Consider the following 111,742-nt stretch of genomic DNA (forward strand, 5'->3'; position numbering starts at 1 on the left):
CAGGCCGGTGGCAGCGCGGGCGACGGCTGGGTGCGCGCCGAGCTGGGCGGGCGAGGGGAGCGGTGGGGCCGGCTGCTGCTGTGCGGCTACCGGGGCGAGGCGGCCACCGGGCGGCTGCTCGCCGACCGGGCGGCCGAGGCGCTGGTACTGCACCGCATGCTCGGCGGCGGCTCCGCGCACACCTGGGAGGAGCAGTCCGCGCAGAGCCTGCTGACCGACCTGATCTCCGGGACCGTACCGGCCCGTCACCTGCTGCCGCGGGCGCGGGCGGCCGGACTGCCGGTCAACCGGCGGACGTTCGTCCCGCTCGTGGTGCCGGGCGGCGAGCCCGGCCCGCTCGGCCGCGTGCTGCGCATGCTGGGGCTGCCCGGGCTGGTCGCCGAGTCCGCCGGCGGGGCCGCCGCCGTCCTGCTCAGCCTCGCCCGCGACCAGCACGCCGAGGCGCTCACCGCGCACTTCGCCGCCCGGCTGCGCGCCGAGACCGGTGCTCCGGACACGGTGGTCGCCGCCGCCGATCCGCGCACCGCCTGGGACGAGGTACCCGCGGGCCTGCGCGAGGCCGGACATGTCGCCGACGCCGTGACCGGCGCCACCGCCGTCCTGGACCTGCCGGCCGTCGTCCGGCTCAGGGACGTCCATCTGCGCGGACTGATCCGGCTGCTGCGCGACGACCCGCACGTGCAGTCCTTCGCCGAGCGGGAGCTGGACGGGCTGCTGGCCGACGGCGAACCCGAGCTGCTGAACGTCCTGCGCACCTATCTCGCGACCGGCCGCAACAAGTCCCGCACCGCCCAGCTCCACCACGTCTCCCGGCCCGCCCTCTACCGCCGCCTGGAGGCCATACAGGCCCGCCTCGGCGTCGACCTGGACGACTTCGAACAGGCGGCCTCCATACACATCGCACTCCTCGCGCACGACGTGCAACAGGGGTGAAACCCGAGACGACCAGGGAAAACGGCGGTGAAACATGGGCTCGCGGACACGTGACACGGTGGCACGCCCACGGCCCGCAGACGTGACACGCTGCCACTCAAAGGGGCTCTCCGGGCTTCCTAGGCTCACAGCACACCGAGCTACCGGAGGCCCCGATGAGCCGAGTGATCCGTGCCGCCCTCTTCCAGACGGCCTGGACCGGCGACAAGGAATCCATGATCCAGGTGCACGAGCAGGCGGCCCGGGACGCCGCCGCACAGGGCGCCCAAGTCCTCTGTTTCCAGGAGCTGTTCTACGGCCCCTACTTCTGCCAGGTGCAGGACAAGGCGTTCTACGAGTACGCCGAGCGGATCCCCGACGGCCCGACCGTCCGGCGCTTCCAGAGCCTCGCCCGCGAACTGGGCATCGTCCTGGTCCTGCCCATGTACGAGGAGGAGCAGCCGGGAGTGCTGTACAACACCGCGGCGGTGATCGACGCGGACGGCTCCTACCTCGGCAAGTACCGCAAGACCCACATCCCCCAAGTGCGGGGATTCTGGGAGAAGTTCTACTTCCGGCCGGGCAACAGCGGCTGGCCCGTCTTCGACACGGCCGTCGGCAGGATCGGCGTCTACATCTGCTACGACCGGCACTTCCCCGAAGGCTGGCGGGCGCTGGGCCTGGCCGGTGCCGAGATCGTCTTCAACCCCTCGGCCACCTCGCGCGGTCTGTCCCGCTACCTGTGGCAGCTGGAGCAGCCGGCGGCGGCCGTCGCCAACGAGTACTTCGTCGGCGCGATCAACCGGGTCGGCGTGGAGGACCTGGGCGACAACGACTTCTACGGCACCACCTACTTCGTGGACCCCGAGGCCCAGTTCGTCGGCGAGGCGGCGAGCGACAAGGAGACCGAACTCGTCGTCCGGGACCTGGATCTGGCCAAGCTCCACGAGGTCCGCGACCGCTGGCAGTTCTACCGCGACCGCGCGCCCGGGACCTACGGACCGCTGACGGCGCCGTAGGAACGCCGGGTCGCACAGGCGCCCTGAAGGGGCGCGGGGCCGCCTTCGACGTGCGGCTGCCGCCGCGCGGGCGCGACCGGCCACATCCGACCCGCACCCACCCAGGAGAGGGACCATGAGCAGTCGTACCGTCATCCGCGGTGGTCTCATCATCACCGCGTCCGACGAGATCCACGCCGACGTGCTGATCGAGGACGGCCGCGTCGCCGCCCTCGCCGCCTCCGGCACCCCCGCCGCCGAGGCGTTCACCGCCGAGAGGGTCGTCGACGCCACCGGGAGGTACGTCATCCCGGGTGGCGTCGACGCCCACACCCACATGGAGCTGCCGTTCGGCGGCACCTTCGCCTCCGACACCTTCGAGACCGGCACCCGGGCCGCCGCCTGGGGCGGTACGACGACGATCGTCGACTTCGCCGTCCAGAGCGTCGGCCACACCCTGCGCGAGGGCCTGGACGCCTGGCACGGCAAGGCCGAGGGCAACTGCGCCATCGACTACGGCTTCCACATGATCGTCTCCGACGTGAACCAGGAGACGCTCAAGGAGATGGACCTGCTCGTCGAGGAGGGCGTCACCTCCTTCAAGCAGTTCATGGCCTACCCCGGCGTCTTCTACTCCGACGACGGCCAGATCCTGCGGGCCATGCAGCGCTCCGCCGAGAACGGCGGCCTGATCATGATGCACGCCGAGAACGGCATCGCGATCGACGTCCTCGTGGAACAGGCGCTGGCCCGCGGCGAGACCGACCCGCGCTACCACGGCGAGGTCCGCAAGGCCCTGCTGGAGGCGGAGGCCACACACCGCGCCATCCGGCTCGCCCAGGTCGCTGGCGCCCCCCTGTACGTCGTGCACGTCTCCGCGACGGAGGCGGTGGCCGAGCTGGTACGGGCCCGCGACGAGGGGCTGAACGTGTTCGGCGAGACCTGCCCGCAGTACCTGTTCCTGTCCACCGACAACCTCGCCGAGCCCGGTTTCGAAGGCGCCAAGTACGTGTGCAGCACGCCGCTTCGGCCCAGGGAGCACCAGGCCGCCCTCTGGCGGGGACTGCGCACCAACGACCTGCAGGTGGTCTCCACCGACCACTGCCCCTTCTGCTTCACCGGCCAGAAGGAGCTGGGCCGCGGCGACTTCTCCAAGATCCCCAACGGTCTGCCGGGCGTGGAGAACCGCATGGACCTGCTCCACCAGGCCGTCGTCGAGGGGCGCATCTCCCGCCGTCGCTGGATCGAGATCGCCTGCGCCACCCCAGCACGCATGTTCGGCCTGTACCCGAAGAAGGGCACCATCGCCCCGGGGGCCGACGCGGACATCGTCATCTACGACCCGCACGCCGAGCAGGTGATCTCCGCCCGGACCCACCACATGAACGTCGACTACTCGGCCTACGAGGGCAAGCGCGTCACCGGCCGGGTCGAGACCGTGCTCTCGCGCGGCGAGCACGTCATCGACCAGCGGGCGTACACCGGCCGCGCCGGCCACGGCGTGTACACCCCGCGCTCCACCTGCCAGTACCTCAACTAGGAGCGCCACACATGGACTTCGGACTCGTTCTGCAGACCGACCCGCCCGCCTCCCGTGTCGTCAGCCTGATGAAGCGGGCCGAACGCAACGGCTTCGGTTACGGCTGGACCTTCGACTCCTCCGTGCTGTGGCAGGAACCGTTCGTGATCTACAGCCAGATCCTCGCCAACACCACGCGGCTGAAGGTCGGCCCGATGGTCACCAACCCGAGCACCCGCACCTGGGAGGTCACCGCCTCCACCTTCGCCACCCTCAACGACATGTTCGGCAACCGGACGGTCTGCGGCATCGGCCGCGGCGACTCCGCGATGCGCGTCGCGGGCCGCACGCCCAACACCCTCGCCCGGATCAGCGAGGCCATGAAGGTCATCCGCGCCCTCGGCAGCGGCGAGGAGGCCGACCTCGGCGGCACGAAGATCCGGTTCCCCTGGATCAGGGACGGCGCCGAACTGCCGGTCTGGATGGCCGCCTACGGCCCCAAGGCGCTGAAGATGACCGGCGAGGAGGCCGACGGGTTCATCCTCCAGCTCGCCGACCCCTACCTGACGGAGTACATGGTCAAGGCCGTCAGGGACGCGGCGGTGGCCGCCGGCCGGGACCCGGCGGAGGTGACGGTCTGCGTCGCGGCGCCCGCCTACGTCACCGACGACGACTCGCCCGAGGCCCTGGCCCACGCCCGCGAACAGTGCCGCTGGTTCGGCGGCATGGTCGGCAACCACGTCGCCGACCTGGTCGCCAAGTACGGTGAGCACTCCGCCGGTATCCCCGGGGAACTCACGGACTACATCAAGGCACGGCAGGGCTACGACTACGCCCACCACGGCCGCAGCGGCAACCCGGACACCCGGTTCGTGCCCGACGAGATCGTGGACCGGTTCTGCGTCATCGGCCCCGTCGAGAAGCACATCGAGAAGCTGAAGGCGCTGCGCGCGCTGGGCGTCGACCAGTTCGCGGTGTACGACATGCACGACGCGCAGGAGGCGACCATCGACGCCTACGGCGGCCAGGTCATCCCCGCCCTCAACGCCTGACCCCGCCCCGCCGGGTCCGAGTTCCCCCCACACCCCTCTTGGTCTCCCCTCCCCGCCGTCCCGGGGAGGGGGCTGGTGCCCGCACGGCCTGTCCCCGACCCCTCTCCCCGATTGGCCAGCCCATGACCGACACCGCTCCCACGGCCATACCGCCATCCGGCCAAGTCACCCTGCCCGACGGGCGCGTGGAACTCGCCCCCGGCACCGCGCAGCCCAGTGGCCCCTACGCCAACGAGGACCTCCTGCCGGTCCCCGCGGCGGGGCGCACCTGGACGACGTACAACTTCTCCGCCCTGTGGGTCGGCATGGCCCACAACACCGCCTCCTGGACTCTGGCGTCCGGGCTGATCGCGGTGGGCATGGACTGGAAACAGGCCGTGTTCACCATCGCCCTCGCCAACCTGATCGTGCTGGTGCCGATGCTGCTGACCGGGCACGCCGGCCCCAAGTACGGCATTCCCTTCCCCGTCTTCGCCCGCGCCTCCTTCGGTGTGCGCGGCGCCAACCTGCCCGCCGTGGTACGGGCGTTGGTGGCCTGCGGCTGGTTCGGCATCCAGACCTGGATCGGAGGCGAGGCGATCTACTTCCTGGCCGGCAAACTGGTCGGCGACGGCTGGGCGAACGCCTCGCACATCGGCGGCTACGCCTGGACCATGTGGCTGTCCTTCGCGATCTTCTGGGCCGTCCAGGTCGCCATCATCCACCGGGGCATGGAGACGATCCGCCGCTTCGAGAACTGGGCGGCACCCTTCGTGATCCTGGGCGCGCTGGTCATGCTCTGGTGGATGAGCAGCAAGGCCGGCGGCGTGGGCCCGCTCTTCGGCCAGCCCTCCGCACTGGGCTGGGGCGGCGACTTCTGGAAGCTGTTCTGGCCCTCCCTGATGGGCATGATCGGCTTCTGGTCGACGCTGTCGCTGAACATCCCGGACTTCACCCGCTACGGAAAGAGCCAGAAGGCGCAGACCTGGGGCCAGGCCCTCGGCCTGCCGACCACGATGACGCTGTTCGCGTTCCTCTCCGTGCTCGTCACGTCCGGTTCCCAGGCGGTGTACGGCAAGCCCGTCTGGGACCCGGTCCAGCTCGCCGCCAGGACGGACAGCGTGGTCGGCCTGCTCTACGCCCTGGTCACCGTGCTGGTCGCGACCCTGTCCGTGAACATCGCGGCCAACCTGGTCTCCCCGGCCTTCGACTTCTCCAACGTCGCGCCCAGGAAGGTGAGTTTCCGCGGCGGGGCACTCATCACCGCCGTCCTCGCCGTGCTGATCTTCCCCTGGAAGCTGTACTCCGACCCGCAGGGCTACATCTTCACCTGGCTCGGCCTGGTCGGCGGACTGCTCGGCACGGTGGCGGGCATCCTCGTCGCCGACTACTGGCTGCTGCGCCGCACCCGCCTCGACCTCGCCGACCTGTACCGCACGGGCGGCCGCTACTGGTACACGGGCGGCTGGAACTGGCGGGCGGTGGTGGCCTTCCTGGTGGGCGGTGTCCTCGCGATCGGCGGCGCCGACCTCGCGCCGCTGATCGACGGCCGCCCCGTCCCCGCGCTGTCCGCGCTGGCCGACTACGGCTGGGCGGTGGGCCTCGGCACCTCCTCGCTGCTGTACCTGGCGCTCACCTGGCTCACCGGCGACAGGAGGACGGCGGTCTGAGTGCGGCGGTCGACACGGCGCGAGGGCCTCGGCCGGGAGGACAGAGGTTCGGGGGCCTCGGCCGAGGCCCGGGGCCCCGGCCGAATGCCTGGGGCCTGGGCGGAGTTCGGGGGCCGCCCGGGCCGAGTTCCGGGGGCGGTCAGCCCGGCTGCCCGCCCCCGAGCGCGCCGACCGCGGCCTTCGCCGCCTTGATGGCCCCCTTGTTGATCTCGTCCGTGCCCGGGGCCTTCTTCGTCTCGAAGTCACTGCCGTTGAAGGTGACGACCACCAGGGCGTTGGAGACCCGCGCCAGCACCACGCCCTCGCGGGTCTGCTGCTTGTCCTCCGTGGTGAGGTTGACGACGGAGTACGCGGCGTCCCCGAGCCCCGGAACGGCACCGCCACCGCTCTTCTCGCCGACCCGCTGCTCGTACTCCCGCTTCGCCTCCGCTGCCGAGTCGCTGATCTCGAACGACACGTCGAGCCAGCGGTAGTCGTAGCCCTGGAGCGCGTTCCACGAACAGGTGCGGCGCAGTCGGGTGTCCGTCGACGGGATCTCCTTGCCCGACGTCGCGGCCCCGGGCACCAGCGACTTGACGGTGGCCACGGGCACGCTGGAGCACGGGGCGGGCGCGGTGGCGTACGCCTTCGAGGCCGCGCCGGACGACGGGGCGGCGGAGGAGGGGCCGGCCGGCGTCTCCCGGGGCGCCGACCGGTGCGCGGCGGCGGGTGGCGCGGCCGGGCCGGACGTCAGCGCCCAGCCGGCGCAGGCGAGGACCGCGACCGGCGTCAGACGCGCGGTGAGGGCGAGCGGCAGAGGAAGAGAACGCACGGCGCACTTCTCGTGGGGGAGGGGGCGCGGAGGGGGTCCGCGGGGGTACGGGGACGACAGTGTCACACGACTGCCCGTGCGGCGGAAGGGCGAACTCGCTGCGTGCTCGGGCGATCACGACCGCGTGTTCACGAGGTACCGCTCTGCCCCTTATGCCGTCGACATCCTGCCCTGGTCGGTGGCGATGTCGTTCGACGGCTGGTACCGGGCGCGGATGCCCATGTCGCCGAGGACCCCCGGGCACCCAGTCGTCGCGACAGGCGTAGCCGTCCTGGAAGGACATGCCCTGCACCAGGGACTCGGGCACCGACAGCGAGCGGGTGATCATGTTGCCCGGCTCCACGAAGGTCGGACAGGGACGACACCACGAGCCGGCGTGCTCAGGGGCAAGGGGCCTACTCGCCCCGCGCGGTGCGAGGCGGCACCCGGCGGGGCGCGGCGTTTACGGCACGCGCGCGGTCCACTCCTCGGTGGCGAACTTCGTCCGCATCAGTTCCTCCGCGCGCGCCATCTCTTCCGCAGTGACTTCGCCAGTGGTCAGCCCGTAGCGGTCGCGGAAGGAGGCGACCATGTTCTCGATGACCTGCTCCCGCGCGAGGCCCGTCTGCCGGCGGAGCGGGTCGACCCGCTTCTTGGCGCTCCTGGTGCCCTTGTCGGACATCTTCTCCCTGCCGATGCGGAGCACGTCGAGCATCTTGGCGGCGTCGATGTCGTAGGACATCGTCACGTGATGGAGGACGGCTCCAGGACCGCCGTCAGGGCCCACCATGCGCTTCTGGGCCGCACCGGCGATCTTGCCGGCCTCGGTGGCGATGTCGTTCAGGGGCTGGTACCAGGCCCTGATGCCCATGTCGCCGAGTGCGCCCAGCACCCAGTCGTCGAGGTAGGCGTAGCTGTCCGCGAAGGAGAGGCCCGAGACCAGGGACTCCGGTACCGACAGGGAGTACGTGATCGTGCTCATGGGCTCTACGAACATGGCCCCACCACCGGAGATACGGCGAACCACGGTCATCCCGTGCTTCGCGGCCCCCTCGGGGTCCACCTCGTTCCGCAGGGACTGGAAGCTGCCGATCACCACGGAAGGGGACGCCCACTCCCATACCCGTAGGGTCGGGGCTCGCCGCCCGGCGGCCACCTCGGCGGTGACCACCTCGTCCAGCGCCATGTGCAGGGCCGGTGCCTGCGGCTCCATGTGCACCAGCTGCCAGTCGTAGTCGCTCCACTCGGTCGCGTGGGCCAGAGCGCGCCGGACGGCGACGCCGACGCCCTCCGCTGTCAGCCCGAGCATCACGGTCGACTCAGGCAGCGCCGCCGTGATCCGGGCGGCCAGCCCTGCGGCGTCCGTCGACGCGGGGGAACCCTCAAGGGCTGTGTTGATCGAGAAGATCGCTTCGTCCGGCTCCAGGAAGAAGTCCCCGGCGACTCGCACGTTGCGCAGGACACCGCCCTCGACATCCAGATCTACGACGACCAGCTTGCCGCCGGGCACCTTGTACTCGCCATGCACGGCTTCGTTTCCTTCCAGCGGGCTGTACGTGCTCTGAGCTCCTTGCTCTGACATTCGGGCAGATGCGTACATCTGATGTAGTAGACCTTAATACTCGCCTTTAATCGCACGAACAGGAGACTGGGCCCTCCCGGGGACCGGGTTCAAGGGAAACCCTGTCACAACCTCGTGAATACCGACTCTCACCATGTGGAATCACATCCAGGCATTCTTGACCGGCCGGAGTCCCTCCTGGTTCGATCGGTGGCATGAAGCGACAGGACCTCACGCGGCGACGCCACGTCGACCTGGTGCGTGTTTCCAGCGCCTTCTGTCGCTGTCGGGTCTGAGCGCACCCGAGGGAAACCCTCCCACCCTCTCGCCCGCTCCCTCTGTGACTTCTTCCGTGAATTCCGGCCCCGGATCATTTCCGTCGTGACGACGGCTTACCCGGAAACGCCGCTCCGGCGTGCCTGAATTCCGCGGAGCGCATTCGCCCTGCTCGCGCAGCATTCTCCTGCCAGGAGTTCCCATGCCCGCAGTGCACGGCTTCCGCGACGCCGTCCAGCAGGCCGGTCCGTCCACCGGCGACGGCAAGGGCATGTGGCAGGACTCCACGTTCGAGGACCTCGTGCAGTACAACGACGGCTTCCGCACGGGTCTGATCGGCACCCCTGAGCAGATCGCTGAGCGGATCGTCGCCTACAAGCGGCTCGGCGTCGACCTCCTCCTTCTCGGCTTCCTGCACTACCTGGAGGAGGTCGAGTACTTCGGCAAGCGGGTGCTGCCCCTGGTGCGCGAACTGGAGGCACGGGAAGCCGCGTCCGAGCCCGCCGCCGCCCACGCCTGACCGCGGCCCGCACCCGAAACGACGAACCGAAAGGTCCTCCCATGGCCACTGTCCTGTCCGTCTCCGGAAGCCCCTCCGCCACCTCCCGCACCGCTCGGCTGCTGCGCCACCTGGACGGACGGCTCGTCGCGCAGGGGCATGAGGTGATCGCGCTGGACGTTCGTACCCTGCCTGCCGAGGCACTGCTCGGGGCCGACTTCGCTCACCCGGCGATCGTCCGGGCCACCGCCCTGTTCGAGCAGGCGGACGGGGTGGTGATCGGTACCCCCGTCTACAAGGCCGCCTACTCCGGACTGCTGAAGTCCCTGCTCGACCTGCTCCCGCAGTACGCCCTGGCGGGCAAGACGGTCCTCCCGCTGGCCACCGGCGGCAGCACCGCCCACGTCCTGGCCATCGACTACGCCCTGCGCCCGGTGCTGGCCTCCATGGGCCCTGCGCACATCACGCCGGGCTGGTTCACGCTCGACAGGGACATCACGGTGGGCGAGGACGGCGCGCTGACCGTCGCGCCGGGATCGGCCGAGGCTCTGGCGCAGGTCACGGACCAGTTCTCGGCCGCGCTGGGCGGGCGGACGACGCTGCTGGCGGCCGCCGGATGAGCGTCGCGCACGTCATCGCGGACGACACCGAGGCCCTTGCCGTGGCCGCGGAGCTGGCCGGGGACTTCCGCAAAGGCGCCGCCGAGCGGGACGCGCGGCGCAGGCTCCCCCGCGCGGAACTGGAGCGGCTGTCCGCCTCCGGGCTGCTCGCCGTGACCGTACCCGCCCGGTCCGGTGGCGCGGACGTCCGTGCGGACACGCTCGCCGAGATCTTCCGACTGCTCGCCGCCGCCGACGCCAGCCTGGCCCTGATCCCGCAGAGCCACCGGCCGTTACGTGCTCAACGGCACCAAGCCGCCCCGGCACGGCCTCCTCTGACGGAGGCCGAACGACGCTGACGAACACCGATCGGAGCCCTCACGTGTCCCTCACCTTCCACTGGTTCCTGCCCACCAACGGCGACAGCCGCCACGTCGTCGGCGGCGGCCACGGCACCCCCGCCACGGAGTCCGGGCGCGACCGGCCGCCGACGGTCGCCTACCTGAGCCAGATCGCCCGCGCTGCCGAGGACCTCGGTTTCGTCGGCGCGCTCACGCCGACCGGCGCGTGGTGCGAGGACGCGTGGCTGACCACCGCCATGGTCAGCCAGAACACCGAGCGCCTGAAGTTCCTGGTCGCCTTCCGCCCCGGCTTCGTCTCGCCGACGCTCGCGGCGCAGATGGCCTCTGCGCAGCGTCCGCTTCGGCATTCGGCTGCACGTCATCACCCGCGACACCTCCGAGCAGGCCTGGGCCGAGGCGGAGCGGCTGCTGGCGGGCTTCGACACGGAGACCGTGCGGCAGGTTCAGGCCGGGCTTGCCCGCAGCGAGTCGGAGGGGCAGCGGCGGATGCTGGCCCTGCACGGGGGTGGGAACAGGGACGGGCTGGAGATCCATCCCAACGTGTGGGCGGGCATCGGACTGGTGCGGGGTGGCGCGGGGACCGCCCTGGTCGGCAGTCACACCGAGGTTGCCGAGCGGATCAAGGAGTACGCCGCCCTGGGGATCGAGGAGTTCATCTTCTCCGGGTATCCGCATCTGGAGGAGGCGTACTGGTTCGGCGAAGGCGTGCTGCCGAAGCTTCAGGCGCAGGGTCTGTGGCAGCACCCGTACGGGCAGCAGGTGGCCCCCGCCGCCCAGGTCCCCTTCGCCGATGCCGGGAGGGCGCGACGACCCAGGTGATGGCCGCCGCCGAGACGGGGGGCGAGCCCGCGCCGCCACCCAGGGCCGTCTAGCCGACGAGCTCGCTCACGAGTGCGGCGACTTGCTCCACTTCGATGAGGAAACCGTCGTGACCGTACGGGGATTCGACCACCCGGACGTGATCCGCTGTGGGGATCCCGGCCGCCAACTCCGCTTGCTGGGAGAGCGGATAGAGGCGATCCGAGTCGACGCCCGCGACGAGGGTCCTGGCCGTCACGCGGCTCAGGGCGGCGCGCGTACCACCTCGGCCGCGACCGATGTCGTGACGGTTCATGGCCTCTGCCAGTGTGACGTAGCTGCCCGCGTCGAAGCGGCGCACGAGCTTGGCGGCGTGGTGGTCGAGATAGGACTCGACCTGGTACCGGCCGCCGTTCCAGGGATCCTCCGTGCCCTGTGGCGTGCGGCCGAAACGGGCCTGAAGCTCCGGCTCGCTGCGGTAGGTGACGTGGGCGAGGCGACGGGCCAGGCCGAGTCCCGCGTGCGGGCCGGCTCCGGGGCCGGCGTCGAGGTAGTCGCCGCCGCGCCAGTGCGGGTCGCTGCGGATGGCGTGCAGCTGGATGTCGGCCCAGGCGATCTGCTCGGCGCTTGCCGCCGCCGTGGTGGCGATCAGGAGGAGTGCGTTCGCGCGCTCCGGATACGACACGGCCCACTCCACGGCACGCATTCCGCCCATCGAGCCGCCGATCACCAGGGCCCAGCGGTCGACGCCGAGTGCGTCGGCGAGGCCGACTTCCGCGGCGACCTGGTCGCGCTGTGTCAGGGCGGGGAAGGAACCACCCCAGTGTCGGCCGTCGGAACGCGTCGAGGCCGGTCCGGTCGTGCCCTGGCAGCCGCCCAGGACGTTGGGAGCGACGACGAACCAGCGGTCGGTGTCCAGCGCCCGACCGGTCCCGACGAGCCCGTCCCACCAGCCGGGGGTGGGGTGGCCGGGTTGGGCCGGGCCGGCGACGTGGCTGTCGCCGGTGAGCGCGTGGAGCACCAGGACGGCATTGGACCGGTCTGGTGCCAGTCGCCCCCAGGTTTCGAACGCGAGGCGCACACCGGGCAGTTCACCTCCGGCCTCCAGCGGTAGCGGTCTCTCCCGCACGTGCCATCGGCGGCGCCCCGGAGGGTCCCCCTCCCGCCAGGCCCCGGAGGCCGGCGGGAGGGGGGCCTCGGAAGTCGCCACTACGGTGTTCAGGACGCACCCTTCGCCGCGCGGAAGCCGGCCTCCAGGTCCGCCTTGAGGTCGGCGAGGTTCTCGATGCCGACCGACAGGCGGACCAGGCCGGGCGAGGTGCCGGTCGCCGCCAACTGCGCCTCGTCCAGCTGGCTGTGGGTGGTGGACGCCGGATGGATGATGAGGCTGCGTACGTCGCCGATGTTGGCGAGATGGCTGAACAGCTCGACGGCGTCGACGAACCGCTTGCCCGCCTCGACGCCGTCCCGCAGTTCGAAGGCCAGGACCGCGCCGGCGCCGCGTGGCAGGTAGCGCCGCCCTGCCTCGTACCACCGGTTGGACTCCAGGCCCGGGTAGTGCACGGCGGCGACCTCGTCGCGCTGTTCCAGCCATTCGGCCAGGGCCTGGGCGTTGGCGGAGTGCCGTTCCAGGCGCAGGCTGAGCGTCTCCACGCCTTGCAGCAGCAGGAAGGCCGAGTGCGGGGAGAGGGCGGGCCCGATGTCGCGGAGCAACTGGACGCGCAGTTTGACGGCGAAGGCACCCGGGCCCAGCGCGGGCCAGTACTGCAGGCCGTGGTAGCTGGGGTCCGGTTCGCTGAAGTCGGGGAAGCGGTCGGTGTGCGCGCCGAAGTCGAAGGTGCCGCCGTCGACGACGACACCGGCGATGGTGGTGCCGTGGCCGCCGAGGAACTTGGTCGCGGAGTGGACGACGATGTCGGCGCCGTGCTCGATGGGCCGCAGCAGGTACGGGGTGGGCACGGTGTTGTCCACGATCAGCGGGACTCCCGCCTCGTGCGCGACGTCGGCCACCGCCCGTACGTCGAGTACATTGCCGCGCGGATTGCCGAGTGTCTCGGCGAACAGGGCCTTCGTGTTCGGCCGGATCGCCGCTCGCCAGGCTTCCAGGTCGTCCGGGTCGTCGACGAAGGACACCTCGACGCCGAACTTGGGCAGGGTGTGGCGGAAGAGGTTGTAGGTGCCGCCGTACAGGGACGTGCTGGAGACGATGTGGTCGCCCGCGCTCGCCAGAGTCAGGATGGCGAGGGTCTCCGCGGCCTGCCCCGAGGCCAGGGCCACCGCGGCGACGCCGCCTTCGAGCGTGGCGATCCGCTGCTCGAAGACGTCCTGGGTGGGATTGTGGATACGGGTGTAGATGTTGCCGGGCTCGGCGAGCGAGAACAGGTCGGCGGCGTGCTGGGTGTCGCGGAAGACGAACGAGGTCGTCTGGTAGATCGGCACCGCCCGCGCCCCGGTCGTCGGATCCGGCGCCGCGCCGGCGTGGATCTGCCTGGTCTCGAACGACCAGGCCGAGGCGTCGGGACCGGCTGGTTCGTCCTCGGGGGTGTGGCCGGCGGTGACGGAGTCGATCGGCTGGCTCATGGTTCTCCCTTGTGCGGGGTGTGCGGGATGTGCGGGGTGTGCGAAGACCGCGCGGCTGCCGTCCGGGCCGGAAGAGGGCAGGCCGGAGGAGGGCGCGGCACGATGGGGCGGAGAGCGCGCGAGGTGAACAGGCGCGAGGTCAGGAGAGGGGGATCAGATGCCGGAGCGCGGCGTCAGCTCACGGCGGTACAACCCGTGGTGGTGACACGCACGTAGTCAACGTGGCGGCGGGTCACGAGCACGGTCATGGGTTCAGGTAACCACAGCTGGTGACGGCGCACCAGCACGACTCGGAAAGAGGGCGATGCCTCGGCCTTCCTCGCCCGCCGGCCGCCCTGGTGGCCGTCTCACCCGTCGGGACGGTCAGTGGAGGCCGGCTCGTTCGTGCGTCAGGCGCAGGTGTCGTGCCGGGTCACGGCCGGATGGGGGCCGGTGTCGACCAGGACCGCCGTGTCGCCGTCGGGCGCGGTGAACAGCAGACCGATCGGCTGTCCGCCGGTCACGGCATCGCGTTCCAGCTCGATCCGGGAGCGCCCGGCTCGTCTTGGGCGGAGTGCGGGCAGAGCTGGCTACGCACGGCGACGCCGGCGTCCCGGCGGACAGCACACCCGTCGATCACGCCGCACCCGCCGGCGCGAACGGCAGTCTGCGGGCGATCAGCAGGGCGACGTCGTCGTGGTCGTCCGGCTGCCGGAGGTCGTTCAGGAGCCGGTCGCAGGTCTCTTCCAGGGAGCGGTCGGGTGCGGCGAGGACACGCAGGAGCGTATCGAGGCGTTCATCGATGGGGTGGTGGCGGGTTTCGACCAGTCCGTCGGTGTAGAGGACCAGTTGGTCGCCCGGCTCGAGGCCGACGGTGGTGGTCTCGAAGGGGACGCCGCCGACGCCGAGCGGGGTGCCGGTGGGCAGGTCGAGGAGCTGGGGATGGTGCCCGCGGCGGACGAGGACGGGGGGCAGGTGGCCGGCGTTGGCGATCTGGCACTCCCCACTGTGGGGGTCGTAGGCGGCGTAGAGGCAGGTGGCGATGTACTGCTCCAGTCCGGAGGTGATCGTGTCGAGCTGTTCGAGGACTCGGGTGGGGTCGAGGTCCAGGCCGGCGAAGGCGGCGGTGGCCGTGCGCAGCCGGCCCATGGCCGCGGCGGCGTCGATGCCGCTGCCCATGACGTCGCCCACGACGAGGGCCGTCCGGTCGCCGCCCAGCGGGAGCACGTCGTACCAGTCGCCGCCGATCTCGTAGGCGGCCTGTGCGGGCTGGTAGCGGGAGGCGATCTGCAGGCCGGGCAGGTGGGGTGGATGGCGGGGGAGCAGACTGCGCTGGAGGGTCTCGGCGGCGTTGCGCACGCTCTGGTGGGTGCGGGCGTTGTCGATGCAGACGGCGGTGCGGGAGGCCAGCTCGGCGGCGATGGCGAGGTCGTCCTCGTCGAAGGGACGTGGATCGCGGGCGCGGCTCAGCCCCAGGAAGCCGAGGACGGTGGCGCGTGCGGTGAGGGGGACGGCCATGTAGGAGTGCACTCCGGCGCGGGCCAGCAGCGTGGCGGCGTGGTCGTCGCGGGCGATGCACGTCAGGTCGTCGTCGTCGGCGTGGGCGATCAGGATGGGCCGGCCGGTGCGCACGCACCGGGTGGCCACGCGGTCGTCGTCGTACGCGGCGATGTGGCCGGGCGGATCGGCGGCCTCGAGCGCCTCGGTGGGGTAGGCGGCCTTCAGCGCGAGGGCACGGAAGAACGCGGGACCGACCGTGCTGTGAGGCCGGTGCTCGTCGATGGCGGAGTCGAGCACGTCGACGGAGACCACGTCGGCCAGCTCGGGCACGGTGACGTCGGCCAGTTCCCGGGCGGTCTGTGCGACGTCCAGGGTGGTGCCGATACGGGCGGAGCCGTCGGCGAGCAGGGCCAGGCGCCGCCGCGTCGCGGTCGCCTCCTTGGCCGCCTGGTAACGCTCGGTGACGTCCGTGACCAGTTCGGCCACCCCGAGTACGCGGCCCCGGGTGTCCTCCAGCCGGTAGACCGAGATCGTCCAGGCGTGCAGGCGCGGCTGCGCGTCGGCCGGGCTGCGACCGACGATCGTCGACTGGTCGATCAGGGGCACCCCCGACTCGAGGACCTGCCGCATCGCGGCTTCGGGCATCTCGAACCTCGCGTCCTTCATGATCGCGCGGTAGTGGCGGCCGAGGTGGTCCTTCGCCGGGATGCCGTGCATCCGTTCCAGCGCGGGGTTGACGGACATGTACCGCAGGTCCGAGTCGAGGATCGCGATTCCGATGGGCGACTGGTGGATCAGCCGGGTGGACAGGGCGACGTCCCGCTCCAGTTCGCGCAGTGTGGGCGAGTCGGTACCGAGTCCGAGGGCGTAGAAGTCGCCGCGGTCGTCCAGCAGCCGCATGTTGCGCAGCTCCACCAGGCGTGTGCTGCCGTCCTTTCGCCGGACGGGAAACGTGCCGCCCCAGGTCTGGCCCGTCCCCATGACGTCGGCGAACTTCTTGGCCACCCAGTCCCAGTGCTCCTCGCTGACCAGGAGCCGCGCGGCGTACTGGCCGAGCGCCTCCTCGGCCGTGTAGCCGTACAGCTCCTCGGCATGCGGGCTCCACAGGACCACCCGTCCCTCGGCGTCCAGCAGCACCGCCGCGACCCCGAGGAGATCCATCAGCCCGCTCTGCCATGGTTCGCCGCTCGCTCGGCCGTCGAACACCTGGTCGATGTCCGCGGGAGGCCGTTCGGCTTCGCTCATCGCGGGCACCCTTTCCGCTCGCCGACGCCACATGAGCCACTGCGGCGCGGCCGGTCTGCGCCTGTCGGCGCCTCGACTTCCATGCTCACCCAGAGCACCGGAGAACACACCCCCTTCACCGGGCGCCGGCCCGCACCGCAGGGGCGCCCGGCGGACCCGCGAAGGTGCGGCGAGCCGATGGTTCCCCGAGGTCACGAGCGTCGGCGACACGGGGCGACCGGCAGCCTTCCGGGGAGCGGGAGAAGCAGACCCCCGGCGCCGACTCCCCGGATTCTCACCCCAGGGGCCGTCCCCGAGCACCTACCATCCAGGCCGATGTACGTCGACAGCGAGGTGAGGGGCCCTGTGTTCACGACCCGACCGACCCTCCAGGGGACCTTCGGCATGGTCTCCTCCACCCACTGGCTCGCCTCCCAGTCGGCGATGGCGGTCCTGGAGGACGGCGGCAACGCCTTCGACGCCGCGGTGGCCGGGGCGTTCGTGCTGCACGTGGTGGAGCCCCATCTGAACGGACCCGCCGGCGAGGTGCCCATCCTGCTCGCCCCGGCCGGCGGCGCGGTACGCGTGCTGTGCGGGCAGGGGGTGGCCCCGGCGGGCGCCACGACCGCGCACTACCGGGGACTCGGCCTCGACCTCGTCCCCGGCACCGGCCCGCTCGCGGCCGCCGTGCCCGGTGCCTTCGACGCCTGGCTGCTGCTCCTGCGCGACCACGGCACCAAGTCCCTCGACGAGGTCCTCGAATACGCCGTCGGCTACGCCGAGCACGGGCACCCGCCCGTGGAGAAGGTCGGCGCGACCGTGGAGACGGTACGGGAGCTGTTCGAGACGGAGTGGACGTCGTCGGCGGAGGTCTACCTGCCCGGTGGCAGGGCACCCCGGCCCGGCGAACTGCTGCGCAACCCCGCCCTGGCCGCCACCTGGAAGCGGCTGCTCGCCGAGACCGCCGGCGCCGGCGACCGGGAGGCCCGGATCGACGCCGCGCGCGAGGTGTGGCGCTCCGGCTTCATCGCCGAGGCCCTGGTACGGCAGTCCCGGCGGCCCACCCTGGACACCAGCGGTGAACGGCACACCGGCACCCTCACCGAGGCCGACCTGGCCGGCTGGACGGCGGCCTACGAGGCCCCGGTGACGTACGACTGGAACGGCTGGACCGTGTGCAAGGCCGGCCCCTGGAGCCAGGGCCCCGCTCTCCTGCAGCAGCTCGCCCTGCTCCCGCCCGAGCTGCCCGCCCACGGCTCCGCCGACTACGTCCACCTGCTGATCGAGGGCTGCAAGCTCGCCATGGCCGACCGCGAGGCCTGGTACGGCGACGCGGCCGACGTTCCGCTCGCCGCACTCCTCTCGGACGACTACAACGCCGCACGGCGGGCCCTCGTCGGCGAACGGGCCTCCCACGACCTGCGCCCCGGCAGCCCCGGCGGGCGCCCCCCGCGGCTGCCCGCGCAGGCCCACGCGCGCGTGGAGCCCACCGCCGGCTTCGACCCGATGGGCGCGGGGGAGCCGACCGTCGCCGAGTTCCCCGGCGAGCCGTACGTGGCGGTCGACGGCACGACCCGCGGCGACACCTGTCACCTCGACGTGGTCGACCGCTGGGGCAACATGATCGCGGCCACCCCGAGCGGCGGCTGGCTCCAGTCCAACCCGGTCGTACCCGAGCTGGGCTTCCCGCTCGGCACCCGACTGCAGATGACCTGGCTGGAGGACGGCCTGCCGAACACCCTCACCCCGGGCCGCCGCCCCCGCACCACTCTCACGCCGTCCCTGGCCCTGCGCGACGGCGTGCCGGTCCTGGCGTTCGGCACGCCCGGCGGCGACCAGCAGGACCAGTGGCAGCTGCACTTCTTCCTCGCCGCCGTCCTGCGTGCCCCCGTCCGCGGCGGTCTCGACCTGCAGGGCGCCATCGACGCCCCGAACTGGCACAACGACAGCTTCCCCAGCTCCTTCTACCCGCGCGGCCGCCGCCCCGGCAGCGTGACCGTGGAGGCCCGCGCGGACGCCGCCGTCATCGAGGAACTGCGGCGGCGCGGCCACGACGTCACCGTCGGTCCCGCCTGGTCCGAGGGCCGCCTGTGCGCGGTCGCGCGGGACCCGGAGACCGGCGTCCTGTCGGCGGCGGCGAACCCGCGCGGGATGCAGGGGTATGCGGTGGGCCGCTGAGGAAGGGGCTTCAGAGGAGGCCGTGGCCGGGCCCTCGACGGCGCCGGGCTCGCGAGGAGCCCGGGACGAACGAGGTCCGGCTCCCGACGGGCGGCGGCCGGCCCGCCGGTCCCGTGCGGCCCCGGTTGTTCATCCCGATTCCACCTGGTGTGCACCGGGCGGGCGGGTGTTGTCAGTGGCGCATGTTCTCATGGAGACATGATCGGAGACACGGAAACCATCGACGAGTTTCTCAACCGCTGCTCGCACGACGTGGAAGAAGCGGTCCGCAAGGCGGCCGCGGCCGAGATCCTGCCCCGCTTCCGCCGCCTGGCCGAGCACGAGGTGGACCAGAAGAGCGGACCGCACGACCTGGTGACGGACGCCGACCGCCTCGCGGAGCTGCGGCTCACCGAGGGCCTCGCCTCCCTGCTGCCCGGCTCCGTCGTGGTCGGCGAGGAGGCGGTGCACGCCGACCCCGCGAGCTACGACGCACTCCAGGGCGACGCCCCGGTGTGGATCGTGGACCCGGTCGACGGCACCCGCCAGTTCGTGCACGGCGACGACGGCTTCTGCACGCTGGTCGCCCTCGCCCACCGCGGCGTCGTCACCGCCTCCTGGACCTACGCCGCGGCACGCGACCAGTTCGCCACCGCCGTACGTGGCCGGGGCGCCTTCCTCGACGGCGAGCGGCTGTTCGCGGGGCCGCCCGCACCGGGCCGGGATCTGACCGTCGCCACCTCCCACCCCGACTACACGACCGACGAGCAGAAGCGCTCCCTGCGCGCCCTGTGGACCGACGGCATCGCACCCCGGCCCTGCGGATCCGCGGGCCTGGAGTACCTCGCCGTCGCCCGGGGCCAGTTGGACGCGGTGGCGTTCTCCTGGGAGGCCGCCTGGGACCACGCGGCCGGCCTGCTCCTGGTCGAGGAGGCCGGCGGCGCGCACAGCACGCTCAGCGGCGAGCCGTTCCGCGTGACCGGGGGCAACGCACTGCCGTTCACCGCCGCCCGCGACGCCGCCACCGCCCGCCGGCTGGCCGACCTGCTGCGCACGGCGGTCTGACGACCAAGGACGCGCGCCCCTGGGCGGTGACCGACTCGCCGGGCGGGCATTCCGCTTGGCGACCGGCCGGCCAGGGGGCCGACGGGATCACGCGGCCGCCGCACCGAGCCGCTGTCCTTCGCGGGCCACCCGGGCCGGGGTGTGGCAGTCCCGCGGCATATCCTGACCGGACTGGCCATCGGCTGACGAAGGGGTCCGAAGGTGCCGTCGATGCTCGATGCGGTCGTGGTGGGTGCGGGACCGAACGGACTGACCGCTGCGGTGGAGCTGGCCCGCCGCGGGTTCTCGGTCGCCCTCTTCGAGGCGAAGGCCACCGTGGGCGGCGGCGCCCGCACCGAGGAGCTGACCCTGCCCGGCTTCCGGCACGACCCGTGCTCGGCGGCCCACCCCCTCGGTATCAACTCGCCCGCCTTCCGCGCCCTGCCCCTGGAGCGCTACGGCCTCGAGTGGCTGCACGCCGAGCTGCCGATGGCGCACCCCTTCCTCGACGGCAGCGCGGCCGTCCTGTCCCGGTCGGTGGCCGAGACCGCGGCCTCCTTCGGACCGCGCGACGCGGGGGCGTACCGCAGACTCGTCGAGCCGTTCCTGCCCCACTGGGACACCCTGGTACGCGACTTCATGTCCCTGCCGCTGACGGCGCTCCCGCGCGACCCCGTCACCCTGGCCCGCTTCGGCCTGGCCGGGCTGCCCCCGTCCACCTGGCTGATGCGCCGTTTCAAGGACGACCGGGTCAAGACCCTGTTCGCGGGCCTGGTCGCCCATGTGATGGCCCCGCTCGGCGGCCTGGCCACCGGCGCCATCGGCCTGGTCTTCGCCCTGGCCGCCCACGCCCGCGGCTGGCCGGTGCCCCGCGGCGGCTCCCAGGCGATCTCCGACGCCCTCGCCGCCCACCTGAAGGACCTCGGCGGTGCCGTGCACACCGACTACGAGGTCAAGCGCCTGGACGACCTGCCGCCCGCGCGCGCCTACGTCTTCGACACCTCACCCACCGCGCTCGCCCGCATCGCCGGCCTCGGCGACCACTACGCGAACTACCGGTACGGCCCCAGCGTCTTCAAGATCGACTACGCGCTGGACGGCCCGGTGCCCTGGACGGCGCCCGAGGCCCGCGTCGCCGGAACCGTCCAGATCGGGGCGAGCAGCGCCGAGATCGGCACCGCCCTGCGCGCCGCCTCCCGCGAGGGCCGCGCCCCCGGCCGGCCCTTCATGATCACCGTGCAGCCCAGCGTCGTCGACCCGGGCCGGGCCCCCGCCGGCAAGCACGTCTTCTGGGCCTACGGACACGTCCCGAACGGCTGGTCCGGCGACCTCACCGACGCCATGGAACGCCAACTGGAGCGCTTCGCCCCCGGCTTCCGCGACCGCGTGCTCGCCCGTGCCGTCGCCGGCCCCGCCGAGATGGCCGCCCGCAACGCCAACTACGTCGGCGGCGACATCGCCTGCGGCGCGGCCTCCGGGCTCCAGCTCCTGCTGCGCCCCAAACCGTCCCTCTTCCCGTACCACACCCCCCACCCCGCGGTGTTCATCTGCTCCTCGGCCACCCCGCCCGGACCGGGTGTGCACGGCATGTCGGGGCACAACGCGGCCAAGGCCGTCTGGCGGAGGCTGAGGCAGACATGACCGTCACCATCACGCTCGTGCGGGGCGACATCACCCGGCAGCACGCCGACGCGATCGTCAACGCCGCCAACTCCTCCCTCCTCGGCGGCGGGGGAGTGGACGGCGCGATCCACCGCCGGGGCGGCCCCGCCATCCTGGAGGAGTGCCGCAAGCTGCGCGCCTCCCGGTACGGCGGGGGACTGCCCACCGGGCAGGCGGTCGCCACCACGGCGGGCGAACTGGACGCCGGCTGGGTGATCCACACGGTGGGCCCGGTCTGGTCCGCCACCGAGGACCGCTCCGACCTGCTCGCCGCCTGCTACCGGGAGTCCCTCCGGGTGGCCGACGAACTCGGCGCCCGCACGGTCGCGTTCCCGGCCGTCTCCACCGGCGTGTACCGGTGGCCCATGGACGACGCGGCGCGCATCGCGGTGGCAACGGTCCGGAACACGCCGACCGCCGTCGAGGAGGCCCGCTTCGTCCTCTTCGACGAGCGGGCGTACGACGCGTTCGCCCGGCAGACCGGCTGACGGGCCCGCCGTACGGCGCCCCGACCGCGTGCCGCCCACGGGGAAGGCTCCAGACCCTCGGAAGGACCGGTGCGTGTCCCCTGGGCCGCGTTGCGGTCGGACGGGTGTGCGGTCGGACTGGTGCGGGTCCCCTGGGGGTCGGTGTGCGGTCGGAGCGGTGCGGGTCCCCTGGGCCGGGTTGCGGTCGGACTGGTGTGCGGTCGGACTGGTGCGGGCCCCCTGGGGGTCGGTGTGCGGTCGGAGCGGTGCGCGTCCCCTGGACCGGGGTGCGGTCGGACCGGTGCGGGCCCCTGGACCGGGGTGCTGTCGGACCCGTGCGCGCCCCCTGGGCCGGGGCGGCAGCCGACCACGTGGCATCATCGGCCGGGGTCAGGACCACCGCCGCACGCGCACCACCGCCGCACGAGGAGCACGATGAACCCCGCTCTCACCGCCCCGCCCGACGGGGACGCCCCCGGACGGAACGGAGCGGAGAGCCCGCAGCAGGCCGCCGCCCCCGCACCCGCCTCCTCCCCCTCCGCGGCCTCCGTCTCCGTCTCCGCCTCCGCCGTTCCGCCTGTGTCCCCCGCCCCGGCCCCCTGCTCTCTGCCCGCGGCTTCCGGATCCGTCTCCGCCGCTCCGCCCGCGTCCCCTGCCCAGGCCACCTGCTCCCGGCCTGCGGCTTCCGGATCCGTCTCCTGCTCTCCGCCCGCAGCCTCCGTCTCCGCCTCCGCTTCGCCGCCTGCGTCCCGCGCTCCGATCTCCTCCCCTCCGTCCGCGGCCTCCCTATGCGCCTCCTCCTCGCCCTCCGCCACCCCGCGGTCCGCCGGAGTCTCCCTGCTGGACGACTTCTCCCTGGAGATGACCGGCAAGGACGTGACCCGGCTGGAGGAGGCTCGGGACGGCATCCCCGCCGGTACCCGGATCAACATCACCTTCCTCGCCGGTGAGGACCTCTCCACGCGGCTGGAAGCGGCGCGCGCGGTCAAACGGCTCGGCTTCGTCCCCGTACCGCACATCTCCGCGCGGCGGCTGCCCCACCGCTCCGCCCTGGAGGACTTCCTGTCCGGGCTGGCGGCGGACGGCACGAGCGAGAACGTCTTCGTGGTCGGCGGCGACCCCGCCCGCCCCGAGGGCCCGTACGAGGACGCCCTCGCCCTGCTGCGCACCGGACTCCTGCGGCACCACGGCGTGCGTCACATCGGTATCAGCGGCTACCCGGAGGGCCACCCGGCGATATCCACGCCCGCCCTGTGGTCGGCGCTCACCGACAAGGCGGCGGCCATCGGCGCCGAGCGGTTCGGCGGTGACGTCATCACCCAGTTCGGTTTCGACGTCGAGCCGGTCCTCACCTGGCTGGAGGCCGTCCGTGCCCGGGGTGTGCACCTGCCGGTACGCATCGGGGTCCCCGGCCCGGCGGGGGTACGCCGGCTGCTCGGCTACGCCACCCGGTTCGGCGTCGCCACCAGCGCCTCCGTCGCCCGGAAGTACGGCTTCTCGCTGACCAACCTGATGGGGACGACCGGTCCGGACCGCTTCCTGCACGCACTGGCGGACCGGTACGACCCCGCGCGGCACGGCCGGGTGAAGGTGCACTTCTACACGTTCGGCGGACTGCGGACCACCGCCGAGTGGGTCGCCCGGTTCCGGCGGGCGAGCCTCTCCTAGCAGCCCGGGCCGGGCGCCGTCGGACCTGGTCACGTCCACGTACGTGTCGGATTTCCGCCAGCGGCAGGGGCGTGCGCCGCACGATGCTGGACGTATGCAGACAGGGATGCACCTCGACCGGGAGCACTGCGTACACGCCGTGCGGTCCAAGGACGCGCGGTTCGACGGATGGTTCTTCACGGCCGTCCTGACCACGCGGATCTACTGCCGGCCCAGCTGCCCGGTGGTCCCGCCGAAGGCCGAGAACATGACCTTCTACCCGAGCGCGGCCGCCTGCCAGCAGGCCGGCTTCCGGGCCTGCAAGCGCTGCCGTCCCGACACCAGCCCCGGCTCCCCGGAGTGGAACCAGCGCGCCGACCTGGTCGCCCGGGCCATGCGGCTCATCGCCGACGGCGTCGTGGACCGCGAGGGCGTGCCCGGCCTCGCGGGGCGCCTCGGCTACAGCGCCCGGCAGGTGGAGCGGCAACTGCTCGCCGAACTGGGCGCGGGACCACTCGCGCTGGCCCGCGCCCAGCGCGCCCAGACCGCACGGCTGCTCATCGAGACCACGCCGCTGCCGATGGCGGACATCGCCTTCGCGGCCGGCTTCTCCTCGATCCGCGCCTTCAACGACACCGTCCGCGAGGTCTTCGCCCTGTCCCCGAGCCGGCTGCGTGACCGGGTCCCCGGCAACCGCGCGGCGAGCACCCCGGGCACCCTCTCGCTGCGCCTACCGTTCCGCGCCCCACTCAACCCCGGCAACCTCTTCGGCCACCTCGCCGCCACGGCCGTACCCGGCGTCGAGGAGTGGCGCGACGGCGCGTACCGGCGCACGCTCCGGCTGCCCTACGGGCACGGCATCGTCGCCCTGACCCCGCGCCCCGAGCACATCGCCTGCCGGCTCGCCCTGAGCGACCTGCGCGATCTGACGGTGGCGATCAGCCGCTGCCGCCGCATGCTGGACCTGGACGCCGACCCGGTCGCCGTCGACGGCCGGCTGCGCACCGATCCGCTGCTGGCACCCCTGGTCGACCGGGCCCCGGGCCGCCGGGTGCCGCGCACGGTCGACGAGGCGGAGTTCGCCGTCCGGGCCGTCCTCGGACAACAGGTGTCCACGGCCGCCGCCCGCACCCACGCGGCCCGCCTGGTCACCGCGCACGGCAAGCCGCTCGACGACCCCGAGGGCGGCCTCACCCATCTCTTCCCGGCGCCCGAGGCACTGGCCGCCGTGGACCCCGAGACCCTGGCCATGCCCCGCACCCGGCGCACCACCCTGACCACCCTCGTGCGGCAACTCGCCGACGGCACCCTGCACCTGGGCGTCGAATCGGACTGGGCCGAGACCCGCGCGCGGCTGCTCGCCCTGCCGGGCTTCGGGCCCTGGACCGTCGACGTCATCGCCATGCGTGCCCTCGGCGATCCCGACGCCTTCCTCCCCACCGACCTCGGCATCCGCCGGGCCGCGGGAGAACTCGGCCTGCCGTCCACACCGGCCGCGCTCACCGCGCGCGCCGAGGCCTGGCGCCCGTGGCGGGCGTACGCGGTCCAGTACCTGTGGGCGACCGACGCCCACCCCATCAACTTCCTTCCGGTATGAGCCCATTGAACGCCGCACAGGCCCGCACCGGTCGGCAGCACAGGCCCGCACCGGTCGGCGGCGCAGGCCCGCACCGGTTGGGCAGCGCAAGCCCGCACCGGTCTGGCAGCGCAAGCCCGCACCGGTCGGCCGCACAAGCCCGCACCGGTCTGGCAGCACAGGCCCGCACCGGTCGTACGGACCCGCTCGGGCCCGCACAACGCGTCCCACTCCTATGACTCGTACAAGAAGGGTCGGCAGTGAACAGTCACACCGTCATCGACAGCCCGTACGGCCCGCTCACCCTCGTCGCCGATGCCGACGGCGCACTGTGCGGCCTGTACATGGTCGGCCAGCGGCACCGTCCGCCCGAGGAGAGCTTCGGCCCGCGCACGAGCGGCCTGCGCTGCTTCGCCCGGGCGGAGGAGCAGTTGTCCGCGTACTTCGCGGGTGAGCTGACCGAGTTCAGCCTCCAACCGGCCCTGCACGGAACCCCGTTCCAGCGCAGGGTGTGGGAACTGCTCACCCGCATCCCGTTCGGTGAGACCCTCACCTACGGCGAACTCGCCGACGCCCTCGGCAATCCCAAGGCCTCCCGAGCGGTCGGGCTGGCCAACGGCCGCAACCCGGTCGGCATCGTCGTCCCCTGCCACCGGGTGATCGGCGCCAACGGCAGCCTGACGGGATACGGCGGCGGCCTGGACCGCAAGCGCCGGCTGCTGGACTTCGAGCGCGGCACGGCTGCCCTTTTCCCGGGCATGTCCGGAGCCGTGGTCGGTGCGGTCCGTTCCGGGCCCGCGGGCCACGCCGAGCCTGAAGTGGCCGACCGCCCCGCCTGACCCGCGCCCGACCGTCGCGGGCCGGCTCAGGACTCCTGGTCGCTCAGACCGGTGAGAATCCGGGGCAGGGCGGTGCCGATGGGTTCGCGGACCACCTCGTCGGCGCGTTCGTCGTACGGTGTCGGTTCGGCGTTGACGATGACGAGCCGGGCGCCGTTGTCGGCGGCGACGCCTGCGAGGCCGGCGGCGGGCTGAACCTGGAGGCTGGTGCCGACGGCGATGAAGACGGTGCAGGCCTTGGCGATGCCGAGCGCCTCGCCGAGGACCACCGGGTCCAGCTGCTGGCCGAACATCACGGTGGCCGACTTCAGGATCCCGCCGCACTCCAGGCAGGGCGGGTCCTCTTCCCCGGCCTCGACGCGGGTCAGCGCGTCCTCCATCGACCCCCGGGCGTGGCACTTGGTGCACACGACGCTGCGCGCGGTGCCGTGCAGTTCGAGCACCTTGCGGGCGGGCATACCGGCAAGCTGGTGCAGTCCGTCCACGTTCTGAGTGATCACCCGCACCGGGACGCCGGACTTTTCGAGCTCGGCGACGGCCAGGTGTGCGGCGTTGGGCTCGGCCCTCAGCGTCCGGTTCCCGCGTCGCATTCGCCAGGACCTGCGTCGGATCTCGGGGTCGCTCATGTAGTAGTCGTACGTCACGAGCTTCTCGGCTTCGGGATCCTTCCGCCACAGCCCGTTCGGACCGCGATAATCGGGAATCCCGGAATCGGTGGAGACGCCTGCACCACTGAGAATGGCGACGAGTGGCCTGTTCATGGGCCGAGAGTAGGACGGCCGCCCGCTCGCGGCGAACGGATATCGCCGCGCCCCACGGTTCAGGTGTCCTCCCTCTTCCACCCGAGCGAACACTGCCGCCGGCAGTGCCGTGCGCGCTGACGAAGGACCGGGCTCTCCGCGTCGGCCCGGCCCGTCATCGACCAGGTGAAGGACCACCAAGGGGACGGTAGCCGGGCCGATACGGCTGTCGGCTGTCTCGTTCCCCATCTGCGGTCCATGCGCGCCGAAAATCAGTGGCTACCCGCACGGACCGCCCCGAGGCTGTACGCCAGGGAACAACCGCGACGTGAGATCCGCGCGACCTATAGAGCATCCACGATCACCGTTTATCAGGCGTACTCGCCGGAGCTTGGCCTGACCGCCGTCCGCGAGGGAAGGTTTCCCGCTGCGTGGAAGCGGGACCGGATGACGTGAGTCACCAAGCCGCGTTCATGGCCTTTTCCCTCTGTCGGAAGTGGCTGGCCCCTGCAAGGGAAAAGTTTCCCCGCTGATCCAGTGCTCGAGGCAGGATGCGCAGAGGACCCGGCTCGACGCTGGGTCCTCTGCGGCTCTGTGGGTCAGTCGGTGTCGTCGCCGCACTCCGGCTCGGCGAGGCTGTCCTGCCGCGGCGCTCGAGTCGGCAGGGACGGCTGGGTGCCGTCCCTGCCGACCGGCTTGAAGTAGTGGTCCAGCGCCCAGGCGGCCACGCGGGTGCCGGCCCGGCAGCCGACTACGTCCGCCGTGCGGGAGTGCACGCCGCCCCACACACGCGCGTCGACGACGTCCCGGTCGAGGTCGTCGGCGGACCCGTAAAACCGCGTGGTGCCGGTGACTTCGGAGGGGACGTAGAGGTCGATGTGCGAGGTGCGGAGGACGCCGGTCAGGGCGCGTGTCACGGCGGCGGCGACGGTTGTATGGCCGGCGATGTAGTCCGGGTGTGGTGGGGTGAGGAGCAGCGGCTCCCAGGCCGGGTCCGCCGTCGTCGCGGGGTTGCCGTCGGTGTCGGCGAGGCGGATGGCGGTGATCGGCCGCCAGGTGCCGTAGTGGAGCTTGGCGTCCCATGCAGTGACGACGGCGTCGGTTGCCGATGCGTTCACCGCGGCGAACAGCCGGGCCGTCTCGGCGATGCCGAGCCGGTGCCGGGCGGCGTGGTCCCGTACGGCGATCTGGATCTGTTCGACCAGGTTGCCGCTGAAGAAGAGGGCGGTCTCGGTCTGCTGCGAGCTCCTGCCCGAGCCGGTCTTCACGCCCATGGTCTTCAGCTCCTGGACATCCTCGGCGTAAGCGGCCGAGGAGAGGGCGGGTGGTCCGCCGGGCCGGAACTGCTGCGGGGAGGTGAGCAGGAGGGGGCGGAGCCTGGCGAGCCAGGTGTCGATGAAGGGCTGGAACGCGGGCGGGGTGGGCCGCCAGACCCCCGGTGCCGGGGCAGCGGTGAACGGAACGTCGGCGAACCTTCCGTCCCCTTCGCGGAGTTCGATGATGCGGGCGGCGGCGCGCTTTCCGTAGTCCACGCCCTGGTCTCTGGTATGACCGGCCGGAAGAGCGGCGAGCGAGTCCGCGTAGGCGGTGTCGAGCCGCTCCTTGAAGGCGGGGAAGTAGGTGAGCAGCATGTCGTGGGCCGCGGTGGCGGCGGCCGCCGCGGAGGATGCCTTGGCCGGACCGCGCTCGTGCCATTTGTACAGGGCGTAGCCGCCTTCGATCCCCACCACGGCGTTGTACACGGCGACGGAGACGAATCCCTCCCAGATCGCTGCCTGACCGGAGGGGCGTGGGCCGAGGCCGGTCTTGATCGTGTCGGTGGCGATGGCGTTCCACTCGCGGACCACGGCTGCCGGGTCCGCCGCGGTCCGGGTGTGCGCGTCGGGGGGACTTGTCGCGGCGGTGAGCGTCACGAGGGCGATCCCCGCGACGGCACAGATGAATCCCCGGGCACGTGAACGCGGAGGAGCGGGAAGAGGGGGCTCTTGGTACACAGCGTGCTCCCTAGAGTTGAGTGCCCAAGGCATAGCAACGGCCTACTGGGTGAGCAAGACAACTCGCCGCGAATCGGGCAGGTTCAAGGCGCCCTCGAATGCCTCACCGCCCGCTGTGCGGAGATCACCGCCTGACAGCCCCTGCGGTTCGTGTCCGACGACGGCCAACACCCGATCGCAGCCTTCGACCGTATCCGCACCGCCCTGCGCATCCTCACCCCGGACACCGCGTCAGCCCCCAAGCCGACCGGTCCGACTCCCTAGCCACTCGAACCGAAACGTCGCTGGTGGAGGCGACGTGGCTGCTGCCGCCGAAAGACTCTCGGTGCAAAAGGGCTGTCAACGCGACTTGACGTGGGTCATCAAGCCGCGCTCATAGCCTCTTTCCGGGGCCGAAGAGCGACGCTGAACCAGCAGACAAACGCCCAGTTACAGAGTGCTGGCTCAGCGCGGTCCACCGGCCCTCGGTGGGGGTCATGCGTAGGACGACGCGCGGGAGGCCGTGCGGGACGGCGTGTACGTCGACCGCTGTCACGCCGCCGGACTGCGAGCCGGAGCTTTCCGCGTACCAGCAGGCGATGCGGAGAAGGCTCCTCGCGGCCCCCGTAGTGCCGGCGCCCGAGGCCTGGCAGCCTCGCGGTTCCACCGGCCGGGAAGAGGCCTCGGCCGGGCCGGGTTCAGGAGACCGCGGACGTCAGGTACGTCAGGTAGACCCCTCCCTCGCAGTCGGGCATCTTCCGCAGCGTCCAGCGGCCCCGGACGGTCGGGGAGGAGAAGTTCGACTCGGCGTCGTCCTCCTCCACCTCACCGTCCTTCGGGGTGTATCCGGCCTTGGGGAGCCGCTTGTGCAGAAGGGCCAGGGTGGCGTCGAAGCCGCTCCGTGCGACCGTGGCGACGATCAGCCGGCCGCCGGTGCGGTGCTCCACCGAAGTCACGATCGCGCCCTCGGGCACCGGCAGATCCGCCGGGAAGTCCTTGGGAAGCGACAGTGAGGCGGCGGTGGGGCAGCCGCCGGGCGCCGAGGCGCCCGTGTACGGCCTCGCACGCAAGGGCCCGGTGTTCCGGGGCGCGGGCGAGCATCCGGTGACGGCCGCCAGACAGAGGACGGCGCCGACCAGCACGGCAGCCGGGGCGAACGGCTTCACCTAACGGCCTCCCTTGGACTTCTTGTGCTTGCCGGCGACCAGGGCGTCGTACGCGCCGTACAGCGTGTCGCCGTAGGACTGGCGGGCGATGGAGGCCAGTGCGTCGTAGTTCTGCGCGCCACCGGTGGCGCAGGTGCCCGTGCAGCCGTCGGCGTAGGCGGCGAGCACGCGGCCCTGGGCGTCGAGGGTGACGTCGATGAAGTCCAGGAGGTTCCGGTCCTGGCCGCAGGTGGTGCCGCCCGTGCAGATGGACCCCTTCTGTACCGGGTCGGTGGGCGTGGCGTCGACAGTGACCCAGGACTGGCCGCCGTCGTAGGTGGTGGCCACGTACAGGTGCCAGACGCCCTTGAAGTTGGCCGTGTCCTGGTAGTTGCCCCCGGTCGTGGTGCCCAGGAAGGCGAAGGCGGCGCGGTTGTCATCGCCTGCGGTCACGGCGGGGAAGGCGATGTTCTTGATGCCGAGGGATGCGCCGACGTTCTGGTCGTACAGCCACGTCTTGCCCTTGTCGTGGCTGACGGCGATCCGCGCGGTGCCGTCGCTGTTCTGGTAGCCCATGTACACGGTCCCGCCGGCGCCGATTCCCACGCTCGGGTCTGAGTCACCGGGGGTGCTGGACAGGTTCTTGCGGACGGTCCACGTCAGCCCGTTGTCCTCGGACACGGCCACGGCCTGGTTGCCGCCGCAGCCCTTGTTGGGCACGTACACCGTGCCGTCCGGGGCGACCTTCACATGCCCGTGCAGGCCGCCGCAGTCCAGCAGCGAGTACATCGGAACGGCGGGTCCGTACGTCAGACCGCCGTCCCGGCTGACCGCGCAGGAAGCGTCGGCGATGTCCTGGGAGCAGTAGTAGACGGCGTTCGGGTACGACGTGACGGAGCCCGGCTCGCCCGTGGTGAAGGGGCCGCCGCCGATGGTCTGGTGGTCCACACCGGAGTTGATGCCCGAGCCGCTGGTCGGCGTCCACGTCTCGCCGTCGTCGTCGGTGTAGCAGGTCAGGGCGGTTTTTCCAGCGAGCTGCGACTCGAAGGTGCGGTGGGTGGCCGGGTCGGTGAACAGGATCGGGTCGAGGCTGGTGACGCTGCCCTGGGGACAGCCGTTGCCCGCGTTGGCGCTCTTGTCCTGCCAGGTAGCGGCGCCGGCGGCGTCGTAAGTGACCTTGAACGTCGAGGTGTACGACTGGAACATCGCGGCACCGGTCGCGCGGTCGACGCCGATCGAGGGTTCGCCGGCGTTGTGCGCGTCCTTGAGGCTGTCGGGCGCCGAGGAGTTCGCGTACATCGGTGGGATCGCCGTACTCGGCGGCGGGTCGGCCGGATCGGCGACCAGGCTCGCGGTGCCGCTGAAGCTGTCGCCGAGCGGGGCGTACGGCACCACACGCACGGTGTACGACGCCGTCACCGCCGGAAGCAGCACGGTCTCCGGGTCGCTGGAAGAGGCGGAAGCGGCCACCTCACGGCCGTCTGCGCCGAGGACGTACAGGTCGAAGTCGGCGGCGGTCCGGCCACTTGACATCGACGCGCAGGCTGTGACCGGCGTCGTAGCCCACGGGCACCGACACGTTCAGGGTGTAGTCGTCGCAGAGTTGCGGATTCCCGCAGCTCACCGTCCCGGCAGTGCCGGAGACGTTCGGGACGGCGAAGGGACCGGCGCTCCACGTGGTCGTGGGCGCAGTGTCGCTGACCGATCCGGAGGGCGGGGTGGCGGCGTCGGCCGACACACTCGGGAGGGTTCCGGCGATGAGTGCCAGCAACCCGACGGCGAGACGCCCGCGCGACCGCGGGTGGCGGTGAAGACGGAGTGTCGAGAGGAGAGCCACAGGTACCTCGTGGGTTCGCGAGTCGGACCAAGGGCGATGGTGCGTAGAGCGGTACAGGTGGTGCCTTCGTCTGCTCTACGAGGAGGCGGGCCGCGTCCGTCGCGAGAAACCGAACTCTTTTCGAAGCGGGCCGAACAGTGCGCACGGGGTGCACCGGAAAGGACTGTGAGCACGGCCTGACATGGATCAAGCCGTCTTTCCTGTGGATGATGTACCGCTGCGGCTGGGCCACGAAGGCGGGTCAAGGAGACCGTTCTGGCCGTCGAGATCACCCGTGACGGCTTCGACTGGGCGCTACGGCACGCGTGCCTGTCGAGTTACGCCCGCGGGGTACACCCCGACCGTGCCACCTGGCAGCGTGAGCTGAAGCGGGCGCCCGCTCGTGTCCAGTGGGACCCCGAGCGGGACCTGAGCCTGCAACCCTTGCCCTCCCGTTCCCTGCAACTCGGCCTCTGCGGCGAGGCCGTACGACGCTACGCGGACGAGTGGACGGTCAACATCCGTGACGTGACCCCGCAGGCACACGAGATCCATGCCCTCGTCGGCGCCGGCGACCTGACCTCCGCAGCCCGACTGTTGCTCACGGAGCGCCCCTACCCCGCCGGGGACGAACCGCTGGCGAACCTGCGCCCATGACCTGGCGAGCTCACGCGCCAGCTGGCCGCTACTCATCAGGGAACGACGGCTTGATCCATGGCAAGCCGTGCCTTGAGAAGCGGCCTTGTCAGTGGGCTCTGCCAGGGTGTGGGCCGTGGACGAACTGGTGGAGCGTGTCGACGATCAAGATCGTGTGCTGGGGACGGTGGTCAGCCGCCGGCAGGCCATCCGGGAGGGTTGGCTGCACCGGGTCGCCGTGACGGTGTGTCGTGATGAGCGTGGGCGGATCCTCGTTCACCGGCGGTCGGAGCAGCTGTCGCGCTTCCCCGGTCTCTATGAGGTCGTGGTGGGTGGCGCCGTGGACGTCGGTGAGTCCTATGAACAGGCCGCCGCGCGGGAGCTGGCCGAAGAGCTGGGCATTCGTGTGCTGCCGCGCTTGCTGTTCACGTTCCTCAACCGCAGTGGTCTGAGTCCTCACTGGCTCGGCGTGCACCAGGCCGTGGTGCCGGAGGCCGTGGCCGCCGATCCTGACGAGGTCGCCTGGCATGGCTGGCTGACCAAGCCGGCGCTGCGGTCGGCCCTGCTGGAGTGGCGCTTCACCCCCGACAGCCACGAAGCCTTCGACCGGTATCTCGCGTTCCGGACCGCGCGGTCCTGACCTTGCCCGCTTCTCGGGCTGGGGTGCCTGCTTGCAGCCACAGCACGGAAGACGCCAACGGCGATGCGCATTCGGCGGAACCGGCCGCCGGCCGGCCGGCCGGAGCGAGGTCGTTGCCGGGAGGCCAGGTCGGTCGTCGGTTACGTCGCCGGGTGGCCGTTCTCCAGTTCCAGGGGGCCCGTGCCGCTCGTGAGGGCGTCCAGGGCGGCCAGGACGCGGCGGCCGAGTGCGCCGGGCAGATGGTCGGGGATGTCCTGGCGGGGGACCAGCCGCCAGGACAGCAGTTCCTCCTCCTGCAGCCGGATGGCCTTGAGGTCGGCGTCCGCGAGGACACCGCCGTCGTACAGATACGCCACCAGCGGCGGCCGGCCCGCGCCGTGCACCCAGTCCACGGCCAGCAGGCGTCCGAGTTCCCTGTCGAGCCCGATCTCCTCCAGCGTCTCCCGGCGGGCGCCCCGGCGCGGGGTCTCCCCGTCGTCGGACTCGACCGTGCCGCCCGGAAGCGCCCAGCCCTCGCGGTAGTTGGGCTCGACGAGCAGCACACGTCCCTCGGCGTCCCGGAACAGCGCGGCCGCACCGGCGAGGACACGGGGCAGACCGGCGATGTACGTGGCGAAGTCAGGAGTCGTGGTCATGGGGGAAGGGTAACCAGACGCCGGACGGTCACGCTCCGGCCGTCGCCAGGCGCAGGGTGCGTTCGGCCAGCGCACTGATCCGCACGCCGTCGAAGCCGAACACCGCGCTGCGGACGGTGTCCTCCAGCGGGTCCCGCCACTGCGCCGGGATCGCGGCCGCGCCGTTGAGTACCCCGGCCACCGAGCCGGCCGTCGCCCCGTTGGAGTCGGTGTCCAGGCCGCCGCGCACGGTCAGGGCGAGGGTCCGGGTGAAGTCGCCGTCGCCGTACAGCAGCCCGGCGGTGAGCACGGCGGCGTTCGGCACCGTGTGGATCCAGCCGAGGCCGGCGGTCTCCTCGGACAGCGTGGCCAGGGTCTCCTCCCAGGGCAGCCGTGTCTCGTGCAGAGTGGCCACCCGCCGCACGGTACGGGCCAGGCGACTGCTCGCCGGAATCAGGCCGAGCGCGCTCTCCAGCGCGTCCCGCACGGTGGGGGCGGTGAACGCCGCCGAGATCAGCGCGGCCGCGAACATCGCGCCGTAGACACCGTTGCCGGTGTGCGACAGGACCGCGTCCCGGCGGCCCAGGCCGGCGGCGCGGGCCGGATCGCCGGGGCAGGTCCAGCCGTAGACGTCCGCGCGGATCAGAGCCCCGATCCACTCCTGGTACGGGTTCTCGTACGTCGCCGTCAGCGGCGGCTTCAGCCCGTTCGCCAGGTTGCGGTAGGCCGCCCGTTCAGCCGTGAAGGTCTGCAGGTACGGCAGCCGGAGCAGCCACAGGTCGCCGACCTGCTCGGTGCTGAAGGCGAAGCCGTGGGTCTCCAGCAGGTGCAGCCCGAGGATCGCGTAGTCCACGTCGTCGTCCCGGCAGCTGCCGTGGATCCGGCCGCGCACGCACGCGCGCCACTCCGGGCGCAGTTCGGCGGTCTCGGCCGCGTCGGCGGGCTCCGGCAGGTAGTCGGTGAGTGGCAGCGCGCCGGCCCGCCGCAGATAGCGGTCGATACGGGCGCGGGTCCACACGTCGCCCTGCTCGACAGGTTTGCCGAGCATGTTGCCCGCGATCCGGCCGAGCCAGCCGCCGTGGATGCGGTCGGCGAGGGCGGCGTATTCCAGGCGCTGGCTGGTCATGGCGGGGGTCTACCCGTTTTCCCCGGGAGCTTCCCAGGCGTGCGGCGGCCGGTTCGCGGGATCGTCCCGGGCGTGCGGCGGCCGGTTCCCGGGGGCCTTCCAGGCGTGCGGCGGCCGTACCCGGAAGCTTGCCCGGCGCCCGGCGCCCGGCGTGCGGCGTGCGGCGGCCGGTTCGCGGGAGCTTCCCAGGCGTCCGGCGCCCGGCGTGCGGCGGCCGTTCCCGGGAGCTTCCCAGGCGTCCGGTGGCAGGCGTGCGGCGGCCGGTTCGCGGGAGCTTCCCAGCCTTCGGTCGGGGCATGACGGCGGGGGTGTCCTCCGGTTATGGTCGCAGCGGCGCGACTGGCCCTGACGTGCGCGGGGCCCGGAGAGCAAGGGGAATGCAAGGTGGCGGACGCTGCAGTGGACGAGACCCGTCGGGTGCTCATCGCCGCGGACAAGTTCAAGGGCTCGCTGACGGCCGTGCAGGTCGCCGAGCGGGTGACGGCCGGGCTGCGCCGGATCGTGCCGGACCTTCCCGTCGAGGCGCTGCCCGTGGCCGACGGCGGCGACGGGACCGTGGACGCGGCGGTCGCGGCCGGTTTCGAGCGGCGGGAGGTCCGGGTCGCCGGGCCGCTCGGCCAGGAGGTGACGGCCGCGTTCGCGCTGCGCGGCGACACCGCGGTCGTGGAGATGGCCGAGGCGAGCGGCCTCCAGCGCCTCCCGGCCGGCGTCTTCGCGCCTCTGACGGCCTCGACGTACGGCTCCGGGGAGCTGCTGCGGGCCGCGCTCGACGCGGGCGCGCGGACGATCGTGTTCGGCGTCGGCGGCAGCGCCACGACGGACGGCGGCGCCGGGATGCTGTCGGCGCTGGGCGCGCGGTTCCTGGACGACGAGGGCGAGCCGGTGGCTCCCGGCGGCGGCGGGCTGGCCGGGCTGGCCCGCGCGGACCTGACCGGTCTGGATCCCCGGCTGTCCTCGGTCGAGCTGGTGCTCGCCAGCGACGTCGACAATCCGCTGACCGGGCCGAAGGGCGCGCCGGCGGTGTACGGCCCGCAGAAGGGCGCCTCGCCGGACGACGTGGCGACCCTGGACTCGGCGCTCGCCCACTTCGCCAAGGTGCTGGAGGCCGAGGCCGGTCCACGGGCGGCGCGGTACGCGGCGTCCCCGGGCGCGGGGGCGGCGGGCGGCATCGGCTACGGCGCCCTGCTGCTGGGCGCCCGCTTCCGGCCCGGCATCGAGGTCATGCTGGACGTACTGGGCTTCGCCCCCGCCCTGGAGCGGGCCTCGCTGGTCATCACCGGGGAGGGCTCGCTGGACGAGCAGACGCTGCACGGGAAGGCGCCGGCGGGAGTCGCCGCGGCGGCGCGTGCCGCGGGCAAGGACGTGGTGGCCGTGTGCGGGCGGCTCGCGCTGCCGGAGGAGGCGTTGCGCCGGGCCGGGATCGGCCGGGCGTATCCGCTGACGTCCGTCGAGCCCGACGTGGCCAGGTGCATCGCCGAGGCCGGGCCGATCCTCGAGCGGGTCGCCGCAGGTATCGCCGAGGACCACCTGAGCTGACGTACCCGGGGGCTCGGCCGCCCGGGACGGTCGCCGGAGCCGGCCCGGGGTCTGTCCGACCATTCTCGTCGTCTGCCGGAGGGCGGCGCGGGCGTCGGGTGCGTGCTCTCGGCGTGCCGGCCCCCGGGCCCCGTGCCGGACGTACCCGGGGCTCGGCCGTCCGGGGCGGTGCCGGGGCCGGTCCGGGGTCTGTCCGACCATTCGTGTCGTCTGCCGGAGGGCGGCGCGGCGTCGGGTGCGTGCTCTCGGCGTGCCGGCCGCGGGCCCTCGTACCGGACGTACCCGGGTCCGCGGCCACGGCGGCGAGAGTGCGTGCACGGCCGCGCGCGGGAGACGGGAATGGTCGGAGAGGCCCTCAGGCCACGTCCTTGCCGAGGACACGCGTCATCTCCGCGCCCACCTCGCGGGTGAGGCCGCCGTCGCAGGGGATGCCCAGGGCCAGGGCGAGATCCTTGCCGTGCAGATCGGTGAGGGCTTCGGTGAGGTCGGCGAAGCCGGACGCGGCCTCGCGCCCTCGGCCGGCCGCGGTCACGGCCGCCAGCAGGCCGATGACCGCGGCGGGCCACCAGCAGAGGCCGAGCAGGAGGTAGGCGATGGCCCAGGCGTGCAGGCGCGTGGCCGAGGTGAAGGCGGTGCGCGCGGCGGTGAGTTCGGTGCGGGTGCCGTCGGGGGCGAGGAGCCAGAGGTGGGGCCAGGCGACGGTGAGGTCGAGGCGGTAGGCGCGCCAGACCCGGCGTTCGGGGTCGGTGATCCGGTCGCCGGCCCAGAACGGGTGACGGGGTGCGGCGAGGGCGATGCGGGCCCGGACGGCGTGGTGCCGCTCGGCGGACTCGGTGAGCGGGCCGGCGTCGCCGCTGCCGGCGATCGTGGCGCGTCCGGCGGCCACCAGCGCGGCGCGGTAGGCCCGGTCGGCGTCCTGCCAGCGCCGCAGGCGACGGGCCGTCAGCCGGCGGGTGACGGGTCCGCGCGCTTCGGTGAGCCAGGCCTTCTCGCACCACGTTCCCACCGCCTGGACGGCGGCCCCGACGGCCGCCGCACCGGCCAGGACGGCGAGCGCGGCCACGGCGAGGGAGCCCGGGCTGTGGGCGCCGGGGGCGGTGGCCAGGGCACCGAGACGGTCGCGCAGGCGCCCGGTGTCGCTCCAGTGGCGTTGACCGAGGGTGACGGCGCAGACGAGCGTCGCCAGGTAGATCAGACCGGGGACCGCCAGGAGCGCCATCCAGCGTTCGGCGAGCCTGCCGCCGAGCGTGTTGAGGAAGGCGGTCATGGCCGCAGCGTGATCTCGCGCAGCGGCCGGTCGAAGACGAGGCAGCGCGGCCCCCGGCCGGGGTCGGCGGCGGGTGCCTCGACCCGTGCGCAGTGGCCGAGGGGGCAGGCGAGCACATACAACGGCGGGTGGCCGTGGCCGGCGCCCGGGAGGCGTTGGTACGAGCCCGGGGTGGTGCGGTAGGAGCCGAGGCCGGCGCTGTGCCCGGCGGCGAGGAGCAGTTCCTCCAGCTCGTCGAAGGCGTCCTCCAGCGCCCCGGGCGGACGGCCGTCGCGCACCTCGGCGAGGATGTGGTCGACAAGCCGCCGCACCGCCTCGCCGGCGGTCAGCTCGGCCGGTGTCGCCATCAGCCTGCGGCACAGTTCCCCGAGTCGCTCGTGGCCCGGTCCGGGTCGCGTCACCGCTTTCTCCCTCCCCTGTGCATATCAGCATAACGACCATGCTTCCGTGGGCAGTTGGATACCGTGGAGGGTCATCACGGCATACGGGGGCCGGTCATGTCGTACGGGGACGGAGCCACTCCGCCGGATCCGACGGAGGCGGCCGACGCGTGGATGCGACGGTTCCGCCGCACGGGCGACCGCGGGGACCTGGACCAGGCGGTCGAGTGGTTCCGGGCCGCCTTGCGGGAGGCGCTGGACGAGCGCGGCAGCCGCGAGTGCTCGGCGAACCTGCGTGTGGGCCTGTGGTTCCGGTGGGACGCGTACCACGACGACCGCGACCGGGACGAGCTGATCACGCTGGCCGGCGAGGCGGCGACCGAGGAGGCGGCGGAGCAGGATCTGCTCTTCCTCGGGGTGGCGCTGCGCAGCCGTTTCGACGACGAGCGGCGTGCGGAGGACCGGGACCGGGCGATCGACGCGCTGCGGCGGGCGGCGGCCGTCCCGGTGGAACGGAGCCACAACCGGCTGATGGCGCTGGACTACCTCGGCCGGCTGCTCACGGACCGGTTCGAGGAGACGGGCGATCCGGGTGACCTCGCGGAGGCGGAACGCGTCTATCGCCGTGCGCTGAGCCACACGGCCCCCGGCCACGAGGCGCGCGCGGCGATCCTGCACGCTCTCGCGGCCGTCAGGGAGCACTCCTTCGGCCTGACGCAGGATCCGAGGGCGCTGCGTGAGGGGCTGGAGTTACGGCGCGCGGCGCTGGCGGAGAGTCCGCCCGGGGTGGCGCACCGCGCCATCGTGCTGGACGGCCTCGGAACGGCGCTGCGGACCTGGGTGGGCGTCTCGCCCGACGAGACGGCCGTCGACGAGATGCTCCGCGTCACCCGGACGGCCCTGACGGAGGCCCCGGGGCGACCGGACGCCCCGGAACGGCTGCAGGCGCTGACGGGGCTGGGAGTGGCGCTGCGGCTGGCCGGCGAGCACGGCGGCGGTACGGCGATGCTGCGTGAGTCGGTGGACCTGCTGCGCGCGGCGGTCCGGCACACGCCCCCGGCCGGCCCGCTCCGGGCGCTGAGGTTGAACAGCCTGGGAAACGCCCTGCACCGGCTCGGCGAGCAGACCGGGGACGCGGCCCTGCTGGACGAGACCGTCGAGGTGCTGCGGGAAGCAGTGGCCCGCAGCGGGCCCGGGCAGGCCGACGGCCCGGTGGCGAACCTCGCGCTCGCGCTGCGCGAGCGCTACCACCAGACCGGCGACCTGGCCGCCCTGCGCGAGGCCGCCGACCTGGCCCGGCGAGCCGTGGAATCCGGCGGCGCGGCGCCGGATTCCACGGCTCATCTGGCCAACCTGGGAGTGGTACTCCAGACCTGGTACGACCGGACCGGGGACGCCTCGGCGGCGGCCGAGGCCGTCGACGTCGCCCGCGACGTACTGGCGCGCACCCCGCAGGACGGCCCGCAGTGGACCGGCCGGGCGAACCACCTCGCCAACGCACTGTCCAAGCGGCACGCGGCCATCGGTGACCCCGCTGACCGGGAGGAGGCGATCTCGCTGTTGACGCGGGCCGCCGACGCCACGGCGTACGGGGACCCGAAACTGCCCGTACTGCTGCACAACCTCGGCAAGGCGCTGCTCGACAGGGCGACGGCCATGGAGGATCCGGCCGGGCTGGATCAGGCGGTGACCACGCTCGGCCGGGCGGTGTGGGCCCGTTCCGGCGGGGAGGCCGAGCAGGCGAACCTTCTGCTGACGTACGCGAGCGCCCTGCGCACGCTGCACGAGGCCGCCGGGGATCCGGGCGTGCTGCTGGCGGCCGAGGACGCCTACCGGCAGGTGGCCGCGATCGGTGCCCTCCCGGCCGACCGCCGGATCGCGGCGGCCCGCGACTGGGGCGCGGCCGCGGCCGACGCGGGCCGCTGGGACGAGGCGCTGCGGGGATACCGGACCGCGGTGGAGCTGCTGCCGTTCAGCGTCACGCGGCGGCTGGCGCGCGGCGACCAGGAGCACCGGCTCACCCGGGTCCACGGGCTGGCCGCCGAGGCCGCGGCCTGTGCCGTCAACGCCGGGGAGCCGGAACTGGCCGTTCAGCTGCTGGAGCACGGCCGCGGGGTGCTGCTGTGGCAGGCCGTCTCCGCGCGCGGCGAGTGGGAACGGCTGCGCGCAGCGCACCCGGAACCGGCCGAACTCTTCCTTCGCCTGCGGGACCGCATCGACGCACTGGACGCGAAGGAGGCAGGGGAGGGGGAGGCGGGTGCGGCGCTGGAGGGGAAGCTGCCGGCCGACGAGCGACACCGGCTGGCCGCCGAGTGGGAACGGCTCGTCACCCGGATCCGCGCCCTGCCCGGCTTCGCCGACTTCCTCGCCGCACCGACGCTCGGCAGCCTGCTGGCCTGCGCCGGTCGCGGGCCGGTGGTGCTCGCGTACTGCAGCGTGTACCGCAGCGACGCGCTGGTCCTGCGGCCGGACGGGGTAGGGGTGGTGCCGCTGCCCGAGGTCACACCGGCGACGCTGGAACACCAGGTGGCCCGGTTGGACGACGCGCTGGCGGCGGCCACCGACCCGGTGAGGGAACGGCAGGCCCAGCACACCCTCGGCGAGGTGCTGGGCTGGGCGTGGGACCACATCGCCGAACGTGTGCTCGCCCGGCTCGGCCTGCTCGACGCGCCGTCCGGGGACGACTGGCCCCGGCTGTGGTGGTCGCCGGGCGGCGCGCTCGCCGCGCTGCCGCTGCACGCGGCCGGCCACCACGACGGACAGCGCACCGTCCTGGACCGGGTGATCTCCTCCTACACGCCGACCGTGCGCACGCTGGCGTACGCCCGGGCCCGGGCGGCGGGGCCCGCGCCGCCGGGCCGGCTGCTGGCGGTGGCGCAGCCCGACACACCCGGCGCCCGGCCGCTCGGCGGCGCCCGGCGGGAGGTCGCGGAACTGGCGAAGCTGCTCCCGTTCGAGCTGATCACCGGCTCCGACGCGACGCTCGCGCGGGTGGTGCGGGCGCTGCCCGAGCACCCCTACGCACACTTCGCCTGCCACGGGGTGAGCGATCCGGACGACCCGTCGAACGCCCGCCTGCTCGTCCACGACCACCAGCGGGAGCCGTTGACGGTCCGCCGGATCTCCCGGCTGGACCTGCCGCGGGCCAGGCTCGCGGTCCTGTCGGCCTGTGAGACCGCCCGGGGCGCCGAACGGCTCGCGGACGAGTCCATCCACATCACCTCGGCGTTCCAGGTCGCCGGATACCCCCACGCGATCGGCACCCTCTGGCCGGTACACGACGCGGTGGCGGTGCGCGTGACCAGGAGTCTGTACGGCCACCTGCGCGACGGCGGCCACGCCGACCCCGCGGGCCTCGACACCGCGCGGAGCGCCATCGCGCTGCACCACGCCGTACGGGAGTGCCGCGCCGCCTTCCCGCGCACCCCCAGCCTGTGGGCCGCCCATGTGCACTCCGGGCCCTGACGACATACCGGCATCCGACGGAAAACGAACGGGAAAGGAGCTGATCCGACATGGCTCGCTGGTGGCGCGGCGGTTCGAGGGCGCCCGACGATCCACCCGACCCCGACCCCGACCCCGACCCCGGAAGCGGGGCGGAGCCGGAGTTTCCGCCGGCGGCCGAGTGGGTCGCCACGCTGACGGGCCCGGACGGGACCGAGGAGGAGATCGCCCGGGTTCCCATCCCCGCCGATCAGCACTTCGGCATGAAGGCCAACGCCGTACTGCGGCGTCTCGGGCCGGAGCACCCCGAGACGCTGGCCGCCTTCCGCGACTACGCCCGGGTGCTCGCGCAGGTGAAGGGGCGCCGTGAGGAGGCCCGTGAACGGCTGACGAATCTGATGCTGGTGCAGTCGCGGGTGCTCGGTTACGTGCACGAGGACACCCTCACGACCGCCGCCGACCTGGCCGAGCTGCTCCAGGCGACGGGAGAGCCCGCCAAGGCGGAGGAGGTGTGGCGAAGCGTGTGGGACAGCCGAGCCGGGCTGCTCGGCCGTGACCATCCGGACACGCTCGTCAGCGCTGTCCGCCTCGCCGAGGTGCTGGAGACGCTGCAGCGCGTGCCGGAGGCCACCGCGCTGCGCCGGGACGTCCTGGAACGCCGCAGGCGCGCGCTCGGACCGGACCACTCCGAGACGCTGGACGCCGCCAACGGCCACGCGATCTCCCTCATCAAGGCGGGCCGCTGGGAGGAGGCGGAACGGGAACTGCGGGAGCTTACCGGCCGGCTGGAGCGGCGCGGCGAACGCGACGACCACGCCCTGCTCGAGGCACGGGCCAACCTCGGTGCGGCGCTGTGCCGGCTCGGCCGCCTGAAGGAGGCGCAAAGGGTGCTGCGCACGGTCCTGGCCGAATACGAGCGTGCCAACGGCCGGGATCACGCGGGCACCCTCTCGGTCCGCAACAACCTCGCCGCCGTGCTGCACGCCAGAGGCCGCTACGCGGACGCCGCGGTCGTGCTGCGCGAGGTCGAGGCCGGCACCGTCCGGCTGCACGGCGATGCCCACCCCCGCACCCTCAAGGCCCGGGACAACCTGGCGAACGTGCTGATCGACGCCGGGCAACGGCAGGAGGCGGCTCAGCTGCTGCGGGGCTGTCTCGACGGCTACCGCCGGGTGTTCGGCCCCGGCCACCCCCTGGTCCGCTCGGCCACCGAGCGCCTCGACTGGCTGCGCGACAACCCGGCTTAGCGGCGCACGGACGAAGGGCCCCGGACCAACCCGGTCCAGGGCCCTCTCGCTGCCGGCCTGCGGCTACGGCACCTGCGCGCGTGCCTCGCGACGGTTGTCGCGGAAGTTGTTCACCCGGCGGGCCGTGGCGAACAGCGGGATCACCGCGCCCATGACCAGCTGCAGGGCGCAGCCCGTCTGGAGCAGCAGCTGCCCGCTGGGGGCGTCGAAGGCCCATGCCGCGAGCAGGCCCATGGACAGCACGATCCAGGAGAGCATCGCGCCGGCGAGGCGGCCCCGCGGCTTCGGGTACTCCACCCGGCTGACCATCAGCCACGCCGTGCCGAGGATCGCCAGCAGCGTCGCCACGAAGGGCAGCTCCAGCAGCACGATCGAGACGACCGTCAGCGCGCCGAACGGCGAGGGCATGCCCTGGAACGTGCCGTCCTTCACGGTCACGCAGGAGAAGCGCGCCAGCCGCAGGACGACGGCCAGGAGCACCACGATCGCCCCGAGCGCCGCCACTCTCTGGTGCGCGTCGTCCGCGACCATGCCGTAGACGAGGACGAAGTACGCCGGTGCCAGCCCGAAGCTGATCAGGTCGGACAGGTTGTCCAGCTCCGCGCCCATGGGGGAGGAGCGCAGCTTGCGGGCCACCAGGCCGTCGAACAGGTCGAAGACCGCCGCGCAGAGCATCAGGATGACCGCCGTGGCCGCGCTGTGGCGGGCCATGCCGGATTCCTGGCTGCCGGTGAGGTGCGGGATCAGGATGCCGGTGGTGGTGAAGTACACCGCCATGAAGCCGCACGTGGCGTTACCCAGGGTGAGGGTGTCCGCTATCGAGAGGCGGAGAGAAAGAGGCATCTCCTCTTCGTCGTCCGCCTCGTCGGCCTCAGGCACCCAGCCCGCCTGGGTCTCCGGATCAATCACGGTCAATGCGAGTCACCCCAGCCACGGTCTTCTGGCCGACCTCGACCGCGACCTCCACGCCCGCGGGCAGGTAGAGGTCGACACGCGAGCCGAAGCGGATCAGACCGATGCGGTCGCCCTGCTCGACCTTCGTGCCCTCGGGGATGTAGGGCACGATGCGGCGGGCCACCGCGCCGGCGATCTGGATCATCTCGATGTCGCCGAGTTCGGTGTCGAAATGCCAGACTACGCGCTCGTTGTTCTCGCTCTCCTTGTTGAAAGCTGGAACAAAGCCGCCGGGGATGTGCTCGACCGACGTCACCGTGCCCGCGAGGGGCGCGCGGTTGACGTGGACGTTGAGCGGGCTCATGAAGATGGCGACGCGGGTGCGGCCGTCCTTCCACGGCATGATGCTCTGCACCACACCGTCGGCGGGGGAGATGACGCGGCCCGTGGCGACCTCGCGCTCCGGGTCGCGGAAGAACCACAGCATGCCCGCCGCGAGCGCGGTGGCGGGCACGGCGACGGCCTTGGCTGCGCCCGAGCGGCGGGCGCGGACCAGGCTGAGGGCTGCGGTGGCGACGGTCGGGAGAAGCCACGGCGATGCTCCGCGCGCGAGGCGTGCGCCTACCAGGCTGTCGCGGTGTGCAGAGGTTTGGCTGTGGGGCATGGATGACCTTCGTAGCGGATGATGCCGCGCGGTGACGGGGGACGGCGGCTTTCCCGGGATCGTACCGGTCGCAGGCCACAACTGGGCAAGCCAGTCAGTCGAGTCGGCGGCCGAAGAGGGTCTACGGGGTGTGATCTTCTTCTCGACGAAAACACCCCGTATCCGGACAATCAGCCCTGGAATCGATACTCTTCGAGCAACCTGCGCCCGATGATCATTTTCTGGATCTCGGCGGTGCCTTCGCCGATGAGCAGCATCGGCGCCTCCCGGTAGAGGCGCTCGATCTCGTACTCCTTGGAGAAGCCGTACCCGCCGTGGATCCGGAAGGCATCCTCCACGACCTCCTTGCAGTACTCGGAGGCGAGGTACTTCGCCATCCCTGCCTCGAGGTCGTTTCGTTCCCCGGAGTCCTTTTTGCGTGCCGCGTTCACCATCATGGCATGCGCGGCCTCGACCTTGGTGGCCATGTCGGCCAGCTTGAACTGGATGGCCTGGTGCTGGGCGATCGCCTTGCCGAAAGTGTGCCGCTGCTGGGCGTACCGGACACCCAGCTCGAAGGCACGCTGAGCGACACCGCAGCCACGCGCCGCCACGTTGACGCGGCCGACCTCGACGCCGTCCATCATTTGGTAAAAACCTCGGCCGGTGACGCCGCCGAGCACCCGATCGGCCGGAACGCGCAGGCCGTCCATGATCAACTCGGTCGTGTCGACGCCCTTGTAGCCCATCTTGTCGATCTTGCCGGGGATGGTGAGGCCGGGACGCACCTCGCCGAACCCGGGCTCCTTCTCCACCAGGAAGGTCGTCATCGACTTGTGCGGGGCCGTGCCCTCGGGGTGTCCTTCGTCACTTCGGACCAGAACGGCCACGAGCGAGGACGTGCCGCCGTTCGTCAGCCACATCTTCTGGCCGTTCAGGACGTACTCGTCGCCGTCCTTCACCGCCTTGGAGGTGATCGCCGACACGTCGGAGCCCAGGGCCGGCTCCGACATCGAGAAGGCGCCGCGGATGTCGCCGGCCGCCATCCGGGGCAGGAAGTGGTCCTTCTGCTCCTGCGTGCCGTGCTGCTTGAGCATGTACGCCACGATGAAGTGCGTGTTGATGATGCCGGACACCGACATCCAGCCCCGGGCGATCTCCTCGACGCACAGCGCGTACGTCAGGAGGGACTCGCCCAGGCCGCCGTACTCCTCGGGAATCATCAGGCCGAACAGGCCGAGCTCCTTGAGGCCGTCGACGATCGCTTGCGGATACTCGTCACGGTGCTCCAGCTCGGTGGCGACCGGGATGATCTCCTTGTCCACGAAGTCGCGGACGGTGGAGAGGATCTCCTGCTGGACGTCGGTCAGACCGGCGGTCTGGGCGAGACGGGCCATGGCTACTTCTCCTGCTCCTTGAGCTCCGGGCGGCCCGGCTGCTCGCCGCCGCGCTCCTTGATGTAGGTCTCGGTGGGCACCATGACCTTGCGGCGGAAGACGCACACCAGGGTGCCGTCCTGCTTGTAGCCCTTGGTCTCGACGTGGACGATCCCGCGGTCGTTCTTCGACTTCGACGGCCACTTGTCGAGGACGGTGGTCTGCCCGTAGATCGTGTCGCCGTGGAAGGTCGGCGCCACGTGCCTGAGCGACTCGATCTCCAGGTTGGCGATCGCCTTGCCGGAGACGTCCGGGACGGACATGCCGAGCAGCAGCGAGTAGACGTAGTTCCCGACCACGACGTTCTTCCCGAAGTCCGTGGTGCTCTCCGCGTAGTTGGCGTCCATGTGGAGCGGGTGGTGGTTCATGGTGAGCAGGCAGAACAGGTGATCGTCGTACTCCGTGACCGTCTTTCCCGGCCAGTGCTTGTACGTCGCCCCGACCTCGAACTCCTCGTACGTGCGTCCGAACTGCATCGCGCTCAGGCCTCCGGGATCTCGAACTTGCCGGTGCGCCGCATGCCGGCGGCGCGCCCCTTGCCCGCGATGACCAGGGCCATCTTGCGGCTGGCCTCGTCGATCATCTCGTCGCCGAGCATGGCGGAGCCCTTCTTGCCGCCCGCCTCGGAGGTGTAGTAGTCGTACGCGTCCAGGATCAGCTCGGCGTGGTCGTAGTCCTCCTGCGAGGGCGAGAAGATCTCGTTGGACGCCTCGACCTGGCCCGGGTGCAGCACCCACTTGCCGTCGAAGCCGAGGGCCGCGGCGCGCCCGGCCACCTCGCGGTAGCCGTCCACGTTGCGGATCTGCAGGTAGGGGCCGTCGATCGCCTGGAGGTCGTTGGCGCGGGCGGCCATCAGGATCTTCATCAGGATGTAGTGGTAGGCGTCCGCCGGGTAGCCGGGCGGCTGCTCGCCCACGACGAGCGACTTCATGTTGATGGAGGCCATGAAGTCGGCCGGGCCGAAGATGATCGTCTCGGTGCGCGGGGAGGCCTGCGCGATCTCGTTGACGTTGTTCAGGCCCTGCGCGTTCTCGATCTGCGCCTCGATGCCGATCCGGCCGACCTCGAAGCCCATGGTCTTCTCGATCTGGGTGAGCAGCAGGTCCAGCGCCACGATCTGCTGGGCGTTCTGCACCTTCGGCAGCATGATGCAGTCGAGGTTCTGGCCGGCGCCCTCGACGACCGTGACGACGTCGCGGTACGTCCATTCGGTCGTCCAGTCGTTGACCCGCACGACGCGCGTCTTGCCGGTCCAGTCGCCCTCGTTGAGGAACTTGACGATGGTGTGCCGCGCCTCGGGCTTGGCGAGCGGCGCGCACGCGTCCTCCAGGTCGAGGAAGACCTGGTCCGCCGGGAGGCCCTGCGCCTTCTCCAGGAAGCGCGGGTTGCTTCCCGGGACCGCCAGACAGGAGCGGCGCGGGCGAAGGCGGTTGACGGTCGTCATGCGGGGACCTCCAGGGGGTCGAGCTTGTTCGCTTTCCGGATCTCGTCGACGATGCGGCCGATGATCCCGGTGATGTCGAAGTCCTTCGGGGTGAACACCGCGGCCACACCGGCGGCCCTGAGCTGTTCGGCGTCACCGTTCGGGATGATGCCACCTGCGATCACCGGTATATCTGTGGCACCGGCCACACGCAGCCGCTGGAGTACGTCCGGGACCAGCTGGGCGTGCGAACCGGAGAGGATCGACAGGCCGACCGCGTGCACGTCCTCGGCCAGGGCCGCGTCCACGATCTGCTCGGGGGTGAGCCTGATGCCCTGGTAGACCACCTCGAAGCCGGCGTCGCGCGCGCGGACGGCGATCTGCTCGGCGCCGTTGGAGTGCCCGTCGAGGCCCGGCTTGCCGACCAGGAAGCGGAGTTTGCCGACGCCCATGTCGCGCGCGGTGGCGGCCACCTTGGCGCGGACCTCGGCGAGCGCCGAGCCGGCCTCGGCGGCGACGGCCACCGGCGCGGAGGACACCCCGGTGGGCGCCCGGTACTCGCCGAACACCTCGCGCAGGGCCCCCGCCCACTCGCCGGTCGTGACCCCGGCGCGGGCGCACTCCAGGGTGGCCTCCATGAGGTTCGCGGTGCCCTTGGCCGCCTCCTTCAGCCGCTCCAGCGCCTTGCAGGGGCGCGGGTGGTTGAAGGGCGGCTGGTAGCGGGTGTCCCGCCAGCGCCCCAGGGACTCGATGACGCGGGCCTCGACCGCCGGGTCGACCGTCTGGATCGCGGTGTCCAGATCGGCGGTGAGCGGGTTCGGCTCGGTGCCCTCGAAGGCGTTGACGCCGATGATCTTCTCCTGGCCGGACTCGATCCGGGCCCGGCGCTCGGCGTGCGAGGCGACCAGCTGCGACTTGAGGTAGCCGGACTCCACGGCGGCCATCGCGCCGCCCATCTCCTGGATGCGGTCCATCTCCGCGAGGGACTCCGCCACGAGGGCGTCCACCTTCGCCTCGATGACGTGCGAGCCCTCGAAGATGTCCTCGTACTCCAGCAGGTCGCTCTCGTAGGCGAGGACCTGCTGGATGCGCAGCGACCACTGCTGGTCCCAGGGGCGGGGCAGGCCGAGGGCCTCGTTCCAGGCGGGCAGCTGCACGGCACGCGCGCGTGCGTCCTTCGACAGGGTCACGGCCAGCATCTCGAGCACGATCCGCTGGACGTTGTTCTCCGGCTGCGCCTCGGTCAGGCCGAGGGAGTTGACCTGGACGCCGTAGCGGAAGCGGCGCTGCTTGGGGTTCTCGATGCCGTACCGCTCGCGGGTGACCTTGTCCCAGATGCGGCCGAACGCCCGCATCTTGCACATCTCCTCGATGAAGCGGACGCCCGCGTTCACGAAGAAGGAGATCCGCGCGACCACGTCGCCCATGCGCTCCTGGGGCACCTGGCCGGAGTCGCGCACGGCGTCCAGGACGGCGATCGCGGTGGACATCGCGTACGCGATCTCCTGCACCGGCGTGGCCCCGGCCTCCTGCAGGTGGTAGCTGCAGATGTTGATCGGGTTCCACTTCGGGATGTGGGAGACCGTGTACGCGATCATGTCCGTCGTCAGGCGGAGCGACGGGCCCGGCGGGAAGACGTGCGTGCCGCGGGACAGGTACTCCTTGACGATGTCGTTCTGGGTCGTGCCCTGGAGCTGGGTGACGTCCACGCCCTGCTCCTCGGCGACGACCTGGTAGAGCGCCAGCAGCCACATGGCCGTGGCATTGATCGTCATCGAGGTGTTCATCTGGTCCAGGGGGATGTCCTGGAACAGCCGGCGCATGTCACCGAGGTGCGCGACGGGCACGCCGACCCGGCCCACCTCGCCGCGGGCGAGGATGTGGTCGGAGTCGTAGCCGGTCTGTGTCGGCAGGTCGAACGCCACCGACAGACCGGTCTGGCCCTTGGCGAGGTTGCGCCGGTACAGCTCGTTGGACGCCTCGGCCGTGGAGTGACCGGCATACGTGCGCATGAGCCACGGCCGGTCCTTCTGACGCTCAGTCATCTATGACCTCGGGTGTCCTCAGATGTTGCGGAAGCGGTTGATGGCGTCGATGTGCTGGGCGCGCATCTCCTGGTCGCGCACGCCCAGGCCCTCCTCGGGCGCCAGGCACAGCACGCCGACCTTGCCCTGGTGCAGGTTGCGGTGGACGTCGTACGTCGCCTGGCCGGTCTCCTCCAGGGAGTAGACCTTCGACAGGGTCGGGTGGATCTTGCCCTTGGCGATGAGGCGGTTGGCCTCCCAGGCCTCGCGGTAGTTGGCGAAGTGGGAGCCGATGATCCGCTTGAGCGACATCCACAGGTAGCGGTTGTCGTACTCGTGCATGTAGCCCGAGGTCGAGGCGCAGGTGGTGATGGTCCCGCCCTTGCGGGTGACGAACACGGAGGCGCCGAAGGTCTCGCGGCCGGGGTGCTCGAAGACGATGTCGATGTCCTCGCCGCCGGTGAGCTCACGGATGCGCTTGCCGAAGCGCTTCCACTCCTTCGGGTCCTGGGTGTTCTCGTCCTTCCAGAACTTGTAGCCCTCGGCGTTGCGGTCGATGATCGCCTCGGCGCCCATGGAGCGGCAGATCCCGGCCTTCTGATCGCTGGAGACGACGCAGATCGGGTTGGCGCCGCCGGCGAGGGCGAACTGGGTGGCGTACGAGCCGAGGCCGCCGCTCGCGCCCCAGATCAGGACGTTGTCGCCCTGCTTCATGCCGGCGCCGTTGCGGGAGACGAGCTGGCGGTAGGCGGTGGAGTTCACCAGGCCCGGGGCCGCGGCCTCCTCCCAGCTCAGGTGGTCCGGCTTCGGCATCAGCTGGTTGGACTTCACCAGCGCGATCTCGGCGAGGCCGCCGAAGTTGGTCTCGAAGCCCCAGATGCGCTGCTCGGGGTCGAGCATCGTGTCGTTGTGGCCGTCCGAGGACTCCAGCTCGACGGAGAGGCAGTGGGCCACGACCTCGTCACCGGGCTTCCACGCGTTGACGCCCGGGCCGGTGCGCAGGACGACGCCGGCGAGGTCGGAACCGATGATGTGGTACGGCAGGTCGTGGCGCTTGGCCAGCTCGTTGGTGCGGCCGTAGCGCTCCAGGAACCCGAACGTGGACAGCGGCTCGAAGATCGAGGTCCACACCGAGTTGTAGTTCACCGAGGAGGCCATGACGGCCACCAGGGCTTCGCCCGGTCCCAGTTCGGGCACGGGGACGTCGTCGAGGTGGATCGACTTGCGCGGGTCCTTGTCGCGGGTCTCGAGGCCCGCGAACATCTCCGTCTCGTCCTTGTGCACGGTGATCGCGCGGTACGAGTCGGGGAGCGGCAGAGCGGCGAAGTCGGCGGACGTGGCGTCCTTCGACTGGATCGCGTCCAGGATGTCCTTCACGGTCACGGTGTTGCCTCCGGCGGTGAGCGCCCTGAGGGAGGGGCGCCTGTGGATTCGTCGGTGCTGCGATGAGTGCTGCTGAGGGTTTCGGGGTGTGCCGTCGGTTCGGCTCGGTGGTGCTTCGGCAGCGCTTTGTGGCGCGAGAGGTTGCCTGTGACGCAGGCGTCCGGGCGGGCAGGCCATCGGCTTGCTGGGACAGCCGACGCGCGATCGGTCGCTGCGCGCCGGCCGCCCGGACTCCCTTCAACGTATGACACCGCGTGTCAGGTGACAAGGCACTGAGTGCCAGAACTTGCTCTCAGATGAAATCTTTACGTAACAAATGAGCGATGATCGATCGAACGGGGCTCGAAATCCACTCGAAAACGGGTCCCGGCATGGCAAAACGGCCACCCCGAAGGGTGGCCGTCCTCATGAGCGCGGGGAGCTGTCAGCGCTCCTTCAGCGCCTCCTCGATCGTCCGCATGACCTCTGCCAGGGGCGCGTCGGTACGGGCCACCGTCACCAGCACCTCACCGTGCGGGGAGACCGTCGCCGGGGCGTGGCCGGACGCCGGCCGCCCGGCCGGGCCGCGCCCCGCCCCGATGCCCGACCCGAAGGTCTTGCGCACGATGGCGAAGGCGTGGTCCAGCTGGGCCTCGACGTCCCCCTGGCCGCCCGCCCGCAGCCAGCGCCTGAGCACGTGGTTGTGGGCGGTGACGACGGCGGAGGCGGCGACCTCGGCGAGCAGCGGGTCGTCGTTGGCGTCGTCGGCGTGCGCGTGCTCGTCGAAGTGGCCGAGCAGATAGCGGGTGAACAGGCGCTCGTAGCGGGCCACCGAGGCGATCTCGGCCTCGCGCAGCGTGGGCACCTCCCGCGTGAGCTTGTAGCGGGCGACCGAGATCTCCGGCCGGGCCGCGTACATCCTCATGACTTCCTTGATGCCGCGGCACACCGTGTCGAGCGGGTGCTCATGTGCGGGGGCGGCGTTGAGGACCGCCTCGGCGCGGATCAGCGTGTCGTCGTGGTCCGGGAAGATCGCCTCTTCCTTGGAGCGGAAGTGCCGGAAGAAGGTGCGCCGGGCGACACCGGCCGCGGCCGCGATCTCGTCGACGGTGGTCGCCTCGTAGCCCTTCGTCGCGAACAGCTCCATGGCTGCGGCGGCCAGTTCTCGGCGCATCTTGAGCCGCTGGGCGGCGGCGCGGCTGCCGGCGGCACTCTCCGGCGCGTCGGGCGTAGCTGGTGTACGTGAGGACTTGGCGGGCTGGGACATGACCCGAAAGTACTGCATGTGCCCAGCCTGATGCGCAGGCCCGGGGTTCCCCCCGCCCGTCACGGGCGGGGGTCCTCCGGCCGGGTCGAGCAGTCCGCCCCAGTCCGTCTCCGGGTCCGACCAGTCGCCGGCGCCGTCAGCGGCGGGCATACTCGCGGAAGCCGCGGCCGGTCTTGCGGCCGAGGCAGCCCGCGGCCACCAGGTGCTCCAGCAGCGGTGCCGGGGCGAGGCCCGGGTCGCGGAACTCGCGGTGCAGCACCTTCTCGATGGCCAGCGAGACGTCCAGGCCGACGACGTCCAGCAGCTCGAAGGGGCCCATCGGGTAGCCGCCGCCCAGCCTCATCGCCGCGTCGATGTCGTCGAGCGACGCGTAGTGCTCCTGCACCATCTTGATCGCGTTGTTGAGGTAGGGGAACAGCAGCGCGTTGACGATGAACCCCGCGCGGTCCCCGCAGTCGACGGGGTGCTTCTTGATCTTGGCGCAGACCTCGCGGACCGTCGAGTGGACGTCGTCCGCGGTCAGCACCGTGCGGACCACCTCGACCAGCTTCATGGCCGGCGCCGGGTTGAAGAAGTGCATGCCGATCACGTCCTGCGGCCGCGAGGTGGCGCGGGCGCAGGCGACGACGGGCAGCGAGGACGTGGTGGTGGCCAGGACCGCACCGGGCTTGCAGACCTTGTCCAGCGCCTGGAACAGCTGACGCTTGACCTCCAGGTCCTCGGCGACCGCCTCGACGGCCAGGTCCACGTCGGCGAAGGCTTCGTACGACCCGGCCGGGGCGACCCGGTCCAGGATCTGCGCGGCGGCCTCGGCGGTCAGCCGGCCCTTGTCGACCGAGCGCGCCAGGGACTTGCCGATCCGGGCCTTGGCGGCCTGCGCCTTCTCCTCGCTCCGGGCGGCCAGGACGACCTCGTAACCGGCCTTCGCGAACACCTCCGCGATCCCGGAGGCCATGGTGCCGGAGCCCGCGACACCGACCGAGCGGACCTCGCGGCCGGTGCCGAGCGCGCCGCCCGGAGCCGGGGTCAGCGCGTCCGGGACGACCGTGGCGCTGCCGGGCGCCTCGTAGGAGTAGAAGCCGCGCCCGGACTTGCGGCCGGTCAGGCCCGCCTCGCTGAGCTGCTTCAGGATCGGGGCGGGGGCGTGCAGCCGGTCGCGGGACTCGGCGTACATGGCCTCCAGGACCGTACGCGCGGTGTCGATGCCGATCAGGTCCAGCAGGGCCAGCGGGCCCATCGGCAGGCCGCAGCCGAGCCGCATCGCCGCGTCGATGTCCTCGCGGGAGGCGTACCTGGCCTCGTACATCGCGGCGGCCTGGTTGAGGTAGCCGAAGAGCAGCCCGTCCGCGACGAAGCCGGGGCGGTCGCCGACCGCGACCGGTTCCTTGCCCAGCTCGATCGCCAGGTCCGTGACCGCGGCGACGGCCTGCGGCGCGGTCAGCACGCACGAGACGACCTCGACCAGCTTCATGGCCGGCGCCGGGTTGAAGAAGTGCAGGCCGAGCACGCGCTCGGGCCGTGCCGAGTCGGCGGCCAGCCGGGTCACGGACAGCGCGTTGGTGCCGGTCGCGAGGATCGTGTCCGGGCGCACGATGCCGTCCAGTTCCCGGAAGATCTGCTGCTTGATCTCGTACGACTCCGGGACCACCTCGATGACGAGATCGGCGTCGGCCGCCGCGTGCAGGTCGCCGGAGGTGCGGACCCGGGCCAGCGTGCCGGCGCGCTCCGCCTCGGTGAGCCGGCCGCGCGCCACGGCGCGGGCGGTGGAGGCCTCCAGGGCGGCGAGGGACCTCGCGGCCTGGGCCTCGCTGATGTCGATGCCGATCACCTCGCGGCCGGCCTTCGCGAGGACCTCGGTGATGCCGGTGCCCATGGTGCCGAGGCCGACGACGGCGATCGTCCTGAGCGGGGACAGCGGGGTGGCGGACTGAGGGGACAGGGGAGTGGCCATCGCGGGACTCCAGAATGAGGGTGACGACGAGGAGCGCGCCGGGTGCGCCGGGAGGGCGCACCACGGAGCGATGAAGGAGTGCGGGTGTGCCGGGCTGCAAGCGCACACGCCCGGTACCGCCGGTCCCGTGGGCGCGCACACGCCCGGGAAGTGGCGGATCTCCGGCCGGCTCTGTCCCGAAGCCGGGCCGTACTGCGGTGCACACGGTGCACCGAACCGACAACGCCCGCGACGGCCGCGTCACCAGACCGTCGCCAGCGGAAGTGCGAGAGGTAACTCGCTCGAATGAGCTTAACCGGTGGGTAACGAGCGCGCCAGCCCTCCGACTTTGTGATGTGGCTCCCTCCTTCGGCACGACCCCTCTACGCTGGTGCGCGTGGACGAAGAGTTGCGATCGCTCACGGAACGCTTACGGCAGGAGGCGCGCGGCTCGGCGGCCTTCCAGCGGCTGCTGGACACCGGGGACCTCGGACGGCTGGCGGACGTCCTCACCGCGCCCGGACAGCCGCTGTGGGCGAGGGAACTGGCCGCGTTCCGCCTCGGACTCGCGGGGGACCGGCGCGCCTTCGAGTCCCTGGTGCTGCTGCTCAACCACCGCGACCCACCGCGCTGCGCCTCCGCCGCCCACGCCCTGGCCCGGCTCGGCGACCCGCGCACGGCCCGGGCGGCCGCCGCGCTCGCCACCAACGAACTGCGCGTCGCCTACGCCCTGCACCCGGTCCGGCTGCTCGTCGCCCTGCGCGCCCCGGAGTCCGTACCCGCGCTGATCACCACCCTGGAGCGGCGGCTGCGCCCGCACGACCCCTTCCGGCGGGTCGCCCTCGCCTGTGTGGAGGGCCTGGGCGCACTCGGCGACCCCCGCGCCCGCCGGGTACTGAACGAGGCCCTCGCCCACCCGGCCCTCGCGGAGGCGGCCGTACACGCCCTGGCCCGGATACCGCAGGACCGCGAGGCGAGGTGACGCCGGGGCAAGCCCCGGGATCCGCCGATGTGCGTCATGCCCGGACCCTGGCACAGTCGGCTTGCCGCCCGGCACGTTTCGCCGCCGCCCGACCGCGTCCTCCGCGTCGACCGTTTCCACCACGCCCCGAGCGACCCCGCTACCAGCTCAGGGCACGGCATCCCACTGGAGCACTAGGGGTGGAAGGCGAGCAGGCCGTGGAGGGTGGTGCTGCGGGACGAGGCGGAGGCCGTCTTGGTCTTCAGGGGCGCCGGGTCGGGTGACTTCGCGCAGACCGCGTCGGCCGTCCCGCCGCCGTGCGGCACCGTGCCGTCGGTCAGATACGCCGAGAGATGCCGGTCCAGGCAGGCGTTGCCGCTCAGCGTGATGCCGTGGTTGCCGCCGCCCTCCTCGACCACCAGGCTGGAGCCGGCCAGCAGCCGGTGGACCGTCACACCGCCCTGATAGGGGGTGGCGGCGTCGTCGGTCGCCTGGAAGAGCAGCGCCGGCGGCAGCTTGCCGTTGGTGACGTCCACCGGCTTCAGCGTGCCGGTCGGCCAGAACGCGCAGGGCGCGTTGTACCAGGTGTTGTTCCAGCTCATGAAGGGCGCCTTGCCGTACACCGCCCAGGTGTCCGTGCTCCAGTGGTTCCAGGAGCGGTGCCAGGAGGCGTCACGGCACTGCACGGCGGTGTAGACGCTGTAGCCGTTGTCGCCCGAGGCGTCCACGGCGCCGAAGTTCTCGTACGCCTTCACGAGCGGCCCGGTGTCCTGGTGGTGGACGTAGGCCGCGAACGCCTCGGCGAGGTAGGGCCAGTAGCCGTTGTAGTAGCCGCCCGGCATGAAGGTGTCCTCCAGTTCGGAGGCGCCGACCTTGCCGCCGGCCGGCCTTCTCGCCAGAGCCGCCCGCATCGCGTACCACTCGGCCTCCACCTTCGCGGGGTCGCGGCCGAGCCCGTAGGTGGCGTCGTACCTGGCGATCCAGGCCATCAGGGCGCGGTGGCGGTCGTCGAAGGCGTGGTCCTGGCCCAGGTTGTCCCCGTACCAGACGCCGGTCGGGTCGACGATCGAGTCCAGCACCAGGCGGCGGACCCGGTCCGGGTGCAGCTTGGCGTAGACGGCGCCGAGATAGGTGCCGTAGGAGTAGCCGAGGTAGCTGATCGTCCGGGCGCCGAGGGCCTGCCGGACGGAGTCCATGTCCTCGGCGGCGCTGACGGTGTCGATGTAGGGCAGCAGATCGGCGTACTTGCGGCCGCAGGCGGCGGCGAAGGACTTCGCCCGGTCGAGGTTCGCCCGCTCCAGCGCGGGCGTGGCCGGCAGGCTGTCCGGGCGCACCGGGCGGAAGTGGCCGGGCACGCAGTCCAGCGCCGGGGTGCTCCGGCCGACCCCGCGCGGGTCGAAGCCGATGACGTCGTACTGGGCGGCCACACTCCTCGGCAGCGCCGACGCGACGAACCCGGCCAGTGTCAGCCCGCTGCCGCCGGGGCCCCCGGGATTGACCAGGAGCGGGCCCTGGAACGTCCGCGCGGTGTGCGGGACGCGGGACAGGGCGAGCGTGATCTGCCGGCCGGCCGGCTTCGCGTGGTCGAGGGGCACCCGCAGGGAGGCGCACTGGAGCGCCGGGTAGTCGCTCGTGCCGCACTCCTTCCAGGCGACGGCTGCCGCCGGAGCGGCCGGAGCGGGCCCCGCGGTGGGAGCCGCCGGCATCGCGAGTGCGGCCGGGGCCGCAGGTGCAGGCGAGGCCGGGCGGGCCGCTCGCGCGGGGACGGCCGTGGCCGAACCCGCCAGCACGGCCGCGGCCGCGCAGAGCACGGCTGCGCGTCTTCTCATGGGTCCTCCCGGGACGGAGGTTGCGACGAACCGCGAGGATCACGGCTCTCGCCGCATCGTTCCGGGAACGGGCCCCGGAGAACCCGTTGAGGCGATACTTGACCCGGATGGGCCGCGCGATGCCCTCGGACGCTCTCAGATGAGGGTGAGTTGGACCGGCTCGGACGCGGACTCCGCTTCCGGCCGCGCCGGGCGGATCCGGCGGGCCGCGGCCGCGCGCGTGGGCCCGATGCCGTACTCCCCGGCCAGCTCGTGCACCTGACGGGTGATCCGGCGCTGGTACCACTTGGGCGCGTAGGAGCCCTCCGCGTACAGCCGCTCGTAGCGGCGCACCAGGTGCGGATGGTGCCGGCCCAGCCAGGCCATGAACCACTCCCGGGCACCGGGCCGCAGATGCAGCACCAGAGGGGTGACGGAGGTGGCGCCGGCCGCCGCGATCGCCCGCACGGTGGCCCGCAGTTGGGCCGCGTCGTCACTCAGGAAGGGGATCACCGGCGCCATCAGCACCCCGCAGCCGATGCCGTGCTCCGCGAGGGTGCGGACGACGTCCAGCCGGCGCTCGGGGGCCGGGGTGCCGGGCTCCACCGTGCGCCACAGCGCGGTGTCGAGGAAGCCCACGGAGACCGAGACGCCGATGTCCGTCACCTCCGCCGCCCGGGTCAGCAACTCCAGGTCCCTGAGGATCAGGGTGCCCTTGGTGAGGATCGAGAACGGGTTCGCGTGGTCGGTGAGGGCGGAGATGATGCCCGGCATCAGCCGGTAGCGGCCCTCCGCGCGCTGGTAGCAGTCGACGTTGGTGCCCATCGCCACGTGGTCGCCCCGCCAGCGGCGCGAGGCCAGCTGGCGGCGCAGCACCTCCGGCGCGTTGACCTTGACCACGATCTGGCTGTCGAAGCCGATGCCGGTGTCCAGGTCCAGATAGCTGTGCGTCTTCCTGGCGAAGCAGTACACGCACGCGTGCGAGCAGCCCCGGTAGGGGTTGACCGTCCACTCGAACGGCATGCGTGAGGCGCCCGGTACCCGGTTCAGCACCGAGCGCGCCCGGACCTCGTGGAAGGTGATCCCGCGGAACTCCGGGGTGTCGAAGGTGCGGATGGTGACGGCGTCCGCGCCGAACAGCGCGGGCTCGGCGGCCCGGCCGTGCTCGGTGGGCTCACCGGGCTCACCGGGCTCCCCGGACTCGACGGTGAGGTTCTCCCAGCGCATGACGCCTCCTCGGTAGGTCTCGGCCCCACAATAGAACATCTGTTCCCATGATCGTGCGGGTACCGATTTGGGCGGCCGGGCACCGGGGTGGTTGGCTTGCCTCCACCCCGAGCACACAGGTCCTGGAGGAACGCAATGGCGCAGGTCGAGGCCACTACGGAGCGGGTCGTCGCGGCGGACGCGGAGAAGGTGTTCGACGCCCTCGCCGACTACCGCGGTACGCGGCAGAAGCTGATGCCCGAGCAGTTCATCGAGTACGAGGTGCGCGAGGGCGGCGACGGCGAGGGCACCCTCGTCCACTGGAAGCTCCAGGCCACCAGCAAGCGGGTGCGCGACTGCCTGCTGGAGGTCGGCGAGCCCACCGAGGGCGAGCTGGTCGAGAAGGACCGCAACTCCTCCATGGTCACCACCTGGCGCGTCACCCCGGCCGGTGAGGGCAGCTCCCGGGTCGTCGTCACCACCACCTGGACGGGCGCGGGCGGCATCGGCGGCTTCTTCGAGAAGACCTTCGCGCCCAAGGGCCTCGGCCGGATCTACGACGCCCTGCTCGCCAACCTCGCCGCCGAGGTCGAGAAGTAGGTCCAAGCTCCCACCGGTGAAGGGGTGTTGCACTCCTTCACCGGTTCGGGTGGATCCCCGCCCCATCCCCGGCGATGCCGTAACTCGCCGCAGTTGTCAACAGTTGTCGCCTTACGCGGGAATTGTGACAGGTGTGACGAGGGGAGCGGAACGTGGGCGGGACGACTCTGGTGAAGCACGACCCGGTCGTGGCGCCGGCCGCGGCATCGGCCGTGGAGGAGCGAGCCGCCGAGACCGCCGCCGCCGCACCCCCGCCGGCACCCGCCCCCGAACTGGAACCGCGCCGCGTGCGGTTGGTGTTCCTCGGGCTGATGCTCGCCCTGCTCCTCGCGGCGCTCGACCAGATGATCGTCGCCACCGCGCTGCCGAAGATCGTCGGCGAACTGCACGGCCTGGACCGGATGTCCTGGGCGATCACCGCCTATCTGCTCACCTCCACCGTCGGCCTGCCCCTGTACGGCAAGCTCGGCGACTTGGTCGGCCGCAAGAGCGTCTTCCTGTTCGCCATCGCCGTCTTCGTGGCCGGCTCGGCGCTCGCCGGCCGGGCGCAGACCATGGACCAGCTGATCGCCTTCCGCGCGATCCAGGGGGTCGGCGCGGGCGGCCTCATGATCGGCGTGCAGGCGATCATCGCCGACATCGTGCCGCCCCGCGAGCGCGGCCGCTACATGGGCCTGATCGGCGCCGCCTTCGGCCTCGCCTCCGTCGCCGGCCCGCTGCTCGGCGGCTACTTCACCGACCACCTCTCCTGGCGCTGGTGCTTCTACATCAACGTCCCCTTCGGACTGGTCACCTTCGCCGTCGTCACCGCCGTGCTGAAACTGCCGAAGCCGCGCGCCCGGGGCCGTCTCGACGTGCCCGGCGCGCTCCTGCTCGCCGCCGCCTCCACCTGCCTGGTCCTGCTGACCAGCTGGGGCGGCACCGAGTACGCGTGGGGCTCGAAGCAGATCCTCGGGCTCGGCGCCGGAGCGGTCGCCTCCGTCGTCCTGTTCCTGGTCGCCGAGCGCTTCGCCGCCGAACCCCTCATCCCGCTCAGGCTGTTCCGCGACTCGGTCTTCAACGTCAGCGGCCTGGTGGGCCTCGTGATCGGTGTCGCCCTGTTCGGCGCCGCCAGCTACCTGCCGACCTTCCTGCAGATGGTCGACGGGGCCAGCGCCACCGAGTCGGGGCTGCTGATGCTGCCCATGATGGCCGGCATCGTCGGCGCCTCCGTCATCGGCGGCCAGCTGATCAGCCACACCGGCCGCTACCGGATCTTCCCGGTGCTCGGCGGCGCCGTCTCCACCGTCGGCATGTGGCTGCTGTCCCGGCTCGAGACCGACACGCCCCGGCTGCAGTACAGCATCTGGATGGCGGTCCTCGGCGCCGGCATCGGCCTGGTCATGCCCGTGCTCGTCCTCGCCGTGCAGAACTCCGTGCGCCCCGCCGACCTCGGCACCGCCACCAGCGCCAACAACTACTTCCGGCAGATCGGCGGCAGCGTCGGCGCCGCGATCTTCGGGACGCTGTTCGCCGACCGGCTCGCCGGCTCCCTGCGCAAGGAGCTGCCGCCGAGCGCCGGCACCCGGCTGCCCGACCCCGACTCCATCACCCCGCAGCTCGTCCACGCGCTGCCGCCGGCCCTGCGCGACGCCTACGTCCGCGCCTACGCCGACGCGATGCCCCGGATCTTCCTCTACCTCGTCCCGGTGCTCGCCGCGGGCCTGCTCATCGCCTTCTTCCTCAAGGAGAAACCACTGGTGTCCCACCACACCGCCGAAACGGAACCCGAGACCGTGAACGCGTCCATCCCGCAGGCCCGTTCGCCCTATGCCGCGGGCATCCCCGTCTGCGGCACCGTGCAGCACCCCGACGGCACCGTGGTGCCCCGGGCGGCCCTCACCCTCATCGACGTCGCCGGTCAGCAGATCGGCCGGGGCGCCAGCGGCGAGGACGGACGGTACGCGCTCAGCACCCCCGGCTCCGGCGCCTACGTGCTGATCGCCGCCGCGGGCGGCCACCAGCCGCAGGCCGTCTCCGTCACCGTCGGCGAACGGCCGGTCGAGCTCGACGTCGTGCTCGGCGGCGCCGGACGCCTCGCCGGCAGCGTGCTCACCGCCGACGGCAGCCCCGTCCGGGACGCCACCGTCACCCTCACCAACGTGCACGGCGAGGTCGTCTCCACCACCCGCAGCGGCCGCGAGGGCGGCTACGTCATCACCGAGCTGGTGGCCGGTGAATACACCCTGGCCGCCAGCGCCCCCGCCTTCCGGCCCGCCGCGCTGCCCGTCACCGTGCAGGCCTCCCGGGAGACCCGGCAGGACGTCGAACTCGCGGGCGGCGCGGTGCTCAAGGGCACCGTCCGGGCGAGCGCCGGCCGCCCGGTGGAGGACGCGCGGGTCACGCTGCTCGACGCCGCCGGCAACGTCGTCGACACCCTCACGACCGGACCCGACGGAACGTTCCGGTTCGTCGATCTCTCCTCCGGCGAGTACACCGTCATCGCCGCAGGTTACCCGCCGGTCGCCACGGTGCTGCAGGTCGCGGGCGGCGGACGCACCGAGCGGGACCTGCAGTTGGGCCACGAGGACTGAGGAGCGCGCCGGGCGGGGGCGCCCGCACGGCGCGGGGCCGCGCGCCGGTGCGCCGGGGTGAAACCAATTCCAGGATTGCCACACATCGCCACCGGCCGCCGCCGTACCGTAGGGGCGAGCGGCACAGATCGTTTACGAACAGCCGTGGGGGAGAGAGGGCCTGGGTCATGGACCGTGGCAGCGAGCGGGACACGCCTCCCGGGCGCGACGGCGGCGACACCCCGGCGGGCCGGATTCCGCTGGCGGTGGTCGTCGTCGACCGCGACGGGCTGGTGTCCCACTGGAGCAGCGGCGCGCGGCGGCTGTTCGGCGCCACCCGGGAGGATGCCGTCGGACATCCCGCGGCGGACCTGCTGCCGGTCTCCGGTGCCCTCCCCGATGACCTGCAGGGCGCCCCGACGCCCGACCCCTACGAGGAGTACGACGGGTTCGGCCCCGACCTGGAGGTCTCGCTCGGCGGCCACGCCGCCTACGCCACGGCCGGCCGCGCCCGCCTCCAGCCGCACCGGCGGACAGCGGACGGCGACCGGCTCGACGTGCTCTGGTGGGCCTACCCGCTCGTCGGCCCCGGCTCCTCCCGGCTGCTGGTGCTGGCCGCCGACGCCGCCCGGCTGCGCGACGAGCGCGGCTACGACGACGAGACCGCCGAACGCATCTCGCCCGGCTTCGCCCGCCACACCGAACTGCCCGCCTCCGACGAGCTGGCACGGCGCCTGCCGGAGATCCTGCCCAACATGGGTCCGGGCCTCAGCGGCCGCATCGTCTCCCAGATCCTCGAACTGGGTTATCCCGTGCTGGAGTTCAGCCAGTTCGACCGGGTGCCCGTGACCCCGTACTGGGGTGTGCCGCGCCGTGCGGGACGCCTGCGCGCCGAGGCCGCCGTACCGCAGCAGCGGGCGGCGTCGCCCCTGCTGCCGTCCGCTGCCCGACAGGACCTCGAGTACGCCGCCGTACGCGAACGGCTCGAGTTCCTCAACGAGGTCAGCTCCCGCATCGGTTCCTCCCTCGACCTCGGCGAGACCATCCGCGAGGTCACCAGCGCCGCCGTCCCCCGGTTCACGGACTTCGCCGGCACCCACCTGCGCGCCGCCGTCCTGGCGGGCGAGGGCTTCCCGGACGGCCCGCCGGACGCCAGCACCGTGATGTTCCGGGTGTGGGTCGAGCACAACGACGAACCGGGCCGCTGGGACGACACCACACCGGTGGGCGAGGCGTTCGCCTTCCCCGAGCACACCCCGTTCTACCAGTGCATGGTCACCGGCGAGCCGGTCCTCGTGCCGAGGGTCACCGAGGAACTGTCCGAGCGCATCTCCGGCGAGTTCGAGAAGCGCGACCTCCGGCCGCTGATCCGGGGCCGGTCGCTGCTGATCGTCCCGCTCAAGGCGCGCAACGTCGTCCTCGGCTTCATGGTGCTGATGCGCCGCCCCGACCGTCCGGCGTTCGACGACATGGACCGCGCCACCGGCGCCGAACTCGCCGCCCGGGCGGGCCTGGTGCTCGACAACGCCCGCATGTACACCTACCAGGAGAACGTCGCCGACACCCTGCAGGACAGCATGCTGCCGCAGGTGAGCCCGCGGATGGCCGGGTGCGACGTCGCCACCCGCTACCTGCCCGGCACCCGGCTCGGCCGCATCGGCGGCGACTGGTTCGACACCATCAAACTGCCCGGCTCGCGCACCGCCCTGGTGGTCGGCGACGTCATGGGCCACGGCCTCAACTCGGCCGCGATGATGGGACAGTTGCGCACCGCCGTCCAGACCATGGCCACCATGGAGACCCCGCCCGCCCAACTGCTGCGCAACCTCGACGACCTGGCCCGCCGGCTCGGCGACAACTACCTCGCCACCTGTCTGTACGCCGTCTACGACCCGATCCGCGGCGACCTGACCCTCGCCAACGCCGGGCACATCCCGCCCGTCCTGGTCCGCGCCGAGGACGGCGGCAGCGAGCTCATCGAGCTGCCCACCGGTGCCCCCATAGGCGTCGGGGGTGTCCCCTTCGAGGCGATCCGGGTCAAGGTCGCCCCCGGTGACCGGCTCGTGCTGTGCACCGACGGCCTGGTCGAGGTGCGCGGCTCCGACATCGGCGAGGGCCTCGCCGCGCTCTGCGAGTCCGCCGCCCATCCCGCCGCCTCGATGGACGACGCCTGCGACACCATCATCCGCGCCCTGAACACACACGGCGGCCGCAAGGACGACGTCGCCCTGCTCATGGCGCGCCTCAACGGCATCCCCGACGACCACGTCGCCGAGTGGCGGCTCGACTCCGATCCGCGCGAGGCGTCCCGGGCCCGCCGGCTGGTCCGCGAACAGCTGATGACGTGGGACCTGCCCCAAGCGGTGGAGACGGCCGAGCTGCTGGTCAGCGAGGTCGTCACCAACGCCCTGCGGCACGCGCGGAGCGAACGGATCGGGCTGCGGGTGGTCCGCACCGACGCACTGCTGTTCGAGGTCACCGACGACGAGCCCGCCCTGCCCGCGATGATCGCCGCCGAGCCGCACGACGAGGCGGGCCGCGGACTGCGCGTGGTCAGCCGGCTGGCCCGGGAGTGGGGCGCCAGCGCCGCCGGGCACCGTAAGACCGTCTGGATCGAGCAGGCCGTCACCTAGGCCGGGTGTCGAGACCGGATCTCGGGCCGGCGTCGGCAGCGGGCGGGCCAGCACCCCGACCGGTTCGGGGGATCCCCGGCCGCGGCCGATCGGGAGGGGGCGCGTAGGGCGGTCGCTGCGCGGCGGGGGCTCCCACAAGGCTTCGGCCGGACGATCGGCCTCGTGGGCCAAGGGGGCGGCCCCGGGGACAGAGCTCCCTTCACGCCCACGTACGGGCCAACGGTGCGGCACCCGGATGTCCGCCGGAAGCGGCTCATGCCGGGACTCTCCGGACGCTCCTGCGAGCGGCACCCGGTCACGGCGCCTGTCGCGCGGTTCCCGGCGCGATGAGGTAATCAGAAACGGTGAACAAGGACGCGAGCGACCCCTTCGTGCATGTCCGGGGTGCCAGTGAGAACAACCTCCGGAACATCGACGTCGACCTTCCGCGGGACGCGATGGTCGCCTTCACCGGGGTCTCCGGTTCGGGCAAGTCCTCGCTCGCGTTCGGCACGCTCTACGCGGAGGCCCAGCGGCGCTACTTCGAGTCCGTGGCACCGTACGCCCGAAGGCTGCTGCAACAGGTCGGCGCACCGCACGTGCAGGAGATCACCGGACTGCCACCGGCCGTGGCCCTGCAGCAGCGACGCGGGTCGCCCAGCTCACGCTCGACGGTCGGCACCATCACCACCCTGTCCAACCTGCTGCGCATCCTGTACTCCCGCGCCGGCACCTACCCGCCCGGGGCCACACGGCTGGACGCCGAGTCGTTCTCACCCAACACCGCGGCCGGCGCCTGCCCGGTGTGCCACGGACTGGGCGTCGTGCACGACGTCGCCGAGGACCTGCTCGTCCCGGACCCCTCGCTGAGCATCCGCGAGGGGGCGATCGCCGCCTGGCCGGGCGCCTGGCAGGGCGCCAACCTGCGCAGTGTCGTGAACGGCCTGGGCATCGACATCGACCGCCCGTGGCGCAGGCTCAGGAAGAGGGACCGGGACTGGCTGCTGTACACGGACGAGCAGCCCCTGGTGTACATCGAGCCGGAGGAGGACCGCATCGACTACGGCTACCAGGGCAAGTTCTGGAGCGCCCGCAAGCACGTCATGCACGTCCTCGCCGACTCCAAGAGCGAGAAGATGCGCGAACGCGCGCTCCGGTTCGTCAGGAGCGTGCCCTGCCCCGAGTGCCACGGCAGCGGACTGCGGCCCGAGGCGCTCGCGGTGACCTTCGCCGGACGATCCATCGCCGAGATCAACGCGATGCCGCTCACCGAGGTCGTGGCGCTGCTGCGGCCCGTCGCCAGGCGGTCCAAGGCCGACGCCACCACGTCGACCGCCCGATCCGGGGAGACGACCGAGGTCGCGGTCCGGATCTGCGGCGATCTGGTCGCGCGCATCGACGTACTGCTCGACCTGGGCCTGGGATATCTCAGCCTCGGGCGCCGCTCGACGACCCTGTCGCCCGGCGAGGCGCAGCGCCTGCGGATCGCCACCCAGCTGCGCTCGGGGCTGTTCGGCGTCGTCTACGTCCTCGACGAGCCCTCCGCGGGCCTGCACCCGGCCGACGCGGAACCGCTGCTGGACGTGCTGGACCGCCTCAAGGCGGCGGGCAACTCGCTGTTCGTCGTGGAGCACGACATGGACGTCGTACGGCGGGCGGACTGGGTGGTCGACATCGGCCCCGGCGCGGGCGAGGGCGGTGGACGCGTGCTGTACAGCGGCCCGGTCGCCGGTCTCGAGCGGGTCCGGGAGTCGGCCACGAGCCAGTACCTGTTCGGGCGCGCCCAGCCGCTCGACCACCGCCCGCGCACACCGCACGGCTGGCTGCACCTGCGCGGCGTCTCCCGGCACAATCTGCGTGACGTGTCCGTCGACGTACCGCTGTGCGTCCTGACGGCGGTGACGGGCGTGTCCGGTTCCGGAAAGTCGACGCTGGTGACGCAGGTGCTCGCCGAGGTCGTCCGCGGCCACCTCGGAGTCGTACCCGAGGAGCCCGAGGAGGCGCGGCTGGAGGTCGACGTCCAGGACGCGTCGGGGGTCGAGTCGTTCGACCGGCTGGTCCTGGTCGACCAACGGCCCATCGGCCGGACTCCCCGGTCCAACCTGGCCACGTACACGGGCATGTTCGACGCGGTGCGCAAGCTGTACGCGGCGACGGACGAGGCCAGGGCGCGCGGCTACTCGGCCGGGCGGTTCTCCTTCAACGTGCCCGAGGGGCGGTGCGAGACCTGCCAGGGCGAAGGATTCGTCGCGGTGGAACTGCTGTTCCTGCCCGGCACCTACGCGCCGTGCCCGACCTGCCATGGCGCCCGGTACAACGCCGAGACGCTGGAGGTCACCTACCGCGGCAAGAACATCGCGGAGGTGCTGGCGCTGTCCGTCGACGCCGCCGCCGAGTTCCTGTCCGCCGTCCCGGCCGCCTCCCGCAGTCTGGAGACGCTGCGCGAGGTGGGACTGGGGTACCTGCGGCTGGGCCAGCCCGCGACGGAACTCAGCGGTGGTGAGGCGCAGCGCATCAAACTGGCCACCGAGCTGCAGCGAGCCCGCCGCGGGCACGCGCTCTACCTGCTCGACGAGCCGACGGCGGGGCTGCACCCCTCGGACATCGCGCTGCTGCTGCGACAGCTGCACCGGCTCGTCGACGCCGGCAACACGGTCGTCCTCGTCGAGCACGACCTGGACACGATCGCCACCGCCGACTGGGTCATCGACCTCGGGCCGGGCGGCGGCGACGCGGGCGGGCGGGTGGTCGCGGAGGGGCCGCCGGCCAAGGTGGCGAGGGCCCGCCGCAGCGCCACGGCGCCCTATCTCGCGGCCCGGCTCGCGCGCTCGTGACGACGGCGCCAGAGGGGAGGTCCCAGGCGGGTCGTCCCGGCCGTCCCCGGCGCGCAGGCCGGCCGGCGTGACGACGATGCCGATCGCACCGCAGATCGCCCGGATCACGGGCCCCGGCCGCATGCCGGTGGGCGGGGAGCACGACGTACTCCGGGCCCCCCGCGCGGCCGTGACGCCCGGTTCTCAGGAACGTGGCCGCCGGCCCCTTGCCCCACTCCGGCCCGACGCGATATCCCGATCAAGTAACCGACCTTGGGAGATCGCATGCACGTCTCGGACAACTACCGCAAGAACTGGGAAGGTTACTGGAGCGCGACCTCCGACGCGCGGGGAGAGGCGATCTGGGACTCCGACCCCGCTCTCTCCGCCGGACCGCACAGCGAACTGCTGCTGTCGCACGCGGACGCCTCCCGTACCATCGTCGACCTCGGCTGCGGCAACGGCACCCAGACCCGCCATCTGGCCACCCGGTTCGCCCACGCCGTCGGTGTCGACCTCTCGCACGCCGCCGTCGAGCACGCCCGCCGCGCCGGCGGCGACGGCACCGTGGAGTTCCAGCAGCTCGACCTCACCGACATCGACGCCGTACGCACGCTGCACGACCGGCTCGGCGACAGCAACGTCTACATGCGGGCCGTCATCCACCAGAGCGAACCGGCCGCGCGTCCGGCCGTGGCCGCCGCCGTAGCGGAGATCATCGGCAGCGAGGGGCGCGCGTTCGTCGTCGAACTCACCTCCGCCTCCCGGGACGTCCTGGCGCGTGCGGCGTCCGAGCCGGACGGTCCCGGACCCAAGCTGCAGCGCGTCTTCCACCACGGGCTGAAGCCCGCCGACGCCGGCGACGAGGAGGTCCCGCGCCTGCTGTCCGACGCCGGCCTGGAGATCCTCGCGACCGGCGACACGGTGGTGCCGCAGACCGAGCACCTGGCCGACGGCACCCGCATCGACCTGCCGGCCCGCTGGTTCATACTGGCCGGAAAGTGACCGCCGCCTGAGGCTCCGGGCCGGCCCGGAGCCGCACCGGCACGGTCCGGTGCGGCCCGGGTGCGGCGGTCGCGCCGCACGAGCGGACACGGGGCCGGCGCCGAGCCCTTTCCGCCTCGTAGGAAGTTCCCCCGTCGGCGCGTAACGTGAAGCACCATGAAGATCCCCGTCACCGCCGCACGGTTCACCGCGCTGTGTCGCACACCGCTGTCACCGGCCGGCCGGCAAGCCGCTGAACCGCGAGGGAACGAAGCCGCATGAAGATCCTCATCAGTGCCGACATGGAGGGGGCCACGGGCGTCACCTGGCCGGGCGACGTACTGCCGGGGACGCCGCAGTGGGAGCGGTGCCGTTCGATGTTCACCTCCGACGTGAACGCGGCGGCGCAGGGCTTCTTCGACGGCGGCGCGGACCAGGTGCTCGTCAACGAGGCCCACTGGAGCATGCGCAACCTGCTGCTGGAGCGGCTCGACGAACGGGTCGAGATGCTCACCGGACGGCACAAGGAGCTGTCCATGGTGGAGGGCGTGCAGCACGGCGACGTCGACGGCATCGCGTTCATCGGCTACCACACGGGCGCCGGCATGGAGGGCGTCCTCGCCCACACCTACCTCGCCAACCAGATCACCGGGGTGTGGCTGGACGACGTCCGCGCCAGCGAGGGCCTGCTCAACGCGCATGTCGTCGCCGAGTACGGCGTTCCCGTCGTGCTCGTCACCGGTGACGACCTGGCCTGCGAGGACGCCCTCGGTTACGCGCCCGAGGCGCTGAAGGTCGCCGTCAAGGACCATGTGTCGCGCTACGCCGCGGTGTGCCGCACCCCGGCCCGCACCGCGGCCGACATCCGCTCCGCCGCCAAGGAGGCCGCCCGGCTGGCGGCCCGTCACCAGCCGGCGCAGGCCGGGCCGTTCACCGTCGCCGTCGAGTTCGACGCCGAGCACCTGGCGATGGCCGCGACCGTCGTCCCGGGGGTCGCCCGGATCGGGGAGCGGAAAGTGGCGTACACCAGCGCCACCATGTTCGAGGGGATCCGGACGTTCAAGGCGGTCACCACGATCGTCTCCGCCGCCGTGGAGGAGCAGTATGGCTGACCAGCAGGCCCTGGACGAGGTCGTGGAGTTCACCTCCGGCCTGATCCGCGTCGACACCACCAACCGGGGCGGCGGGGACTGCCGGGAGCGGCCGGCGGCCGAGTACGCGGCCGAGCGGCTGTCCGGAGCGGGCCTGGACCCGCTGCTGCTGGAGCGCACGCCGGGCCGGACCAACGTCGTCGCCCGGATCGAGGGCACCGACCCGTCGGCCGACGCGCTGCTCGTGCACGGGCACCTCGACGTGGTGCCCGCCGAGGCCGCCGACTGGAGCGTGCACCCGTTCTCCGGCGAGATCCGCGACGGCGTCGTGTGGGGCCGGGGCGCCGTCGACATGAAGAACATGGACGCGATGATCCTGGCGGTCGTCCGGTCCTGGGCCCGGCAGGGCGTACGGCCCCGCCGGGACCTCGTCATCGCGTTCACCGCGGACGAGGAGGCCAGCGCCGAGGACGGTTCCGGCTTCCTCGCCGACCGGCACCCCGAGCTCTTCGAGGGCTGCACCGAGGGCGTCAGCGAGTCCGGTGCCTTCACCTTCCACGACGGCGCCGGCCGGCAGATCTACCCGATCGCCGCCGGCGAGCGGGGCACCGGCTGGCTCAAGCTCACCGCGCACGGCCGGGCCGGACACGGCTCCAAGGTGAACAAGGAGAACGCGGTGACCCGGCTCGCCGCCGCCGTCACCCGGATCGGCGAGCACGAGTGGCCCCTGCGGCTCACCCCGACCGTGCGGGCCGCGCTCACCGAACTCGCCGCCCTGTACGGCATCGAGCCCGACTTCGCGGACGTGGACCGGCTCCTGGAGAAGCTCGGCCCGGCCGCCAAACTGGTCGAGTCGACCGTCCGCAACAGCGCCAACCCGACCATGCTGGCGGCCGGTTACAAGCTGAACGTCATCCCCGGCGAGGCGGTGGCCTTCGTCGACGGACGCTGTCTGGTGGGCACCGAGAAGGAGTTCGGCGCCACCCTCGACCGGTTGACCGGCCCGGACGTGACCTGGGAGTTCGCGCACCGCGAGGTGGCGCTCCAGGCCCCGCTCGACTCGCCCACGTACGCGAGGATGCGGGCCGCCGTCGAGGAGTTCGCGCCCGACGGGCACGTGGTGCCGTACTGCATGTCGGGCGGCACGGACGCCAAGCAGTTCTCCCGGCTCGGCATCACCGGCTACGGTTTCACCCCGCTGAAGCTGCCCGAGGGATACGACTACCAGGCGATGTTCCACGGCGTGGACGAACGTGTGCCGGTGGACGCGCTGCACTTCGGTGTGCGGGTCCTCGACCGCTTCCTGCGGACGGCCTAGGGATGAGGGGGGACGAGGTGCGAAAGTCGGCGTACGGCTCCTGGCCCTCGCCCATCGACGCGGCGCTGGCCGCCGCGCACGACGGGCATCCGGAGTGGGTGGGCTTCGTCGGGGACGAGGTGTGGTGGACCGAGCCGCGGCCGGCCGAGGGCGGCCGGCGCGCGCTGGTACGGCGGACCGCCGACGGCACCGAGGAGTCGGTGCTGCCGCAGCCGTGGAACGTGCGCAGCCGCGTCATCGAGTACGGCGGCCGGCCGTGGACCGGGGTGGTGACGGACGACGGCCCCCTGGTGGTGTTCACGCACTTCGCCGACCAGCGGCTGTACCGGTACGAGCCCGGCGGCGAGCCGCGACCGCTGACCCCCCTCTCCCCGGTGGGCGGCGGACTGCGCTGGGCGGAGCCGCAGGTGGACCTCGCCCGCGGTGAGGTGTGGTGCGTGCTGGAGGAGTTCACCGGGGACGGACCGGGAGACCTGCGGCGCGTCCTGGCCGCCGTACCGCTGGACGGCTCGGCCGCCGGGGACCGGGCCGCCGTTCGCGAACTCACCGGCGAACGGCACCGGTTCGTCACCGGCCCCCGGCTCTCGCCCGACGGCCGCCGGGCCGCCTGGCTCGCCTGGGACCATCCGCGGATGCCCTGGGACGGCACCGAACTGCTCGTCGCCGAGGTCGGTGCCGACGGCACCCTGCACTCGGTCCGCACCGCGGCCGGCGGCCCCGACGAGGCCGTGGCCCAGGCGGAATGGTCCACGGACGGCCGTCTGCTGTACGCGAGCGACCGCGACGGCTGGTGGAACCTGTACCGGGACGGCGTCGCGCTGTGCCCGCGCGAGGAGGAGTTCGCCGGCCCGCTGTGGAAACTGGGCCTGCGCTGGTTCGCGCCGCTGGACAACGGCCTGATCGCGGTCGTGCACGGCCGGGGATCGACCCTGCTCGGCATACTCGACCCGGAGTCCGGAGAAGTGGTCGACGCCGCCGGGCCGTGGACCGAGTTCGCGTCCACGCTCGCGGCACACGGCGAACGGATCGTCGCGGTCGGCGCCAGCCCGCGCACCGCCCACGAGGTGGTCGAACTGGACACCCGCACCGGGCGCGCCCGGGCGATCGGCGCCCGGCACCGGGACCCCGTCGACCCGGCCTACTACCCCGAGCCGCAGATCCGCGTCTTCACCGGCCCCGACGGCCGCGAGGTGCACGCCCACGTCTACCCCCCGCACCATCCCGAACGGACGTCCGGTGACGGTGAGTTGCCGCCCTACGTCATCTGGGCGCACGGCGGCCCCACCAGCCGGGTGCCGCTCGTGCTCGACCTGGAGATCGCCTACTTCACCTCCCGGGGCATCGGCGTCGCCGAGGTGAACTACGGCGGCTCCACCGGATACGGCCGGGCCTACCGGGAGCGGCTGCGCGAGCAGTGGGGCGTGGTCGACGTCGAGGACTGCGCGGCCGTGGCCCGCGCCCTCGCCGACGAGGGCACCGCGGACCCCGCCCGGCTCGCCATCCGGGGCGGCAGCGCCGGCGGCTGGACCACCGCCGCATCCCTGACCACCACCGACCTCTACGCCTGCGGCACCATCATCTACCCCGTCCTGGACCTGACCACCTGGGGCCCGGGGGAGACCCACGACTTCGAGTCCCGCTACCTGGAGTCGCTGATCGGCCCGCTCTCCGAGGTGCCGGCCCGGTACGCCGAGCGATCGCCGACCGCGCGCGCCGACCGGCTCACCGCACCCTTCCTGCTGCTCCAGGGCCTGGACGACGTGATCTGCCCGCCCGCCCAGTGCGAACGCTTCCTCGCCCGGATCGCGGGCCGGGGCGTGCCGCACGCCTACCTCACCTTCGCGGGGGAGGGGCACGGGTTCCGGCGGGCCGACACGATGATCCGCGCCCTGGAGGCCGAACTGTCCCTGTACGCCCAGGTGTTCGGGCTCGACCCGGAGCCTCGGATCCCGAAGGTGGAGCTGCGCCCGTGAAGGAACTGCTGCGGCCGGCCCGGCTGGCCCCCGGTGCCCGGGTCGCCGTCGTCGCCACCAGCGGACCGGTACCCGAGGAGCGGCTGCAGGCGGGCCTCGACGTGCTGCGCGGCTGGGGCCTCGACCCGGTGACCGGACCCCATGTCCTGGACCGGCACGACGAGTTCGGCTACCTGGCCGGCACCGACGCCGACCGGGCGGCCGACTTCCAGAACGCCTGGTGCGACCCCCGTGTGGACGCGGTGCTGTGCGCCCGCGGCGGGTACGGGGCGCAGCGCATGGTCGACCTGCTCGACTGGGAGGCGATGCGGGCGGTCGGACCGAAGATCCTCGTCGGCTTCAGCGACATCACCGTCCTGCACGAGGCCTTCGCCACCCGGCTGGGGCTGGCCACGCTGCACGGGCCGATGGCGGCCGGCATCGACTTCATCAAGCACGCGGGCGCGCAGGAGCATCTGCGGGCCACGCTCTTCGCCCCGGAGACGGTCCGCACCATCGCCTCCGGCGGCACGCCCCTGGTGCCCGGACGGGCCCGTGGCGTCACCCTCGGCGGCTGTCTGTCCCTGCTCGCCGCCGAACGCGGCGCCCCGCACGCCCGTCCCTCGGCGAGCGGCGGGCTGCTGTGCCTGGAGGACGTGCGCGAGGAGACGTACCGGCTGGACCGGTATCTCACCCAGCTCCTGCGCGCCGGCTGGCTGGAGGGGGTGCGCGGGGTGCTGCTCGGCTCCTGGGAGGAGTGCGCGGACCACGCCGAGCTGCGTCCCCTGCTGGCCGACCGGCTGGGCTCGCTCGGTGTTCCGGTACTGGAGGACGTCGGGTTCGGCCACTGCGCGGGAGCCCGCACCGTCCCCTTCGGCGTGGCGGCCGAACTGGACGCGGACGCGGGGACCTTGACGCTGGACCAGCCGGCACTGCGCTGACCTCCCGCGCCGGCCCGGCCGGGTGGCACCCCGCCCGTACGGACCAGCCCACGGGGGGGGGCGTGGCCCGTACGGACCGGCCCGCGGGCGGCGTGGCCCGTACGGGCGGCCGTGCGGGGCATTACCCGTGCGGGCGCAACCCGGCGGACGCCGTCCCCGGCACGTCGTAGGCTGGCCGGATGCCGCACACTCCGTCCCCGTTCCTCGCCGAGGGCCCTCGCGCCGCCATCCGCCACTTCACCCTCCAGGACGGAGCCGAGTTCATCGCCCGGACCCGGGAGAGCAAGGACCTGCACCGGCCGTGGCTGTTCCCGCCGGACACCGACGCGTCCTACGCCGAGTACGCCGGCCGGCTGATCGAGGACCCGGCCAAGGCCGGCTTCCTGGTGTGCGAGAAGGACGGCGGGGGCATCGCCGGGTACATCAACATCAACAACATCGTCCGGGGCGCCTTCCAGTGCGGCGCCCTCGGTTACGGCGCCTTCGCGCACGCTGCCGGACGCGGGCTGATGCGCGAGGGCCTGGACCTGGTGGTCGGCCACGCGTTCGGACCGCTGGGCCTGCACCGGCTGGAGATCAACGTGCAGCCCGGGAACACCGCCTCCATCGCCCTCGCCCGGGGCGCCGGCTTCCGGCTGGAGGGCTTCTCGCCCGCCATGATCTACGTCGACGGAGCCTGGCGCGACCACGAACGCTGGGCCCTGACCACGGAGATGCGCCCCGCCGGCTGACCGCCTCCCGGCGGCGCGGGCGCGCTCACGACACGTCGGCACTGACACCGAACGACACGGACGGCGGCTACGGCACGGGCATCGGCGGTGGGCGGTGCGGGTCTCGGTATGGGCAGCGGCGGTGGGGGCGCCGTTGTCGGTGTGGGTATCGGCGGTGGGGGTGCCGGTCTCGGTGTGGGTATCGGCGGTGGGGCGGTGCGGGTGTCGGTATGGGCATCGGCGGTGGGGGGTCCCGGTCTCGGCGCGGGCATCGGCGGTGGGCGGTGCCGGTCTCGGCGCGGGCATCGGCGGTGGACGGTGCCGGTCTCGGTACGGGCATCGGCCTCGGTCCTGACGGCAGGTGGCCGCGCTTCCGGCCGGGCCCACCGGAAGCGCCTTTGCGGAATCCTGACCGGCAGCTCCCCTGGCCGACGGCCGCGACGCCGGGTTCCATGGTCATCGTGACGAGGATCCGACGTGAGGTACTGGCCCTGCCCGCCGCGCGGTTGGGGCCCGACAACCCCCTGCCGCCACTGCGCCCGCTCGACGAGGTGCACCGCATCGACCACCGGGAACGCGAGGAGATGCCCCGGGACATGGCCCGGCAGCTCGGTTACGAGCCGCTGCACAGCCTGCTGCCGGTGCGGATACGGGACGGGTACGGCAGAACCCGCCGGGCCCGCGCCCTCGACGCGCTGGTGATCGAGAACGACCGGCTGCGCGCCACCGTCCTGCCCGGCCTCGGCGGCCGGATCGTCTCCCTGTTCCACCTGCCCACCCGGCGTGAACTCCTCTACCGCAACCCGGTGTTCCAGCCCGCCAACTTCGCCCTCAACGGTGCCTGGTACTCCGGCGGCATCGAATGGAACATCGGCGCCACCGGCCACACCACCCTCTCCTGCGCGCCCCTGCACGCCGCCCGGGTGCCGGCCCCCGACGGCGGCGAGATGCTGCGCCTGTGGGAGTGGGAGCGACTGCGCGACCTGCCCTTCCAGGTCGATCTGTGGCTGCCCGAGGGCTCGGACTTCCTCTACGTCGGCGTCCGCGTCCGCAACCCGCACGAGCGGCCCGCGCCCGCCTACTGGTGGTCCAACATCGCCGTGCCCGAGGACCGCCGGGTCCTGGCCCCCGCCGAAGAGGCCTGGCACTTCGGCTACGAACGCCGACTGCGCCGGGTGCCGGTTCCGTCGTACGACGGTCTGGACCGCACCTACCCGATGAACAGCCCGTACGCCGCCGACTACTTCTACGAGGTCCCGGACGGCCGCCGCCGCTGGATCGCCGCACAGGACGCGGACGGGCACGGGCTGGTGCAGACGTCCACCGACGTGCTGCGCGGCCGCAAACTGTTCGTGTGGGGCAGCGGTCCCGGCGGCCGGCGCTGGCAGGAGTGGCTGACCGAGCCCGGCACCGGCGGCTACTGCGAGATCCAGGCCGGCCTCGCCCGCACCCAGCTCGAGCACGTCCGGCTGGAGGCGGAGAGCGAGGTGTCCTGGCTGGAGGCCTACGGGCCGCTCGCCGCGCCGCCCGGCGGACCGTGGGAGCGGGCCGTCCGGGAGGCGGAGGAACGCCTGGAGGCCGCGCTGCCGCGCGCCCGCGTCGAGGAGGCCTACGCCGCGTGGCGGCCGGGCGCCGACACCGAACCCGGTGAGACCCTCGCCGTCGGCTCCGGCTGGGGCGCGCTGGAAGTCCTGTGCCACGGGTGGAAGTTGCCGGGTACGCCGTTCGCCGAGTCCACCCTCGGCGAGGCACAGGCGCCCTGGCGGGAGCTGCTGCGCACCGGCTCCCTGCCCGAGCCGGACCGGGCGGCGCCGCCCGGCGACACCCTGGTCGCGCCGCACTGGCGGGACATGCTGGAGACCGCGCGGGTCACCCCGCACACCGAGTACCACCTCGGTGTCGCCCAGTGGCACGCCGGCGACCGCGCCCAGGCGGTCCGTAGCTGGGAACGCGGCCTCGTGCGCGCGTCCTCCCCGTGGCCGTTGCTGCGCTGCCTGGCCGTCGCCGACCAGGAGACCGACCACCACGAACGGGCCGCCGAACGCTATGCGGCCGCCTTCGACGACCTGTGCCGCACATTGCCGCGACGCCTGGACGACGTGAGCGACCCCCGCGTGACCGACGGCGGCGAGATCGAGGGGGACGGCAGTGGCCACGCCGGTGACGGGAGCGGCAACGGCGACCGGAACGACCGCGGGGGCGACCGGAACGGCGGCGGGGGCGACTGGAGCGGCGGCGAGGGCGACCGGAACGACCGCGCGGGTGACTGGAACGACCGCGGGGGCGAGCGGAGCGGCGGCGGGGGCCGGAACGACGGCGGCGGTCTGAACGAAGGCGGCGGCGAGGAGGAGGCCTGGGTCGCCGCCGTGGCCGCGCTCGGCCGGGAGGCCCTCGACGCGCTGCTCCGCGTCCGGGACACGGCACGGGCCCGGTCGGTGTGGGACCGGCTGCCGGGCGCCGTCCGGCGGCGCGGCCGGTTCCGGTTGCTCGAGGCCGAGCTGCTGCTCGCCGAGGGCCGGGCCGCGCGGGCCCGTGCCGTCTTCGACGAGGGTTTCGAGGTCGCCGACCTCAGGGAGGGCGCGGACGTGATCGGCCGGCTCTGGGCCCGTCTCGGCGAGGGGCCCCTGCCCGCCCGCTACGACTTCCGCATGCGCCCGGACCCGGCCTGAGCGCGGGTCCGGGCGGTTCAGCCCAGCCGGTCGAGTGCGGGCCGGAGGTCGGGCGGTTCAGCCCGGCCGGTGGAGTGGGGGCCGGAGTTCGGCTGGTTCAGCCCAGCCGGTGGAGTGGGGGCCCGAGTTCGGCCGGCTCAGCCCGGCCGGTCGAGTGCGGGCCGGAGTTCGGGCGGTACAGCCCAGCCGGTGGAGTGGGGGCCCGAGTTCGGGCGGTTCAGCCCAGCCAGTGGAGTGGGGGCCCGAGTTCGGCCAGCTCAGCCCAGCCGACGCACGTTCGTACTCGGCCCGGCCGGCTCAACCCCGCTGGTCCACGTACTCGAAGACCGAGCCGTCCGGGTGCACGGCCAGCAGGTTGCGGCCCCCCGGCGTCGCCACCGGCCCGGCGACGATGCGGGCGCCGAGCTCCGCCAGCAGCCGGTGGGCCTCGTCCACGTCCTGCACGGCGATCGTCGCCGTCACCTTGCGCAGGATCTCCAGTTCCTGCTCGGGGCCGCTCATCAGGAGGAAGGAGCCGACCGCGGCGACCTGGACGCCGCCGCGGTCGAAGCGCAGGGCTCTGCCGCCCGCCAGACGCTCGTAGAAAGGAATCACGGCTTCGAGGTCGTCGACGCAGATGCGCAGCGAGGCGCCCATAATCTCCATGCGGCCGAGCCTAGTTGGGGCGACCCGCACGGCGCAGCGGGCTCGGCGTTACCGACGGTGTCCGCAGGGTACCCGCAAGGCATGGACCGTTTGGATCACCTGGAACATCTGGACAAGCACCTTGTCGAAGAGCTGGCACAGGTGGCACGCGAGACGGTACGCGACGAACTGCGCGAGCAGTCCCGCAAGCAGCGCCGCACCGCCACGCTCTACGCCGCCTCCGGCGCGGCCGCCCTCTACGCTGGCGCCGCGGTGGCGCTCGCGGTGGGCCTCGCCCTGGCCATCGGGCTGCCCGGCTGGGCGGCCGCACTGATCACCGCGGCGATCCTCGGCGCGGCGGCCTACCTGCTGCGCGGCGCCGCCCGGCAGGGACACGGGCACAGCACCCCGCGCGCTCCGCAGCACGTGATCGGCGGCAGCGCGCCGGCCGCCCCGCCGAGCGGCCTCGGCATGCCGTACCCGCCGATGCCGCCCGACGCCCCGGCCAGGCCGGACACCCACCCGGAGGACTCGCGCCACCGGGCCTGACCCCCCCCATGTGCCCCCGGCCCCACAATGAAGCGGGCCGGGGGCACACCCCTGCCACCAGCCGACTTCGCCCCCCGAAGAGAGCCCCTAAGGGCCGCGGGGACGAACGAGAGCCCCGAAGGAACGCGGGGAACTGCGCGCCCGGCCACACGTCACCCGCACCCGAGCGCCCCACCGTTCCAGGAGCCCCTTTGATCGCCAGCGCGGCAACCAGCCCGAGGGGCGCGGGGAACTGCGCAACCGGCCCACGCCGTCCGCACCCGGCAACCGCCCGGCAACGGCCGGCACCCCACACCCCTCATCCGCCGAGCTGCGGCAGCACCTTCGTGCGGTAGAAGTCGAAGAACCCCCGCTGGTCCGGCCCGATCTGATTCACGTACACCCGGTCGAACCCGGCGTCGGCGAACGCCTTCAGCCCGGCCACGTGCTGGTCGACTTCGTCGCCGCACACCACCTTCTGACGCACCATGTCCTCGGTGACCAGTTCCCGCACCTGCTCGAAGTGCCGCGGCGTGGGCAGCACCTGGCCCATCTCGCCGGGCAGCAGCTCGTTGTACCAGAGCTCGCGCACCGTACGGACGCACGCGTCCCGGTCGGTGCCGTAACAGACCTTCATGCCGCCGCTCACCAGATTGGTCCCGCCGCCGCCCTTGCGGAACTGCGTGACCATGTCCTCCCGCGGCATCATCGTGATGTAGCCGTCGCCGACCCGGGCCGCCAGCGACGTGGCCTTCGGCCCGAACCCGGAGACGTCGATCGGCACCGGTGCGTCGGGGACGGTGTAGAGGCGGGCGTTCTCCACGGTGTAGTGCGTGCCGTGGTGGTTGACCTCCTCACCGCTGAACAGCCGGCGCATCACCTGGATCGATTCCTCCAGCATCTCCAGCCGCACGTGCAGCGGCGGCCACCGGTCGCCGAGGATGTGCTCGTTCAGCGCCTCGCCCGTGCCGACGCCGAGCCGGAAGCGGCCGCCGGTCATCACGGCACTCGTCGCCGCGGCCTGTGCCACCACCGCCGGATGCATCCGCACGGTCGGGCAGGTCACCGCGGTCTCGATGGGCAGCGACACGGCCTCCGACAGCGCGCCGATCACCGACCACACGAACGGACTCTGCCCCTGCGCGTCGTTCCACGGGTGGAAGTGGTCGGAGATCCACAGCGCCTGGAAGCCGGCCTGCTCGGCCATCCGGGCCTGCTCGACGAGGCCGGCGGGGTCGTGCTCCTCGCTCGCCAGGAAATAGCCGTACTCGGGCATGGGCGGAACCTCCGCGCGGGCTGCTGGACTGCGGGGAAACGGGTCCCCGGGCGGGTAACCGGCGGCTTCCGGGCGAAACGCCGTTCCGGACGGTGTCCGCAGGCGCCCGCGGACCGCCGTGCACCGACGACCAGTGCCCGACCGACGGCCAGTGCCCGACAGTGCCCGGCCGACGTCGATGGGCGCAGTGAACGCAGCACCGGCGCCGGCGTCGGCGCGGACATGCAGGGACGTGGCTCCCGGCCGCCGCCAGCGCGCCGCCGCCGGCGGCGCGCACATCGGGTGGGCGTGGCTCCCGGCCGGCACCGGCGCCCGCTTCGGGTGGACGTGGCTCCCGGTGGGCGTCGGCGCCCGCTTCGGGTGGACGTGGCTCCCGGCCGCCGCCGGCGCGCACATCGGGTGGGCGTAGCTCCCGGCGGACACCGGCGCGCGCCTCCGGTGGCCGCTCACCGGGCGCGTTCGGGTGCTCCCACCGGCGTACGGGTGACCCGCCCGGCGTTTGGGTGCTGCCGCCCCGGTTACGCGGAATGCCTCGGACGAGCCACACCGCCGGAGGCGCCCCGTGAGCCGACCTCACGTCGTGGTCGTCGGCGCCGGTTTCGCCGGGTACCGGGCCGCTCGCACCCTGGCCCGTCTCACCCGTGACCGGGCCGACATCACGCTGCTGAACCCGACCGACTACTTCCTGTACCTGCCGCTGCTGCCCCAGGTCGCCGCGGGTGTCCTGGAGGCCCGCAGGGTCACCGTCTCGCTGCCCGGCACCCTGCGCGGGGTGCGGCTGGTGCTCGGTGAGGCGGACCGCGTGGACCTGGACGGCCACGCCGTCCACTACACCGACCCCGAGGGCGGCACGGGCACCCTCGGCTACGACCGGCTGGTGCTCGCCGTCGGCAGCGTCAACAAGCTGCTGCCGATCCCGGGTATCGCCGAGCACGCGCACGGGTTCCGCGGACTGCCCGAAGCGCTGTATCTGCGGGACCACGTCACCCGCCAGGTGGAGCTGGCCGCGGCGGGCGACGACACGGCGACCAGCGCCGCCCGGTGCACCTTCGTCGTGGTCGGCGCCGGCTACACCGGTACCGAGGTGGCCGCGCACATGCAGATGTTCACCGACGAACTGGCCCGCCGCATTCCGCTCCCCGGCGGGCTGCGGCCCCGCTGGATCCTGCTGGACGTGGCGCCGCGCGTGCTGCCTGAGCTGGACCGGCGGCTGTCGCGCACGGCGGACCGGGTGCTGCGGGCGCGGGGCGTGGAGGTCCGGACGGAAACCTCGGTGAAGGAGGCCACCCATGACGGGGTGCTGCTCACCGACGGCGAGTTCGTCGCGTCCAGGACCCTGGTGTGGTGCGTGGGCGTACGGCCCGATCCGCTGGTGGAGGCCGTCGGGCAGCCGCTGGAGCGCGGCCGGCTGATCGTCGACCCCTTCCTGCGGATGCCGGGCCGCCCGGAGGTCTTCGCCTGCGGTGACGCGGCCGCCGTTCCGGACCTGCGGCGTCCCGGCGAGTTCACGTCCATGACGGCCCAGCACGCGTGGCGGCAGGGCCGGGTGGCCGGGGAGAACGTGGCCGCCTCGCTCGGCCTCGGCCGGCGTCGGCGCCCGTACCGCCACCGCGACCTCGGCTTCGCCGTGGACCTGGGCGGCGTCCGGGCCGCCGCCAATCCGCTCGGCATCCCGTTGTCCGGGCCGGTGGCCGGCGCGGTCACCCGCGGATACCACCTGGCCGCGCTGCCGGGCAACCGCGTCCGGGTCGTCGCCGACTGGCTGCTGGACAGCGTACTGCCGCGCCAGGGAGTCCAGTTGGGCCTCCTGCGGGCGTGGTCGGTGCCCCTGGACACGGCCTCCCCGGAACTGGCGCGGGTACCCGGTGGTCCGGCCGGGCCGGGGAAGCAGTCAGAGGAGGGCGCGACTTCCGGGCCACCTCCGGGGTCCGGCGCCGGTCGCGACGGCAAGGAGACGAGCCCATGACGAAACAGCCGAGCCGTAGGAGCGCGCACACCGAGCACACCGCGCACACCGCGAGAAACCAGCCGGGCCGGGAGACGGCCGAGATCCAGCCGGGCGGAGAGCCCGCGAGGAACCAGCCGGGTGGGGAGCCCGCGAGGAACCAGCCGGGTGGGGAGCCCGCGAGGAACCAGCCGGGTGGGGAGCCCGCCAAGCGCCGGCCCGGCGGGGAACCGGCGCGCGACCAGCCCGGCACAGGTGCGGCCGAGAGCGGCCGGGAACACCCTTCCCCCCGGCGTCCCGAATCCGCGCACCCCGCCCCCGGACACCCCGCCCCCGGTCCCGTCAGGCGCTCCGACGCCCCTGACCCCGCGGACCGCACCCAACAGACCGACTCTGTGCAAGGAGACCGAGGAAACTCATGAACAGTGCCGAACTCGCCGAACTGGGACAGCAGCTGCGCGTGGACAGCGTGCGGGCGTCCGCCGCCGCGGAGTCCGGGCATCCCACGTCCTCGATGTCCGCGGCCGACCTGATGGCAGTCCTGCTGGCGAACCATCTGCGCTACGACTTCGAACGCCCCGAGCACCCCGCCAACGACCGCCTCGTGCTCTCCAAGGGACACGCGTCGCCGTTGCTGTACTCCGTGTACAAGGCGGCCGGCGCCATCGAGGACGGCGAACTGCTCACCTTCCGCAAGCTCGGCAGCCGGCTGGAAGGACATCCGACGCCCCGGCGCCTGCCCTGGGTGGAGACGGCCACCGGCTCCCTCGGCCAGGGCCTGCCGGTCGGGGTCGGTATCGCGCTCGCCGGGAAGCGGCTGGACCGCACCGGGTACCGGGTGTGGGTGCTGTGCGGCGACAGCGAACTGGCCGAGGGCTCGGTGTGGGAGGCCGCCGAACACGCCGGACACGAGAACCTGGACAACCTGATCACGATCGTCGACGTCAACCGCCTCGGACAGCGCGGACCCACCCGGCACGGTCACGACCTGGACGCCTACGCCCGGCGTTTCCAGGCCTTCGGCTGGCACACCATCGAGATCGACGGCCACGACGTCGACAAGATCGACCGGGCGTACGGCGAGGCGCTGTCCACCACCGGCCAGCCCACCGCGATCCTCGCCCGCACCCTCAAGGGCAAGGGCGTCGCCGCCGTCGAGGACCGCGAGGGAATGCACGGCAAGCCGCTGCCCGATGCCGAGGAGGCCATCGCCGAACTCGGCGGACCGCGCGACCTGCGCGTCCGGGCCAGCGAGCCCCCGGCCGCCGCCGCGGTGCGCTCGGTCACCACCGAGAGCCTGCAGCTGCCGCGCTACGACCAGGGGGACGAGGTCGCCACCCGGGACGCCTTCGGCAAGGCCCTCGCCGCGCTCGGCGGCGCCCGCGGCGACGTCGTCGCGCTGGACGGCGAGGTCGGCGACTCCACCAGGACCGAGGAGTTCGCCAAGGCCCACCCCGACCGGTACTTCGAGTGCTACATCGCCGAGCAGCAGCTCGTCGCCGCCGCCGTCGGCATCGCGGCCCGCGGCTGGGTGCCGTACGCGTGCACGTTCGCCGCGTTCCTCAGCCGGGCCTACGACTTCGTGCGCATGGCCTCCATCAGCGGCTCCGGGATCAACCTGGTCGGCTCGCACGCCGGTGTCGCCATCGGGCAGGACGGGCCCTCGCAGATGGGCCTGGAGGACCTGGCGATGTTCCGCGCCGTGTACGACTCGACCGTGCTCTACCCGTGCGACGCCAACCAGACGGCCAAGCTGGTCGCGACCATGGCCGGCCTCGACGGCGTCCGCTATCTGCGCACCTCCCGCGGCGCGTCACCGGTGATCTACGGCCCCGACGAGGAGTTCCCGGTGGGGGGCAGCAAGACGCTGCGCTCCTCGGAGGACGACCGGCTGACCGTCGTCGCCGCCGGGGTGACCGTGCCCGAGGCGCTGGCCGCCGCCGACCGGCTCGCCGAGGCCGGTGTCCGGGTGCGGGTCGTCGACCTGTACTCGGTGAAGCCCGTGGACGCCGAGACGCTGCGCCGGGCCGCCGAGGAGACCGGCTGCTTGCTCACCGTCGAGGACCACCATCCGGAGGGCGGCCTCGGGGACGCCGTCGCGGAGGCCTTCGGCGACGGCCGACCGGTACCCCGCCTGGTCCGGCTCGCGGTGCGCACCATGCCGGGCTCCGCGGCGCCCGACGAGCAGCTGCACGCGGCCGGCATCGACGCCGCGGGCATCGCCGCGGCGGCGAAGCTGCTGGTGGAGGAGGCGGTCGTGTGATGAGTCAGGGCGACGTGCGGACGGTCCGGGTGGGCCGCCGCACGGTGCGCATCCAGCGGCCGGGGAAGGTCCTCTTCCCCGGCCGCGGGACGGCCAAGGAGTACACCAAGGGCGACCTCGCCGACTACTACCGGGCCGTCGCGCCGTACCTGCTGCCGCACCTGCGCGGCCGTCCCCTGATGCTGGAGAGGTATCCGGACGGCCTGGACGGGCCGCGGTTCATGCAGAAGAACACACCGGAGCACTATCCGGAGTGGATCAAGCGCGTCGAGGTCGCCAAGGAGGGCGGCACGGTCACGCACGTCGTGTGCGACGACACCGCCACCCTGCTCTACCTCGCCGACCAGGCCTGCATCACCCTGCACCGCTGGCTCTCCCGCACCGATCGCGCCGCCGGCCCGGACCACCCCGACCGGCTGGTCTTCGACCTCGACCCGGCCGGCGACGACTTCGGCGCGGTGCGGCAGGCCGCCGGATGGCTGCGGGAGCTGCTGGACGAGCTGGGACTGCCCGTGGCGCCGATGACGACGGGCTCACGCGGGCTGCACCTCGTCGTGCCGCTCGACGGCCGCGAGGACTTCGACACCGTACGGCGATTCGCCCACGACGTCGCCGAGCACGCCGCGTCCCGGCACCCGGACCGGCTCACCACCGCCGCCCGCAAGAGCGAGCGCGGCGACCGGCTCTACCTGGACGTGCAGCGAAACGCCTACGCGCAGACCGCCGTCGCCCCGTACACCGTCCGCCCCCTGCCGGGCGCGCCCGTCGCTGTGCCCCTAGCCTGGGAACAGGTGGACGATCCCGGCGTCGATGCCCGGCACTGGACCATCGCCGACGCGGTGGACCAGGCACGGACGGACCCCTGGGCCGGTGTCCCGAGCCGTGGCCGGTCCCTGAAGCCCGCCCGACGGCGCCTCGCAGCACAGGCCGGCTGACACATCCGCTGCCACCAGGCACGACGGCCGGCTCGGGGCATGCGTTGACTCCCAAAGGTTTGGCCAAGGGCATGGCGGCCACACGCAGGGGAGAGGTGGCCATGACGAACACGAACAACACATCCAAGACACAAAACTCTCGTGATTCACAGGATTCCCACCAGTCACGGGAATCAGAAGAGCCACGGGAGACCGAGAAGTCACAGAGCGCGAGCGCGAAGGGCACGTCCGCGGCGGAGAACCGCCGTCCGGCACCCATGGAGGTGTTGCGCCAGGCACGCGCCCAGCTCGCGGAACTCACCGGTCTGACACCGGATTCGGTGTCCTCGTTCGGGCAGACCGAGGGCGGGTGGGCGCTGGAGGTCGAGGTCCTCGAACTGGAGAGGGTGCCCGACACGATGAGCCTGATGGCCAGCTACCAGGTCGAACTCGACCACGAGGGGCAGCTGACCGGTTACCGCCGCGTCCGCCGCTACGAGCGCGGAAGGGCCGACCAGCGCGGGGGCCGTTAGGCCACCGCCCGAAGGGCCGTCCGCAAGACCGCGAACCGACCACGTACGAGGAGGAATGTCCGGCATGACCGTAGTCCCGGCACAGCAGACCGGAGGCGGAGGCGGCAGCAGCGGCCTCTACGACGTACTTGAGCTGGTCCTCGACAGGGGGCTCGTCATCGACGCGTTCGTACGTGTCTCCCTGGTCGGCATCGAGATCCTGAAGATCGACGTCCGGGTCGTCGTGGCCAGCGTCGACACCTATCTGCGCTTCGCCGAGGCGTGCAACCGCCTCGACCTGGAGTCCGGCCCGAACAAGAGCCCGGGCCTGCCCGAGATCGTCGGCGAGGTCACCGAGTCCGGTGCCCGCGGCAAGTCGAAGGGCGCGCTGTCCGGCGCCGCCGAGACCATATCCGACGCCTTCAGCCAGGCCCGTCAGGAAGGGCAGGGGGAGTCGCGGCCGCGTGCCCGCAAGGCCCCCGCGCGCCGTAAGGAGGAGCAGGAGTGAGCACGTACGTCTACGGGATCACCGCCCGGTCGCACCCGGCGCTCCCGGAGGGCATGACGGGCGTGGGCGAGCCGCCCCTCCCGGTGCGCCTCCTCACCGCCGGTGAGCTGACCGCCGTGGTCAGCGACGCCCCCGAGGGCCTGCGCCCCAAGCGCCGTGACCTGCTCGCGCACCAGAACCTGCTCGCCGAGACCGGTGCGGCCGGCTGTGTCCTGCCGATGCGCTTCGGCAGCGTCGCCCCCGACGACGACTCCGTCACCCAGGTCCTCACCGAACGGGCGGAGCACTACCTGGAACGGCTGCGGGAGCTGGACGGGAAGGTCGAGTACAACGTCAAGGCCTCCCACGTCGAGGAGGCCGTGCTGCACCTGGTGATGGCCGAGAACGCCGAGGTGCGCAACCTCGCCGAGGCCAACCGGCGCTCCAACGGGGGCAGTTACGACGACAAGATCCGACTGGGCGAGATGGTCGCGGCCGGGGTCAAGGCCAGGGAGTCGGCGGACGCGAACGAGGTGCAGGGCCTGCTGGCGCCGGCCGCCACGGCGCTCAGCGTCGGCCCCGAGTCCACCGGCTGGCTGCTCAACGTGTCCTTCCTGGTGGCCCGGGACTCGGCCGAGGACTTCCTGGCCGCCGTCGAGCAGGTCCGCAAGAGCCACGCCCACCTGGACCTGCGTGTGAACGGTCCGCTGCCGCCCTACAGCTTCGTGGAGCCAGGCCCCGCCGAGCCCGCGGGCAGCGCGGCCGGCGCGGACGCCGGCGTGCAGTAGCGCTCCGGGCCCGGACGGAACGGAAGGAGAAGACCGTGGGACTGATCGGCGAAGTGCTGATGCTGCCCTTCGCGCCCGTGCGAGGCAGTGCGTGGGCCATCAGGCAGGTACTCCAAGAGGCGGAACGCATCTACTACGACCCCGCCACCGTCCGGGCCGAACTCGCCCGTCTCGAAGAGCGGTTGGAGGCGGGCGAGATCACCGAGGAGGAGTTCGACCGGCAGGAGGACGAACTGCTCGACCGGCTGGAGACGGCCCTGGGCTCCGGCGACACCACAGGCAACGGGACGGGACGATGAACCGAACGACACTGGGCCTCGCCGTAGGGGCCGGATACCTGCTGGGACGTACCAAGAAGCTGAAACTGGCGCTCGCCGTCGGCTCCCTGGTGGCGGGCAAGAAGCTCAACCTCAGTCCCAAGATGATCGCGGACGTGGTGAGCCAGCAGCTGAAGAACAACCCCCAGTTCAAGGAGATCGGGGACCAGTTGCGCCAGGACCTGCGGGGTGTCGGCAAGGCCGCCTCCGGGGCCATGGTCGAGCGGCAGATGAACACGCTCGCCGACCGGCTGCACGGCCGTACCGCCCAGATGCGTGACGAGCTGTCCGGGGTGGCGCCCGATCTCGGCGACGACGAGAACGAGGACGAGGGCGAGCCGCGGGACGAGGCCGGGGACGACGAGGACACCGGCGAGGAGCGGAGCGGCCGCGGGCAGCGGTCCGGCCGCGAGGACGACGACCGGGACCGCGGTGACGGCCCGCCCCGGAAGAGGGTGGCCAAGAAGGCCCCCGCCAAGAAGGGCGTGGCCAAGGCCCCGGCCAAGAAGGCGGCCGACAAGGCTCCGGCCAAGAAGGCGGCGGCCAAGAAGACGAGCGCGGCCCGCAAGACGGCCGCGAAGAAGACCGCCGCGGCCGGCGGTGCCGCCCGCGGCGCCGGGTCCGGGGACGCGAAGGGTGGCGATGACCGATGAGCGAGACCGTCGGATCGGCCACCTCCGCGGCCGGCAAGGCCGCGGGTGGGGCCAAGGACAATCCGCTGACCGACCTCGCGCACAGCGAGGCCGCCGACCGGCTGAAGTCGGAGGCGCAGGAGTTCCTGGCCGCGCAGGCCACGAAGATGCTCACCGGCCTCGGCCGCAAGCTGGGCGAGACCACCAACAAGCTCAACGACATAGCCGAGGGCAACAGCCCCGGATTCGCCAAGCTCGCGCTCGAGGGCGGCCGCAAGATCGCCGAGGGCAAGGGGCCGCTGCGCTCCGCGCTGGAGCTGGGCGCCTCGCGGGCCAAGGAGAACGTGATGGACGCGGTCAGGAACCTCGGGGGTGGCAAGGGCAAGAAGGGCGGATCGGGCAACAAGCCCACCGTCATCCTGGAGTCCGTCGACGTCGGCGTGCCGCTGCGCACCGCCTACGACCAGTGGACCCAGTACCAGAGCTTCAGCACCTTCGCCAAGGGCGTCAAGAGCGCCAGCCGCGCCGACGACACCCACTCCGACTGGCAGGCGAAGATCTGGTGGTCCAGCCGCAGCTGGAAGGCGCAGACGACCGAGCAGATACCCGACTACCGCATCCAGTGGACGTCGGAGGGCGCCAAGGGCACCACCAAGGGCGTGGTCTCCTTCCACCGGCTGGAGGAGAACCTCACCCGGGTCCTGCTGGTCATCGAGTACTACCCGTCGGGCTTCTTCGAGAAGACCGGCAACATCTGGCGCGCCCAGGGCCGCCGGACCAGGCTGGACCTGAAGAACTTCGCCCGCTTCATCACCTTGAAGGGCGAGGCGGAGGACGGCTGGCGCGGCGAGATCCGCGACGGCGAGGTGGTGCGGACCCACGAGGAGGCCGTCGCCGAGGAGGAGCAGGAGTCCGAGGGGTCCGAGGACGAGGCCCCCGAGGACGCCGAGGCCGGCGAGTACGAGGACGAGGAAGAGGGCGAGGCGGAGCCCGAGCGGTACCGGGACGAGGACGAGACCGAGGAGTCCGAGGAGCCCGAGGAGCCCGAGGAGTACGAGGACGAGGAAGAGGGCGCCTACGAGGACGAGGCCGAGGAGGGCGAGGAGCCCGAGGCCGAGTACGAGGAGGGTGAGGAGCCCGAGGCCGAGTACGAGGACGAAGAGGAGCCGGAGTACGCCGAGGGCGGGAGCCGTCGATGACGACTGCCAGCCGGTTCCCCGAACCGTACGGCCAGAGCAGCGGCGCCAACCTCGCCGACATCCTGGAGCGGGTGCTCGACAAGGGTGTCGTCATCGCGGGCGACATCCGGATCAACCTGCTCGACATCGAGCTGCTGACGATCAAGCTGAGGCTCATCGTCGCCTCGGTGGACAAGGCCAAGGAGATGGGGATCGACTGGTGGGAGACGGACCCGGCCCTCTCCTCCGGAGCCCGCCGGGACGAGCTCGCCCGCGAGAACGCCGAGCTGCGCGAACGCCTGGCCCGGCTGGAGGAGCTGGAGCTGGAACCGGGCCGCAAGCCGAAGAAGGAGGCACCATGACCGGACTGCGGTACGTCTACGCCGTCTGCCGCCCCTTCGACCTGCCGTTGCAGACCCAGCTCACCGGCATCGGCGGCGCCCCGCCGGCGGTGCTGCACCACCACGGCCTGGTCGCGGTCGTCAGCAACGTCTCGGAGGCCGACTTCTCCGAGGAGGCCCTCAAGGCCCACCTGGAGGACCTGGACTGGCTGGCCGCGACCGCCCGCGCCCACCAGGGCGTGATCGACGCGCTCGCCACGGTCACCACTCCGCTGCCGCTGCGGCTCGGGACCGTGTTCCGGGACTGCAGCGGGGTCCGCGCGATGATCGAGGCCGGCGAGGACCGCTTCCGGCGCACTCTCGACCGGCTGACCGGCCGGGTGGAGTGGGGTGTGAAGGTCTACGTCGAGCCGGAGCCGGAGCAGACCGGGCCCGCACCCGCGGCGGCGAAGCCGGTCAGCGGCCGGGACTATCTGCGCAGCCGGCGCGAGCGCAGCCACGCGCACGAGGAGAAGTGGCAGCGGGCCGAGGCGTTCGCGCAGTCCCTGCACGAGCGGCTCGCCCGGCAGGCCGAGGACTCCCGGCTGCACGCACCGCAGAACGCGGCGCTGTCCACCGCGCCGGGGCAGAACGTGCTCAACGGCGCCTACCTGGTGACCCGGGCGAACTCGGAGGAGTTCGTGGAGCTGGTCGACTGCACCAAGGACGAGGTGCCCGGGATCCGGGTGGAACTCACCGGGCCCTGGGCCGCCTATTCGTTCACGGAAGAGGAATCGGGAGGGGAGCCGCGGTGACCGTCGTCGAACGGCGTGAGATCGCGCTCGTCGATCTGCTCGACCGGCTGCTGGCCGGCGGAGTCGTCATCACGGGCGACCTGACGCTGCGCATCGCGGACGTCGACCTCGTGCGCATCGATCTGAACGCCCTGATCAGCTCGGTGAACGAGCAGGTCCCCTCGCCCTTCGAGGACTCGGCATGACCGCGAGCAGCCGGCGCAAGCGGCTCGATCTCGAACCCGACACCATCGAGCGGGACCTGGTGAAACTCGTGCTCACCGTGGTGGAGCTGCTGCGCCAGCTGATGGAACGGCAGGCGGTACGCCGCTTCGACACCGGCGAGCTGTCCGAGGAGCAGGAGGAGCGCATCGGGCTGACCCTGATGCTCCTGGAGGACCGGATGGGCGAGCTCAGGGACCGCTACGGGCTGGGGCCCGAGGACCTGAACCTGGACCTCGGGCCGCTCGGCCCGCTGCTGCCCCGCGAGTGAACCGGCCCGGCACCCTCAGGCGCGGGCCTTGCGGCACAGGATCTCGCCGTGCAGGACGGTGAACCAGCCGTCCTCCCGTGCGCCCCAGTCCCGCCAGGCCCGCGCCACCGCCCGCAGTTCCGCGGCGGTCGCGTGACCGCCCCGGGTGGCCCGGTCGGCGTAGGCGGAGGCGACCGTGCGGTCCGCCCACAGGCCGCTCCACCAGGCCCGCTCCTCGGCAGTGGCGAACGTCCAGGTGCCGCTGGTGGCGGTGATGTCGCCGATCCCGGCGGCCAGCGCCCACGCCTTCAGCCGGCGTCCGGCGTCGGGCTCGCCGCCGTTGGCGCGGGCCACCCGCTCGTACAGCTCCAGCCAGTCGTCCAGACCGTCGGACGCCGGGTACCAGGTCATCGCCGCGTAGTCCGCGTCCCGTACGGCGATGAACCCGCCCGGTCTCGTCACCCGGTGCATCTCGCGCAGCGCCCGCACCGGGTCGCCGACGTGCTGGAGCACCTGATGGGCGTGGACCACGCAGAAGGTGTCGTCCGGGAAGTCCAGCGCGTGGACGTCCGCGACCGCGAAGTCGGTGTTGCCCAGGCCGCGGGCGGCGGCGGTGGCGCGCGCCTGGTCCAGGATCCCCGGCGCGTGGTCGACGCCGGTGACGTGGCCGTCGGGGACGAGTTCCGCCAGATCCGCGGTGATGGTCCCCGGGCCGCATCCGATGTCCAGGATCCGCATGTGGGGCTTGAGCGAGCCGAGCAGGTAGGCCGCGGAGTTGGCGGCGGTGCGCCAGGTGTGCGAACGCAGCACCGACTCGTGGTGCCCGTGCGTGTAGACGGCGGTCTCCCGTGCTTCCGGCATGGCTCAGCCCCTTCTCGTCGTACCGGCCCGGCGCCACCGGTGCGGCACCGCGGCGGTACGGCCCACGGTACGGGGGCATGCCGAATGATGAGATACGCGTTCTGCTCTATGGACTGGCGGTGCGTCAGTCAGCCGTTCGGGCAGGGCGTCCGGGGTCGGTGCGCAGCGGGCGGTAGACCGTCAGGGCCTCTGGCAGTTTCTCCAGCGACACCTCGCCCGAGACCGCCGTGACCTCGCCGTCGTAGGCCAGCGGGGTGCCGGGCGCGAGGCCCGTCAGCCGCAGCCGGTTCACCTGGACCGCCGCGTGCGCGGGCGAGCGGGTCAGCGGGCCCGCCACGGCCGCGGCGAGCAGCCGGAGCGCCGGCCGGCGGCTGCCGTGCACCACCCGCACGTCCAGTAGCCCGTCCGCCAGATCGGTACGGCGGCCGGGCGTGAGCCCCATGCGGTGGTAGACGCCGCTCCCGACGAACAGCAGCCACAGCGGCCGCCGCTCACCGCTCACCTCCACCTCCAGCGGATGCCGGTCCGCGCGCAGCACCCGCAGCGCTCCGAGCACCCCGGCCGGCCAGCCGCCGATCCGGTGCGACCAGCGCTCCCGCTCACGCACCAGCTCCGGGTAGACACCCAGGCTCAGCGTGTTCAGGAACAGCCCGTCGCCGTCGGCGGTGACGAACCGGCCGGCGTCCACCCGGACCGCCTCGCCGTGCCGGATCGCCTGGGCCAGATCGCGCTCGTCCTCCACCCCGAGGTCGTAGGCGAAGTGGTTGAGGGTGCCGCCGGGCAGCACCGCGAGCGGCAGACCGTGGCTCAGGGCGATCCGGGCGGCCGCGTTCACGGTGCCGTCGCCACCGCACACCCCCAGCACCCGCGCCCGGGCCGCCGCCTTCTCCAGCGCGTCCTCGACCTCCTCCGGCGCGCACTCGACGACCTCGGCCTGCGGCAGCGCGTCGCGCAGCGCACGCACCCGCTCCGACGTGCCCGAGGCCTGGTTCGCGACCATCACCAGGCCCTCGCCCTCGACCAGGGACGGCACCTCGGCCCGCGACCGGGTCTGCCGCCACAGCTGCGCCCGGGTCGGCACCAGACGCCGTACCAGGAAGGCGGCGCCCACTCCGAGCGCCGCGCCGGCCAGCACATCGCTCGGGAAGTGCACCCCGGTGTACACGCGGGACGCCGCCACCGAGACCGCCAGCGGCGCCACCGCGGCGCCCCACGCCGGCGACTCCAGCGCGACCCCCGTCGCGAACGCGGCCGCCGACGCCGCGTGGCCGGACGGGAACGAGGTCGTGATCGGCTGCCGCTTCAGCTGCCGCACCAGCGGCACCGGGTCCAGCACCGGCCGGGCCCGGCGCACCGAGCGCTTGCCGATGGTGTTGATCGTCAGTGAGGCCAGTCCGAGGGAGGCCAGACCCCGCACGGCGGCCCGGCGCCCCCGGGGGGTGCGGCTCGCGGCCATCACGGCGGCCGTGGCGGACCACAGCACCCCGTGGTTCGCGCTGCGGCTCAGCCGGGGCAGCACCCGCTCGGCGCCTGGCCAGTGCCAGGCGGCCGCCGCCTCGAACACCCGGGAGTCGAGGCGGAGCAGCCCGCGCAGGGCGTTGCGGCCGGTCTGCAGGGCGGTCAGGTCAAGGTCTGCGGTCATGGGGTGCGGTTACCCTGAAGTGCTCGTTTCTTGTGTCCCCGTGCGCCGGGTGCCCGACCGGTGCGAAAGCCCTGCGACGGAGGTTGCCCGGATGCGCCTGCTCCTGGTCCGCCACGGCCAGACCCCCTCCAACGTGGATCACCTGCTGGACACGGCCGAGCCGGGCCCGGGACTGACCCCGCTCGGCGAGGCGCAGGCCGCCGCCCTGCCCGAGGCGCTCGGTGACGAGGACATCGAGGCCCTGTACGCCTCCCCCCTGACCCGCACCCGGCTCACGGCCGCCCCGCTGGCCGCCGCCCGCGGCCTGGGGGTGCTCGTCCGCGACGGCATCCGGGAGGTGTCCGCCGGCGACCTGGAGATGCGGCCGGGACACTCGCCCGAGGGCGAGCGGTATCTGCGTACGGTGTTCGCGTGGGCGGAGGGGGAGACCGAGCTGCGCGTTCCCGGCGGGGAGAGCGGCGGGGAGGTCCTCGCCCGGTACGACGCCGTGGTCGCCGAGGCGGCGGCGAGCGGCGCCCGGACCGTCGCCATGATCAGCCACGGCGCCGCGATCCGGGTGTGGACCGCCGCCCGCGCCGGCAACGTCGACGTGGCCTTCGCCGCCGCCCGCCCCCTGGCGAACACCGGCGTGGTCGTCCTGGAAGGCTCCCCCTCGGACGGCTGGAAAGCCCTGTCCTGGCAGGGCGCCACCGTGGAACCGGCCGGTGAGGCCGGCCCGGCGGGGGAGCCGCTGGACACGGCGGGGTAGGCAGGCGGCCACGGCGGGGCAGGCAGGCGGCCCGGCGCCGGTGCCGGGGGCCGGGCCGGATATGCGTTTGCCCCGGGTCCGCACCGGCCCGCAGAATGCGCCCCATGGGACATCTGGAAGCCGCACACCTCGAGTACTACCTGCCTGATGGGAGGGCCCTGCTCGGGGACGTGTCCTTCCGGGTCGGCGAAGGCGCCGCCGTCGCCCTGGTCGGCCCCAACGGCGCCGGCAAGACCACCCTGCTCCGGCTGATCTCCGGCGAGCTGAAACCGCACGGCGGCACCGTCACCGTCAGCGGCGGCCTCGGCGTGATGCGCCAGTTCGTGGGCTCCGTTCGCGACGAGACGACCGTACGGGACCTCCTCGTGTCCGTCGCTCCGCCCCGCATCCGCGAGGCGGCCGCGGCGGTGGACGCGGCCGAGCACGCCATCATGACCGTCGACGACGAGGCCGCGCAGCTGAAGTACGCGCAGGCTCTCGCCGACTGGGCCGAGGTGCGCGGCTACGAGGCCGAGACCCTGTGGGACATGTGCACCACCGCCGCACTCGGCACGCCGTACGAGCGCGCCCAGTTCCGGCAGGTGCGCACCCTCTCGGGCGGTGAGCAGAAACGCCTCGTGCTGGAGGCGCTGCTGCGGGGCACCGACGAGGTACTGCTGCTGGACGAGCCGGACAACTACCTCGACGTGCCCGGCAAGCGCTGGCTCGAGGAACAGCTCAGGGAGACCCGCAAGACGGTCCTCTTCGTCTCCCACGACCGCGAACTCCTCGCCCGCGCCGCCGAGAAGATCGTCTCCGTCGAACCCGGACCGGCCGGCGCGGACGCCTGGGTGCACGGCGGCGGCTTCGCCACCTACCACGAGGCCCGCCGTGAACGGTTCGCCCGGTTCGAGGAGCTGCGCCGCCGCTGGGACGAGAAGCACGCCCAGCTGAAGAAGCTCGTGCTGAACCTCCGTCAGGCGGCCGCGGTCAGCCATGAGCTGGCCTCCCGCTACCAGGCGGCGCAGACCCGCCTGCGCAAGTTCGAGGAGGCGGGCCCGCCCCCGGAGCCGCCCCGCGAGCAGGACATCACGATGCGCCTCAAGGGCGGCCGCACCGGCGTGCGCGCCGTCACCTGCGAGAACCTCGGGCTGACCGGCCTGATGCAGCCGTTCGACCTGGAGGTCTTCTACGGCGAACGGGTCGCCGTCCTCGGCTCCAACGGCTCCGGCAAGTCGCACTTCCTGCGGCTCCTCGCCGGCCAGGAGGTCGCCCACACCGGCGCGTTCAGGCTCGGCGCGCGGGTCGTGCCCGGCCACTTCGCGCAGACCCACGCCCACCCCGAGCTGCACGGCCGCACCCTGCTGGACATCCTGTGGAAGGAGCACGCACAGGACCGGGGCGCCGCCATGTCCCGGCTGCGCCGCTACGAGCTGACGCAGCAGGCCGAGCAGTCCTTCGACCGGCTCTCCGGCGGCCAGCAGGCCCGCTTCCAGATCCTGCTGCTGGAACTCGAGGGCGTCACCGCACTGCTGCTGGACGAGCCCACCGACAACCTCGACCTGGAGTCCGCCGAGGCCCTCCAGGAGGGCCTGGACGCCTTCGACGGCACGGTTCTGGCGGTCACCCACGACCGCTGGTTCGCCCGCTCCTTCGACCGCTTCCTGGTCTTCGGCAGCGACGGACGCGTCCGCGAGACCCCGGATCCGGTCTGGGACGAACGCCGGGTGGAACGGGCCCGGTAGCCGGCACGCGCGCCCCGAGGGGCGGTCTCAGCCCTCCGCGAGGAAGTCACCGACCAGCCGGTTGAACCTCGCCGAGTGCTCGATCTGCACCCAGTGGCCGCACTGCCCGAACACGTGCAGCTGCGACCGCTCGATGAGACGGACCAGCCGCTCGGAGTTGGACAGCGGGATGATCTGGTCGTCCCGGCCGTGGATGACCAGCGTCTCCTGGCCGATCGCCCTGATGCGGTCCTCCGGCAGGGCCATGGCGTCCACCCCGTTCTGCCGGGGGGCGGGGAACATCGCCGAGTAGGCCTCGTGCACCCCGGGCCGCACGGAGGCCTCGTAGCGCAGCTCGGCGAGCTCGTCCGTCGCCAGCCTCCGGTCGTGGGCGAAGATGTCGAGCAGCTTGCGCATGCTGGCCACCGAGGGCTCGTAGCCCCATACGGCGTCGAGTCCCTCCGTGATCTCGAAGGGCACGCCCACGCTTCCCATGAGCACCAGGCGGTCGACCCGCTCCGGGTGGGTGCTCGCCAGGTGCAGGGCCAGCGCACCGCCGAAGCTGTTGCCGACCACGGAGACCTTGGGCAGCTCCAGGGCGTCGAGGAGCCCGGTGAGGTGACCGAGCCAGCTGTCCATGTCGTAGCGGACGCCCTCGGGCCGTTCGGTGTAGCCGAAGCCGAGGATGTCGGGGGCGATCACCCGGAAACGCTTGCCCAGGTCGGGGATGACGGGGCGCCAGTTCGCCCAGGCGGAGACACCCGGCCCCGAACCGTGGATCAGCAGGACGGGCGCGCCGTCGCCCTGGTCGTGGTAGTTGGTCGCGATCCCGCCCGCGACGACGGTGTTCGCGATCTCCGCACCGGTGCTCATCGGACTGCTCCTGCCGTGGTGGGGACGCGGCGCCCGGGGGCGACCAACGTCAGAATGAGGTCGGCGAGGGCGTCCTCGCCGGCGAGTTCCCTGCGCGGTGCCGGGAAGGCCGGGCCGCTCAGCCCGGCGAGGGCCACACCGCCGTCGTAGGACGTCGTCACGGTGGCCCAGTTGCCGGCGCGGGAGAGGGAGAACGTCTGGTCCCGAGTGCCGCTCCCGTCCTGCAGCCGGATCGGCTCACCGGTCAGGCCGCTGAGGACGGCGTTGGCCTCCGCGACCAACTGCTCGGCCAGTGCCCGTAGTTCGACATGCTCATGGGTGCCCTGCCCGATGGTGCGCGGAACGCTCTCCATCAGTTCCGGCGTGTGATCGGTGTGCGGGCTCCCGGTCACCACCTGGTGCACCCGCACCATGAACGGCGTCATCGCCACCCCTGTCCGTCGTGGTACCTGACGCGGGCCACTGTGCTGCCCGCGGCCGTCCGGTGACGCGCGCGTTCCGCTGTGCGGAACGCGCGGCCACGGGCCGGTCGGCAGCTTCCACAGTGAGCCGCGGACGACATCAGGGAGGTTCGACAGTGCAGTACGAACTCCGCCAGAACGTGATCGAGCCGCGTCGGCAGACGTACCAGGCTCTCGTGGATCGCCAAGGCGACAGGCCCGCCGGCCGCTACGAGGAGGGGACCGTCGGCATCCAGCCCACGGAGAACTTCCACTACCGCCCCCTGTGGGCGCCCGACCGCGAGATCTACGACGAGCGGTTCTCGCGACTGCGGCTGTCCGACGCGGACGCCTTCGCGGACCCTCGGCAGTACTACTACGCGCCGTACGTGGCGGCGCGGGCCACTCTGCACGACGGTTTCGGCAAGACGCTGGACTACGTGGAGAAGCGCGATCTGCTCTCCCGGCTGCCGGAGGGCTGGCGTGCCGTACTGGGCACGGTGGTGGTGCCGCTGCGGCACTACGAGTCCGGGGCGCAGCTGATCACGGTGGCCGGCGCGCGACTGGCCTGGGGCGCGCCGGTCGCCCAGTGCCTGACCTACGCCGCCTTCGACCGGGTGGGTCTGGCCCAGTTGCTCAGCAGGATCGGCATCACCCTGGCCGGCGGGAGCGACGAGGCGCTGTCCGCCGCGAAGCTGCGGTGGGTCGAGGGCGCTCAGCTGCAGGGGCTGCGGCGGACCACGGAGGAGCTGCTGGTCGAGGAGGACTGGGCGGTGGGCCTGGTCGGCCTGGATCTGGTGGACCAGTTGCTGTATCCGGTGCTCTACCGGGCGCTGGACGAGGCGGCGCTGCTGGGCGGGGCCGGTGCCTACAGCCTGCTCGCCCAGCATCTGACGTCGTGGTACGGCGACCACCGCCGGTGGCTGGACGCGCTGTACGCGGCGTGGGCGGGGGACGCCTCGCACGGCGAGGTGAACCGCGCCGTGCTGGCCGAGGTGGTGCACGACCGGCTGCCGGGGGCCACGCAGGCGGTGTGCGCGCTGGCGGCCGCCGTCGACGCGCTCGTCGGCTGCGGTGCCGAGGACGCCACGCGCTCCGAGGCCGAGGCGGTGGCCCGGCGGTTCGCCGGCCTCGGTGCCGGCGCGGACGGCACGAAAGGGAGTACGCGATGACATCCGCGGAGACGAGGAAGATCCGTTCCGTCGGGGTGGATCTGCAGGCGGCCGACGACGACACCCGGCGCGTGGTGGACGCCATCCGGCAGGACAACCCCGACAGCCGGGTCAGCCAGATGCCGGGCCTGGTGCGGGTGCAGACGCCCGGCGCCATGGTGATCCGCCGCGCGACGGTGGAGAGCCTGCTGGGCCGGGAGTGGGAGACCCACGAGTTCCAGATGGCGATCGTCTCCTACTTCGGCCACATCAGCTCCTGGGACGACGACGAGATCGTCATCAAGTGGGAGCACTGAGCCACCGCGCCGCACCTGTGGAAGGACAATCCATGGCCAAGAAGCTGTCGATGAAGCAGCGCTACTCGGCGCTCACCCGGGACCTGGACTGGGAGCCCAGCTATGTGAAGGAGAAGGACCTCTTCCCGTACACCGCTTTCGAAGGCATCAAGATCCACGACTGGTCGAAGTGGGAAGACCCCTTCCGGCTCACGGTGGACGCCTACTACAAGTACCAGTCGGAGAAGGACAAGCGGCTCTACGCCGTGATCGACGGTTTCGCGCAGGGGCAGGGCCACCTCAGCCTGTCCGACGCGCGCTACCTCAACGCGATGAAGCTGTTCATCCAGGGCGTGACGCCGCTGGAGTACGCGGCGAACCGCCACTTCGCCTTCCTCGCCCGCCACTTCAACGGTCCTGGCCCGCGCTTCGCCGCGCTGTGCCAGTCGGTGGACGAGCTGCGTCACACGCAGACCGAGGTGCACACCATGTCGGCGTACAACAAGTACTACGGCGGTTTCCACAGCTGGCCGAAGATGTTCGACCGGGTGTGGTACCTGTCGGTGCCCAAGTCCTTCTTCGAGGACGCGCTGACCGCCGGTCCCTTCGAGTTCCTCATCGCGGTCTCGTTCTCGTTCGAGTACCTGCTGACGAACCTGCTGTTCGTGCCGTTCATGAGCGGCGCCAGCTTCAACGGCGACGTTCCGTCGATGACCTTCGGCTTCTCGGCGCAGAGCGACGAGAGCCGGCACATGACCCTCGGTCTGGAGGCCATCAAGTTCCTGCTGGAGCAGGACGAGGACAACGTGCCCCTCATCCAGGCCTGGATCGACAAGTGGTTCTGGCGCGGGTACCGCCTGGTCGCCCTGGTGGCACAGATGCTCGACTACATGCTGCCGCGCAAGGTGATGAGCTGGAAGGAGTCCTTCGAGCTCTACTTCGAGGAGCAGATGCTGGAAGGGCTCTTCAAGGACCTGGAGTTCTACGGCATCCGTCCGCCCCGCCACGTGGAGCAGGCGATCGCCGAGAAGGAGATCCTCTCCCACCAGGTGTACTGGACGCTCTACCAGTTCTCCTTCGCCGCCGGCTTCACCACCACCGTGCCGGACGAGGACCACCAGCGGTGGCTGTCCGAGCAGTATCCGGACACCTTCGACCGTCATTACCGGCCGCTGTGGGACAAGGCCCGCAGGGTCGCCGAGGGCGGTGGCCGCTTCTTCAACACGGGCCTGCCCCAGCTGTGCCAGGTCTGCCAGGTGCCCATGCTCTTCACCGAGGTGGGCGACCCGGACACGCTGTGCCAGCGCGAGTCCGTGCACAACGGCGAGCGTTTCCACTTCTGTTCGGACGGCTGCCAGTGGATCTTCGACCGGGAGCCGGAGAAGTACGTCCAGGCCTGGCTGCCGGTGCACCAGATCCTGCAGGGCAACTGCGGGGGGCCCACACTGCCCGAGGTCCTCCAGTGGTACGGCCTGCACGAGGGCGACGCCGGCGAGTACCTCGGCTCCCCCGACCACACCAACTGGCTGCGCTGGCACGCCGGAACCGACGAGCCGGTGAGGAGCTGACCGTCATGCCCGTCGTCGCGATCAACGACACCTACGACTTTCCCTCCCGCAGCAGGCAGGAGCTCTACGGCGAGGACCTGCTGGTCCACGTGATGTGGAAGGGGAACCCGTTCTTCGCCGCGGCCGCCACCTTCCGCGCGCCCAGGACCATGCCCTGGGGTGAGTTCCTGGACACGGTGGTGGAGCCGTGGGCGGCCAACGACCCGGACCACCGGCCGGGTTCACAGCGGGGCTGGACCCTGGACGGGGCTGCGTTCACCCCCGCTGGGGACGCGTCGCTGGAGGGGCTGGGCATCGGCCACAAGAGCGTGCTCACCTTCGGGACCTGAGCGGTGGCCACGGTCACGGTGGAGCCGGACGGAATCACCGTCGCGCTGCGGCCCGGCGAGTGCGTCCTGTCGGCCCTGTACCGGTCCGGGTACGGCTACCGCACCGGCTGCCGGCGTGGCGGGTGCGGCATCTGCAAGGTCGATCTGGTCGAGGGCGAGGTGGTCTATCCGGCCACCGTCGCCACGAGTGTGCTGACCGCCGAGGAGCGCGCCGGCGGTACCTGCCTGAGCTGTCGCGCCGTGCCGGAGGAAGACATCGTCATCCGGCTGCGCGATGAACGACTGCGCCGACTCAACCCCTTCCTCACGCCGCCGCGCGGCGCGGGGGAGGGGCAGGACGAAGGGGTGAAGTGATGGGTGTCATGAGACTGGGATACGTCCACGCCCGGGTGACCGACCTCGACGAGGCACGGTCGCACTACGGCGGGACGCTGGGGATGAAGCAGGTCCACCAGGAACAGGGGGTCGCGTACTACAAGGCGTGGGACGAGTGGGACCACCACTCGGTCGTCCTGGAGGAGGGCGGCGTCGGCCTCGTCAAGCTCGGCTACAAGGTGGCCCGGTCCACCGACCTGGACGACTTCGAACGGCGGGCCGCCGCCTTCGGCTGCCTCACCGAGCGGATGAGCCGGGGCGAGAACGTCGGCATCGGGGACGGTGTGCGGGTGGTCCTGCCCTCCGACCACGTCGTGGAGCTCTACCACGAGGCGGAGTTCCTGGGCACCGAGACGGGCACGCTGAACCCGGCGCCGTTCCCCCGTGAGCTGGTCGGGGTCGGGGTGCCCCGGATCGACCACTGTCTGATCACCACCGAGGACCCGGAGACGCTGGAGCGCTTCTTCTCCGAGTGCCTGGACTTCCGCAGCGCCGAGCGGGTGGTGGAGCATCTCGACGACGGAGCGCTGCTGGGGTCGTGGATGTCCTGCTCCAACACCCCGCACGACATCGCCTTCATCAAGGGCCCCAACGGCAAGCTGCACCATTTCGCGTACGCCCTGACGGACTGGCACGAGATCAAGCGGGCCGGCGGGCTGTTCGCGATGGACGACGTACCGGTCGACGTCGGTCCCACCCAGCACGGCATCACCCGGGGCGAGACCATCTACTTCTTCGACCCGTCGGGCAACCGCAACGAGGTTTTCTCGGGCGGCTACATGGTCCACGACGACTTCCCGACCATCACGTGGACGGCCGACCAGCTGGCCGCCGGCATCTTCTACATCGGCCGGGAGCTGAACGAGCGCTTCACCTCCGTCCTCACCTGAACGGGGAGGGCCGGGCCGGACGCGCCCACAGCACAGCAGCCGACGGGACAGGCAGGAGAGCGACAAACATGACCGCCAGCTACCGGGTGACGGTGGACCCGCTGGGCAAGGAGATCCTCTGCCGGGAGGACCAGAACATCCTCGACGCGTGCCTGCGCGCCGGGATCTGGCTGCCGCACTCCTGCACCCACGGCACCTGCGGTACGTGCAAGGCCGAGGTCGTCGAGGGGGAGGTGGAGCACGGTGAGGCCTCGTCCTTCGCGCTGATGGACTTCGAGCGCGACGAGGGCAAGGCACTGCTGTGCTGCGCCCGGCCCCGCTCGGACCTGACCATCGAGGGCGACGTCGAGGACGAGGAGGGTGTGACCCACCATCCCGTGCGGGACTTCACCGGCACGGTCACCGGGATCGACGACTGTGCCGTGGACGTACGGCGGATCAGGCTGCGGCTCGACGGTGAACTGACCTTCAACGCGGGCCAGTACGTGCAGATCCGGGTACCGGGCAAGGGCTGCACCCGGACGTACTCCATGGCGAGTCCGCCCTCGGACCCCGGCCTGCTGGAGTTCCACGTCCGGCGCACCCCGGGCGGGGTGGCTTCCGACGGCTGGGTCTTCGCCTCGCTCGCGGTGGGGGACCGGATCCATCTCGCCGGACCCTACGGCAGGTTTTTCTACCGTGAGCACCGCGAGGAGCCGGCGCTGCTCATCGCGGGCGGCACGGGGCTGGCGCCCCTGAAGTCGATGGTCCAGCACGTGCTCGGACAGGACCTGGACCGGCGGCTGGTGCTCTACCAGGGCGCGCGCACCGCCGGGCAGATCTACGACGTGGACTTCTTCCGGGAGCTCGGCGCCCGGTACCCGGACCGCCTGCGGTACCGGCCGTGTCTGTCCGAGGAGGTCGTGGAGGGCTTCGCCCACGGCCGTGTGACCGACGTCCTGGACGCCGACCTGGAGACCTGCCGGGGTCATGTCGCCTATCTCTGCGGCCCGCCCCCGATGGTGGACGCGGCGCTGAAGCTGTTGATGCGCAAGCGGCTCTTCCCCCGGGACATCTATCGCGAGGACTTCTTCGACGAACGCGACAAGGCGGCCGGGACGGGGGTGCGCAGCCCTCTGCTCAAGCGCTGAAGGCACCGTTTACCGTTCGCCGCCGGGCACGTCCGCCTTTCGCGCCCGGCGGTTCGCCGGCCTGCCCGAGGGGGTGCCGGCGGCCCTGCGACCAGCGGTGGAGCACTCCTGGCGATCTTCCACCGGCCTGTGTCGGATGTCTTGCGTCAGAGGCTCGCACGGGCGAATGTCGATCCAGCACGCGCAACGCGCGCGTTGCCCGACACTGGAGGACCGCCGTGGTGACAGGGGCAGACGCAGCGATGATTCCGGACCAGACGTCAGGAGGACTGAGGTCCGTGGCCTCGGCACTGGACGTGCTCGCCTGCCTGGAGTCCTCGGACGAGCTGGGCATATCGGAGCTGGCCCGCAAGCTCGGCGTCGCCAAGAGCACCGTGCACCGGATGGTGTCCACCCTGTGCGCCAAGGGCTTCGTCGAGCGTAACGCCGAGACCAACTGCTACCGGTTGGGCCTGCGGCTGTACGAGCTGGGCCAGGCCGCGGCGACCCGGTCCCGGCTGCGGCGCACCGCCCTGCCGCTGCTGGAGCAGCTGAGGATGCGCACCGGCCACACGATCCACCTGGCCGTCCCCGACGGCGCGGACATCATCTATGTCGAGCGGCTGCACAGCCACCGGGGCCTGCAGTTGCTCAGCGACGTCGGGCACCGGCTGCCGGCCCATGTCACCGCCTCGGGCAAGGCCATCGCGGCCTTCGACCCGGAGGTCGCCGAGGCCCGGCGGGCGGCGGGCTTCCCGTACTGGACCTCCTGCTCCATCCGCACCGCCGACCGCTACGAGGCCGCGCTGGACGAGGTCCGCCGCAACCGGTTCGCCATCAACGACCAGGAGGCCGTCCACGGCATGACCACGGTGGCGGCCCCCGTGCTCGACCGCACCGGGCGGGCCCGCGCCGCCATCTCCATCGTGGCGCCCATCCGCGAGGTCGGCTGTGCGCTCACCGCGCAGGCGGGCCTGGTCACGGCCGTCGCCCGGCGCCTGGCGCACGACCTGTGCATCTGAGGCGGGTGCGGCACGGAACGGTCCGGGCCGGTGACCGCCGAACCGCGCGTTCCGCCCTGAGGAACGCTCCGCCGGCCGCGCCGCGGGCCGTCCTAGCGTCCACCTCGACGAAGCGGAGGTGCACCAAGTGGACGCAGTGGAGCGGGCCGAGGCCGCACGACGGTTGCGGGAGGCCTACGACAGCCGGATACCGATCGAGCCGCTCAGCGAGAAGTACGGCGATCTGACACCCGCCGACGCGTACGAGATCCAGCAGATCCAGATCCGCGAGCGCCTCGCGCAGGGGCGGACGGTACTCGGCCACAAGGTCGGGCTGACCTCGGCGGCGATGCAGCGCCAGCTGGGCGTGGACCGGCCGGACTACGGGGTCCTCCTCGACGACATGTGCTTCGGCGAGCATCAACCGGTCGACACCGCGCGGTTCCTGCAGCCGCGCGTCGAGCCGGAGGTGGCCTTCGTGCTCAAGCGAGAGCTGCGCGGACCGGGCGTCACGGCGGCGCAGGCGGCCGCGGCCGTCGACTTCGTCCTCCCGGCCCTGGAGATCATCGACTCGCGCATCGCGGATTGGCGGATCACCTTCACGGACACGGTGGGCGACAACGCCTCCTCCGGCGGCCTCGTGCTCGGCGGCAGGCCGATGCCGCTGTCCGTGGTGGACCTGCGGCTGATGGGCTGCCTGCTGCACCGCAACGGTGCCCTGGTCGGCAGCGGTGCCGGCGGAGCGGTGCTCGAAACCCCCCTGGCGTCGCTGGTCTGGCTCGCCAACACCCTGGGCGCCTTCGGTGTGTCCCTGGAGGAGGGCCATGTCGTCCTGCCCGGTTCCATCACCGCGGCGGTACCGGTACGGGCCGGGGACTGCGTGACGGCCTCCTTCGCGGGTCTCGGCACGGTGACGGTCCGGTTCGCCCAGGACGGCGGCGAAGAAGTGAGCGGAGAGCGCGTATGACCACGAACACGGGCAAGGCCGTCGCGGCCATCGTCGGCCCCGGCAACATCGGCACGGACCTGCTGGCGAAGCTGCTGCGCAGCGACCACGTCGAACCGCGCTACATGGTCGGCGTCGACCCGGCGTCCGACGGACTGTCCCGGGCGGCCGCCCAGGGACTGGAGACCTCCGCCGAGGGGGTCGACTGGCTGCTGGCCCGTCCCGAGAGGCCCGACATCGTCTTCGAGGCGACGAGCGCGAAGGCGCACCAGGCGAACGCGCCCCGGTACGCCGAGGCCGGGATCCGGGCGGTCGACCTGACCCCGGCAGCACGGGGGCCGTTCGTCTGTCCGCCGGTCAACCTCGCGGCCCACGCCGACGCGCCCAACCTCAACATGATCACCTGCGGCGGCCAGGCGACCATCCCCATCGTCCACGCCGTCACGCGGGTGACCCCGGTGGCGTACGCGGAGATCGTGGCGTCCATCGCCTCCCGCTCGGCCGGCCCCGGTACGCGCGCCAACATCGACGAGTTCACCGAGACCACCGGCACGGCCATCGTCGAGGTGGGCGGCGCCCGGCGCGGCAAGGCGGTGATCATCCTCAATCCCGTGGACCCGCCGATGATCATGCGGGACACGGTCTTCTGCGCCATCGACCCCGACGCCGACCGCGACGCCGTCGACGCCTCCGTGCACGAGATGGTCGAGGAGGTACGGCGCTACGTGCCCGGATACACCCTGCGCGCCGACCCCCAGTACGACGATCCCCGTCCGGACTGGGGCGGCCTGGCCCGCGTGGCGGTCTTCCTGGAGGTCCGGGGCAACGGCGACTACCTGCCGCCCTGGGCCGGCAATCTCGACATCATGACCGCCGCCGCGGCGCGGGTCGGCGAACTCCTGGCCTCACGGAAGGCGGTGGCGACCCGATGACCGGCACCCACACGAACGGCTCGACACGACGCCGGGACGACCTCGACGTCCGGATCACCGACACCACGCTCCGCGACGGCAGTCACGCCATGGCCCACCGGTTCACCGAGGACCAGGTGCGCTCGGTGGTGCGGGCCGTCGACCGTGCCGGCGTCCGCGTCATCGAGGTGGCGCACGGGGACGGACTGGGCGGCTCCTCCTTCAACTACGGGTTCTCGGCCGTGGACGAGCTGCGGCTGATCGAGGCGGCGGCGCAGGAGGCGGAACGGGCCGCGATCGCGGTGCTGCTGCTGCCCGGCGTCGGCACGGTGGCCGATCTGCGCCGGGCGCGGGACGCGGGCGCGTCCGTGGCGCGCGTCGCGACCCACTGCACCGAGGCCGACGTCTCGGTGCAGCACTTCGGCGCGGCCTGCGAGCTCGGCATGGAGACGGTCGGCTTCCTGATGCTCTCGCACCGGATCGGACCCGGGGAACTGGCGGCCCAGGCCCGCGTCATGGCCGACGCCGGATGCCAGTGCGTCTACGTGGTCGACTCCGCGGGAGCACTGCTGCCCGACGACGCCGCGGCGCGGGTCGCGGCCCTGGTCGCCGAGCTGGGCGAGGACGCCGAGGTGGGTCTGCACGGCCACCAGAACCTCTGCCTGGGGGTCGCCAACTCGATCGCCGCCCAGCAGGCCGGTGCCCGGCAGATCGACGGGTCACTGTGTGCCCTGGGCGCCGGGGCGGGGAACTCGCCGACCGAGGTCCTCGGCGCGGTCTTCGCCCGGATGGGGCTGCGCACCGGAGTGGACCTGGACGCGCTGCTCGCGGCCGCCGCGGAGATCGCCTGGCCGTTCATCCCGCGACTGCCGTGGGCCGACCGCTCCTCGATCGTGCAGGGCTTCGCGGGGGTGTACTCCAGCTTCCTGCTGCACGCCGAGCGGGCGGCCGAGCGGTACGGCGTACCGGCGCACGAGATCCTGCGGAAGGTCGGGGAGGCGGGCTACGTCGGCGGCCAGGAGGACATGATCATCGATGTCGCGCTGACCCTTCGCGACGAACGGGCGGCCCCGCGGCGCACCGCGGTGGGGTCCTGACCGGTGACGCGGCGGGACAGGGGCGTTAGGGTCGTGGCCCCGTCCACGGTGAGCACGCCGGGTGGCCGCTGATACCGCGGGGAAGTTGGAGTTCATGCCGCACTCGTCCACGACATCGACCGCCGGGTTCGCGACCGAGCCGTACTACCCGCGAAGCCGGTGCGCCGACAGCGCCCTGCACGGGTTCGTCCCCGGCGACGAGGCCCGCACCTGGCGGCTCGACTTCCACTTCCCCCGCGGCATCCTGCCCCTGTCGCACGACCTGGTGGCGGACGGCATGGTCACCGCCAGCGCCGAAGCGGCCCGGACCCTGCCGCTGCCCTCGAGCGCCGGCCTGGAGTGCCGGGTCGCGGGGACCCACGTCTACACCGGCGCGCGGCCCCTCGACCCCGGGGAGGCGGCGGCACGGGCGGAGTCGGCCGCGGCCGTCGCCGCGGTCTTCCCCGAACAGTTCCCCCGGTTCTGGGCTCAGCGGGCGCAGGAGATCCAGCGCCGCCTGGGCCCCCTGGAACACGCCGGTCTGCGGGACGTCGCCCCCGGCACCGTCGCCGCCTACTACCGGCGTGCCGTCGAGGCCCACCGGTACGCCTGGCAGGTGCACTTCGAGGTGATGTACCGCCTGCTGCTGGTGTACGACCGGTTCATCGGCGTGTGTGCCGAGTCCGGCGTCAGCCGCGCCGCGGCCCTCGAGGCCCTGCGCGGTGACGACACCAAGATCCTCGCGACAGCCCGGGGCCTGGTCGGGCTCGCCGAGCGGGCGCAGGAGGCCGGTCTCGCCGACGTCTTCGAACGCCATCGGGGCCAGGAGCTGTACGGCGCGCTGCGGAACAACGGAGCGGCGGCGGACTGGCTGACCGACCTCGATGCGTTCCTGGAGACCTACGGGCACCGCTGCGAGGGCGTGATCGACGTGTCCTGGCCGTCCTGGCGCGAGGACCCGGGCCGGCCGCTGGACCTCATCCGCGCCCTCCTGCGCAACGGCCACGACCGGGTGGCCCACACCGCCGCCGAGCGGCCCTCGAGCACGTCCGGCGAGGACATCACAGCCGGCCTGGGCCCCGTCGCGGCGCGGACGGTGCGTGCCGCACTCGCCGAGGCCCGCCGGGCCAACTTCATGTGGTGGAACGAGGAGCACAACTTCTACATCGACCTGCGCGCCCATCTGCCGGTCAGGCGCGCCGGCCTCGCCGCCGGCGCCGCCTTCCTGGACCGGGCCGAGGACGGGCTGCTGCTTTTCGGCGAGGAGCTGCTGGCCCTGTGCGAGGGCCGGTTGGACGCCGGGGAGCTGTCCGGTCCCGTCGCCGAGCGCCGCGCCTACCACAGCCGCTGGCAGCGGCGCCGCCGGGAACTGCCGACCGTGATCGGAACGCCCTCGGCCGACGACCCGATCATCCGGGAGATCTTCGGGCTCGGCGATGTCGAGGCGCCGCTGACGACCAGCAGCGCGACCAATCTGATGATCACCGGGCTCGGTGCCTCGGCGGGCGTGGCGCGTGGCCGGGCCCGGGTGCTCCGTTCCCCCGACGACATCACGGGCCTGCGTCAGGGGGACGTGCTGGTCTGCGAGGCGACGACGCCCAACTGGACGCCTGCCTTCCCCCTGCTGGCGGCGTGCGTGTGCGACTCGGGAGGCGCGCTGACGCATGCCGCGATCATCAGCCGCGAGTACGGCCTGCCCTGCGTGGTGGCGACCGGAAACGCCACCCGACTGGTCCGTGACGGCGACCGTGTCGAGGTGGACGGCGGACGCGGTCTGGTGACCGTGCTGTCCCGGGAGGCGGCCGTATGACCACCCCCGTGCCCAGGTCCGACGGGGCCGGAGCGCCGTACGGGAACGCGGCGGGCACCGCTCCGCCCCAGTCGCTGACCGTCGACCTCGACGACCCCGGCGCGCTGGACGCGGGCGTGGCGGGCGGCAAGATGGCCACCCTGGCCCGTCTCCGGCAGGCAGGCTTCAGCGTGCCGGACGGTTTCGTGCTGACCACGGCGGCGTTCGCCCTCTCCGCCGCCGCCCGAGGCGCCGCCGGTCCGGGCCCGGTCGCGAGCCCGACGGGCATCCCGGTCGCCGTGGAGACGCAGGCCGTGGCGGGATATCTCCGCCTCGCCAGGCGCCTGGGAACCCCCGAGCCCTCGGTGGCCGTGCGGAGTTCGGCGAACACCGAGGACACGGCGGGGCGCAGCGCGGCAGGCCTCTACCGCACGGAGCTGCACGTCACCGGCGAAGCGACGCTGGGAGCGGCCGTCGCCCGGTGCTGGGCGGCGGCCTTCTCGCCCGCCGCCTTCGCCTACTGGGGCTCGGAGGCGTTCGGCACCCGCATGGCCCTCGGCGTCACCCGCATGGTGCGGCCGCGCGTCTCGGGTGTCGTCTTCAGCGTGGACACCGTCACCCCCGCCCCGGACTGCGCGCTGATCGAGGCCGTGCCGGGCCTCGGCGACGCGCTCGTCGACGGCGTCACGATCCCCGAACACCACACCGTGGAACGCGTGCGTGGCACCGTACGGGACAGCCTGCCGGGCGACGGAGGCACCCTCCTCTCCCCGCCTTCGCTGCGGGCGGTGCTGCGGCTCGCGCTGAGCATCGAGGAGGTCCTCGGATGCCCGGCCGACATCGAGTGGGCCCTGGAGGAGGACACGGACGAGCCCGTGGTGCTCCAGGCCCGGCCCATCACCGTCTAGCCGGTCGTCCTCCTCGTCGCGCCGGGACCGGTCGGCCCATGCGGAGGCCCGGGACCCCGGATGTTCGTACAGTGGACTCACAGATGCGAGCTCCATGGATTCCTTGCGGAACCGCTCGGGGGCAAGGCACTCCGGGCGGGTACCCGGACCGCGGACACGAACCACGACGAGCGGGGAACCACCATGACCGGAGTCGACCCCAGCCGGCTGGACGACCAGCAGCTCATGAAGGAGCTGGAGACGATCCACCGCACGCGCCACGACACCCTCCTGTACGGCTCCAACGACGCGCTGCGGGCCCACAACGAGCGCATGGCGCAGCTGGAGGGCGAGTACCTGCGCCGCAATCCGCGCCGAGTGGTGAGCGCGGCCCGCACCCGTGAGGGCGCCCGGGAGCGCACCTGCGGCGAGGCGGCGACCCCGGGCACCCCCGGCACCTGACCGACTCCGGACGCCCCGGAGCAGGCGGCCCACAGCAGGCCCGCGGCGGCAGGGCACGGGAAGGCGTTACGGACACCCGCGGCGGCAGGGCACGGGAAGGCCCACGAACGCTTCGCTCCGGCAGCGCGCGGGAAGGCGCCACGGACGCTCGCGGCGACAGTGCACGGGAAGGGCCACGAAGGCCCGCGGCAGCAGGGCACGGAAGGGCCACGAACGCTTCGCTCCGGCAGCGCACGGGAAGGGCCCCGAAGACTCCGCGCCCGCAGCGCACGGAGAGGCGCCACGGACGCCCGCGGCGGCAGCGCGCGGAAAAGGGCCGGCAGGGAGCCGGCCCTTTTCCTCACTCAGCGGATGCCGCGGCTCAGCCGGTCTCTTCGGCGAACACACGCAGGTACGTCTCGCAGAACGCCTTGAGGTCGTCCGGCTTGCGGCTGGTCACCAGCTTGTTGGGACCGTGGTCGCAGATCTTGACCTGCTCGTCCACCCAGGTGCCGCCCGCGTTGCGGATGTCGGTGCGCAGACTCGGCCAGGACGTCAGCCCCCGGCCGCGCACGACGTCCGCCTCCACCAGCGTCCAGGGCGCATGGCAGATCGCCGCGACGGGACGGCCCTGCTCGAAGAAGTCCTTCACGAAGGCGACGGCCTTCGCGTCCATCCGCAGGAAGTCCGGGTTGGCCACGCCGCCCGGCAGCACCAGGCCGTCGAACGAGTCGGCCGACGCCTCGCCCACCACTTCGTCCACCGGGAAGGTGTCCGCCTTGTCGAGGTGGTTGAACGCCTGGATCTTCCCGGAGTCGGTCGACACCAGCACCGGCTGGTGCCCGGCGTCCGACGCCGCCTTCCACGGCTCGGTCAGCTCGACCTGCTCCACGCCCTCGGGCGCCACCAGAAACGCGATACGCATGATCCTCAGCTTCCTTTCCCGGCACGCGTGACGGCGTGTGCCGCCCTTGCGCGCCGTTTCCTGTTCTCAGTGGCCCGCCGGCAGCGCAGCCGCTCCTCGCCGTACGGCGGCGACTCCGGTCCCCGCCGTGTCCTCGACCCACGTGCGACGGTGCGTCGCCCGGTCGGCGAGGCCCGGCCCGAACCGGCCGGGCAGCGGCCCGTCCGTCCGGAACCGCGTCCTGGTCTCGCCGACGTCGACGGTGGTGCCCGTCCGCGTGATCTCGGCCGCCCGGTCCCGGCTCATTCCCCGCCCGCCAGCGCCTTGGCCAGCTGCTCCACGTTCTCGTAGCGCTCACCGTGCGGCAGACGCGCCACCGCGTCGATCAGCGGGCCCGGGGCGTTGCTCCGGCGCAGTGTCCGGGCCAGCTCGCCCGCCTTCGCGGGAAAGGTGTGCCGGCCCAGGTTGCGGGCCAGTTCCAGCCGCAGCCGCTCCAGCGACGCAGGCGAGCCGAGACCGCCCACCGGACCGCTCCACACCTCCGGGTCGTCGTCCGCGGCCGGCTCCGGATCGTGCCACTCCTCCACCCGGGTGGGGTGCCCGGACCTCAGCAGACCCTCCAGCTCGTGCTTCATCTCGTCGTCCCGGTGCGCGCTCAACCGGTCGCTGCCTCGCTGCATGTCTCCCTCCTCGGGATCGAAGGTCCGCGTCGCGTACCCGGCTGACGGGAGCCGACACGGAATTTCACCTCGACGCATACCGAGTCACCTGTGCAGGAGACGGAAAACCTCCGGGGCCCCGGCACACCGCCGGGTGCGGAGGCGACGCACGGCCCCCGGGACGCCGGGGAACCGTGCAGGGTGCGCCGGGGTGTCCGGTCTCGGTGGGCGGGGGGCTCGCACGCTCACCCGTCTGCCGGGGTGCGCGTCCGTCACCCGGCTGGCCGCGCGTGTCCCGCGAATGGGGTCCGGCCGCGCGCGGTACGGCGCGGCGCGGGCTGTGATGGCAGCGGGGCACGGCCCGTGCCCCGTACCCGGGACGCCGTACAGCCGTACCGCCGTGCCGGTGCCGCGGCGTACCGCCCGCCCGACCAGCCGTCAGCCCGCCGCCCGTCGTCGAGGAGCCCGTCCCATGCGCCGCACCGCACGCGCCCTGTCCGTCGCCTTCGTCGCCGGTGCCGCGCTGGCGCTGGCCGGGCCCGCCGCCTTCGCGGACCCGGCCGCCGACGCCGGTCCCGGCACCGCTCCGCCCGGCCGCTCGGCCCCTGCCTCCCCGGCCTGCGACGCCGGCTCCGGCCCGGACGCGGAGCGGACCACCGGCGGGGCCTGTCCGGCCGCCACCGGCGGACCGGGCACGCCGTGGAGCACCACCTACGACGTCACGCCTGGCGGAGACGACTGGGACGCCGGAGGCGGCGACGGCGCCGGGGACCAGTGCCGGGAGCCGGAGTCCTGCCAGGACGGCCAGGAGAGCCAGGACGGCCAGGGGAGCCAGGACGGCCAGGAGAGCCATGGCGGCCTGGGCTGTCAGGGGGAGGCGTGCCCGGACCGGTCGCCGTGCGAGGAGAACGGACCCTGCCAGGAGGACACGGGCCGGGAGTGCACCGGCACCGGAGCCGGCAAGGACACCGGAGCCGGGAAGGGCACCGGGACCGGCAGGGGCAGCGGAACCGGCGGCGGTACCGGCTCCTGCTCCGGGGACGGCGGCCGGTGCGAGGGGTCGCACGGGGCGTCGTCCTGCCCCGGGGGGAGCGGTACCTGCGGCGAGTCCCACGGTGCGTCCTGCGCCGACGACGGGCGGCGGTGCGAGGAGTCCCATGGCGTGCCATGCCCGGACGGACAGACCTGCCGTGAATCCCACGGCTCCGGCGGATGCGCCCAGGCGTCCGGGCAGGGCGCCGTGGACGCCGGAACGGGAGGAACGTTCAACGACTCGGTGCCCGCGCTCGTCGCCGGAGGCCTGTTCATCGCCGCCGCCTGCGGTGGTGCCGCCTACCGGATCCACGGCCGCCTGCGGTCCCCGGGAGACCGGCCCACAGGGATGTGACCACTACTTCGGTGCCCGCCATGGGCCATGGAGGGCGGCCCGACGGGTACACACCTCTCCGAAGGACACACCGACAACAAGGACCCCAAGCACCCCACACCTTCGACGGCAGAGGCGGCACAAGCGGTACAGGCGGCGCAGCGGCGAACGGTGAGGAGGGCCGAACGGGGCACCGGGAGCGGGCGGCGTCCACGGCGGACGGTGCGGCGGCCCGCACCGGACGCACCACGCAGGACACGGCAGGACAGGCGGCCACGGCGTCCGCCCAGCCGGCCCGGAGGACGGCGGCTCCGGGGGGCACACGCATCACACGGCGGCCTCCCGGCGGCGCTCGACCCCGACGGGCGGCACACGGCACCACCCACTGCGCGGAGGCGGACATGCGGCGGACGGACCACGAGGGCCACGGCCCCGTCCGGTACGGGCCGCCCCTGCCCGGCGACGGCCTGCCCGTTCTTCCCGAACTGGCCGCCGTACTCGCCGCCGCCGCGCACCGCGCCGACGCCCAGCCCGCCGGCGGCGCCCCCGCCCTGCTGGAAGCGGCCTGCGGCTACTGGACCCGGCGCGGACTGGCGTGCGTACCCGACCAGGTGGTCGCCGGCCCCGGCGCCCCCGCGCTGCTGCTCGCCCTCACCGCCGCCCTGGCCGGAGACGGCGCCGACGTCCTCGCGCCCCGCCCCTGCGCCGCCTGGTGGGCGCCCTATGCCCGGCTGCTCGGCCGGCCCGTCTTCCACGTGCCCACGCCCGCGGAGAGCGGCGGCGTGCCCGACCCGTACGCCCTGCTGGAGACCGTCCGCCGGGTCCGTGCCGAGGGCGGCGACCCGCGGCTGCTGGTGCTGTCCGTCGCGGACGACCCCACCGCCACCGTCGCGCCGCCCGAACTGCTGCACGAGACCGTCGAGGCCGCCACCGCCGAGGGGCTGCACCTGGTCAGCGACGAGACGTGGCGGGACACGCTGCACGCCCCGCACGCGACGGTGCTGCTCAGTCCGGCCGAGATGCGCCCCGACCGGGTCACGGTCGTCACCGACCTGGCCGGCGCCCTGCTGCCCCCCGGCTGGCCCGCCGCCATCGCACGCTTCCCGGACACCGGGGCCGGCCGGCACCTCCACGCGCGCGTGCTCGACATCCTCACCGCGCTCGGCGCGTGGATCCCCGTCCCCGTCGCCGCGGCCGCCGGGTACGCCCTGGACGAGCCCCCGCCCGTCGTCGAGCGCCGCGAAAGCACCGTACGGCTGCACGCGCGCGTGGCCGCC

Annotated in this window: 94 protein-coding genes and 7 pseudogenes (1 of these 101 running past the window's edge); 67 read left to right on the forward strand and 34 right to left on the reverse strand. The window is 72.6% G+C overall.

All coding sequences use genetic code 11. The features are described 5' to 3' along the window. The 5 genes from ABVB68_RS16340 to ABVB68_RS16360 all read left to right on the forward strand — a co-directional run. A protein-coding gene (locus tag ABVB68_RS16340; RefSeq protein ID WP_353601749.1) for a PucR family transcriptional regulator crosses the window boundary here: on the forward strand, positions 1 to 933 show its 3' portion. Its footprint begins 645 nt before the window's first position; 933 of the gene's 1,578 nt are visible here — the last part of the coding sequence; its start codon lies off the left edge, out of view; its stop codon occupies positions 931 to 933. Between the two features lie 155 nt (positions 934 to 1,088). Next, complete coding sequence (locus tag ABVB68_RS16345) at positions 1,089 to 1,931, forward strand: nitrilase-related carbon-nitrogen hydrolase (protein WP_353601750.1); 843 nt, start codon at positions 1,089 to 1,091, stop codon at positions 1,929 to 1,931. A gap of 115 nt (positions 1,932 to 2,046) precedes the next feature. Further along, on the forward strand, positions 2,047 to 3,450 hold the full coding sequence (gene hydA, locus ABVB68_RS16350) for a dihydropyrimidinase (protein WP_353601751.1): 1,404 nt from the start codon (positions 2,047 to 2,049) through the stop codon (positions 3,448 to 3,450). 11 nt (positions 3,451 to 3,461) lie between these two features. Further along, a complete protein-coding gene (locus ABVB68_RS16355) occupies positions 3,462 to 4,481 on the forward strand; it encodes a TIGR03842 family LLM class F420-dependent oxidoreductase (protein WP_353601752.1) in 1,020 nt (339 codons plus the stop codon). A 122-nt stretch (positions 4,482 to 4,603) separates the two neighbouring features. After that, positions 4,604 to 6,130, forward strand: a complete 1,527-nt coding sequence (locus tag ABVB68_RS16360; RefSeq protein WP_353601753.1) for an NCS1 family nucleobase:cation symporter-1 — start codon at positions 4,604 to 4,606, stop codon at positions 6,128 to 6,130. Positions 6,131 to 6,269: 139 nt separating this feature from the next. Here the strand turns inward: ABVB68_RS16360 and ABVB68_RS16365 are convergent, their stop codons facing one another. The 3 genes and pseudogenes from ABVB68_RS16365 to lplAB all read right to left on the reverse strand — a co-directional run bounded on the left by ABVB68_RS16365 (position 6,270) and on the right by lplAB (position 8,448). Further along, complete coding sequence (locus ABVB68_RS16365; protein WP_353601754.1) at positions 6,270 to 6,941, reverse strand: hypothetical protein; 672 nt, start codon at positions 6,939 to 6,941, stop codon at positions 6,270 to 6,272. A 153-nt stretch (positions 6,942 to 7,094) separates the two neighbouring features. Beyond that, positions 7,095 to 7,287, reverse strand: a pseudogene (locus ABVB68_RS16370) (lipoate--protein ligase family protein); the annotation flags it as partial. A 96-nt stretch (positions 7,288 to 7,383) separates the two neighbouring features. Continuing rightward, the gene (gene lplAB, locus ABVB68_RS16375; RefSeq protein WP_353601755.1) at positions 7,384 to 8,448 is read right to left on the reverse strand and encodes a lipoate-protein ligase LplAB; all 1,065 of its coding nucleotides are present in this window, start codon (positions 8,446 to 8,448) and stop codon (positions 7,384 to 7,386) included. Positions 8,449 to 8,696: 248 nt separating this feature from the next. Here lplAB and ABVB68_RS16380 point away from each other — a divergent pair, with 248 nt between their 5' ends. The 5 genes and pseudogenes from ABVB68_RS16380 (at position 8,697) to ABVB68_RS16400 (ending at position 11,036) form a co-directional block, all read left to right on the forward strand. Then, positions 8,697 to 8,777, forward strand: a complete 81-nt coding sequence (locus tag ABVB68_RS16380) for a putative leader peptide (RefSeq protein ID WP_353601838.1) — start codon at positions 8,697 to 8,699, stop codon at positions 8,775 to 8,777. A 188-nt stretch (positions 8,778 to 8,965) separates the two neighbouring features. Next, a pseudogene (locus ABVB68_RS16385) lies at positions 8,966 to 9,277 on the forward strand (dimethylsulfone monooxygenase SfnG); the annotation flags it as partial. 41 nt (positions 9,278 to 9,318) lie between these two features. Further along, a complete protein-coding gene (gene ssuE, locus ABVB68_RS16390) occupies positions 9,319 to 9,876 on the forward strand; it encodes an NADPH-dependent FMN reductase (RefSeq protein WP_353601756.1) in 558 nt (185 codons plus the stop codon). After that, positions 9,873 to 10,142: pseudogene (locus tag ABVB68_RS16395) on the forward strand (acyl-CoA dehydrogenase family protein); the annotation flags it as partial. The gene ssuE and the pseudogene ABVB68_RS16395, both read left to right, overlap by 4 nt. Before the next feature lie 95 nt (positions 10,143 to 10,237). Beyond that, positions 10,238 to 11,036: pseudogene (locus tag ABVB68_RS16400) on the forward strand (LLM class flavin-dependent oxidoreductase). A gap of 49 nt (positions 11,037 to 11,085) precedes the next feature. On the opposite strand, the gene metX reads toward ABVB68_RS16400, so the two are convergent. The 3 genes from metX to ABVB68_RS16415 all read right to left on the reverse strand — a co-directional run bounded on the left by metX (position 11,086) and on the right by ABVB68_RS16415 (position 16,319). After that, positions 11,086 to 12,225, reverse strand: a complete 1,140-nt coding sequence (metX, locus tag ABVB68_RS16405) for a homoserine O-acetyltransferase MetX (RefSeq protein WP_503006138.1) — start codon at positions 12,223 to 12,225, stop codon at positions 11,086 to 11,088. An 8-nt stretch (positions 12,226 to 12,233) separates the two neighbouring features. Then, positions 12,234 to 13,595, reverse strand: coding sequence for a bifunctional o-acetylhomoserine/o-acetylserine sulfhydrylase (locus ABVB68_RS16410; protein WP_353601757.1), 1,362 nt, complete (start codon positions 13,593 to 13,595; stop codon positions 12,234 to 12,236). A gap of 615 nt (positions 13,596 to 14,210) precedes the next feature. Then, positions 14,211 to 16,319, reverse strand: coding sequence for a SpoIIE family protein phosphatase (locus ABVB68_RS16415; RefSeq protein ID WP_503006139.1), 2,109 nt, complete (start codon positions 16,317 to 16,319; stop codon positions 14,211 to 14,213). 345 nt (positions 16,320 to 16,664) lie between these two features. On the opposite strand from ABVB68_RS16415, the gene ABVB68_RS16420 reads away from it, so the two are divergent. From ABVB68_RS16420 to ABVB68_RS16450, 7 genes and pseudogenes are all read left to right on the forward strand, one after another. Beyond that, the gene (locus tag ABVB68_RS16420; RefSeq protein ID WP_353601758.1) at positions 16,665 to 18,476 is read left to right on the forward strand and encodes a gamma-glutamyltransferase family protein; all 1,812 of its coding nucleotides are present in this window, start codon (positions 16,665 to 16,667) and stop codon (positions 18,474 to 18,476) included. 198 nt (positions 18,477 to 18,674) lie between these two features. Then, entirely contained in the window at positions 18,675 to 19,520 is an 846-nt protein-coding gene (locus ABVB68_RS16425) for an inositol monophosphatase family protein (RefSeq protein ID WP_353601759.1), read from the forward strand. A 210-nt stretch (positions 19,521 to 19,730) separates the two neighbouring features. Beyond that, positions 19,731 to 21,140 (forward strand): phytoene desaturase family protein, encoded by a 1,410-nt coding sequence (locus ABVB68_RS16430; protein WP_353601760.1) that lies wholly within the window; start codon positions 19,731 to 19,733, stop codon positions 21,138 to 21,140. After that, the gene (locus ABVB68_RS16435) at positions 21,137 to 21,649 is read left to right on the forward strand and encodes an O-acetyl-ADP-ribose deacetylase (protein ID WP_353601761.1); all 513 of its coding nucleotides are present in this window, start codon (positions 21,137 to 21,139) and stop codon (positions 21,647 to 21,649) included. The genes ABVB68_RS16430 and ABVB68_RS16435 overlap by 4 nt, the downstream gene beginning before the upstream one ends. Positions 21,650 to 22,489: 840 nt before the next feature. Beyond that, positions 22,490 to 23,296: a methylenetetrahydrofolate reductase gene (locus tag ABVB68_RS16440; protein ID WP_353601762.1), complete on the forward strand. Its 807-nt coding sequence runs from the start codon at positions 22,490 to 22,492 to the stop codon at positions 23,294 to 23,296. Positions 23,297 to 23,390: 94 nt separating this feature from the next. After that, positions 23,391 to 24,872: an AlkA N-terminal domain-containing protein gene (locus ABVB68_RS16445; RefSeq protein WP_353601763.1), complete on the forward strand. Its 1,482-nt coding sequence runs from the start codon at positions 23,391 to 23,393 to the stop codon at positions 24,870 to 24,872. Positions 24,873 to 25,111: 239 nt separating this feature from the next. Further along, positions 25,112 to 25,603: pseudogene (locus ABVB68_RS16450) on the forward strand (methylated-DNA--[protein]-cysteine S-methyltransferase); the annotation flags it as partial. Positions 25,604 to 25,716: 113 nt separating this feature from the next. Here the strand turns inward: ABVB68_RS16450 and ABVB68_RS16455 are convergent. Then, positions 25,717 to 26,451, reverse strand: coding sequence for an SIR2 family NAD-dependent protein deacylase (locus tag ABVB68_RS16455; protein WP_353601764.1), 735 nt, complete (start codon positions 26,449 to 26,451; stop codon positions 25,717 to 25,719). 237 nt (positions 26,452 to 26,688) lie between these two features. On the opposite strand from ABVB68_RS16455, the pseudogene ABVB68_RS16460 reads away from it, so the two are divergent. Then, positions 26,689 to 26,883 (forward strand): annotated as a pseudogene (locus tag ABVB68_RS16460) (DUF4291 family protein); the annotation flags it as partial. Between the two features lie 146 nt (positions 26,884 to 27,029). Here the strand turns inward: ABVB68_RS16460 and ABVB68_RS16465 are convergent. The 3 genes from ABVB68_RS16465 to ABVB68_RS16475 all read right to left on the reverse strand — a co-directional run bounded on the left by ABVB68_RS16465 (position 27,030) and on the right by ABVB68_RS16475 (position 31,081). Continuing rightward, complete coding sequence (locus ABVB68_RS16465) at positions 27,030 to 28,343, reverse strand: vanadium-dependent haloperoxidase (protein ID WP_353601765.1); 1,314 nt, start codon at positions 28,341 to 28,343, stop codon at positions 27,030 to 27,032. Between the two features lie 758 nt (positions 28,344 to 29,101). After that, a complete protein-coding gene (locus ABVB68_RS16470; RefSeq protein ID WP_353601766.1) occupies positions 29,102 to 29,569 on the reverse strand; it encodes a hypothetical protein in 468 nt (155 codons plus the stop codon). Further along, positions 29,570 to 31,081, reverse strand: coding sequence for a sialidase family protein (locus tag ABVB68_RS16475; protein WP_353601767.1), 1,512 nt, complete (start codon positions 31,079 to 31,081; stop codon positions 29,570 to 29,572). It lies immediately after the preceding gene. Positions 31,082 to 31,522: 441 nt separating this feature from the next. Between ABVB68_RS16475 and ABVB68_RS16480 the strand changes: the two are divergent. Together ABVB68_RS16480 and ABVB68_RS16485 are read left to right on the forward strand one after the other, a co-directional pair. Continuing rightward, positions 31,523 to 32,021: pseudogene (locus ABVB68_RS16480) on the forward strand (DUF4291 domain-containing protein). A 106-nt stretch (positions 32,022 to 32,127) separates the two neighbouring features. Next, on the forward strand, positions 32,128 to 32,640 hold the full coding sequence (locus ABVB68_RS16485; protein ID WP_353601841.1) for an NUDIX domain-containing protein: 513 nt from the start codon (positions 32,128 to 32,130) through the stop codon (positions 32,638 to 32,640). 140 nt (positions 32,641 to 32,780) lie between these two features. Here ABVB68_RS16485 and ABVB68_RS16490 read toward each other — a convergent pair whose 3' ends face one another. Continuing rightward, on the reverse strand, positions 32,781 to 33,275 hold the full coding sequence (locus ABVB68_RS16490; protein ID WP_353601768.1) for an NUDIX domain-containing protein: 495 nt from the start codon (positions 33,273 to 33,275) through the stop codon (positions 32,781 to 32,783). 28 nt (positions 33,276 to 33,303) lie between these two features. After that, positions 33,304 to 34,380 carry an ADP-ribosylglycohydrolase family protein gene (locus ABVB68_RS16495; RefSeq protein WP_353601769.1) on the reverse strand — a complete coding sequence of 359 codons (1,077 nt, stop codon included), beginning with the start codon at positions 34,378 to 34,380 and terminating at the stop codon, positions 33,304 to 33,306. A 399-nt stretch (positions 34,381 to 34,779) separates the two neighbouring features. Here ABVB68_RS16495 and ABVB68_RS16500 point away from each other — a divergent pair, with 399 nt between their 5' ends. After that, a complete protein-coding gene (locus tag ABVB68_RS16500) occupies positions 34,780 to 35,916 on the forward strand; it encodes a glycerate kinase (RefSeq protein ID WP_353601770.1) in 1,137 nt (378 codons plus the stop codon). 355 nt (positions 35,917 to 36,271) lie between these two features. On the opposite strand, the gene ABVB68_RS16505 is transcribed toward ABVB68_RS16500, so the two are convergent. Both ABVB68_RS16505 and ABVB68_RS16510 read right to left on the reverse strand, forming a co-directional pair. Further along, positions 36,272 to 37,183: a hypothetical protein gene (locus ABVB68_RS16505; protein ID WP_353601771.1), complete on the reverse strand. Its 912-nt coding sequence runs from the start codon at positions 37,181 to 37,183 to the stop codon at positions 36,272 to 36,274. Beyond that, positions 37,180 to 37,584 (reverse strand): hypothetical protein, encoded by a 405-nt coding sequence (locus tag ABVB68_RS16510; protein ID WP_353601772.1) that lies wholly within the window; start codon positions 37,582 to 37,584, stop codon positions 37,180 to 37,182. The genes ABVB68_RS16505 and ABVB68_RS16510 overlap by 4 nt, the downstream gene beginning before the upstream one ends. 96 nt (positions 37,585 to 37,680) lie before the next feature. Between ABVB68_RS16510 and ABVB68_RS16515 the strand changes: the two genes are divergently transcribed. Then, positions 37,681 to 41,028 (forward strand): CHAT domain-containing tetratricopeptide repeat protein, encoded by a 3,348-nt coding sequence (locus tag ABVB68_RS16515; protein WP_353601773.1) that lies wholly within the window; start codon positions 37,681 to 37,683, stop codon positions 41,026 to 41,028. Positions 41,029 to 41,078: 50 nt separating this feature from the next. After that, positions 41,079 to 42,254 (forward strand): tetratricopeptide repeat protein, encoded by a 1,176-nt coding sequence (locus ABVB68_RS16520; protein WP_353601774.1) that lies wholly within the window; start codon positions 41,079 to 41,081, stop codon positions 42,252 to 42,254. A 63-nt stretch (positions 42,255 to 42,317) separates the two neighbouring features. On the opposite strand, the gene pssA is transcribed toward ABVB68_RS16520, so the two are convergent. The 9 genes from pssA to ABVB68_RS16565 all read right to left on the reverse strand — a co-directional run bounded on the left by pssA (position 42,318) and on the right by ABVB68_RS16565 (position 53,254). Beyond that, positions 42,318 to 43,133, reverse strand: a complete 816-nt coding sequence (gene pssA / locus ABVB68_RS16525) for a CDP-diacylglycerol--serine O-phosphatidyltransferase (RefSeq protein ID WP_353601842.1) — start codon at positions 43,131 to 43,133, stop codon at positions 42,318 to 42,320. A 22-nt stretch (positions 43,134 to 43,155) separates the two neighbouring features. Beyond that, positions 43,156 to 43,812 (reverse strand): phosphatidylserine decarboxylase, encoded by a 657-nt coding sequence (locus ABVB68_RS16530; RefSeq protein WP_353601775.1) that lies wholly within the window; start codon positions 43,810 to 43,812, stop codon positions 43,156 to 43,158. A gap of 170 nt (positions 43,813 to 43,982) precedes the next feature. Beyond that, complete coding sequence (locus tag ABVB68_RS16535) at positions 43,983 to 45,188, reverse strand: acyl-CoA dehydrogenase family protein (protein WP_353601776.1); 1,206 nt, start codon at positions 45,186 to 45,188, stop codon at positions 43,983 to 43,985. A 2-nt stretch (positions 45,189 to 45,190) separates the two neighbouring features. Further along, on the reverse strand, positions 45,191 to 45,703 hold the full coding sequence (locus ABVB68_RS16540) for a MaoC family dehydratase (protein ID WP_353601777.1): 513 nt from the start codon (positions 45,701 to 45,703) through the stop codon (positions 45,191 to 45,193). A 5-nt stretch (positions 45,704 to 45,708) separates the two neighbouring features. Continuing rightward, positions 45,709 to 46,671, reverse strand: a complete 963-nt coding sequence (locus ABVB68_RS16545; protein WP_353601778.1) for an HpcH/HpaI aldolase/citrate lyase family protein — start codon at positions 46,669 to 46,671, stop codon at positions 45,709 to 45,711. Then, the gene (locus ABVB68_RS16550; RefSeq protein WP_353601779.1) at positions 46,668 to 48,695 is read right to left on the reverse strand and encodes an ethylmalonyl-CoA mutase; all 2,028 of its coding nucleotides are present in this window, start codon (positions 48,693 to 48,695) and stop codon (positions 46,668 to 46,670) included. The genes ABVB68_RS16545 and ABVB68_RS16550 overlap by 4 nt, the downstream gene beginning before the upstream one ends. Before the next feature lie 18 nt (positions 48,696 to 48,713). After that, on the reverse strand, positions 48,714 to 50,051 hold the full coding sequence (gene ccrA, locus ABVB68_RS16555; RefSeq protein ID WP_353601843.1) for a crotonyl-CoA carboxylase/reductase: 1,338 nt from the start codon (positions 50,049 to 50,051) through the stop codon (positions 48,714 to 48,716). Positions 50,052 to 50,481: 430 nt separating this feature from the next. After that, positions 50,482 to 51,303 carry a TetR family transcriptional regulator gene (locus ABVB68_RS16560; RefSeq protein WP_353601780.1) on the reverse strand — a complete coding sequence of 274 codons (822 nt, stop codon included), beginning with the start codon at positions 51,301 to 51,303 and terminating at the stop codon, positions 50,482 to 50,484. A gap of 136 nt (positions 51,304 to 51,439) precedes the next feature. Then, positions 51,440 to 53,254: a 3-hydroxyacyl-CoA dehydrogenase family protein gene (locus ABVB68_RS16565; RefSeq protein ID WP_353601781.1), complete on the reverse strand. Its 1,815-nt coding sequence runs from the start codon at positions 53,252 to 53,254 to the stop codon at positions 51,440 to 51,442. A 376-nt stretch (positions 53,255 to 53,630) separates the two neighbouring features. On the opposite strand from ABVB68_RS16565, the gene ABVB68_RS16570 reads away from it, so the two are divergent. Continuing rightward, on the forward strand, positions 53,631 to 54,215 hold the full coding sequence (locus ABVB68_RS16570; RefSeq protein WP_353601782.1) for an adenylosuccinate lyase: 585 nt from the start codon (positions 53,631 to 53,633) through the stop codon (positions 54,213 to 54,215). Positions 54,216 to 54,388: 173 nt separating this feature from the next. Here ABVB68_RS16570 and ABVB68_RS16575 read toward each other — a convergent pair whose 3' ends face one another. Continuing rightward, complete coding sequence (locus ABVB68_RS16575; RefSeq protein ID WP_353601783.1) at positions 54,389 to 56,023, reverse strand: alpha/beta hydrolase; 1,635 nt, start codon at positions 56,021 to 56,023, stop codon at positions 54,389 to 54,391. A 135-nt stretch (positions 56,024 to 56,158) separates the two neighbouring features. Then, positions 56,159 to 57,229: an Rv2578c family radical SAM protein gene (locus ABVB68_RS16580; RefSeq protein WP_353601784.1), complete on the reverse strand. Its 1,071-nt coding sequence runs from the start codon at positions 57,227 to 57,229 to the stop codon at positions 56,159 to 56,161. 135 nt (positions 57,230 to 57,364) lie between these two features. On the opposite strand from ABVB68_RS16580, the gene ABVB68_RS16585 reads away from it, so the two are divergent. The 11 genes from ABVB68_RS16585 (at position 57,365) to ABVB68_RS16635 (ending at position 75,450) form a co-directional block, all read left to right on the forward strand. After that, positions 57,365 to 57,808: an SRPBCC family protein gene (locus ABVB68_RS16585; RefSeq protein ID WP_353601785.1), complete on the forward strand. Its 444-nt coding sequence runs from the start codon at positions 57,365 to 57,367 to the stop codon at positions 57,806 to 57,808. Between the two features lie 152 nt (positions 57,809 to 57,960). Continuing rightward, complete coding sequence (locus tag ABVB68_RS16590; protein ID WP_353601786.1) at positions 57,961 to 60,381, forward strand: MFS transporter; 2,421 nt, start codon at positions 57,961 to 57,963, stop codon at positions 60,379 to 60,381. Between the two features lie 167 nt (positions 60,382 to 60,548). Continuing rightward, positions 60,549 to 62,993, forward strand: coding sequence for an ATP-binding SpoIIE family protein phosphatase (locus ABVB68_RS16595; RefSeq protein WP_353601787.1), 2,445 nt, complete (start codon positions 60,549 to 60,551; stop codon positions 62,991 to 62,993). Between the two features lie 344 nt (positions 62,994 to 63,337). After that, entirely contained in the window at positions 63,338 to 65,806 is a 2,469-nt protein-coding gene (gene uvrA, locus ABVB68_RS16600; RefSeq protein WP_353601788.1) for an excinuclease ABC subunit UvrA, read from the forward strand. 264 nt (positions 65,807 to 66,070) lie between these two features. Further along, on the forward strand, positions 66,071 to 66,790 hold the full coding sequence (locus tag ABVB68_RS16605; protein ID WP_353601789.1) for a methyltransferase domain-containing protein: 720 nt from the start codon (positions 66,071 to 66,073) through the stop codon (positions 66,788 to 66,790). Between the two features lie 257 nt (positions 66,791 to 67,047). Continuing rightward, positions 67,048 to 67,881: a M55 family metallopeptidase gene (locus ABVB68_RS16610; RefSeq protein WP_353601790.1), complete on the forward strand. Its 834-nt coding sequence runs from the start codon at positions 67,048 to 67,050 to the stop codon at positions 67,879 to 67,881. Next, entirely contained in the window at positions 67,874 to 69,178 is a 1,305-nt protein-coding gene (locus ABVB68_RS16615; RefSeq protein WP_353601791.1) for a M20/M25/M40 family metallo-hydrolase, read from the forward strand. Before ABVB68_RS16610 ends, ABVB68_RS16615 begins: the two co-directional genes overlap by 8 nt. 2 nt (positions 69,179 to 69,180) lie before the next feature. Beyond that, on the forward strand, positions 69,181 to 71,151 hold the full coding sequence (locus ABVB68_RS16620; protein WP_353601792.1) for an LpqB family beta-propeller domain-containing protein: 1,971 nt from the start codon (positions 69,181 to 69,183) through the stop codon (positions 71,149 to 71,151). Then, positions 71,148 to 72,071, forward strand: coding sequence for a S66 peptidase family protein (locus ABVB68_RS16625; RefSeq protein WP_353601793.1), 924 nt, complete (start codon positions 71,148 to 71,150; stop codon positions 72,069 to 72,071). The genes ABVB68_RS16620 and ABVB68_RS16625 overlap by 4 nt, the downstream gene beginning before the upstream one ends. Before the next feature lie 179 nt (positions 72,072 to 72,250). Next, entirely contained in the window at positions 72,251 to 72,802 is a 552-nt protein-coding gene (locus tag ABVB68_RS16630) for a GNAT family N-acetyltransferase (RefSeq protein WP_353601794.1), read from the forward strand. Positions 72,803 to 73,233: 431 nt separating this feature from the next. Next, a complete protein-coding gene (locus tag ABVB68_RS16635) occupies positions 73,234 to 75,450 on the forward strand; it encodes a DUF5107 domain-containing protein (protein ID WP_353601795.1) in 2,217 nt (738 codons plus the stop codon). A gap of 297 nt (positions 75,451 to 75,747) precedes the next feature. On the opposite strand, the gene ABVB68_RS16640 is transcribed toward ABVB68_RS16635, so the two are convergent. Beyond that, positions 75,748 to 76,095: a VOC family protein gene (locus ABVB68_RS16640; protein ID WP_353601796.1), complete on the reverse strand. Its 348-nt coding sequence runs from the start codon at positions 76,093 to 76,095 to the stop codon at positions 75,748 to 75,750. 81 nt (positions 76,096 to 76,176) lie between these two features. Between ABVB68_RS16640 and ABVB68_RS16645 the strand changes: the two genes are divergently transcribed. Continuing rightward, entirely contained in the window at positions 76,177 to 76,623 is a 447-nt protein-coding gene (locus ABVB68_RS16645) for a phage holin family protein (RefSeq protein ID WP_353601797.1), read from the forward strand. A 298-nt stretch (positions 76,624 to 76,921) separates the two neighbouring features. Here the strand turns inward: ABVB68_RS16645 and ABVB68_RS16650 are convergent, their stop codons facing one another. Continuing rightward, entirely contained in the window at positions 76,922 to 77,878 is a 957-nt protein-coding gene (locus ABVB68_RS16650; protein WP_353601798.1) for an LLM class F420-dependent oxidoreductase, read from the reverse strand. Between the two features lie 562 nt (positions 77,879 to 78,440). Here ABVB68_RS16650 and ABVB68_RS16655 point away from each other — a divergent pair. From ABVB68_RS16655 to ABVB68_RS16715, 13 genes are all read left to right on the forward strand, one after another. Then, entirely contained in the window at positions 78,441 to 79,844 is a 1,404-nt protein-coding gene (locus ABVB68_RS16655; protein WP_353601799.1) for an NAD(P)/FAD-dependent oxidoreductase, read from the forward strand. Positions 79,845 to 80,241: 397 nt separating this feature from the next. Beyond that, the gene (locus tag ABVB68_RS16660) at positions 80,242 to 82,086 is read left to right on the forward strand and encodes a transketolase (RefSeq protein WP_353601800.1); all 1,845 of its coding nucleotides are present in this window, start codon (positions 80,242 to 80,244) and stop codon (positions 82,084 to 82,086) included. Further along, positions 82,086 to 83,021 (forward strand): non-homologous end-joining DNA ligase, encoded by a 936-nt coding sequence (gene ligD / locus ABVB68_RS16665; protein ID WP_353601801.1) that lies wholly within the window; start codon positions 82,086 to 82,088, stop codon positions 83,019 to 83,021. Before ABVB68_RS16660 ends, ligD begins: the two co-directional genes overlap by 1 nt. A 101-nt stretch (positions 83,022 to 83,122) precedes the next feature. After that, positions 83,123 to 83,533: a gas vesicle protein GvpO gene (locus ABVB68_RS16670; protein ID WP_353601802.1), complete on the forward strand. Its 411-nt coding sequence runs from the start codon at positions 83,123 to 83,125 to the stop codon at positions 83,531 to 83,533. Positions 83,534 to 83,597: 64 nt separating this feature from the next. Further along, positions 83,598 to 84,020, forward strand: coding sequence for a gas vesicle structural protein GvpA (locus ABVB68_RS16675; RefSeq protein WP_353601803.1), 423 nt, complete (start codon positions 83,598 to 83,600; stop codon positions 84,018 to 84,020). Further along, the gene (locus tag ABVB68_RS16680) at positions 84,017 to 84,787 is read left to right on the forward strand and encodes a GvpL/GvpF family gas vesicle protein (protein WP_353601804.1); all 771 of its coding nucleotides are present in this window, start codon (positions 84,017 to 84,019) and stop codon (positions 84,785 to 84,787) included. Before ABVB68_RS16675 ends, ABVB68_RS16680 begins: the two co-directional genes overlap by 4 nt. Positions 84,788 to 84,822: 35 nt before the next feature. Beyond that, entirely contained in the window at positions 84,823 to 85,086 is a 264-nt protein-coding gene (locus tag ABVB68_RS16685) for a gas vesicle protein GvpG (protein ID WP_353601805.1), read from the forward strand. Continuing rightward, positions 85,083 to 85,757: a DNA primase gene (locus tag ABVB68_RS16690; protein WP_353601806.1), complete on the forward strand. Its 675-nt coding sequence runs from the start codon at positions 85,083 to 85,085 to the stop codon at positions 85,755 to 85,757. Before ABVB68_RS16685 ends, ABVB68_RS16690 begins: the two co-directional genes overlap by 4 nt. Continuing rightward, positions 85,754 to 86,935, forward strand: coding sequence for an SRPBCC family protein (locus tag ABVB68_RS16695; RefSeq protein ID WP_353601807.1), 1,182 nt, complete (start codon positions 85,754 to 85,756; stop codon positions 86,933 to 86,935). The genes ABVB68_RS16690 and ABVB68_RS16695 overlap by 4 nt, the downstream gene beginning before the upstream one ends. Further along, positions 86,932 to 87,276: a gas vesicle protein gene (locus tag ABVB68_RS16700; protein ID WP_353601808.1), complete on the forward strand. Its 345-nt coding sequence runs from the start codon at positions 86,932 to 86,934 to the stop codon at positions 87,274 to 87,276. The genes ABVB68_RS16695 and ABVB68_RS16700 overlap by 4 nt, the downstream gene beginning before the upstream one ends. Further along, complete coding sequence (locus ABVB68_RS16705; protein ID WP_353601809.1) at positions 87,273 to 88,049, forward strand: GvpL/GvpF family gas vesicle protein; 777 nt, start codon at positions 87,273 to 87,275, stop codon at positions 88,047 to 88,049. The genes ABVB68_RS16700 and ABVB68_RS16705 overlap by 4 nt, the downstream gene beginning before the upstream one ends. Beyond that, on the forward strand, positions 88,046 to 88,234 hold the full coding sequence (locus ABVB68_RS16710) for a gas vesicle protein (RefSeq protein ID WP_353601810.1): 189 nt from the start codon (positions 88,046 to 88,048) through the stop codon (positions 88,232 to 88,234). The genes ABVB68_RS16705 and ABVB68_RS16710 overlap by 4 nt, the downstream gene beginning before the upstream one ends. Continuing rightward, entirely contained in the window at positions 88,231 to 88,521 is a 291-nt protein-coding gene (locus tag ABVB68_RS16715; RefSeq protein WP_353601811.1) for a gas vesicle protein K, read from the forward strand. Before ABVB68_RS16710 ends, ABVB68_RS16715 begins: the two co-directional genes overlap by 4 nt. 15 nt (positions 88,522 to 88,536) lie before the next feature. Here the strand turns inward: ABVB68_RS16715 and ABVB68_RS16720 are convergent, their stop codons facing one another. Both ABVB68_RS16720 and ABVB68_RS16725 read right to left on the reverse strand, forming a co-directional pair. Continuing rightward, positions 88,537 to 89,361, reverse strand: coding sequence for a class I SAM-dependent methyltransferase (locus ABVB68_RS16720; RefSeq protein WP_353601812.1), 825 nt, complete (start codon positions 89,359 to 89,361; stop codon positions 88,537 to 88,539). Between the two features lie 124 nt (positions 89,362 to 89,485). Continuing rightward, positions 89,486 to 91,003, reverse strand: a complete 1,518-nt coding sequence (locus tag ABVB68_RS16725; RefSeq protein ID WP_353601813.1) for a bifunctional phosphatase PAP2/diacylglycerol kinase family protein — start codon at positions 91,001 to 91,003, stop codon at positions 89,486 to 89,488. A gap of 91 nt (positions 91,004 to 91,094) precedes the next feature. On the opposite strand from ABVB68_RS16725, the gene ABVB68_RS16730 reads away from it, so the two are divergent. Together ABVB68_RS16730 and ABVB68_RS16735 are read left to right on the forward strand one after the other, a co-directional pair. Beyond that, positions 91,095 to 91,751 carry a histidine phosphatase family protein gene (locus ABVB68_RS16730; RefSeq protein ID WP_353601814.1) on the forward strand — a complete coding sequence of 219 codons (657 nt, stop codon included), beginning with the start codon at positions 91,095 to 91,097 and terminating at the stop codon, positions 91,749 to 91,751. A 104-nt stretch (positions 91,752 to 91,855) separates the two neighbouring features. Then, complete coding sequence (locus tag ABVB68_RS16735) at positions 91,856 to 93,475, forward strand: ABC-F family ATP-binding cassette domain-containing protein (RefSeq protein WP_353601815.1); 1,620 nt, start codon at positions 91,856 to 91,858, stop codon at positions 93,473 to 93,475. A 27-nt stretch (positions 93,476 to 93,502) separates the two neighbouring features. Here ABVB68_RS16735 and ABVB68_RS16740 read toward each other — a convergent pair whose 3' ends face one another. Continuing rightward, on the reverse strand, positions 93,503 to 94,327 hold the full coding sequence (locus tag ABVB68_RS16740) for an alpha/beta fold hydrolase (protein ID WP_353601816.1): 825 nt from the start codon (positions 94,325 to 94,327) through the stop codon (positions 93,503 to 93,505). Beyond that, positions 94,324 to 94,752, reverse strand: a complete 429-nt coding sequence (locus ABVB68_RS16745; protein WP_353601817.1) for a hypothetical protein — start codon at positions 94,750 to 94,752, stop codon at positions 94,324 to 94,326. Before ABVB68_RS16745 ends, ABVB68_RS16740 begins: the two co-directional genes overlap by 4 nt. 152 nt (positions 94,753 to 94,904) lie before the next feature. Between ABVB68_RS16745 and ABVB68_RS16750 the strand changes: the two genes are divergently transcribed. The 14 genes from ABVB68_RS16750 (at position 94,905) to ABVB68_RS16815 (ending at position 107,557) form a co-directional block, all read left to right on the forward strand. After that, a complete protein-coding gene (locus ABVB68_RS16750; RefSeq protein WP_353601818.1) occupies positions 94,905 to 95,939 on the forward strand; it encodes a ferritin family protein in 1,035 nt (344 codons plus the stop codon). After that, entirely contained in the window at positions 95,936 to 96,235 is a 300-nt protein-coding gene (locus ABVB68_RS16755) for an MmoB/DmpM family protein (RefSeq protein ID WP_353601819.1), read from the forward strand. Before ABVB68_RS16750 ends, ABVB68_RS16755 begins: the two co-directional genes overlap by 4 nt. 32 nt (positions 96,236 to 96,267) lie before the next feature. Next, positions 96,268 to 97,782: a YHS domain-containing protein gene (locus ABVB68_RS16760; RefSeq protein WP_353601820.1), complete on the forward strand. Its 1,515-nt coding sequence runs from the start codon at positions 96,268 to 96,270 to the stop codon at positions 97,780 to 97,782. Positions 97,783 to 97,787: 5 nt separating this feature from the next. Beyond that, complete coding sequence (locus ABVB68_RS16765) at positions 97,788 to 98,111, forward strand: phenol hydroxylase subunit P4 (RefSeq protein ID WP_353601821.1); 324 nt, start codon at positions 97,788 to 97,790, stop codon at positions 98,109 to 98,111. A gap of 3 nt (positions 98,112 to 98,114) precedes the next feature. Further along, the gene (locus tag ABVB68_RS16770) at positions 98,115 to 98,465 is read left to right on the forward strand and encodes a 2Fe-2S iron-sulfur cluster-binding protein (RefSeq protein ID WP_353601822.1); all 351 of its coding nucleotides are present in this window, start codon (positions 98,115 to 98,117) and stop codon (positions 98,463 to 98,465) included. Continuing rightward, positions 98,465 to 99,376, forward strand: a complete 912-nt coding sequence (locus ABVB68_RS16775) for a catechol 2,3-dioxygenase (protein ID WP_353601823.1) — start codon at positions 98,465 to 98,467, stop codon at positions 99,374 to 99,376. Before ABVB68_RS16770 ends, ABVB68_RS16775 begins: the two co-directional genes overlap by 1 nt. A 68-nt stretch (positions 99,377 to 99,444) precedes the next feature. Next, positions 99,445 to 100,506, forward strand: a complete 1,062-nt coding sequence (locus tag ABVB68_RS16780) for an NADH:ubiquinone reductase (Na(+)-transporting) subunit F (RefSeq protein WP_353601824.1) — start codon at positions 99,445 to 99,447, stop codon at positions 100,504 to 100,506. Between the two features lie 278 nt (positions 100,507 to 100,784). Next, positions 100,785 to 101,507 carry an IclR family transcriptional regulator gene (locus ABVB68_RS16785; protein ID WP_353601825.1) on the forward strand — a complete coding sequence of 241 codons (723 nt, stop codon included), beginning with the start codon at positions 100,785 to 100,787 and terminating at the stop codon, positions 101,505 to 101,507. A gap of 127 nt (positions 101,508 to 101,634) precedes the next feature. Further along, positions 101,635 to 102,453 (forward strand): 2-keto-4-pentenoate hydratase, encoded by an 819-nt coding sequence (locus tag ABVB68_RS16790; RefSeq protein WP_353601826.1) that lies wholly within the window; start codon positions 101,635 to 101,637, stop codon positions 102,451 to 102,453. Continuing rightward, positions 102,450 to 103,364 carry an acetaldehyde dehydrogenase (acetylating) gene (locus ABVB68_RS16795; protein ID WP_353601827.1) on the forward strand — a complete coding sequence of 305 codons (915 nt, stop codon included), beginning with the start codon at positions 102,450 to 102,452 and terminating at the stop codon, positions 103,362 to 103,364. Before ABVB68_RS16790 ends, ABVB68_RS16795 begins: the two co-directional genes overlap by 4 nt. Further along, positions 103,361 to 104,440 carry a 4-hydroxy-2-oxovalerate aldolase gene (dmpG, locus tag ABVB68_RS16800; RefSeq protein ID WP_353601828.1) on the forward strand — a complete coding sequence of 360 codons (1,080 nt, stop codon included), beginning with the start codon at positions 103,361 to 103,363 and terminating at the stop codon, positions 104,438 to 104,440. Before ABVB68_RS16795 ends, dmpG begins: the two co-directional genes overlap by 4 nt. A gap of 94 nt (positions 104,441 to 104,534) precedes the next feature. After that, a complete protein-coding gene (locus tag ABVB68_RS16805; protein WP_353601829.1) occupies positions 104,535 to 106,229 on the forward strand; it encodes a PEP-utilizing enzyme in 1,695 nt (564 codons plus the stop codon). Further along, positions 106,226 to 107,116, forward strand: a complete 891-nt coding sequence (locus ABVB68_RS16810) for a PEP/pyruvate-binding domain-containing protein (protein ID WP_353601830.1) — start codon at positions 106,226 to 106,228, stop codon at positions 107,114 to 107,116. Before ABVB68_RS16805 ends, ABVB68_RS16810 begins: the two co-directional genes overlap by 4 nt. Positions 107,117 to 107,299: 183 nt before the next feature. Then, positions 107,300 to 107,557: a DUF6158 family protein gene (locus ABVB68_RS16815; RefSeq protein ID WP_353601831.1), complete on the forward strand. Its 258-nt coding sequence runs from the start codon at positions 107,300 to 107,302 to the stop codon at positions 107,555 to 107,557. 361 nt (positions 107,558 to 107,918) lie between these two features. Here ABVB68_RS16815 and ABVB68_RS16820 read toward each other — a convergent pair whose 3' ends face one another. The 3 genes from ABVB68_RS16820 to ABVB68_RS16830 form a co-directional block, all read right to left on the reverse strand. Next, positions 107,919 to 108,461, reverse strand: a complete 543-nt coding sequence (locus ABVB68_RS16820; protein WP_353601832.1) for a type 1 glutamine amidotransferase domain-containing protein — start codon at positions 108,459 to 108,461, stop codon at positions 107,919 to 107,921. 66 nt (positions 108,462 to 108,527) lie between these two features. Beyond that, positions 108,528 to 108,746: a hypothetical protein gene (locus ABVB68_RS16825; RefSeq protein ID WP_353601833.1), complete on the reverse strand. Its 219-nt coding sequence runs from the start codon at positions 108,744 to 108,746 to the stop codon at positions 108,528 to 108,530. Further along, positions 108,743 to 109,120, reverse strand: a complete 378-nt coding sequence (locus ABVB68_RS16830; protein WP_353601834.1) for a DUF2795 domain-containing protein — start codon at positions 109,118 to 109,120, stop codon at positions 108,743 to 108,745. Before ABVB68_RS16830 ends, ABVB68_RS16825 begins: the two co-directional genes overlap by 4 nt. 451 nt (positions 109,121 to 109,571) lie before the next feature. Between ABVB68_RS16830 and ABVB68_RS16835 the strand changes: the two genes are divergently transcribed. Next, positions 109,572 to 110,486 carry a hypothetical protein gene (locus ABVB68_RS16835; protein ID WP_353601835.1) on the forward strand — a complete coding sequence of 305 codons (915 nt, stop codon included), beginning with the start codon at positions 109,572 to 109,574 and terminating at the stop codon, positions 110,484 to 110,486. Between the two features lie 380 nt (positions 110,487 to 110,866). Beyond that, positions 110,867 to 111,742 (forward strand): aminotransferase class I/II-fold pyridoxal phosphate-dependent enzyme (locus ABVB68_RS16840; RefSeq protein ID WP_353601836.1); only part of this gene is annotated, 876 nt, incomplete at its 3' end.

This window comes from Streptomyces sp. NPDC096012, assembly GCF_040426375.1.
In the GTDB taxonomy this organism is placed as follows: Bacteria; Actinomycetota; Actinomycetes; order Streptomycetales; family Streptomycetaceae; genus Streptomyces.

Bases quoted from the DNA above. Each gene is read 5' to 3' on its own strand.
- ABVB68_RS16345 (WP_353601750.1), top strand. From the start codon at position 1,089: ATGAGCCGAGTGATCCGTGCCGCCCTCTTCCAGACGGCCTGGACCGGC.
- hydA (WP_353601751.1), top strand. From the start codon at position 2,047: ATGAGCAGTCGTACCGTCATCCGCGGTGGTCTCATCATCACCGCGTCC.
- ABVB68_RS16355 (WP_353601752.1), top strand. From the start codon at position 3,462: ATGGACTTCGGACTCGTTCTGCAGACCGACCCGCCCGCCTCCCGTGTC.
- ABVB68_RS16360 (WP_353601753.1), top strand. From the start codon at position 4,604: ATGACCGACACCGCTCCCACGGCCATACCGCCATCCGGCCAAGTCACC.
- ABVB68_RS16380 (WP_353601838.1), top strand. From the start codon at position 8,697: ATGAAGCGACAGGACCTCACGCGGCGACGCCACGTCGACCTGGTGCGT.
- ssuE (WP_353601756.1), top strand. From the start codon at position 9,319: ATGGCCACTGTCCTGTCCGTCTCCGGAAGCCCCTCCGCCACCTCCCGC.
- ABVB68_RS16410 (WP_353601757.1), bottom strand. From the start codon at position 13,595: ATGAGCCAGCCGATCGACTCCGTCACCGCCGGCCACACCCCCGAGGAC.
- ABVB68_RS16415 (WP_503006139.1), bottom strand. From the start codon at position 16,319: ATGAGCGAAGCCGAACGGCCTCCCGCGGACATCGACCAGGTGTTCGAC.
- ABVB68_RS16425 (WP_353601759.1), top strand. From the start codon at position 18,675: ATGATCGGAGACACGGAAACCATCGACGAGTTTCTCAACCGCTGCTCG.
- ABVB68_RS16430 (WP_353601760.1), top strand. From the start codon at position 19,731: ATGCTCGATGCGGTCGTGGTGGGTGCGGGACCGAACGGACTGACCGCT.
- ABVB68_RS16435 (WP_353601761.1), top strand. From the start codon at position 21,137: ATGACCGTCACCATCACGCTCGTGCGGGGCGACATCACCCGGCAGCAC.
- ABVB68_RS16440 (WP_353601762.1), top strand. From the start codon at position 22,490: ATGACCGGCAAGGACGTGACCCGGCTGGAGGAGGCTCGGGACGGCATC.
- ABVB68_RS16445 (WP_353601763.1), top strand. From the start codon at position 23,391: ATGCAGACAGGGATGCACCTCGACCGGGAGCACTGCGTACACGCCGTG.
- ABVB68_RS16455 (WP_353601764.1), bottom strand. From the start codon at position 26,451: ATGAACAGGCCACTCGTCGCCATTCTCAGTGGTGCAGGCGTCTCCACC.
- ABVB68_RS16475 (WP_353601767.1), bottom strand. From the start codon at position 31,081: ATGTCAAGTGGCCGGACCGCCGCCGACTTCGACCTGTACGTCCTCGGC.
- ABVB68_RS16490 (WP_353601768.1), bottom strand. From the start codon at position 33,275: ATGACCACGACTCCTGACTTCGCCACGTACATCGCCGGTCTGCCCCGT.
- ABVB68_RS16495 (WP_353601769.1), bottom strand. From the start codon at position 34,380: ATGACCAGCCAGCGCCTGGAATACGCCGCCCTCGCCGACCGCATCCAC.
- ABVB68_RS16505 (WP_353601771.1), bottom strand. From the start codon at position 37,183: ATGACCGCCTTCCTCAACACGCTCGGCGGCAGGCTCGCCGAACGCTGG.
- ABVB68_RS16515 (WP_353601773.1), top strand. From the start codon at position 37,681: ATGTCGTACGGGGACGGAGCCACTCCGCCGGATCCGACGGAGGCGGCC.
- ABVB68_RS16520 (WP_353601774.1), top strand. From the start codon at position 41,079: ATGGCTCGCTGGTGGCGCGGCGGTTCGAGGGCGCCCGACGATCCACCC.
- ABVB68_RS16530 (WP_353601775.1), bottom strand. From the start codon at position 43,812: ATGCCCCACAGCCAAACCTCTGCACACCGCGACAGCCTGGTAGGCGCA.
- ABVB68_RS16535 (WP_353601776.1), bottom strand. From the start codon at position 45,188: ATGGCCCGTCTCGCCCAGACCGCCGGTCTGACCGACGTCCAGCAGGAG.
- ABVB68_RS16540 (WP_353601777.1), bottom strand. From the start codon at position 45,703: ATGCAGTTCGGACGCACGTACGAGGAGTTCGAGGTCGGGGCGACGTAC.
- ABVB68_RS16545 (WP_353601778.1), bottom strand. From the start codon at position 46,671: ATGACGACCGTCAACCGCCTTCGCCCGCGCCGCTCCTGTCTGGCGGTC.
- ABVB68_RS16550 (WP_353601779.1), bottom strand. From the start codon at position 48,695: ATGACTGAGCGTCAGAAGGACCGGCCGTGGCTCATGCGCACGTATGCC.
- ABVB68_RS16560 (WP_353601780.1), bottom strand. From the start codon at position 51,303: ATGTCCCAGCCCGCCAAGTCCTCACGTACACCAGCTACGCCCGACGCG.
- ABVB68_RS16565 (WP_353601781.1), bottom strand. From the start codon at position 53,254: ATGGCCACTCCCCTGTCCCCTCAGTCCGCCACCCCGCTGTCCCCGCTC.
- ABVB68_RS16575 (WP_353601783.1), bottom strand. From the start codon at position 56,023: ATGAGAAGACGCGCAGCCGTGCTCTGCGCGGCCGCGGCCGTGCTGGCG.
- ABVB68_RS16580 (WP_353601784.1), bottom strand. From the start codon at position 57,229: ATGCGCTGGGAGAACCTCACCGTCGAGTCCGGGGAGCCCGGTGAGCCC.
- ABVB68_RS16585 (WP_353601785.1), top strand. From the start codon at position 57,365: ATGGCGCAGGTCGAGGCCACTACGGAGCGGGTCGTCGCGGCGGACGCG.
- ABVB68_RS16595 (WP_353601787.1), top strand. From the start codon at position 60,549: ATGGACCGTGGCAGCGAGCGGGACACGCCTCCCGGGCGCGACGGCGGC.
- ABVB68_RS16605 (WP_353601789.1), top strand. From the start codon at position 66,071: ATGCACGTCTCGGACAACTACCGCAAGAACTGGGAAGGTTACTGGAGC.
- ABVB68_RS16610 (WP_353601790.1), top strand. From the start codon at position 67,048: ATGAAGATCCTCATCAGTGCCGACATGGAGGGGGCCACGGGCGTCACC.
- ABVB68_RS16615 (WP_353601791.1), top strand. From the start codon at position 67,874: ATGGCTGACCAGCAGGCCCTGGACGAGGTCGTGGAGTTCACCTCCGGC.
- ABVB68_RS16620 (WP_353601792.1), top strand. From the start codon at position 69,181: ATGAGGGGGGACGAGGTGCGAAAGTCGGCGTACGGCTCCTGGCCCTCG.
- ABVB68_RS16630 (WP_353601794.1), top strand. From the start codon at position 72,251: ATGCCGCACACTCCGTCCCCGTTCCTCGCCGAGGGCCCTCGCGCCGCC.
- ABVB68_RS16635 (WP_353601795.1), top strand. From the start codon at position 73,234: ATGGTCATCGTGACGAGGATCCGACGTGAGGTACTGGCCCTGCCCGCC.
- ABVB68_RS16640 (WP_353601796.1), bottom strand. From the start codon at position 76,095: ATGGAGATTATGGGCGCCTCGCTGCGCATCTGCGTCGACGACCTCGAA.
- ABVB68_RS16645 (WP_353601797.1), top strand. From the start codon at position 76,177: ATGGACCGTTTGGATCACCTGGAACATCTGGACAAGCACCTTGTCGAA.
- ABVB68_RS16650 (WP_353601798.1), bottom strand. From the start codon at position 77,878: ATGCCCGAGTACGGCTATTTCCTGGCGAGCGAGGAGCACGACCCCGCC.
- ABVB68_RS16660 (WP_353601800.1), top strand. From the start codon at position 80,242: ATGAACAGTGCCGAACTCGCCGAACTGGGACAGCAGCTGCGCGTGGAC.
- ligD (WP_353601801.1), top strand. From the start codon at position 82,086: ATGAGTCAGGGCGACGTGCGGACGGTCCGGGTGGGCCGCCGCACGGTG.
- ABVB68_RS16670 (WP_353601802.1), top strand. From the start codon at position 83,123: ATGACGAACACGAACAACACATCCAAGACACAAAACTCTCGTGATTCA.
- ABVB68_RS16675 (WP_353601803.1), top strand. From the start codon at position 83,598: ATGACCGTAGTCCCGGCACAGCAGACCGGAGGCGGAGGCGGCAGCAGC.
- ABVB68_RS16690 (WP_353601806.1), top strand. From the start codon at position 85,083: ATGAACCGAACGACACTGGGCCTCGCCGTAGGGGCCGGATACCTGCTG.
- ABVB68_RS16695 (WP_353601807.1), top strand. From the start codon at position 85,754: ATGAGCGAGACCGTCGGATCGGCCACCTCCGCGGCCGGCAAGGCCGCG.
- ABVB68_RS16700 (WP_353601808.1), top strand. From the start codon at position 86,932: ATGACGACTGCCAGCCGGTTCCCCGAACCGTACGGCCAGAGCAGCGGC.
- ABVB68_RS16705 (WP_353601809.1), top strand. From the start codon at position 87,273: ATGACCGGACTGCGGTACGTCTACGCCGTCTGCCGCCCCTTCGACCTG.
- ABVB68_RS16715 (WP_353601811.1), top strand. From the start codon at position 88,231: ATGACCGCGAGCAGCCGGCGCAAGCGGCTCGATCTCGAACCCGACACC.
- ABVB68_RS16720 (WP_353601812.1), bottom strand. From the start codon at position 89,361: ATGCCGGAAGCACGGGAGACCGCCGTCTACACGCACGGGCACCACGAG.
- ABVB68_RS16725 (WP_353601813.1), bottom strand. From the start codon at position 91,003: ATGACCGCAGACCTTGACCTGACCGCCCTGCAGACCGGCCGCAACGCC.
- ABVB68_RS16730 (WP_353601814.1), top strand. From the start codon at position 91,095: ATGCGCCTGCTCCTGGTCCGCCACGGCCAGACCCCCTCCAACGTGGAT.
- ABVB68_RS16735 (WP_353601815.1), top strand. From the start codon at position 91,856: ATGGGACATCTGGAAGCCGCACACCTCGAGTACTACCTGCCTGATGGG.
- ABVB68_RS16740 (WP_353601816.1), bottom strand. From the start codon at position 94,327: ATGAGCACCGGTGCGGAGATCGCGAACACCGTCGTCGCGGGCGGGATC.
- ABVB68_RS16745 (WP_353601817.1), bottom strand. From the start codon at position 94,752: ATGACGCCGTTCATGGTGCGGGTGCACCAGGTGGTGACCGGGAGCCCG.
- ABVB68_RS16755 (WP_353601819.1), top strand. From the start codon at position 95,936: ATGACATCCGCGGAGACGAGGAAGATCCGTTCCGTCGGGGTGGATCTG.
- ABVB68_RS16760 (WP_353601820.1), top strand. From the start codon at position 96,268: ATGGCCAAGAAGCTGTCGATGAAGCAGCGCTACTCGGCGCTCACCCGG.
- ABVB68_RS16765 (WP_353601821.1), top strand. From the start codon at position 97,788: ATGCCCGTCGTCGCGATCAACGACACCTACGACTTTCCCTCCCGCAGC.
- ABVB68_RS16775 (WP_353601823.1), top strand. From the start codon at position 98,465: ATGGGTGTCATGAGACTGGGATACGTCCACGCCCGGGTGACCGACCTC.
- ABVB68_RS16780 (WP_353601824.1), top strand. From the start codon at position 99,445: ATGACCGCCAGCTACCGGGTGACGGTGGACCCGCTGGGCAAGGAGATC.
- ABVB68_RS16795 (WP_353601827.1), top strand. From the start codon at position 102,450: ATGACCACGAACACGGGCAAGGCCGTCGCGGCCATCGTCGGCCCCGGC.
- dmpG (WP_353601828.1), top strand. From the start codon at position 103,361: ATGACCGGCACCCACACGAACGGCTCGACACGACGCCGGGACGACCTC.
- ABVB68_RS16805 (WP_353601829.1), top strand. From the start codon at position 104,535: ATGCCGCACTCGTCCACGACATCGACCGCCGGGTTCGCGACCGAGCCG.
- ABVB68_RS16810 (WP_353601830.1), top strand. From the start codon at position 106,226: ATGACCACCCCCGTGCCCAGGTCCGACGGGGCCGGAGCGCCGTACGGG.
- ABVB68_RS16815 (WP_353601831.1), top strand. From the start codon at position 107,300: ATGACCGGAGTCGACCCCAGCCGGCTGGACGACCAGCAGCTCATGAAG.
- ABVB68_RS16820 (WP_353601832.1), bottom strand. From the start codon at position 108,461: ATGCGTATCGCGTTTCTGGTGGCGCCCGAGGGCGTGGAGCAGGTCGAG.
- ABVB68_RS16825 (WP_353601833.1), bottom strand. From the start codon at position 108,746: ATGAGCCGGGACCGGGCGGCCGAGATCACGCGGACGGGCACCACCGTC.
- ABVB68_RS16830 (WP_353601834.1), bottom strand. From the start codon at position 109,120: ATGCAGCGAGGCAGCGACCGGTTGAGCGCGCACCGGGACGACGAGATG.
- ABVB68_RS16835 (WP_353601835.1), top strand. From the start codon at position 109,572: ATGCGCCGCACCGCACGCGCCCTGTCCGTCGCCTTCGTCGCCGGTGCC.